Raw genomic sequence first — 114318 nt, 5'->3', positions numbered from 1 at the left:
GGTTCGACGGCTCTCCCAGAGTCATGTCTTGTCAAACTTGAGTCCCTCGCAACACGGAGCATCCGTCATGAACAAGATGAAGTGGGTGATGTCGGCCGCCGTGGTGGTTTCGATGTCTGTGGTGGGGTGTGGTGGTGCGGCCATGGAGGCCGAGCAGTTCGGGTCGGTGGCCCAGAACCTGGGTCCCAACAACGAGTTCTACGGTTCGGACACCCTGAAGGAGGTCCTGGTCGCCACCAATATTCAGTCCCAGGCCGGCCTGACCATCGAGGGCAAGGGCTCGAGCGTGGGTGAGGGCTGCCTGCGCAACGGCTCGGGCACGTTCTGCATCGGCCGTCAGCAGACGCTCGCGCCCATGTCGCGCGACTTCAAGGCGGGCACCTGCGCGGGTGGCGCCGCCTCCAATGGCGCCTGCTGCCCTGGCGAGTCCAGCAACGTCGTCGCGCTCGACGCGGTGAACGCTTTCGTCAGCACCTCCACCTACAACGCCCTCCCGGGCAACAGCATCACCTCGGCCAACCTGAAGAAGGCGTTCTGTGGCGACGGCAGCGGCAGCGCCGCCACCTGCGTCAGCAACTGGTCCGCGCTGGGCCGTTCCACCGCCGGCACCATCGTGAAGTACCGCCGTGACGACCTGTCCGGCACCACGGACACCTTCAAGTCGCTGCTCGGCTGCAGCAACTTCTGCGCCGACGTGGTCGTGATCAACGACGAGTCCGCCAGCAACCCCTCGGCCTGCTCCATCTCCGACAGCGCCACCACCTGCATCGGCAAGCTGACGGCGGCCAACTCCAACGCCATCGGCTACGCCGGTGACTCCGCCAAGCGCGCCGGCAACGCGGCGCTCAAGGTGGACGGCATCGCCCCCACCCAGGCCAACGTCCGCAAGCTGATCGCCAGCAACACCACGGGCGTCTACCCGCTCTCGCGCAAGCTCTTCCTCAACGAGAACAAGAACTTCCCGAAGGCCGCCCAGGAGCAGGCCCTCTATGACTGGGTCTACAGCAACCCCCAGGCGTTCGAGGACTTCCTGACCGAGCAGGGCTTCATCTCCTGCAGCGACATCAGCCCGCTCGGCTGCGGCGGGGACCTGGGCCGCGGCGCCGGCGTGTGCAAGGGCCTGTGAGCTGAATCCCCCTGTCTGAGCATTCCGCGGCCGGAGGAGCGCACCTGCTCCTCCGGCCGTTACCATTTCGTAAAGACATACAACCGTGACGAACCCCGCGGCCCTGGAAGATTACAGTCCGGCTTTCGTTACGATATTTTGTCAAACCCCTATTCACATTCTCCGATAAGGCTCGCGCAGCGCAGGAGGAGATCCGGCCTCATGGTGATGACAAGGAATGGGCTCGTCACGAGCCTCGCTCTCAGTGTGTCCATGCTCGTGGTCGTGACGACGGCGGGCTGCCCGTCCCCGGACAAGCCGGGCGTCCAGGATGCTGGCTCGGCGGACCCGGGTACGCCCGACGCGGGCGATGCCGGTCCCGGTCCCACGCCCGTCACCTGCAACCCGGCACGGTCGAACGAGCGGATCCCCCTGCGCCGCGCGGCGACGCGCGAGGTCGTCACGGAGACCTTCGACAACCTGAAGGCGAGCGTCGACGCGCAGTGTGGCTCGTGCCACAAGACCCCCGAGGCGCGGGGCGGCTTCCAGTACACCTCGGACCTCGCGGGCCTCCGGGTGGCGGCCCCGTCCCTGGCCCGCATGGCCACGCAGGGCGCCATGCCTCCCCTGCCCACCTCCGAGCAGCTCAAAGAGGCCGTGGCGCTCGGACAGGCGCTCACGTCCTGGCTCGCGCAGGGCGCGCCGGAGGGCACCTTCGAGGTGAGGGAAGAGGGCTCGTCCGACGGCGGCGTGACGGTGGGGCGTGACGTGGGCGAGGCGATGACCGACCTGGGCAACTGCATCCCCGAGAACAAGCCGCTGGGCAGCGATCCGGAGAAGGACGCCTGGTTCGCCAGCCTCACCGCCCTGCCCCGTTTCCTGTCCGAGACGGATACCGACATCGTGACCTTCGACGCGCAGAAGCTGGCCCAGCACGGGACCATTGCCTTCGCGCCCACCTATCCCCTCTTCTCGGACCACGCCAAGAAGCTGCGCCAGGTGCACGTGCCCGCCGGCCAGTCCATCCGGTACGACGCCACGACGAAGCGCTTCGAGATTCCTCCCAACACCCGCTTCTACAAGACGTTCTTCAAGCCGGTGAAGGACGCCCAGGGCCAGGTGGGCTACCGGAAGATCGAGACGCGGCTCATCGTCGTGCGCCAGCCGTGGCAGGAGTCGCTCTTCGGCACGTACATCTGGAACGAGGACGAGACGGTGGCGGAGCTGAATGACCTGCGCTACCGCGACGGCTCGAGCTTCTCCGATCGCGTCCTCGTCTACCGCACGGACGAGGCCACCGGCGCCACGCGCAACTACGCCGTCCCCGGCCGCCACCGCTGCATCGACTGTCACACCGGCTCCGAGGGGCAGAACTTCGTCCTCGGCTTCACCCCGCTGCAGCTCAACCGCCGGCCCGGTGGCGAAGGCGGTGTGGACGCCGAGACGGACGTGCTCGAGGACGAGCTCTCCCAGGTGGACCGGATGATCAGCTACGGTGTGCTCACCGGCATCCGCTCGAGCGCGGACCTGCCCAAGCTGGAGACGTACGGGAGCAAGCGCGCGCGCAATACGCAGGAGCTGGAGCTCCAGGGCTACTTCATCCCCAACTGCGCGCAGTGCCACAACCCCAATGGCTTCGCGGTGCTCAGCAACCCGTCGATTGCCTCGCTCGACTTCTCCGCTGGCGGCATCCTGTTCCAGTTCCCCACCTCACTGAAGGAGAGCAACGGGCTGCGCTCCTACGTCAACTTCGGGGTGACGGACTTCGCCGCCGACCTGAGGAGCCCGACCCCCGCCAGCACGCTCTTCCAGCGCGTCGCCCGCGACACCGACGAGCGCATCATCCACATGCCCGCCAACGTCCCCGGCCAGGACTGCCGCGCTCCGCTCCTGGTGGCGCGGTGGATCGCCTCGCTGGACTGGCCCCAGGACAGCGGGCTGAGCACGGCGCAGAAGGAAGCCAACCGTCAGGAGCGCCTGCGTCAGGCGGAGCTCGCCGTGAAGGAGACCTGCCAGGATCCCCCCGACGTGCGGTGGGTGTCCGAGGACTTCACCGACAAGGTCCCCTACGAGCCGCGCAACACCCGCTGGGAGTCCAGCATCGGCGTCCCGCCTTTCGACTACCTGACGCGCTACCCCATCACCGCGGAGCACGAGGCGCTCGCCCACCAGCGCATCCCCACCAACTTCTGGACTCCAAAGCCGGGTTGCCGCTTCGACACCAACGCTCCGCCGCCGGAGTCCGTCGAGCCATGGATGAAGGACACACTGGGCGCTCCCAAGCAGCCGTGGGGCGAGCTCTACTACACCACGCCCGGAGCCACGGTGTTCCAGGGCATCTGCGCCAACTGCCACGGCCGCGCGGGTGATGGCCAGAGCGGCGCCGCCAAGACGCTGGTCGCGCTCAACGGGGCGCGCGTGGCCAACCTCGCGAAGGGCCTGTTCGGCACCTCCTCCACCGGAGAGTCCCACCTGGCGATGTTCGAGCGGGCGCTCGGGCCGCACGGCGGTGCGCGCTACATGACGTGGATGGCCGCGGGTGGCACCACCGTGACCTTCACGCCGGAATTCATGCAGGCGTGGATCAAATACGGAGAGGTGGACATCGACTTCTCTCCCCGGGAGACGGACTGGGGCAAGTGGGGCGCCAACATGCTCGGAGCCGCCCGCGGCGCCTGCGATCTCGTGCGCGTCGGCAAGTTCGGCACCGGCTCGAGCGAGCCTCCCAGTGGCAACCCCAGCGCCATCGGCGGCGCCACGTTGTGGAAGAAGATCTGCACCCTCGACAATCCCCTCACCCCGGAGATCGAGGAGGGGACGGATTCCGCCGCGGTCTCGGAGTGGCTCCAGCACGCGCAGTTCAACGCGGGCGTGATGGCCTACTTCTACCTGCGCGATGAGCTGTCCAAGGGCCGCATCTACCCGCTGCGCAGTGAATGCGAGAAGCGGTGAGCCACGAGCACGGGTGATTCATGGACGGGGGCCGGAATCCCGCGCCCCCGCCCGCGGATGTCTGTCTTCTCATTCCTGTTGGAGAGCACGCGTGAAGAGGAACGTTCTGGGTGTCTGGTTGTTGATGACGGTCCTCGCCCTGACGGCCGGGACCACCACCGGCTGCGACGATGGCCCGGAGGACCCTCCCGGCAAGACGGATGCGGGCGAGACCCGGACGGACGCCGGAGACGGCCTTCCGGACGGAGGAGACGGCGGAATCATCGAGCCCCCGGTGGACGCGGGCACCGATGGTGGCACGGACGCGGGTGAGCCCGTGTCCAAGGCCTACGTCCGCTTCGTCAATGCCTACCTGGGCCTGAAGAACAACCCCAGCGACAATGCCGACGCGCCGTGGGACCCGTACAAGATCGACATCTACGTCGGGGACATGAAGCTGTTCCCGACGCCGGTGGAGCCGGGCGACGAGGCGGTGACGGCCTACCACGAGCTCGAGCTGCCCCCCGGTGAGAGCGTGCAGTTCGTCGTGCGCAACGCGGAGTCGGCGCTCACGGACGCTCCGGTGGTGACCTCGGAAGCCATCACCCTCGAGGACGGGGAACGGCTCACCCTGGTGGGCGTCGGGAACATCACGTACGCCGGCATGGATCGCATGGACAAGCCGCAACTGCTGGTGCTGAAGGAGTCCTTCGAGCCGGTGGAGGCGGGCACGGTCCGGGTACGCTACGTGACGGCGGACCGCGTCACCGGAACCAGCCGCAACCGCCGGCTCGCCAACGAGACGGGCGCAACGCCCTATACCACCGCGGTGGATCCGTACTCGGCCGACACGACCCCGGGCGGCGTTTCCATCCCGGCGGAGCCCCAGCGGCTGGCGATCATCGGCTCGCCGACCTTCGCGCCCTCGCAGAGCGGCAAGCTGTTCTTCTCTCCTCCGAGCGGGACGCTGGTGGAGGGAAGCGCCTGGTTCGCCATCACCACGGGTGATGACCGGCGCTCCCTGCAGGACGAGGGCGCTCCCGCGCTGCTGCTGGTCCCCGCGGGGAAGGACGGCACCGTGCGCCTGAAGCGCGATCCGCTCCTCTACTTCTTCCATGCGGTCAATCCGGCCACGGCCGACGCCTCCCCCACCCGGCTCCAGGTGCTCAACGGCTCGCAGATCATCGCCAGCAGCCTCCGGTACGGAGCCCTGCCAGCCATTGGCGATCTGCCGGTCACCCCAACGGGCGGGAAGCTTCACTTCACGCAATCGGGCGACAGTTCCGTGACGGTGCTCGCCGATGCCTCGACCGGTCCGCTCGAGGCGGGCCACCGCTACCTCGCCGTGGTGAGTGGCACCGAGGGCGCGCAGGTCCGGCTGACCGTCGTGAGGGATGAGTTCGCGCCGGACGCGGTGCCCGTGCCCCTGGTGCGGCTCATCCATGCCTCGCCCAACGCGCCGGCCACGCTCGACTTCGGTCACTTCGCGCCGCAGGCGGACGGCGACACCCGGGGAGCCTTCACGCCCGTCATCACCGGCACGGAGTACGGTTCGGTCGCCGGGCCCGCCACGGGGGTGTCCTTCCAGCCCCAGGTCATCGCCCCCGGCAGCTCCTACGCCTACTACGGCGTCCGGGCCACCGTGGGCGGCACGGTCATCGAGCGCTCGGTGACCGGCCCGGTCCTCACCACGCCGAACTTCGTCGTGCTGATGGGTGACTGGAACACCTCGCTGCAGTACCGGGCGCTCAACGTCCGCATCAACACCTGGTCCCCCACGGCCCCGGAGGGCTACTTCAGCGATCCGTGAGCCGGAGCCCCTCCCCCCCCGCCCTCTCCCAGAGGGCGGGGGTAAGGGAGGGATGTCCACCACCTGCCACCCGGTGGACCGCCCAGCAAGGGGGATGCCATTCGCGGAGAGCCCCTCCACGAATGGGAACCGGGGCCAACATGCGTGCGATGCGTGGTGCGAAAGAGCCGGCGCGTTTGCTGAACTGAACGATGCGGGCTTGCACGGCTGGCGGTACCACGCCCGAGCACTACATTTCGCTCCCACGCACAGGAGAACGCCCATGAAGCCCCTGCCCGCCAATCGTCCAGACCTCTGGAGCCAGCAGCAACGCGCCTGCACCCTGAGGGTATCGCGAGCAGAGCTCGAGCGACTCCTGGGGCCCGCGCTCGTGCACGACGCGGGGGACGGCCTGGGGCCCCGGTACCGGTGGGGGTTCCAGTTCGACTGCGGCCTCGAGGTGATGATCGATCTCCCCCGCCAGTCCACCTCGTCGCGCGAGGCGGTGCTCTGGATGGAGCACCTGGAGGTCGAGCACGCGCTGGCGCACCTGGGCCTCTCCACCAACCGGGTGCTCTGGCGGGCGGACATGCAGAATCCCCTTCCCCTGGAGGGCTGGGCCGTCGTCCGGCAGGCCGATGCGGACAACCGGTTCGACATGTGTGTGTTGTCCATCCGCGCCCACGCGGAGTGTCTGGCGCGGCTGATGGAGGAGGCGCGCGCCTACGCGCAGTCCTACGACGTGGAACGCCGGGGCACTCCGCCACGCGTGGCTCCCCGCCGCGCTCCCGAGTATTTCGCCGAGTCCATCGCCTCCTAGCCTCCCGCACGCCTGCCCTGCCGGCGTGCCTCCCTGCCAGACGTCCGCCGCGGACCCGTGCCTGGAACCTGTTCAGTACCCACCTTCGTGGGGAACCGGAGGTGACCGACATGGCAGGAGTTCGTGGAACGAAGGCGAAGAAGATGCAGGCGGAAGCATCCAAGGCAACGGGCCGTACCCGCAAGGGACGCAACAAGGTTCCCAAGATCACCCGGCAGGATTCGAAGAAGGGGCGCGCCAAGTCCGGCCAACGCATCGACACGCACGGCAACTGAGCACCCTTCTCCATGAAGTTTCACAATCCCACCGGCCCCAGGCTTGCTACACCGCTCCCGCATCACCATGAGAGCGGATATGTCCAAGCGTGCATCCTCGACCCGTGGTACCACCAGCAAGCCCGTTGAGCGGGACGTCATCCCGCAGGGCATGGACGTGCCGGACAGCGGCCTCTTCTTCAACCGGGAGCTGTCCTGGCTCGCCTTCAACAACCGGGTGCTCCAGCTGGCCGAGGATCCATCGGTGCCGCTGATGGAGCGCGTGAAGTTCTGCTCCATCTACGCCCGCAACCTGGATGAGTTCTTCATGATTCGCGTGGCGCGGCTGCACGAGCAGGTGCGCGGCCGCGTGGCCCGGCTCGTGCCGGACGGCGCCATCCCGGGCGAGACGCTCGACAAGCTCCATGAGCGCATCCTCGAGCAGGGCCGGCGCCATGCCGAGTGCTTCGAGAACCAGCTGCGCCCCGCGCTCGCGGAGAAGGGCCTGCGCATCCTCTGCATGAAGGATCTGGACGCGGAGGCGCGGGCCCAGGTGGATCAGCGCTTCCGCGAGCAGATCTTCCCCGTGCTCACCCCGCTGGCCATCGGCCTGGGACGACACTTCCCGTACATCTCCAACCTCTCCCTCAGCCTGGCGGTGCTGCTGCGAGATCCGGTGACGGAGCTGGAGAACGTGGCGCGGGTGAAGGTCCCCAAGGAGCTGCTGCCGCGCTTCGTCCCGCTCAAGGGGGGCACGTCCTTCGTCCCGCTCGAGGACATCATCGCCCACCACCTGGACGCCCTCTTCCCCGGCATGGAGGTGCTCGACCGGGGGCTGTTCCGCGTCACCCGCGACGCGGACTTCACCGTCTCCGAGGACGCCGAGGATCTGCTGGTGGCCGTGCAGACGGAGCTGCGCCAGCGCCGCTTCGGGGACGTCATCCGCCTGGAGGTGCAGGCGGGGATGAGCCCCAAGATGCTCGAGCCCCTCATGGAGGCGCTCTCCCTGGAGCCCCGGCAGCTCTACGAGGAGCAGGGCCTGTTGGACCTGTCGGACCTCATGTCCGTGGTGTCCACGCCGGGCTTCGCCGAGTTGAGGGATCCCCCGTGGACCCCCGTCACCCAGCCCCGCCTGAAGGCCGAGGGCGACGGCGGAGAGGTGGGCACGGTGATGTCGGCCATGCGCCGGGGGGCTCTGCTCGTCCACCACCCCTACGAGTCCTTCACCACCTCGGTGGAGCGCTTCGTCACGGAGGCGGTGGAGGATCCGGACGTGCTGGCCATCAAGCAGACCGTCTACCGCACGTCGGACAAGTCCCCGCTGGTGCCCGCGCTCATCCGGGCCACGGAGCGCGGCAAGCAGGCGGTGTGCATGGTGGAGCTCAAGGCGCGCTTCGACGAGCGCACCAACATCCAGTGGGCGCTCGCCCTGGAGGAGGCGGGGGTGCACGTCGTCTACGGCATCCCCGGCCTCAAGACCCACGCCAAGGCCATCCTCATCGTCCGCCGCGAGGGCGAGCGGGTGCGCCACTACGTCCACGTCGGCACCGGCAACTACAACTCGAAGACGGCCCGGCTCTACACGGACCTCGGGCTCTTCACCACGGATCCGGAGATCGCCGCGGACGTGGCGGACCTCTTCAACTTCCTCACCGGCTTCGCCCGCCCCAAGTCCTTCCGCAAGCTGCTGGTGGCTCCCATCAACATGCGCGAGGGCCTCCTCCAGGAGATCCGCCGCACCATCGACGCGCACTCGGCCGAGCGCCCCTCGCGCATCCAGATGAAGATGAACGCGCTGGTGGATCCGGCGATGATCCGCGCCCTCTATGACGCCTCCCGGGCCGGGGTGACGGTGGACCTCAACGTGCGAGGCATCTGCTGCCTGCGCCCCCAGGTCCCCGGCGTCTCGGAGAACATCCGCGTCGTCTCCACGCTCGGCCGCTTCCTCGAGCATTCGCGCATCTACCTCTTCGAGCGCGGCGGAGAGACGCGCTGCTACATCGGCTCGGCGGACCTCATGCCCCGCAACCTGGACCACCGCGTGGAGGCCCTCACGCCGGTGGAGGATGCCCAGCTCCTCGCCCAGATCCGGGATCTGCTCGAGCGGGGCCTCTCGGACAACACCCACGCGTGGGTGCTCGACGCGACCGGGGAGTGGAAGCGCCGCTCACCCGAGGGCGAGAAGCGCTGGGTCCAGGGCGAGTTGATGGAGCGCGCGCTCCGCATGGCCCAGGCCACCAGCGGGCGGCCGATGTCCTGAATTCTGGCTCCCCTGTTTTATTGCAACTACAAGCATTCAACCGGACGCGACGGCCGGGTTCGTGGGTGCCATACCCACCCCGAACCTGAGCAAGCAATGGATTGTGTTGAGGGCCTCACCAATCGGATGATGGGCACGTCGTCAACCCATGTGGGACCATGACAAACGATCCGGAAACCCAACCCCCCCCGACTTCGAATGAGGGTGAGGCAGCCGCGCCGGCGCCCGCCCCCAGGAAATTGGAACAGCCCGCGATGTGGCCCGGCAACGTGCCGTCCCAGGCGCAGGCGTTGGAGGTGCTGCGGGGCCAACGGATGCTGGCGGTGTCGCTGCCCGGGGCGCGCAAGCTCCAGGACAAGCTCACGATGCCCGAGCGCGAGGCGCTCCAGGACGACGGACTGGCCGATTGCCTGCGGGATGCGGTGGCGGTGCGCTGGCGCCTGGCGGCGGCGCAGGATCTGCTGCTGAGCGCGGGCGGCAAGGTGGATGAGGTGGCGCTCAACGCGCTGCTCGCCGAGGTGGACGGAGTCCTGGAGGCACTGCGCGCCGCGAACCCGGCCTCGCCGGACCTGGCGCTCGCCATCGATCGCACCTGGGAGACGCTGACCCAGGAGGCCGTCGACTTCTCCAGCAACGTGAAGGCGGCCTCGAACCAGGAAGCCCCTCCCGCCCCCGTCCACGCGGCGCCGAAGAAGCACGCCGCCACGGGCAAGGTGACGTTCCAGCCGGACGTGCCCGAGGAGCGGAAGGCCCAGGGGTCGCGCAAGGCGCTGTTCGCCGCCCTGGCCCTGGTGGTGCTCGCGGTGGGCGCGTACCACGGCGCCAACGTGTCGCGGAACAACCAGCGGCAGCAGCAGTCCTCCTATCCGGGCGCGCCGCCGAGCACCTTGATCATCCCGCATCAGACCAATGGGTCGCTGATGATGCAGTCGACGCGCACGGGTGAGCTCACCCCGGAGCAGCAGGCCTGGCTCGAGCAGCAGAAGGCCAAGGGCATGCAGGTGAAGTCACTGGGCCAGGGTAGCTATCTCCTCACTCCCGCGTCGAACACCCCGGTCACCGCCGGCAATACCGCTCCGTGATCCTCGAGATCCTTCCTTTCCTTTCGTGTCGAAGGGGGCCAGTCATGGCGAATCGAATGTCGCAGCATCCCGTCCGTGCCCGTCGGGGCTTCACCTTGATCGAGCTGATGATCGTCGTCTGCATCATCGGCCTGCTCGCCACGGTGGCGCTGCCGGAGTTCCAGAACGTCATGTTCCGCACGAAGCAGGCCGAGCGCGAGATGATGATGGGCTCCATCATGCGCGTGCTGAACGAGTACACCGCCGCGCACGGTGGAAAGTTCCCGGGCGGAGACGTGCCGGACCTGCCGTGGAACCCGGACCACGAGGCGGACGGCAGCAAGCAGGCCTTCACGATGAACCTGGGTCACTGGGCGGACCTGGGCTGGGGTCCCGATGGCCTGCTCTACTACCGCTATCAGGTGATCAGCACCGGGCCCGATACGATCATGGTGATGTCCAAGGCCGACCTGGATCGCGACGGCAACGCCAACATCAAGTCCATCGAGTACAAGCTCCAGAACGGCTCCTGGCAGCGGCTCTCCGAGAAGGAAGAGGGCGGCTGGTTCTGAGCCCTCCCCCGGTCTCCGGGTAGCCACCGGGAGGGAGGCCCGGCCAGCTGCTGCTCGCTGGCCCGTGGACTCCCGGGTCCTTGAATTGGTGAACCCCGACCCGGAATGAGGTAGGAGCGCTCCCATGGGCGCTCAATGGAAGCACAAGGGCCGCACCGAACATGCGGCCGCGAAGGGCCGGCTCTTCACGAAGCTGGTCAAGGAAATCATCGTCGCCGCCAAGGCCGGCGGTCCCGACCCGAGCAGCAACCCCCGCCTGCGCATGGCGGTCGAGCAGGCGAAGAAGGGCTCGATGCCCCGCGACACGCTCGAGCGCGCCATCAAGAAGGGCGCCGGCCTGCTCGATGAGCCCGTGAACTACGAGCTGGTGACCTACGAGGGCTTCGCCCCGCACCAGGTGCCGGTCATCGTCGAGTGCCTCACCGAGAACAAGAACCGCACCGCCACCAACATCCGGGTGCTGTTCCGCAAGGGCCAGCTCGCGAGCAGCGGCGCGGTGTCCTGGGACTTCAACCGCCTGGGCGTCATCGAGGCCACGCCGCCCGAGGGGGGCGCCGATGCGGAGACCGCCGCCATCGAGGCGGGCGCGCAGGACCTCGAGGCCGCGGAGGAAGGTGCCACCCGCTTCCTCACGAACCCCACCGAGCTCGACGCGGTGAGCAAGGCGCTGGCGGGCCTGGGCTGGACGGTGAGCTCGCAGAACCTCGCGTGGATCGCCAAGAACCCGGTGCACCTCGAGGGTGAGGCCCGGACCGAGGTCGAGTCGTTCCTCGAGGCGATGGACGAGGACGACGACGTCCAGAACATCTACGTCGGCCTCAAGTGAGCCTCTCGGAGCTGCATGCCCGGACCCGGGCCCTGCTGTGCCGGGAGTCCCCACCGGTTCCCCTGCCGATGACGCCCCGGGGGGAGCTCGCGCCATTCGAGCCCCCCTCTTCCGCCCATCGCTTCCTCCCCTTCCTGCCCGCCCACCTCCAGCGGGCGGTGTCCCTGGCGGCCCGCTTCATGGAGCTGGCCAACGCGCGGCCCGGCGAAGAGGGACTGGCGGCGGTGCTCGACGAGGCCGAGCAGCGGATCCAACGAGGGGACCCCGAGTGGGTGAAGTACGCGCTGCGCGTCTTCATCGCCCACCACCCCGAGGGCCGCCACCTGCCCGTGCCGCCCCTGCACGAGCGCGCTCCGCACCTGGTGGTGCCCTCGCTGCGCCCGGAGCTTCCCCGCAGGGGCAACCCGGGGACGCCCGGCGCGGAGATCTGGCTCGACTACTTCCGCGAGGACACGGGGCTCAACGAGCACCTCGACACGTGGCACGTGCAACACCCGGCCACCGGGTACCCGGACCCCACGCGGCCCGAGCAACGCCTCCTCCAGGACCGGCGGGGAGAGCTGTTCTGGTACGTGCACCAGCAGCTGCTGGCCCGCTACGACACGGAGCGGCTGGCGTTCGGGATGCCCCGCGTCGAGCCCCTGCAGGACTACGCGTCCCCCATCAACGAGGGCTATGACGCCCGGCTCCCCGGCTTCGCGCCCCGGCCGCCCGGCCTGAGCCCGAGGGGGGTCGCCGACTACGACATCGCGGATCACGCCATGCGCCGCGACCGGCTCTTCACCGCGGCCTCCTCGGGGCTGCTGTGGCAGGGCTCCACGCCCCTCTTCATCGAGGACCTCGAGCAGCTCGCCGACACCGCCGAGTCCAACATGGGCTCCGTGGATGGCGAGGCGTGGGCGGATCCGCTCGGCCCCTACGGCTCGCACCACAACCTGGGGCACGTGCTCCTCGCCTGCCTGACGGGCCCTCGCGACAGGTCCGGCCTCCCCGGTGTCATGGCCTCTCCGGCCACCGCGGCGAGGGATCCCCTCTTCTTCCGCTGGCACCGCCATGTGGACGACATCATCGACACCTGGCAGAGCACCCATCTGCCGCCGCACGAGCTGTCCGATGGACCCCAGGTGCTGGTGCGCAAGTGGCTCGGAGATGGGGTCGCTCCGTTGCACCAGAGCCCGGACATCCTCCTGTGCTTCGACCAGGACATCCCCGGGGCGGCGTCACCGGACTTCGACGGACAACGCTGGAGCGAGGAGACCTTCGGCGGCGACTACTGGACCAGTCCCCCTCCCTCCTTCCGATCGAGCACGCACACGCTGCGCACCCGCATGGCGCAACACCCGGTGCGACTCCCGGACGGGCGGGAGATCCTCAAGCCGCGCCTCGAGCACGACGCGTTCCACTACGTCCTGCGGGTGGAGAACCTGCTGCCCCGCGAGCAGAAGGTGACGGTGCGCATCCACGTCGCTGCGGATGCGTTCGCCGAGGAGCGCCGGATGTGGATGGAGATGGACCGCTTCGACCACACGCTGCGGCCCTCGGAGCAAGCCGTCATCTTCCGGCCCGCGAGCCTCTCGTCCGTGGTGCGCGAGCGCGGCTGGCCCGCCCACCTGCTGCTGCCGCGCGGCCGGCGCGAGGGCATGCTCTTCCGCTTCATGGTGATGATCACCCCCGCGGATCAGGAGCTCGTGGCCGGCCATCCGTTCGACCGCCCCCTCCCCCCGGGACAGCGCATCGCGGATCTGCTCGCGCTGCCCAATGTCGCCACGCGCAACATCTGGATCACCCACGTCTCCTGAGCGGGGGCAAGTCCATCTGGACGGTGAACGCTCCCCCCCATGAGAGCGGATACCCGGATGGCAGACGGGCGGCAAACCCCTTGATGCCCCCTGGCAACTCCTTGAAACACGCCCGGGTGCCCATCTCTCGGATTGAGCGCTTTCAACCCTGGAGGGTGGAGATGAGAGACAAAGGATTCCGACGGTGGACGGCACTCGGAGCACTGATGTCGACGGCACTGCTGGGCGGGGCCTGCGAGGAGCGTCGGATCGAGAACATGCCGGAGACGGGCTCGGAGTGGGAGGGCACCGTCAACGAGTCCCAGGATCTCGAGAGCTTCGTCGAGCCACCGCGCAACGAGAATCAAGGAAGGGGTGGCTCCGGGATCATCGAGGAGGAAGTCCCTTCGCCGAGGGATGAGCCGATGCCGCAAATGGACGTGAAGCCCCGCTTCCAGCAGGAAGGCTACGACACCGAGCTCGAGCAGCAGCGGGAATTGGGGCCGGGCGGAGCCATCGGCACGCAGCCGCAAGGCGGAAGGAATACGCAACCGGGTTCGTCCGAGCGCGACGAGGCGACGCCGCGGCAACCCGCCCAGGGAGACGAGCGCTGAACACGCCCGAGCCCTCCGGCGGAATCCCTCTCAGGAGGGACGTAGCACCCGGGTGCCCGCCGGCCCTGGACCCAAGCGCACAGTGCTCGGCCCGTGGTCAGGCGTTGACTTGAAATTGACAGGGGGGGACGCCGTCTTCAGCTTGCACCCGAGAGGAAAGGCGTGTGCCGAGGAGTGGAGATGGACCATGTCGCGTTCCGTGCCCGTCAGCAGGTGCTCGAGCTGGAAGGCATCGTCCCGCTTCCGGTGCGTGTGGCGTACACGGACGTCGGCCAGGGGCCTCCGCTCGTACTGCTGCACGGCATCCCCACCTGGTCCTATCTCTACAGCGAGGTCATCCCCCTGCTCGCCCCGCGCTACCGGGTGATCGCACCGGACTTCCTGGGGCATGGATGGTCGGACCGGAGGGACTGCTTCGATCGGTCCCTGCGAGTGCATGCACGGCTGGTGCTCCGGCTCCTCGACGCATTGGGGCTCGCGCGAGCCACCCTGGTGGGGCACGACACCGGAGGAGGCGCGGCGCTCATCCTGGCCATCGAGCATCCCGCGCGCGTCGAGCGGTTGGTGCTGACCAACACCGTTGCGTACGACTCCTGGCCCATCGACGACATGCTGGCGCTGGCCAACCCACGCTGGCGCCAGAAGCCCCCCGAGGAAGTGGTGCGATTCCTCCAGGAGGGGCTGCCAGAGGGGCTGTCACGGCCGGAGCGGCTCACGGCGGAGTTCCGCGAGGGCATCGTGGCTCCGTACGCGGACGAGGAGGGAAAGCTGAGCCTCATCCGCGACGCTTCCGCCCTCAACACCAACCACACCACGGCGCTGGTGCACCGGCATGGAGACATCACCGCGCCCACCCTCCTGCTCTGGGGAGAGGACGACCCGCAGCAGCCCGTCTCGGACGGTGAGCGGCTCGCACGGGAGATTCCGGGCGCCACGCTGGTACGCGTGTCACGAGCCTCACACTGGGTGCAGCAGGACGCCCCGGCGGAGTTCGCCGAGACCGTGGCGGCGTTCCTGGAGGGGAGCTCGCGTTGAGGCGGAGCGGGGGCCTCCCCGCGGGGGTTGCGCGGGCCCCGCCGCGAAGCTCCCTCATGCCCGGGAGCGGGCACGTTGCGCATGGAGCTCGCGCCAGGGCCGTGGGGGCTTGTTGGCCTCGTTGGGGATGATGGCGAAGAGGACGAGGATGAGGCCCACGAAGATGTTGTTCTGGTAGCCCGGGGCCGAGGGATAGCCGCCCACGAAGTAGCCGAAGCCCACCAACCACGCGGACACCGCCAGGAGTCCGAGGTGCGCATGGCGCGTCCTCTCCCAGCAGGAGAGCAGCGCGAGCGTCATCGTGAGGACCCCGCACGTGAGATCATTCACCCATTGCCCGCTCGCGCCCTCGGGGTGGCGGAAGATGAAGGGGCTGAGCACCAACCACAGTCCAAGCAGGGTCTCCACGACACGTGGCCACATGGTTCACCTCGGCTGCAGGGCCACCGCGTCCGCCATGGCGGAGGCGCGTCCCCAGAAGACGTTCCAGAAGAGGCGCTTGTCATGGGTGTAGCGCCACACCCGGCGCAGGTACTTCATGCAGGCCCACACCTCGTCGTAGGCGAGCACCACCAGCGTGAGCGAGATGGCCGCCGTCACCAGGCACAGGAAGCACCAGCTCCCCACGATGAATCCCTGGGTGACGACGAGCGCCGCACTCACGATGCCCAGGGGAATGACATCCAGGCCGAAGAGAACGACCATCCACGGCCGGTACTGCCAGCGACGGGTGCTGCCCACCAGACAGAACACGCACTCGCTGAGATAGGCCCAGGCGCCGAAGGCGGCATCCGGTACGTGCAGCAGCCTGTCCATCCGCTTCGCCGCGCTCGACTGGAGAACCTTCTCGCTGCCCTGGCCGAAGACGGGATCCCACACCGAGTCGATGAGCCCCCATTGGAAGAGCGCGAGGTAGGCGGAGATGACGACGCCCGCTCCGGCCAGCAGGGCGATGGGCACCCGCTGGCGCCAGGATGAAGGATTGCGTTCGAAGGGGGGAGCATTCACCCCCAGGTCCACTGCCTCCCTCCAAGTCGCCTCCATGCGCCTGCCTTCCCTCATGCCCCCTGGGGCTCGAGGCGGGCTCTCGCCGCCCGCCGGCCTGATCACGGCTCATGGTTGGAGGTAGGAACGCACCGGAGGGCCGACAAACAACCCCCCTGAACCGCGAGTCGGTCCGCCCGCGGAAGGAGCGGGCAGGCGGGCCTGGGTTCCATGAGGGCCCGGGTTTCATGAGGGGCTTGGGCCGTGCATCGGCGTGATGCAGCTTGTGCCACACGCAAGCAGTTCCATCCCGCCCTTGGAAACACCCATACCCGAGCAGCGTCCGGATGATTGAAGACCTCTGGTACAAGAACGCCGTCATCTACTGTCTGGACGTCGAGACGTTCATGGACGGCAATGGCGACGGTGTGGGCGACTTCCTCGGGCTGCGCCGCCGCCTGGATTACCTCGCCGGGCTCGGCGTCACGTGTCTGTGGCTCCTGCCGTTCTTCGGCTCGCCCAACCGCGACAACGGCTACGACGTGAGCGATTACTACACCGTGGATCCACGCCTGGGAGACCTCGGCGACTTCGTCGCCTTCAGCCAACAGGCGAAGCTCCACGGAATCCGGCTCATCATCGACCTGGTGGTGAACCACACCTCGGACCAGCACCCGTGGTTCCAGAAGGCGCGGCGGGACGAGCGCTCCCCGTATCGCGATTATTTCCTCTGGTCGAAGGAGAAGCCCGCGGACTGGGACGAGGGGATGGTGTTCCCCGGCACGCAGAAGGCCACCTGGACGTACGACGAAGAAGCAAAGGCCTATTACTTCCACCGCTTCTACGCCTTCCAGCCGGACCTCAACATCTCCAACCCACGCGTGCGCGGCGAGATTCTCAAGATCATGGGCTTCTGGCTCGAGCTGGGGGTGTCTGGCTTCCGCGTGGACGCCGTGCCGTTTCTCATCGAGCAGAGGGGTCTTCCCCAGAAGCGCCGCGAGGAGGACGCCTTCACCTTTCTTTCGGAGATGCGGGAGTTTCTGTCCTGGCGGCGTGGTGACGCCATCCTGCTCGCCGAGGCCAACGTGCCGATGGAGGATATCGGCGCGTACTTCGATGACGGGCATCGAATGCAGCTCGTCCTTCATTTCCTGGCCAACCAGAAACTCTTCCTGTCCCTGGTGGACGAGGACGCGACACCGCTCGTCCAGTTGCTCGAGACGAGCCCCCGGTTCCGGCCTGTCGCCCAGTGGGCGCAGTTCCTGCGGAACCATGATGAGCTCGACCTGGGCCGGCTGACGGATGCCGAGCGCCAACGGGTCTTCCAGAAGATGGGCCCGGAGCGGGAGATGCAGCTCTATGGCCGGGGACTGCGCCGAAGGCTGGCGACGATGTTGGAGGGAGATGCGCACTGGCTGAACTTCGCCTACAGCCTCCTCTTCACCCTCCCAGGTACTCCGGTGCTCTGGTACGGAGAGGAGATTGGCATGGGCGAGCACCTCGGGCTGGAGGATCGCCAGAGCGTGCGGACGCCGATGCAGTGGTCCAGCGACCCGAACGCGGGCTTCAGCCGGGCCGCGGACACGGTGAAGCCGCTCGTCGAGGAGGGGCCCACCTCCTACCGGCGCGTCAACGTGGCGAGCCAGCGCCGCGACCCGGACTCCCTGCTCAACCACGTGGAGCGTCTGGTGCGCATGCGCAAGGAGTGTCCGGAGCTCGGGTGGGGTGAGTACAGCGTCCTGGACACCGGTGCCAGGAGTGTCCTGGGACTGCGTTACGACTGGAAGGGCAACGTCATGGTGGTGCTGCACAACTTCGCGAGGGCCCCACGCGCCGTGACGCTGGAGTTGAAGGGAGCCCGGTCCGCCACCCTGGTGAACGTCTTCTCCGGGGAGCACGTGAAGCCATCACGCGACGGGGTGTACCCGCTACGGCTGGAGGCACATGGCTTCGGCTGGTTCCGGCTGGGCGGGCACGACGTGGGCTCCGCCGAGGGGGTGGAGCGCACGCGGTAGAGGCGCTCGCGCGATGTTCGCGGCTCGAACCTCCCTGAGCACGCCGGGGAGCACTGTCTCCTCCAGTGCCCACCTCCCCAGTGCTCACCCCCCTCATCGCGGCGCACCACCACCACGCCAAGGCCTCTCATTCCGCGGGCTTGCGCCGGTCCGGCGCTTCCGAGGCTCCTTGCACGCGCCTTGCTAAGGGGGCGGCCGACGCGCGGCAGTGGAACCGCCGGGCACCACGGAGGCACGCCACATGGGAATGAAGCGATGGGTCACGGCGGCATGGCTGGTGACAGCCGCCACGGCGGGAGTGTTCGAGCTGTTCCCGCGCGACCCGGAGGAGGAGCGCACGCTCCTCGCAGGTGGTGCCCCTCCCGAAGCCCGTGCCACGCCCGCGCGTGGCCCCACGGGGGCTGCTCCGCCCACCTCGTCCACCGAGCACAAGTTCCACGCGCGCGTCCGCGACGCCCTCGCCACGCCGACGCCCGCCGGAGAGGCACGAGCGCCCGTGGAGAAGCTGCCGGTGCCCGACCCGGTGCGCTTCGCGCGGGTGATGGAGGAGGCCGTCCGCGAGGGAGTCCTGGCCGACCCGCGCCACGCGAGCGAGGAGACCCACCCACTCTCCCGCTTCACCCCCGAGCAGCGGAAGGAGCTCCATGCGCGCCTGCAGCGCGCCACCAATGAGCTGGCCTGGTACCGGGAGCGCGCGCGCGTGCTCCAGACGCGCCTGGCCGCGCTCGCGAAGGAGGGGGGCTCGCCGCCGCTCGCGCTCGAGGGGTTGGAGGTGGAGTTGCTGCGCACCGAGCGCGCGGCGGCGGGTAACCGGGCCTACGTGGAGATGATGGCACCGAAGCTGGCCGCGGCGCGGATGCCCCCGCCTCCGCCGCCACAGGAGGGGTGGGTGCCACCCCCCTCCCCACCCCATTCGCATGAGCATGAGCACGCTCCGGGCGAAGTGCCGCCGGAGCCGACGGATCCGGGCATGGAGGGTCATGCCCCTTGAGCAGGGAGAAACCATGTCGGAACAGTCGTCCTGGAAGAAGCGCGGAGTGGTGGTGGGAGTCGCCGTCTCGGTGGCCGTGCAGGGCCTCACCTCCGCGCAGGCATTCTACGCGAAGGCGCATCGGAACATGGCCGAACAGGTGGCGCGCGCGGGCGGTATGACCAACAGCACCCTCATCACCCAGCTCCGCGGGGAGGCGCCCTGGGCGGACACCACGGCCGCCGAGGACAACGTCGGGGCCTACGGCTACGACGAGGAGCTCAACCCCGCCTACGACACGGGTGCCGCCATCCCCGGCGCCAACGCGGACCACTGGCTCGACATCACCAACTACGACAGCTGGGCGCTCGCGCCAGACGGCGAGGCCCACAAGGTGGCGCAGAAGTTCTTCGACAACGCGAAGCAGGCCTTCGCCGCGGGCAACAACACCCTCGGCTGGAAGCTGGTGGGCCGGGGCAACCACTACATCCAGGACATCGCCCAGCCCTACCACACCGTGTTCTGGGAGAACGCGGACATCGTCAATGGCGACGCCCAGGTGGAGCACTTCGCCTACGAGAAGTGGGTGGACGACAACTGGGAGGAGCTCAACCTGTCCTCGTGGGTGCGCTCCGGCGCGGCGCACGCGCATGAGCTCCAGGGCAAGACGGTGAAGGAGATCGTCGTGGACCTGGCCCGCATCTCCAAGGCCCACCTGAAGTACGTCAAGGATCGCAAGTACGCGGCCAACCCCTGGGCCACGCAGGAGCTCATGTACTACGCGGGGCGCGCCATGGCCGCCGCCCAGGCCCAGGTGGTGGGCAACCGGCTCCACTTCTGAGGGAGCGCCCTCGGGGAAGCCCGTGCACCCCGAGGGCCGGAGAAGGACGCCCATTGGGAGAGACAGGAAGCAGGGAGAACCCGTACTATCGGGTAACCTCCCCCCCTGTGCTCCGGCCATGTCCGACCCCATCACCCAGCGCATGTCCCGCGCCTCCCGCGTCCGGCTCGACTCCACGTCAGGAGCGCTTCAGCTACGGCGCTACCGGCTGAGCGTGGTGTCCGGACCGGATGCCGGACACACGATGCTCCTGGAGGACTCGCTCGTGCTCGGCAGCCGGCCGCGGACGGGCATGCGCCTGTCGGACCCGGCCGTCTCCCGCGAGCACGTCGAGCTGCAGCTGCGCGAGGAGGGGGTGTGGGTGCGGGACCTGGGCTCCACGAACGGGACCTACCTGTCGGGCGCCCGCATCCGGGAGGTGCTCGTCGAGCGCGAGGCCACGCTGACGGTGGGCAAGAGCGTCTTGCGGCTCGTCCTGGAGCAGGCGGACGTCGGGCCGGCGCTGGCGCTGCCCGTGCAATTCGGTGGGGCGATCGGACAGAGCGTGCGCATGCGCCAGCTCTTCGGCTTCCTGGAGCGGGTGGCGGAGGTCGACTCGACGGTGCTGCTGCTCGGGGAGACGGGGACGGGCAAGGAGGTGCTCGCCGAGGCCATCCACCGGGCCTCGCCCCGCCGGGACCGGCCCTTCGTCGTCATCGACTGCGGGGCGGTGGCCCCTTCGCTGGTGGAGAGCGAGCTGTTCGGCCACGTCCGGGGGGCCTTCAGCGGCGCGGCGTCGGACCGCGACGGTGCGTTCCTCGAGGCGGATGGCGGCACGGTCTTCCTCGACGAGGTGGGCGAGCTGCCCCTCGAGCTCCAGCCGAAGCTATTGCGCGTCCTGGAGACGGGCAGCGTGAAGCGGCTGGGCGAGAACCGCACGCGCAAGGTGGACATCCGCGTGGTGGCCGCCACGCACCGGGAGCTCACCGGGCAGGTGGCCGCGGGCCGCTTCCGGCAGGATCTCTACTTCCGCCTCGCCGTGGTGCTGGCACGCGTGCCCGCGCTGCGCGAGCGCGCGGAGGACATCCCCCTGCTGGTGCACCACTTCATCTCCCGCCTGGGCCGGCCGGACTTCGAGCTCTCCCCGGCGCTCATGGAGCAGCTCACCGCGCACGCGTGGCCGGGCAACGTGCGCGAGCTGCGCAACGTGGTGGAGCGCGCGCTGGTGGGGCCGGAGCCGGACCTGACACCCGAGGCCGCGGCCAGTCCGGCTCCCGTGCCGCTGGAGCCCGGGCTCGTCCAGCTTCCCTTCAAGGAGGCCAAGGAGCGGCTCGTCGAGACCTTCACCCGTGACTACCTCGTGTCCCTGCTCGAGCGCTGCCAGGGCAACATCTCCGAGGCGGCGAGGACCGCCCAGCTCGGGCGCAACCACGTCCACCGCCTGGTGAAGCGCTACGGGCTGAAGGGACAGGAGTAGACGCCCGGCGCCGGGTGGACAGGCGGCAAGGAAATGGGCGTGCTCGCGGAACAGCCAGATGAAACCCCCTCCCCCACCCTGGTGCTGGACGCGCGGCAGCACCTCTCGCCGGAGGGGCTGGCGCGGGGCGCCTCCGTGGGGCCCTACCTCGTGCTCGACCGGCTGGGCCAGGGTGGCATGGGGGTGGTGTACGCGGCGTATGATCCCCGGCTGGACCGGCGGGTGGCCCTGAAGCTGCTGCTGCCCCGCGACACCGGGGGCGACCAGGAGGAAGCGAAACACCGGCTGCAGGCCGAGGCGAAGGCCATGGCCCGGCTGTGCCACCCCAACGTGGTGCCGGTGCACGACGTGGGCGAGTTCGAGGGCCGCGTCTTCATCGCCATGGAGTTGGTGGAGGGCGGCGCCACGCTGCGCACCTGGCTGCGCGAGGCCCGAAGGGACTGGAGGGACATCGTCCGCGTCTTCGTGGAGGCGGGCCGAGGGCTGGCCGCGGCGCACGCGGCGGGCCTCGTGCACCGCGACTTCAAGCCGGACAACGTGCTGGTGGGCCGGGACGGGCGGGTATACGTCACCGACTTCGGCCTGGCCCGCCCCGGCAGGGCGGACACACCGGCACCGGGCGGGCCCGCCTCGGACGCAGGAGGGGCGGCCGGGGCCGGACCGGGGGAGGCGCCGAGCGCGCCAGCGGGCACGCCCGGCTACATGGCCCCGGAGCAGTACCTCGGGGAGCCCCTGGATGGGCGGGCGGACGCGTTCAGCTTCTGCGTCTCCCTCTACACGGCCCTCCACGGCCAGCCCCCCTTCGCCGGCAGCACCCCGGCCGCCCTCGTCCAGGCCGCCCTCGAGGGGAAGGTGCGGCGCCCGCCGCGGGACTCGCGCGTGCCGGTGTGGCTGCACCGCGTGGTGCTCCAGGGCCTGAGCGCCCACCGGAGCGCGCGCTTCCCGTCCATGGACGCGCTGCTCGCGGCCCTGCAGGAGAGCCCGGCGGTGCGCTACCGACGGCGTGCACTGGGGGTGGGCGTCCTCTGCCTGCTCGCCGGCGGGGTGGCCCTGCACGCATTCGCCGCCGAGCGAGAGAGGGCGGAGTGCCAGCGGACGGGGCAGGCCCTCGCGGGCATCTGGGACGAGGCGCGCCGGGCCGACATGGAGCGGGCCTTCCTCGGCACGGGCCGGCCGGATGCGCCACAGACGTGGCGGCGGGTGCGGACGGCGCTGGACCGCTACACCCTCGCGTGGAGCCAGCAGCGCACCGAGAGCTGCCTGGCGGAGCGCGCGGTGGGCGAGGCGGGCCGGAAGCTGCTGGCGCTGCGCGCCGCGTGCCTGGAGGAGCGGCGCACCGAGGTGCGGGCCCTCACGGACGTGCTCCTCGGCGCCGACGCCCGGATGCTGGATGAGGCCGTCACCGCCACGGGGACGCTCCCCGCGCTCGAGCCTTGCGCTGACGAGGGCGCCCTCTACCGGCAGGTGCCGCTCCCTGAATCCGCGGAGCGCAGGGCCAGGGTGGAGGCCCTGCGCGGGAGGCTGGCGCAGGCCCGGGCGCACGGTGTCTCCGGAAAGGTGAAGGAGGGGCTGGAGGCCGCCGGGGCCCTGCTTCCGGAGGCGCGGGCGCTGGGCTACCAGCCGCTGGAGGCCGAGGTGCTCGTGCAGCTGGCGGAGCTCCAGCGCACCCACGGCGCGGACGGGGAGGCGGAGCGCATGTCACGCGCCGCCCTGGCCGCCGCCGAGGCCTCCCACCATGACGAGGTGAAGGCGCGAGCCATCGCCAACCTCGTCCGGCTGCTGTCGGACAACATGGCGAGGGCGGAGGAGGCCTCTCCCTGGTTCGAGCACGGCCTCGCCCTCCTCTCGCGGATGCCGCGCAACGATCGGCTCGCGTGGATGCTCCATGGGGACAACGGGTGGGCCTACTACCGGCAGGGCCGTCTCGCGGAGGCGGAGGAGCACTTCCGCCGGGCGCTGAGCCTGGCGGAGGGGGCGCTGGGGCCCGACTCCATGGAAGCAGCCGTCTCCCACTCCCGGCTGGGGAGCGTGGCCTGGTCCCGAGGGGACCATGCGCAGGCGCTCGCGTCCCAGCAGCGGGCCCTGCTCATCTATGAGCGGGCGCTGGGGCCCGAGCACCCACGGGTCGGAGCGGCCGCGCACACCGTGGGCACGGACCACCTCGCGCTGGGGCAGCCCGCGGAGGCGCTGCGGGCCTTCCTCCGCGCCCGGGCCATCTACGCCCGGGCGCTGCTGCCCACCCACCCCAACGTCTTCCGGTTGAAGCTCTCCATCGCCGAGACGCTGCAGGAGTTGGGGCGCCCCGAGGAGGCGCTCGCCTCCCTCCAGGACGCGCTGGACGTCTCGGCGCGGGAGCTGGGCGCGGACCACCCGGAGGTGGCCGCGGCCCACGGCGCCATGGCCTTCATCCTCCAGGAGCTCGGACGGGAGGACGAGGCGCTCGGCTACTTCGAGCGGGCGCACGCGCTCGCCACGAGGGCGCTGCCCGCCAGCCACCCGGGCGTGGTGGACGCCACGCACGATCTGGGCGTGGTCCACGTGCGCGCGGGCCGCGCACACCGCGCCGTCCCCCTGCTCGAGCGGGCCCTGGCGGCGGCACAGGACGGAGACGCCCCCACCACCAAGGTGGGGCGCATCCGCTTCCACCTCGCCGAGGCCCTGTGGGCGTCCGGAAAGGACCGCCCGCGCGCGCGGCGGCTGGCCCTGGAGGCCCGGGACGAACTGGTGGGGGACGGCGTGCGGCAGACGCGCGAGGAACTGGAGGCCTGGCTGCGCCAGCGTGCGCGTTAGCCGCGGCAGCGGATCTCGCAGCGCAGCTTCACCGGCAGGCCACCACAGCTCGACTTGATCGACTTCACGCCCCGCTTGCCGCAGCGCTTCTTGGCGACCGAGCTGCAGTGGTGCCGGTCGGCCAGGCAGGCGGCGACCGTCGCGAAGATGATGAAGATGATGATGGGCCCGCCCTGCTCGGATACCTCGCCCTCGCCCGCCCCATCGAATCCGATGAACGTCAAGGTGGCGATGGCACCGAGGACCGTCGCGAGGGTCTTGCGGTGCGTGGTGCCGCTGAGCGTCACCGTGGTGGTGCCCGCGTCGGAGTGGAAGGTCATCTGGCCCCGGTCCACGTCCCAGGAAACCTGGAGCGCGTCGCCCGCCGTCTCGCTGCGCAGGCTCTGGCCCTCGCTCTGGATGCGGACCTCTCCGGCGTCCGTGACCGGCGAGCGCAGCACGGTGTCCGGCTGGAAGCCCTCGTCGCCCACGGCCTCGCGCGCGGCCCGCACCAGTTCCTCCATGCTCAGCTGCTCCACCCGGACCTGGCCGTCCGGCGTGACGGTGCTCGCGGTGAGCATCGACACCTGAGACTCCGCACCGTCCGCGTCCACCGGATCTCCCCACTCGTTGACGGGAACCGGACCACAGCCCACGGTGAGGGTGAAGGACACCATCACCAGGGACGCCACCGCCGCCTGGAACCGCGAGAGACCCTGCCGCTCTGCACTCATGAGAAGCTCCTCTGGGAATGGGACGTCCGGCTGGACGCCCCGGGGGAGCCACCCCTTTCTGCAATGCGCGTGCGCGTTGGGTTCAGTTGGCAACCCCTGGAAATTCCAGGGGAGGAGGCGGCCAGCGCCTGCCGCATGGGCACGTGCTGAGCACGGCCGGGGTGAGCCCCGCAGGAGACAGTGCACCCTCGCGGGGGCGAGCATCCCGGAGGGCCCCCGACTCCCCACGGCATGAGGCGCGGTGAGCTCTCAACCCACCGCGCCTGGCACCGTCAGAGCCTGCCTCGGCCGCCGCCGAGCGGGACCGTGAGGTCATCACCGGACGAAGCGGTCCCAGCTTCCGTAGCGCTCGCGCCTGGGGCCGCGTGGAAGGGCCAGCGCCACGAGCAGCAGCCCCGTGAGGAGCCCGGCGAGGCGGCCCGCCAGCGTACCGCCTCCAAGGAACCAGGGCACGGCGGCGACCCCGAGCCCGAGCAGGACGTTGAGGTAGCGCGCCAGCCGGAACACCTCTCCCATGGCGATGACGGAGACGGTGATGGTGAGCAGGCCCGCCAGGCGGAAGATGTCGGCCGCCGGCTTCGTCATGCCCAGGAGGACGGGAGCGAAGACGAGCCCCACGCCCAGCACGACCGAGATCGCCAGGGTCCAGGGCACGCTCATCCCCCAGAGGCCCGCCCGCACCACCCGCAGGGGGTGCTCGGGCAACGTGAGGAGCTCCGGTGAGCGCTCGTCCTGGGTGCTCCCCTCGGGCGAGCCGCCCTTCCAGAACACCTCCCAGAGGGACTCCCCGCGCCGCTTCGCCCGCACCAGGTGCTGCCCCATGGCGACGACCTCGTCCCCTTCCAGCGGCAACATGGGCAGCATGATGGCGGCCGCGAGCAGGCAGAACGTACACCACTCCCCGACGACGATCGGCTGGGAGATGACGAGGAAGATGTGCACCAGCCCCAGGGGGATGACGAGGATGCCGTAGAACGTCACCATCCACGGCATGGTGCGCCAGCGCGAGGGGCTGCCCATGAAGCCCATGAGGAACTCGAACGTGTAGGCGAACGTCCCGAGCGCGGCGTCCGAGACGGGCCACATGTGGGACATGTTCGAGTTGAGGACCTGGCGCGTGCCGTCGCCGAAGAAGGGATCCCACACCGAGTCGATGTAGCCGAGCTGGAAGGCCGCGAGGTAGCGCGACACCACGAAGCCCAGGAAGCCCAGGGCGATCATCACCCAGCGCTGCGGCCAGCTCGAGGGGTTGTAGCTCCACCCCGGTGGCGTGGCCGGGCCCATCTTCATGTACATCACCATGTTGGGCATGCCGGGGATGAGCACCGTCAGGGCGATGACGAGCATCCCCACCAGCGTGCCATTGAGGTACGCGGCGGCGTTGGGCGCCCAGAGCACCACAGGCGCCAGGCTGAGCCAGATGCCCACGAAGCAGCAGGCCCAGAGGCTCCTGGGCCGGTTGGGAGTGAGGGCGCGCCAGCCGAAGAAGAGCAGGAGCGCGCCGCTGACGATGTCGCTCCACGTCATCAGCCGGACACGGGTGGGAAGCGACAGCCAGACGTCGCGCCCGCCGCTCGGCTCCACCAGCCCCTTGCCATAGCCGAAGGTCAGCGGGGCCAACAGCGTCCAGGCGCCCAGCAGCAGCACCGTCCAGTAGACCCAGAGCGTCTGCTGGTGGTGCATGCGCAGCATCTTCAAACGCTCTTCCCGGCCCATCGCATGGGGGGCGCCGCCCGCCTCCTGCTCCCGAGGGCGCTGCTTCTTCGCCTTGCGCGCCTTGCGCTCGGACATCGGCCGGGTGAGGCCCCTGCTCCCCATGCCGCCGGAGCCCGAGGGCTCATGCCCATCGTCCCCGCCATTGCCAGGCTGCCCCTCGTGCGGTCCGTGCTCGTGGCCCATGACAACCTCCAAGAACTCACGCTCATCATCTCCGCCCGGCCCGGCACCCCTTGGACACCCTCCGGACAGGCAGGCCCCGCCCCGCCTGGGGACACCCATCGCCACGCGCGTGGCCAGCACCTGGCTTGAGGAGGGCAGCAATTGAACCAGCTCACACTCCACGAGGAGACTCCGGGCCGGGCAGCGCCACCGCCTTGCGGCCCGCGGTTGAGGCGGCCGCTGCCCTTTCGTGTGGCGGCTCACGAGCATCCCTGACGTTCGCGATGACGAACCGGCTGGCCGGCTCCGCGGGAATCCTGGAGAGATCGACCCGGAGATCCTGCGACGGGACGTCGTAGCGCATGCCGCGCGTGAGCATGCGCGCGGCGACCTTCATGAGCGCGATGGTGCTCCACTCGCCAGCGCAGCGGTGCCCGGTGTGATGATCACCCCCGCCCTGCGGAATGAACGAAAATGGACTCCCGTCCCAGGTCCGAAACCGCTCCGGCCGGAACTCGTGAGGACGCTCCCACAGCCGGACGTCATGGTTCGTGCCGTACAGGTCCAGCAGCACGCGCCGGCCCCGAGGGAAATGGTAGCCCTTCCACGTGAAGTCCCGCCGGACACGGGCCGCCGCGAACGGGAAGAAGGGATAGTAGCGCCTGACCTCCTGGACGAAGTGCTCATACGCGTCGTCGTCCTCCTCCTCCAGGAGCCACGCGCGGCTCTCGGGGTGCTCGTGAAGCGCGAGGGCCTCGAACACCACGAACCGCGCGACGGCGACCGTCGGGCGCAGCACATTCAGCAGCTCGACCGCCGCCAGGCGTGGGCCCAGCCGCTTCCCATCCGGTCCCCGGTACTCCGCCACCGTCCGGAGGGCACTCCCCTCGGGAGCGGCATGCCTGCCCGCGCGGACCCGGGAGACCAGCCTTCCCAGCCAGGCTTCGGACCGCATCCGCATGAGGCGCGCACGCCAGTGCCTCGGCCCGACCCCCCCCGAACCATCAATCAATGCAGTGAGCTCGCGCGTCCGCTGGATCACCTCGGCCTCGGGCAGCGGCACCCCGGTCCACTCGCAGACCACACGGCAGAGGAGCTGCTGGACCTCATCGAGGAGCACGAGCCGCCCCTTGCGCTCCCACTCGCGGATGGAGGCCCTCCAGTGCTTCTCCGCCTGCTCGGAGAGGCGCCGGATACCGTCCGGCGACATGAGCGACATGAACATCGCCTTCCGCGAGCGGTGGGCCTCACCATCCAGTCCCTGCACGCCCCCCATGCCGAAGAGCGTCTTGCGGAGACGAAGCGGGGCGGCGCCGCGCCGCTGGAAGCGCTCCGAGTCGTAGAACATCCGGGCGGCCTCCGCCCCGCTCATGCACAGGGTCGGCCGGAGGAGGAGGCGCGTTTCGAAGACATCGGAGCGGTGCCGGGCGCAGCCGTTGCCGATGAAACGGTAGCCTTCCGATAACAGAGCAAGCGTGCTGTCCAGCCTCGAATCTCGCGGCATTCCGCCCATAGCACAGGGAACATGGACACGGCGGCCCGGTTGTCCACCCCGGTTCGAGCTCCTACGGGAAGGATGGGGTAGAGCCGGTCGCATGGCACAGACAACCCAGAGCTCACAGCGCGTAGCGCTCGGCATCCTGTCGCTTGAGCTCCAGTCCCATCCCCGGCCTGGACAGGTCCGGTGTCAGCACCCCCTTCACCGGGCCGCGCGCCCCGTCGAATAGCAGGTGCTCGATTCGCACGTGGTCGTGGAAGTACTCCAGATGCACCAGGTTGCGCGCCGCGCAGGCCGCGTGCAGGTGGAGGCTGGGCGCGCAGTGTGCCGACAACGGCACCTGGAAGCCTTCGCATAGCGCGTCCACCTGGAGGAAGCCCGTCACCCCCAGGCACCGTGTCGCGTCCGCCTGCAGCACGTCCACCGCCCGCGCCCCCAGCATCCTCTGGAAGTAGATGGCGTCCCAGCCATACTCCCCCGCCGCCACGTTCATCCCGCTCGGAATGCGCTGCCGCAACAGGTGCAGCCCCTCCAGGTCGTCGCTCGACACCGGCTCCTCGAACCAGACGACGCCCGCCTCCGCGAAGCCGTCCGCCATCACCAGCGCCTGCTTCACCGTGTACGCCCCGTTCCCGTCCACGAAGAGCTGCGCATCCGGGCCAATGGCCTCCCGCGCCTCCCACACCCGCATCCCATCCTCGTCCGGGTGGCTGCCCACCTTCATCTTCACCCGCGCAATCCCCTGCTCCACCCAACCCGCGAGCTGCTCCTTCAGCCTCGCGACGGAGTACGAGGTGAAACCTCCGCTGCCGTAGACGGGCACCTCGTCCCTCGCGGCTCCCAGCAACCTCACCAGCGGCACGTCCAGCAGCCGTGCCTTCGTGTCCCACAAAGCCGCATCCACCGCGGAGAGCGCCATGGCCACCAGCCCCGGCCGCCCCTTGTTGCGTACCCGCGTCAGCAACGACACCATCCGCGCCGGCACGTCCATCACGTCATGTCCCAGGAGCTCCTTGGATAGCGTGCGGTGGATGAGGCCCGCCGCCGCGGCGTCAGCGTAGGTGTAGCCGAGCCCCCGCGTGCCTCCCGCCGTCAGCTCCACCACCACCAACGTCGTGCTGTCCCACTCGATGGTGCCGTCCGCCTCGGGCGCATCCGTCGGTATCTCATACGCCCGAGCCTCGATGCGCTCGATGGGCACCGCCTCGCTGCTCCTCCGGGCCATGGCCGCTCCCCTCGCGTCGTTCCCGTGGGCCGGATCTAGTCCTTCTTGTGAGGCTTGAGCTGCTCCACCATGCCCTTGATGGACTGCTTGATGACGCCGACCGCTCTCTCGTCTCCCTTGAAGATGGCTTCCGAGAAGTGCTTCGCCTGCTCGAGGGAGATGTGCGGCGGCAGCGGCGGCACGTCGGGATCCGTGTACGCCTCGAGCACCACCGGACGGTCCGCGCTCAGCGCCTGATCCCAGGCGCGGGCAATCTGGTCCGGCCTGTCCACGCGGATGCCGCGCAGGCCGATCGACTCGGCGTATTGGGCATAGGGGAAGTCCGGCAGGTCCTGCGATGCCGGGTACTTCGGGTCTCCCGCCAGCACGCGCTGCTCCCACGTCACCTGGTTCAGGTCCCGGTTGTTGAGCACCAGGATGATGAGCCGGGGGTCCTTCCACTCCTTCCAGTACCTGGCGATGGTGACGAGCTCGCTGTTGCCGTTCATCTGCATGGCGCCGTCGCCCACCAGGGCGATGACGGGCCGGTCCGGGTAGGCGAACTTGGCGCCAATGGCATACGGAACACCGCAGCCCATGGTGGCCAGGTTGCCCGACAAGGACGCCATCATCCCCTTGCGGACCTTCAAATCCCTCGCGAACCAGTTGGCCGCCGAGCCCGAGTCCGACGAGAGGATGACTCCGTCGGGCAGCTTCGGCGACAGCTCCCAGAAGACGCGCTGCGGGTTGATGGGGTTGGCGTCGTTCATCGCCCTCCCCTCCACCACCTTCCACCACTGGCGGATGTTCTTCTCGATGGAGTCACGCCAGCTCCGGTCCTCCTTGCGCTTGAGCAGCGGAATGAGCGCGCGCAGCGTCTCCTTGGCGTCACCCGCGAGCGGCACCTCCATGGGGTAGCGGATGGCGAGCATGCGCCCGTCGACGTCGATCTGCACGCCGCGCGCCTGGCCCTCGGGCGGGAGGAACTCCGAATAGGGGAAGCTGGTGCCCACCATGAGGAGGGTGTCGCACTCCATCATCATGTCCCAACTGGGTTTGGTGCCCAGCAGGCCAATGGCCCCAGTGACGAAGGGCAGGTCGTCCGGCAGCACCGCCTTGCCGAGCAGCGCCTTGGCCACGCCCGCGCCCAGGAGGTCCGCCACCTCGACGATTTCGTCCGCCGCGCGCAGGGCGCCGGCCCCCACCAACATGGACACCTTCTTGCCCTCGTTGAGCACGTCGGCGGCGCGCCGCAAATCCTTCTCCTGGGGAATCACGCGCGGCTCGCTGTAGCCCACGCTGGAGTGGATGGAGCCGTGCACCTGGGGAGGCCGCTGATAGGGCTCCTCCTGCACGTCGTTGGGGATGATGATGCACGTCACCGTGCGCGAGGCCTGGGCGATGCGCATGGCCCGGTCCACCGCGTGGCGGATGGCCGAGGGGTTGGAGACCATGACGGTGTACTCGCTCGCCACGTCCTTGAAGAGCACGGGCAGGTCCACCTCCTGCTGGTAGTGGCCACCCAACCCCATGCTCTTCTGCTGGCCCACGATGGCCACCACGGGCTGATGGTCCAGCTTCGCGTCATAGAGGCCGTTGAGCAGGTGGATGGCCCCCGGACCCGAGGTGGCCAGACACACGCCCACCTCGCCCGTGAACTTCGCATGGGCGCAGGCCATGAAGGCCGCCATCTCCTCGTGGCGTGCCTGGATGAACTGGAACTCGGAGTTGCGCCCGAGCGCGCCGAGGATTCCGTTGATGCCGTCCCCCGGGTATCCGTAGAGGCGGCGGATGCCCCACTGCGTGAGGCGATAGAGCAGGTAGTCGCTGACAGTGGCACTCATCGAGGCTCCCCATGCGAGATGACTTCGCCGCTCAACCTGCGTATCCCCCCACGGGGAGTGGAACCCGCTCATAGCGAACAGGCGCGAGGGGCCTCGCCCCATGCGCCCTGGGGCTGGCGGGCGAGGGAGCACATTCGGGATCTCATGAGGTCCACCCTTTGCCCTGGCGCGAGGTGCCTAGCTTCACACGCGTGCCCGCGCATCGTGAGGCACGAACGGGGGAGGAAGCAGGCATGCGGCCCATGGACGCCATCCAACGCACGCTGTCGAGGATGTCACGCAAGCGGCCCACACCACACACGCTCCCAGGCTCGCAAGGCGGCGATGTCATGGTGGACGTGCGGGGGCTGGAGGCCGACCTGCGCCGTTCGGTGGAGGGCGAGGTCCGCTTCGATGACGGCAGCCGAGCGCTCTACGCCACCGATGCCTCCAACTACCGCCAGGTGCCCATTGGCGTCGTCATCCCCCGGAGCCTCGACGACGTCCTCCAGACGGTGCGCGTCTGCCGGGAATACGGCGCCCCGCTGCTGTCGCGCGGCGGCGGCACCAGCCTCGCGGGCCAGTGCTGCAACATCGCCGTGGTCATCGACTGGATGAAGTACCTGAACAAGGTGCTGGAGGTGGACTCGGGGACGAAGACGGCCCGCGTGCTGCCCGGCACCGTGCTCGACACCCTGCGCAACGAGGCCGAGCGCTACCACCTCACCTTCGGCCCGGATCCGGCCACGCACACCCACTGCACCCTGGGTGGCATGTTGGGCAACAACGCGTGCGGTGCGCACGCGCAGATGGCCGGACCCGTCTCCCACAACGTGCTGGAGCTGGACGTGCTCACCTATGACGGCCTGCGCCTGAAGGTGGGCCCCACCTCCGAGGAGGAGCTCCAGGCCATCATCCGCTCCGGCGGCCGGCGCGGCGACATCTACCGCAGGCTGCGCGACCTCCGGGATCGCTACGCGGACGAAATCCGCCGCCGCTACCCACCCATCCCCCGGCGCATCTCCGGCTACAACCTGGAGGCGCTGCTGCCCGAGCACGGCTTCGACGTGGCGAGCGCCCTGGTGGGCTCCGAGGGCACGTGCGTCACCCTCCTCACGGCGAAGCTGAGGCTCATCCACAGCCCACCGCACCGGGTGGTGGTGCTGCTCGGCTACCGTGACATCTACACCGCGGGAGACCACGCCCATGAGCTGGCCGCGCGCTTCAAGCCGCTCGCGCTGGAGGGGTTGGATCACAAGCTCATCAACAACGTCGTCGTGAAGGGCCACACGAGCGAGCACCGTTCCATCCGCCCCAAGAGCTCGCACGCGGAGTTCCTCCATCTGCTGCCGGAGGGCCAGGGCTACCTCATGCTCGAGTTCGGCGGGAACACGAAGGAGGAGGCCATCGAGCGGGCGCGCGAGGTAATGGCCGAGCTGCGCAAGAGCCGGCAGCCGCTGGAGGACATGCGGCTGTACTCGGACATGGAAGACATCGAACACGTGTGGAAGATCCGCGAGTCGGGCCTGGGCGCCACCGCTCGCGTGCCCGGCAAGCCGGACGCCTGGCCCGGATGGGAGGACTCGGCGGTGCCTCCGGAGAGGCTGGGGAGCTACCTTCGCGGCCTGAGCAAGCTGTACGACAAATATGGCTATGACGCCTCGCTCTACGGCCACTTCGGCCAGGCGTGCGTGCACACGCGCATCGACTTCGACCTCACCTCCGCCAGGGGCATCCAGAAGTACCGCGCCTTCATCAACGAGGCGGTGGACCTGTGCGTGTCCATGGGGGGCTCGATGTCGGGCGAGCATGGGGACGGGCAGGCACGCGGCGAGTTCCTCCCGCGCATGTTCGGCCCGGAGCTGGTGCGCGCCTTCCGCGAGTTCAAGAGCATCTGGGATCCACGGGGGAAGATGAACCCGGGCAAGGTGGTGGATGCCCACCCCATCGACCACGAGCTGCGCCTGGGCCGGGACTACAATGAGCGGACGTGGAAGCCCCGGACGCACTTCAAGTTCCCGGATGACGACGGCCTCTTCCACCGGGCCACCGAGCGCTGCGTGGGCGTGGGTAAGTGCCGGCGGGACAGCGGCGGCACCATGTGCCCCAGCTACATGGTGACGAAGGAGGAGAAGCACACCACGCGCGGCCGGGCGCACATCCTCTTCGAGATGTTGCAGGGCCAGGTCATCAAGAAGGGCTGGCGCGACGAGCACGTGAAGGAGTCGCTGGAGCTGTGCCTGTCGTGCAAGGGATGCAAGGGGGACTGTCCGGTGAACGTGGACCTGGCCACGTACAAGGCGGAGTTCCTCTCGCACTACTACAAGGGACACCTGCGCCCGAGGACCGCCTACGCCATGGGCCTCATCATGTTCTGGGCGCGGGCGGCCATGATCGCGCCGGGGCTGGTGAACCTCCTCATGCGGCACTCGCCCTCCAAGGAGATCCTCCAAAAGCTGGGGGGCATCACCACGAAGCGGCCCATGCCCCGCTTCGCGCCCGAGTCCTTCCAGCGCTGGGTGGGACGGCAGCGGCCGACGCCGCGCAACCAGGGCCACTCGCGGGTGCTGCTGTGGCCGGACACCTTCAACAACCACTTCTTCCCGGAGACGGCGGCCTCGGCGCTGGAGGTGCTGGAGGACGCGGGCTTCGAGGTGGTGGTGCCCCAGGGATTCCTGTGCTGCGGCCGGCCGCTCTACGACTTCGGCATGCTGCCCACGGCGAAGTGGATGCTGCGGCGCACGGTCGAGCGGCTCCGGCCGTACATCGAAGAGGGCGTGCCGCTCGTGGGCCTGGAGCCGAGCTGCGTGTCCGTGTTCCGCGACGAGCTGCGCAACCTCTTCCCGGACTGGGGGCTCGCCCGGCAGTTGCGGCGGCAGACGTTCCTCTTCAGCGAGTTCCTCGGCAAGTACGCGGAGAACTGGCGGCCTCCGCGCCTGGAGAAGAAGGCGGTGGTGCACGGGCACTGCCACCACAAGTCGCTCTTCAAGATGCAGGACGAGGAAGGCCTGCTCGACAAGCTGGGGCTGGACTACCAGATGCCGGAGACGGGCTGCTGTGGCATGGCGGGCTCGTTCGGCTTCGAGGAGGGAGAGAAGTACGAGGTCTCCCAGAAGGTGGGTGAGCGCGTGCTGCTGCCCAAGGTGAGGCAGACGCCCAGGGACTCGCTCATCATCGCGGATGGCTTCAGCTGCCGGGAGCAGATTGCCCAGAACACGGATCGCAAGGCCCTGCACATGGCGCAGGTGATACGGATGGCCAAGGCGTACGGGCGCGCGGGCCCCGCGGGTGAGTACCCCGAGCGGGGCTGGGTGACGAATGGCCTGGGCAAGCCCCCGGCGCGCTGGGGCCTGCGCGCGACGGTGGTGGGCGTGGGCCTGCTGCTCGGTGGCCTGCGGTGGCTGAAGCCCCGGCCGTCCCGCCCCGCGCCCTGGCGCCTGCTGTCCTGAGGCGCCCCTCCGGGCCCGCCCTCCCCTCCCCGGCCTCGCGGCTGCCCACGCATCCCGACCCGTTGCCTCCCTGGAGCCGAGGCATCCGTTGGGTGCGCGGACAGCTCGTGCGCGAGCTGTCCCTGCATCTCCCGAACGGCTGGCCGGCCGTGCTGGACACGCCAGCCGTTTCGGGAGACCCAGACCCTTCATGCGACGACTACCTCACGGCTACCAGATGATCTGCTCCGTGGTGGAGGTGATGCCGGTGTCGCTCCTTCCACCAACGACGTAGATGAAGGCCCCATGCAGCGTGCCGCCCGGGAGGTAGCGCGCCACACTCATCGGCGCCCTCGTGTTGCTCCACGCATCCAGTGCGGGAGGCGAGGAGGAGATGACCGCCTGGGTGCTGTCCGCGCTGGCGCTGCCGTTCTGGCCGCAGAACGCGAAGAGCGTGTTGTTCGCCTGGATGGCCACGAAGCCGGCGCGTGAGGGGTTCATCGAGCCCAGGCTCCCCCACGCCTCCAGCGCCCCGCCAGTCCCCACCTTCGCCACCTGGATGGTGGAGGTCGTGCTCTCACCCGCCGAGCTCTTCACGAACCCGCCAGCCACATAGATGTACTGGCCCGTGGAGAGGGGGGCCGCGAACGCCCCGTGCTGCCAGCGTGCGGTGAAGGTGCTGGAGCCAGCGGTGAGGGTGCCCAGGGTGTGGGCGCCCGTCGCCGTGTCGAGGGTGATGGGGAGCAGATCGTACGAGCCGAGCAGATTGCCGGTCTCGTCCTTGCCACCCAGCACGTAGAGGTAGTGCACCTCCGTCTTCGTGGAGGTGTCGGCCGGACCCGGCAGCACGACGGAGGTGGCTCCGTCACGCCCCGCGGTGAGGTGGGCCACCACCGACCACCGGCCCGTGGCGCCGATGGGCAGCGGCGAGGCCCCTCCGGGGGTGAGGCTGCCGTCGTCGGTGAACCAGGCCTGTGTCGACGGCACCTCCGCGAGCAACCTCTCCGTGCCGGCCCGCGCGTCCGCCGTGGTGCGGTAGACGCGGTACTTCACGGCACCGGAGACGCCGGCCCAGCGAACGGTGAGCACCAGGCCCCTACCCTCCAGCGCGGGCAGCGAGACGGGGAACGGATCGGACGGAAGGTTCTCCCCGTCGGGGTTGAACGCATCCGCCGAGCCCATCACCGCCGCCACCCGGTAGAAGTACACCCCCCTGGGCAGGCCCTTCTCCGTGGAGATGGCGACATCCAGGTCGGTGATGTTCACCTTGTCCTTCGGCTTGAGGATGAAGGCGCGCTCCACGGTGGTGTGCACCCCGCTGGCGTCCCGGCCACCCGCCACGTAGAGGAAGTCACCCACCCGCTGACCGGTTGCCCGGGTGCGCGGCACCGTCAGGGCGTTGGGCTGCGGGAAGTAGCCGCTGGGGAGGCCGAAGATGTCCAGGGGAGCGGACTCCACCGAGGCGTACGCCCCCGCCTCCGTGCCATTGTCCCCACCAAGGACATAGAGGAACTGGGCGGCACTGGTGGCCCTGCCACCCGCGGCCACCGGCGCCCGCCGGGGCGTTCCCAGCGCGGGGCCGGAGTTGAACGCCGTCAGCTTCTGCGCCGCGTTGGTGAAGACCAGGCTCGAGTACTCCGCGTAGCTCGTGTCCGCGTTGGTCACCCGCACCACACAGGCCTGCCCGTTGGCGAAGCTGGAGGAGTCCACGGTGGCCTGGAGGAGCGTGCCCGCGGTGTCGACGGAGGCAACGGTGGCCGGCACCGTGGTGATGGCGCCGGTGCTGCCATCCAGGCACCGCAGCGCCACCGCGGGAGTGCGGAAGTTCTCCCCCTTCACTTCGAAGGCCGCCGCGGACTGGCCCGTGAGGAGCGAGCCCGGATTGACGGTCGCGATGCCCGGCAGCTTGTCGGCGAGGATGGTGTAGGCGTCATCGAGCACGCCCACCGCGCCATCCGGGTTGACGACGATGACATCATACAAGCCCGCCAACTGGCCCGAGGGCACCACGGCCGTGGCCTTCGAGGTGCTGTTCACCGCCACCGACTCGAGCGGCACCGCCACCGCGCCGGCCGTCGCCGGGTTGAGGTAGAAGCGCGGCAGCCCCTGTAGCCCCCCGCCCACCGTGGCATCGGCCGAGAGCTCCACCGCCGTGTTCTCCAAGGTGGAGCCGAAGGGCGGCTGGATGCTGGTGAGGCGGAGCGTCGTCTGGTCCACCACCTTGAAGGCAGCCGTCAGCTCACCCGGGCAGGTGGTGGTGGCGCCATCCACCACGCGCACGTCATAGCTGCCCGCGGGCGTCTCCTGGGCCACCGTGAAGAGGATGCGGTTGGCCTTGGACGGGTTGTACTGCGAGGGCACCGTGACGAAGGGCTCGGCCGTCCCGCTCGGGCGAACCTGCACCTGCAGCCCCTCCGCCGAGAAGCCCGAGGCGTACAGCGTGGCCTGGGTGGTGATGCCGTTGTAGACCACCGGCGGGTCCGCGAAGAACACCGTCGGCCCATCCGTCACCGACAGGACCGCCGCCACCGTGGCCTCGCAGCCCCCCGCCGCGGTGACGATCTCGATGTCATACGGGCCCCCCGGGGGCAGAGGGCCGCTGAAGGTGGCCTGCGCGCTATTGCCATCCGCGCTCACCGTCACGCCCGTGGCCGTCATCGGCGTGGGTGACAGCAGGCGCACCACCATGCCCGGCACGAAGTGGCTGCCCACCAGGTCCACCTTGCCGCCCGCCGAGCACACCTTGTTGGGGCTCGACCCGGTGAGGGTGGGCGGGGACGTCACGTTGAAGAGCACCTCCTGGGTGCTGCCGCATGCGGCCGGCGCCGGGTTGCGCACCGTGATGAGCGAGCTCCCCTCCGCCAGCGAGCCCGGGCTCACCGAGAACGTCAGCTCGGAGCAGCGCTCCAGTGCCTGGGAGTAACCGGCCAGCGGCTCGCAGGAGCCGGAGACGAGCGCCGAGGTATACGCCGCGGTGCCGATGGTCACCCCAGGCGTGGCACCGCCCACCCCGAGGAAGCCGCTCCCCTTCAGGGTGATGGTCTGCTCCGTGGTGGCTGCCTTGCAGATGCCGGGCGGCGTCGCCGCGATCAGCACCGGCGCGGGCGCGAGGTACACCTGGCGCGAGGTGCTGGTACAGCCGGCGGGCGCGGGATTGCTCACCGTCACCGCCAGCTCGCCGCTGGCCGCCGCCCTGGGCACCGTCACCTTCAAAGAGGAGCAGGAGGTGACAGCCTCGAGCGCTCCCATCACCGGCGTGCAGTTGGAGACCACCGGCGCATCCAACGTGAGCGAGCCCACCTTCACCACGGGCAACGTCCCGTTCACCGTGAGGAAGTTCGAGCCCTCCACCATGAGGTCCACGCTGGACTCCTCGGCGCATGTCACGTCCGGGGTCACCGCGGAGATGGCCGGCGGCGGAACGCTGACGAAGTTCACCGACTCGGAGGAGGAGCAGGCGGCTGGAGCCGGGTTGAGGACGGACACCGGCAGCGTGCCCACGTCCGTGCCCTGCGGCACGGTGACGTTGAGCGTGCCGCACGTGTGCACCGTCTCGGTGGGGCCCTCCACCGGCGTACAGTCCGCGGGGGTGGGGGTGAGCGAGAGCGAGCCCAGCTTCACCGAGGGCAGGCGCCCATCCACCGTGAGGAAGCCCGAGCCCTTCACCGCCACCAGCACACCGCCCTCGGCCGCGCAGGCCAGGTCCGGCTCCACCGCGGCCACGCTCGGCGGCGGCACCACGGTGAACTTCACCGGCTGCGAGGTGGCGCAGTCGGCCGGGACCGGGTTCTTCACCCGCACGTCATACGTGCCGGGCGACAGGCCGTCCGGCGGAAGCACCGCGGTGAGGGTGGTGCAGCTCGTCACCGTCTCCCTGGGGCCGCTCACGCCGGTGCAGTCGGAGGCCACCGTCGGCAACTCCAGGGTGCCCAGGATGAGGGTGGGGGTGGCCGCGTCCACGGTGATGAAGCCCGTCCCCGTGACGGTGAGGGTGTTCTCCCCCTGCGCCGTGCACACCAGGTCCGCTTCCACCTTCGCCAGCGTGGGCTCGGGCACCAGGGTGAAGGTGACGGACTCGGTGCTGCCGCACGCGACGGTGGCCGGGTTGGTCACCTTCACCTGGTGGCCGCGCGGCTCGAGGCTCTTGGCCGGCAGGCTCACGGTGAGGGCGCGGCAGGCCTCCAGGCCCGCCTTGCCTGGCAGCGCGCGGCAGTCCGCCATCGACGCCGGCGCGAAGGCCATGCCGTCGAACGTCACCGTGGGCGTCGCGCTCGCCGAGCGGATGAAGAAGTCACCCGTGAGGGTGACGGTGTTCCCCTGGTCCGAGCAGACCAGGTCCGGCCGCACCTCGGTGAGGGAGGGCCGCGGCACCACCAGCAGGGACTCGGCCAGCTCCACCGACTGGCCGTTGCGGTTCTCCGCGCGCACGGTGTAGAGGCCCGGCGCCACTCCCAGCTCCGGGAAGATGTCGAAGCGCATCTCCCCGTCACTGCTCCAGCGCACCCGGCCGGAGGAGGGATTGGCGGCATCGTCTGGTAGCGCCACCTGGGCGCCCGTGCCGGCCTCGCCGGAGATGGACCGCGCCTGCACCAGCGTCAGTTGGGGCAGGTTCACCCGGGCTTCGCCGGTGAGGCCATCGCTCACCAGGGGCGACAGGCTGTCGCCGGAGAGCACCACCTCGGTGGTGAGCTGCTCGCCACAGACGGCCAGGGGCGCCACGGCGGAGAGCGCGGGGGCCGGGCCCGAGAGCTTGCGCTCGCACCCGGCGATACACAGGAAGAGAAGGGCCGCGAAGACGCGGCGCAACGAGGGAGAGGACATGGTTCGTTGGTTCTCCGCGGAATTCAGAAGGACAGGAGGTAGCCGGCGCGTGTGGCCACGTCGCCGATGTTCACGTCGCCCGTGACGAGGTGCTGGATGGGCGAGGAGACGAACTGCGCCTCCAGCACCGCATGGCCGGGCCCCAGCCGCAGGCCCGCGCCGAGCTGCCCGGCGAAGGCCACGTGGAGGCCCGTCTCGGTGTGCGCGCCGAAGTCCGCGCTCCCAGCGCCCCCGGCCAGCTCGCTCGACAGGAACTGCGCCCGTATCCCCAACCCCCCGTAGGGCACCAGCGGCGCGGAGAGGGGGAAGAGGAAGAACCTGGGTCCGGCGAAGAGGCCGAGCGTGCGCTCCTGAAGGGTGTACGTCGCCGGAGCCGACAGCCGCGGATCCTGCACGGTCCGGGTGTGCGAGGGCTGTCCGTAGGCCACCTCCACCGCCACCCCCAACCGCTGGCCCAGTGCCGGGAGGAACCCCACCTCCAGCGCCCCCACCGGCGCGGTGGCCAGCGGGCTGAGCACCTGCGGGAAGACCGCGCCCACCTTGGGGAGGACGAAGAAACGTGGCCCCGCCACCGCCGGAGCCTCGGCCACCGCCGGAGCCTCGGCCACCGCCGGAGCCTCGGCCACCGCCGGAGCCTCAACCGCCGCCGGAGCCTCGGCCGGCTCGGGGGCCGGAGCCGGCTCGGCCACGAGCGGAGCCAGCAGTTCACTGCCCGGAGCCGGTGCGGGGGAAACGGGCGCGGGCGGCTGGGCGGCCAGCGGGGCCGGCTCGAACGCCTCGGCTTCCAGTGCCTCCGGGGCCGGCGGAGTCTTTGCTCCCCGCATCTTCTTTCCAGCCTTCTTGCCGGTCTTCTTTCCAGCCTTCTTGCCGACCTTCGTCCCAGCGCGGGCGGTTGCCTTTTTTCTCCCCTGAATGGAGGGGGTGGGAGTTTCAGAGGGAGAGACCTGGGCCCGGGATTCGAACGTGAATCCCAGGACGACCAGGTACAGGACGGACAGACGCATTTGGACACCTCGGGGGCGGAGGGGGCACAACCCCGAGGCTCAAGCAATTGTCATGCACACGACGCTGCTGCCCCTACCCAGGGCCACAGGGTTCATTGATTCTCAAATCGTACGAATACGGACAATGGGGTGTACCAACAGGGACAGTCGGAGTTCGGGCACCTCGCGGACGGGCTCCCTGTTTCTTCGAGTTGTGGTGCCTTACAGGCACTTTCCCGATTTCTCGAAATTCGTTAAAAATCACCTTTGTCAACATTGAAGGTAAAAATACTTATCCGTACTGTAGCGGCGTCCCCCCTGCTGTACCCCTGGAGACGTCCACATGAAAAAACTCGTTGTATCCCTGGCCACTCTGAGCCTCGCCGCTTGTAACGGTGCCGAGACGGATGTGGAGGAGCAGGCCCAGGAGATTGACGTGGGCATCCTGGCCCTGACGGCTGATGAGAACGGGAAGATCCCGGGCCACTACATCGTGACCTTGAAGGAGGGAGTGGAGCCCAAGGGGTTCGCCAAGGCCCTGGGCCTGGCGCCCAGCTTCGTCTACAGCAACGCGCTCAACGGCTTCGCGGGCTACATCCCCGAGGCGCTGGTGAACAAGCTGCAGAAGGACAGCAGCGTGCTGCGTGTCGAGGCGGACGGCGTGGTGTACGCCAACCAGACCACTCCGTGGGGCATCAGCAACATCGGCTCCACCACCAACTCCACCCTGGCGGGCAACGGCTCCGGCACCACCACCGGCCCGACAGTCTTCATCATCGACACGGGCATCGACGCCAGCCACACGGACCTCAACGTGATTGGCCATGTGAACTACGCCGGTGGCCCGAACACCGACTGCAACGGCCACGGCACGCACGTGGCGGGCACGGTGGGCGCCAAGGACAACGCCAGCGACGTGGTGGGCGTGGCCCCCGGCGTGGCACAGTACGGCGTGAAGGTGCTCAGCTGCTCGGGCTCCGGCTCCTGGTCCGGCGTCATCTCCGGCATGGACTTCGTGGCCGGCCACTCGGCGAAGAACAAGGTCGCCAACATGTCGCTGGGCGGCGGCTACAACCAGTCCATCAACGACGCCGCGGCGAACATGGTGAACAACAACGTGGCGGTGGCGGTGGCCGCGGGCAACGACGGCGACGATGCGGCGAACCACTCGCCCGCGAGCGAGCCCTCCGTCCTCACCGTGGCGGCGTATGACTCCACCAACAACGACGCCTCGTGGACCAACTACGGCTCGCTGGTGGACCTGTCGGCCCCGGGCGTGAGCATCCTCTCCACCAAGAAGGGCGGCGGCACCACCACCATGAGCGGCACCTCGATGGCCTCGCCGCACGTGGCCGGTGCGCTGGCGCTCTACCTGGCCAACAACCCCTCCGCCTCCGCCACCACGGCCCAGAACGCGGTGAAGAGCAACACCTCGGGCACCACCAAGACGTACGGCTTCGCCCGGCTCTACGTCGGCAACTGGTAGTTCCCGCCCCAGCCCTCCCGGGCTGACGGCAACCCCGAACCATCGGCCGGAGCCCTCCCCCGGTGTCTCCGGCTGCTCCCGGCCCCGCGCCCACGACGAGCGCGGCCGTGAGTCCGACCAGGATCGTGAGTGCGTCCGACCTGGCCCACCGATGACGGGCACGAAGGCGCCCTCGTGGGAGGCTCCCCATCCATCGCGGCATCCGCTCCTTCTTCGGCACCACCCTCGCCCCTGCCTCTGGCGGTGGGCCCGCCTCTTCCGGCTTCGGCTCCGCCACCATTGAGAGAGCTGGCCGCCCCCCTCCTCGCCACGCGAAGCCCTCCCTCGGGAAGACTGTCAGCCGGGGCGCTCGAGGGCCGAGGGATGGAGCCTGGCGCCAAGGTGCGCCTGTACCAGGCCGGACGTGAGTTGAACCAGCGGGTACAGGGCGCGGCGCATGATCCGTGGGCCTTCGAGGGAGCATGTATTGGCATTGGGGTTGCTCTGGTCCTCAGCTGCCGCCCCTTGCGGCAGAAAGGCCGTCCCCCATGAAGCTGCGCACTCTCGTCGTCACCACGCTCCTCTTCTCCGCGCCTGCCCTGGCGCAGCAGGCCGATGCCCCCTCGAATCCGTCCGAGGAGAAGAAGGCCGCCGCCGCCGCCCGGATGCCCACGCTGCCCGAGCAGGCCTCGGACGCGGCGCGACAGGCGGCGACCGAGACGGCCTTCGGAAAGAAAGGCGCGGCCCAGCGCGCGGCGGCGCAACAGGCGCGCAAGCAGGGCGCCGAGCAGGCCGAGAAGGTCGCCTCGCGCGAGGTCCAGCGCACCGCGAGGCAGACGGCGGCGCGCGCGGCCAGCCGCGAGCAGGCCAACAGCGCGGCCGCCGAGGGCCTGTCGCGCGCCAGCGCGGCCTCGGGCGGCGTGTCCCCCAGCGCTCCGGGCGCCCCCCCCAGCGCTCCGGGCGCCATCCCCGGCGCCCCGGGCACCATGCCGACGCCTCCGAGCACCCCGGCGCCCGCGCCCACCATGCCGACCGCGCCCACCACGCCGCCCGCGCCTACCACGCCGCCCGCGCCCACCAAGCCGCCAACGACCGGCGCGCGGTAGTTCCCTGACATGACGGTTGGCCACTGGCCCGCCACGACGTGGCAGATCCCTCTCCCCTCCAGGAGAAGGGTGGGATGAGGCCTCGTGGCCAACCGCTTTGTCTCCCTCATCCGGTTTCCTTTTGCTCGGGGCGCCCCATGCTCACGCTTCTCGCCGCACTGCTCACGGTGGTCCCCTGCCCGGCCCCGGGCGACACCTCTTCCAGGACGCAAGCGTGCGAGGAGCAGGCCGAGGCGCTCATCACCCGCGCCTCGGTGCACATGGACGCGGGAGACTGGCGCGAGGCGCTCACACTGCTGCGCCTGCCCGCTGCCCAGGAACTGGGAGCGGCCACGCATCTGCTGGAGGGCATCTGCCTCTACGAGTTGGAGGAGGACGACGAGGCGCGGCGGCTGTTGGAGGCCGCGCGCGATGACGCGGAGTTGGCGCCCTCGGCCGAGCTCTTCCTGGGCCTGCTGGCCCAGCGCCGTGGCCATGCCGCGAAGGCAGCCGAGGCATTTGCCCGGGTCGCCTCCCGAGACGACGGCGAGCTGGGGCTGGCGGCGCGGACACTCCTCACGCATTCACGGCGTGAGGGGCGGCTGTCCCTGGCGCTCGCACTGGGGGGAGGCTACGACACCAACCCCCTGCTCACCGCGCCCGGGAGCCCCCGTCCCGCGATCGCGTCGGACGCGGCGGCCCAGGGCAGCGCGAGCCTCATCGCCAGTCCATGGGGAACCCGAGGCCCCTATGCCCGGGCGCGCGTGCAGGGCAGGCGCCAGGCGCGGCTGCGCAGCTTCGATCTCCTGGGCGCGCAGGCGGGGGCTGGCTGGCAGTTGATGCGCGGCGGCCTTCGCCTTGGAGCGGACTATGGCTGGGAGGGGCTCATGCTCGGCGGCGGCCTCTTCCTGACGGGCCATCAGCTGGCCGCAACGCTGGGCTGGCAGCCCGGAGCCACGGGGCTCGACGCGAGCTACAGCGTGCGGCGTGACACCTTCCACCCGGAGCCGAGCGCGGGCTACTCGGGCATGCGCCATGCGGCGGCGCTGCGGCTCACCCACGTGCTGGGAGGCAAGCTCATCGCACGGGGGGGCTACGGGGCCGGGCTCACCGCCCCGGCCGCTCCCGAGCTGGCCTACGTCGAGCATGGGCCCCAGGCCGGGCTCTACCTGCCCCTGGGAACGTCGGTACGGATCTCACTCGAGGGCCGCTGGTCCTGGCGTGAGTACGGCAACGCACCGGAGCGCTCGGATACACAGCTCGATGGCTTCGGTGCCCTGGAAGTGGACCTGGCCACGCGCTGGATGGTGCGCGCCGAGCTCTCGGCGATCCGGGTGCGCTCCAGCATGCCCACACTGTCGTACGCGACGATGGTGGGCTCCCTGAGCCTGCAATACGCGGCTTCGCTCCTTTGAGAGCGCGAAGCCCTCTCCACCCTCCAGGTGTCGCTCGACCGGGCCCCCATGAATTCTATCGAATTCCAATAAATTGATATTGCCCATTCTGACGATTTCATCCAGGATGGATAATTGCACCGAATAAGCGTGCTTTCGCCGACTTCTGGTCCGCGATTCCCCCCCTCTGGAGGTCTCCATGAAGCTGAAGCTGACCCAGACGCTGTTCACCTGCTCCGTGCTGGGCCTGAGCGCCTGCGGCGAACCGATGGCCGAGCAGGACCAGGTCATCGAGTCCAAGGACGTGGGCCAGCTGGCCCAGCTCCTGCGCAGCCCGAACGCGGTGCCGGACCAGTACATCGTGGTCTTCCACGACACCCAGAAGGACGTGGCGCGGCGGGGTCCCGCGGCCATCGCCCAGGAGATGGCCAGCGCCCACGGCGGCCAGGTGCTGCACACCTACTCGGCGGCGCTCAAGGGCTTCGCGGTGCGCCTGCCCGCGGCGCGCCTGCAGCGGTTGCTGGAGGATCCGCGCGTGGCGTACGTGGAGGAGGACGGGTTCGTGCAGGCGTCGGCGTCGCAGTCCAACGCGACCTGGGGCATCGATCGGACGGACCAGCGCGCCCTGCCGTTGAACAGCACCTACAGCTACAACGCGGACGGCACCGGGGTGCACGCGTATATCGTCGACACGGGCGTGAAGCTGACGCACACGGAATTCACCGGCCGCATGGGCAACGGCTATGACGCCGTCACCTCCGGCGGCACCGCCAATGACTGCAACGGCCACGGTACCCACGTGGCGGGCTCCACGGCGGGCACCACCTACGGCATCGCGAAGAAGGCCACCGTGCACCCGGTGCGCGTGCTGGACTGCAACGGCTCGGGCACCAACGCGGGCGTGATCGCCGGCGTGGACTGGGTAACGGCCAACCACGTCAAGCCGGCCGTGGCCAACATGAGCCTGGGGGGCGGGGCCTCCAGCACGCTGGACAACGCGGTCACCAACTCCGTCAACGCCGGCGTCGTCTACGCCGTCGCGGCGGGCAACGACAACAAGGACGCGTGCAACTACTCGCCGGCCCGCGCCGCCGCGGCCCTCACCGTGGGCTCCACGGCCAGCAACGACTCCCGCTCGTCGTTCTCCAACTTCGGCTCGTGCGTGGACATCTTCGCGCCGGGCTCGAGCATCACCTCGGCCTGGTACACCAGCGACACGGCCACCAACACCATCAGCGGCACCTCGATGGCCAGCCCGCACGTGGCCGGCGTCGCGGCGCTCTACCTGCAGTGCAACCCGGGCGCCACGCCCTCGCAGGTGGAGGCGGCGCTGGAGGGCAACGCCACCAGCGGCGTGCTCACCAGCATCGGCAGCGGCTCACCCAACCTGCTGCTCTACAGCTCCTTCATCTCCTGCGGAGGCGGAGGCGGCGATGACACCACGGCGCCCACCACGTCCATCTCCTCGCCCACCAGCGGCTCCACGGTGAGCGGCACCACCACCATCAGCGCCAGCGCCAGCGACAACGTGGGCGTGAGCAAGGTGGAGTTCTACGCCGGCTCCAGCCTGCTCGGCACCGACACCAGCTCGCCCTACGGCCTCGACTGGAACACCACCACGGTGGCCGACGGCACCTACTCGCTGACCACGAAGGCCTATGACGCGGCCGGCAACGTGGCCACCTCCTCCGCGGTGTCCGTGAACGTGAGCAACAGCACGGGCAGCTGCTCCATCTCCGAGCAGCTCCTGCTCAACCCGGGCTTCGAGAGCGGCAACGTGAGCTGGGTGGCCGACTCAGGCGTCATCGGCACCACCACCAACTCGCGCACGGGCAGCTACTCGGCCTGGCACAACGGCTACGCCTCCTCCAACACCGACTACTCCTACCAGGACGTCACCATCCCCTCGGGAGCCTGCAGTGCCTCGCTGAGCTTCTGGCTGCGCATCGACACCGCCGAGACCACCACCACCAAGGCCTACGACAAGTTCACGGTGACGGTGCGCAACACCTCCAACTCGGTCCTGGCGACGCTGGCCAGCTACAGCAACCTGAACAAGACGGGCTACGTGCAGAAGTCGTTCGACCTGAAGGCCTACGCGGGCAAGACGGTTCGCATCTACTTCTACGGCACCGAGGACTCGTCTCTGGCCACCAGCTTCTTCATCGACGACGCCGCGCTGACCATCACCCGGTAGCCGCCCGGATCGGAGCTCGAAGTCCCCGGCGCGGGGGAGGGCGATACGGCCCCCCCCGCGCCGTTCGTTTGAACGTCCACAGGTGGGTGCCATCAACAACGACAGGAATTGGGCGGCATCCACGGAAGACGCGCGGCGCCCGCCGGCCTGGTGCCCGGAAGGGGGGGCGACTGCCTTCTGGAGCGATCGGTTCCGTGGAGGCCCTGGCCGAAGGACTCCACGCGCTCGCCAGGCTGAAGCAGGTCCGACCCACCCGGCGGCTCCCGTGCGCCGACGGGCGCCAGGGGGAGGAACAAGGGAGGACGGGTTCTCGCCGGAGCCGCCCCTGCGCACCGTTTGGAGGAAAAACCACGCAAGGGGGCAAGGACTCATGAAGCGAATCGTGTTGGCGGGGCTGATGGTGTGGGGCCTGGGAAGCACGGCCTGTCGGGACGAGCCGGTCCCGTTGGCGACGGGGGTGGAGGGGCGAGGGCCTGACGGCCGGGGCGGCCTCTCGCCCGAGCCGGGAGCGGACATGGGCGAGTTGCAGAGGCTGGAGAGCCAGCAGCGCGAGCAGTACGAGGCCATCGCGAACGACGTGGGCGTACAGACCTGGCCCGGGGAGCGGCGGGTGGAAGTCCCTGGAGGCGAGCAGGAGCAGTCCGGCCAGGGCGGCTCCGGCCAGGCGGGGATTCCCCAGGAGTGGAGGGGCTGCGCTCGGGCCCTGGACACGCCCGAGCCCTCCTCCGTGGTGACGGGCACGGTGCGTCACGTCTCGAAGGATCTGCTGACCCTGGAGGACCGTACGGGGCGGCGGATGGACCTGCATGCCGATCCGCGGACGTGCATGTTGTGGAACGGGGAGCCGGTACAGCCAACGCAGCTGGGCGAGGGCACGGCGGTACGGGTCTCCTTCGTGGTGGACCCCGAGGATGGAGCGACGGCGCGCGTGGTCCGGGTCATCGAGCAGCAACGCCCCGCGCCGTGAGGAACAGCGAGGCGCCTCGTCTGCCCGATGGTGCGCGGGCGGGGCGCTGCCATACTCCGAGACCCGCCATGTCCGCGCTCGAAGACAGCCCCGCGCCCAGTCCCGCCTCCTCCCAGGAGGAATGGGAAGAACCCATCCGCCTGTACACGCCACTCGATGTTCCCAAGCCCCTGGCCGAGAACGTATGGCTCGTCGACGGTCCGGTGGTCCGGATGACCTTCGTCGGCACGCGCCTCCCCTTCCCCACCCGCATGACGATTGTCCGGCTGGCGAACGGAGACCTGTGGTTGCACTCGCCCACCGCCCTGTCCGAGCCGCTCCGGCGGCGCGTGGAGGCACTGGGCCGGGTCGCCCATCTCGTCTCGCCGAACAAGATTCACTACGCCCACATCGCCGCGTGGAAGGCGGCGTACCCGGAGGCGAGGGCCTGGGCCTCGCCGGGCGTGCGCGAGCGCGCCGCGAGCCAGGGCATCGCCGTGAGCTTCGATGCCGAGCTCGGCGATGCGCCCCCGCCGGACTGGAGGGCGGAGCTCGAGCAGCTCGTCTTCCGCGGCAGCCGCTTCATGGAGGAGGTGGTCTTCCTGCACCGGGCCAGCCGCACCCTCCTGCTCGCCGACCTCATCGAGAACTTCGAGGCGGACCACGTCCGCCCCGGACTCCGCTGGCTCCTGCGGCTCGCCGGCAATCTGCACCCGGATGGGAAGGCGCCCGTGGACTTGCGGCTGACCTTCCTGGGACGCAAGGACGAGGCGCGGGCCTGCTTGCGGCGGATGCTCGCGTGGCAGCCCGAGCGCATCGTGCTCGCCCACGGGCGCTGCTACCTGGAGCGGGGCACGGAGGAGCTCCGCCGGGCCTTCCAGTGGCTCGGCTGATTCATCTGATACATCCGCCGCATCCGTCCACCAGCTCACGCGTGTGGACACCTGAGTGACCGAAGTCCGACGTCTGCCTCGGGCTCCAGGGAGTTTCGCGGGAACCGTCCGGGCATGACCCATAGCGTGTGCATCCGCCGCATTGGACCGCGCATGCTGATGACCCTCCCGCTCCTCCTCGCCGTGCTGTGCGTGCCGCTCGCCCTGGTGGCCGGGGCCTGGCGTCCGGCCGCGGCGGCGTGGGTGGGGGTGACGGGCGCGGCCGCGGCCCTGGCCGCGCTGTTCTGGGGAGCGGCCCAGGGCCCGGCGAGCATCTCCGTGCCGTGGGCCCCCACCTGGGGCGTGAACCTGGAGCTGTCCCGGGATGGGCTCTCCGTCCTCTACGGCGCGCTCGCGCTGGGGGTGGGCGGCCTCGTCGCCCTCTACTCACGCGCCTATATCCCCCACCACCTGGAGGAGCAGCACCGGCCGGAGCGCGAGGAGGTGCGCTTCCTCGTGCTGATGCTCTCCTTCATGGCATCCATGGTGCTGCTGGTGATGGCACGGGACATCCTGCTGCTCTTCGTGGCGTTGGATCTCACCACCCTGACCTCCTACCTCCTCATCGGCTTCGATCGGCGGGAAGCGCGGGCACGGGAGGCGGCGCTCACCGCGCTCGTCGTCACGGGAACCACCTCCGTCTTCTTCCTCGTGGGCGTGCTGCTGCTGGCCAACGCGCACGGCAGCTTCTCCCTGCCGGAGGTGCTGGCGCGCGCGGAGCCGGGCCCGGTGACGACGGTGGCGATGGCATGCCTGGCGGTGGCCGCGCTGGGCAAGAGCGCCCAGGTGCCCTTCCACTTCTGGCTGCCGCGCGCCATGGCCGCGCCCACGCCCGTGTCCGCGTACCTGCATTCGGCGGCGATGGTGGCCGCGGGCGTCTTCCTCCTCCAGCGCCTGCACCCGCTGCTGGAGAAGGCGCCCGAGGTGCGAGCGGTGCTGCTGGGCGTGGGCCTGGCCTCCATGGCCGCCGGCAGCCTGCTGGCGCTCACCCGGGACGTGCTCAAGGAGGTGCTCGCGTACTCCACCATCGCCCAGTACGGCTACGTGGTGGTGATGGTGGCGCTGGGGGCGGAGGGCGCGCCGCTGTACGTGCTGGCCCATGGCCTGTGCAAGGCCGCGCTCTTCCTCACCGCGGGCGCCGTCATCCAGCTCACCGGCCGCGAGCGCCTCTCGGAGCTGGGCGGCCTGGGCCGCGCGTTGCCGGGGCTGGCGGTGGGCAGCGCGTTGGCGGCGGCGGGGCTGGCCGGACTGCCGCTGACCCTGGGCTTCTTCAAGGACGAGGTCTTCTTCCACGCCCTGTCCAAGCAGGGGCCGGCGTTGAAGGTGGCGGGGACGCTCGGGGCGGGGCTGACGCTGGCCTATAGCGGCCGCTTCTGGTGGGACCTCTTCGCCGGAACGAAGCGCCCCGGGCCCGTCCACCGGGCGTCCCGGCTGCTCACCCTACCGGTGGGGGTGCTGGCCGCGGCGGTGCTCCTGGGCGGCGTATGGCCGGCTCCCTTCGAGCACGTCGCGCGGGCGGCGGGCGCGGAGATGGTGGGCCACCCGGTGGAGCTGTCCCTGGCGTACCACCTGGACGCGCGGACGGAGAACCTCCTGGCGCTGGCGGCATGGGCCCTGGGCGGGCTGCTGCTGGCCACCCGGCGCACGTGGGAGGCGCCGCTGGGGCGCGCCATGGAGGTGGCCGGACGATGGGGCCCGGCGCGCGGGTATGCCGGGGCGCTGGCGGGAGTGGACTGGCTCTCCTCCGCGCTGCACCGGCTGGAAGTGAGGGATCTGCGCGACCGCGTGGCGGCGGTGCTGGTGCCGGCGGGGCTGCTGGGCCTGCTGGCGCTGTGGGCCCACCCCGTGAGCGGCCGCTTCGCGTTCGGGCCCGTGGGCTGGGGAGACGTGCCGCTGCTGCTGGTGCTGGCCTTCGCCGCGGGAGCCGCGCTCGCCACGCTGCGGGCCCGCGGCCACCTGTCCCTGGTGTTGCTGCTGTCGTGCGTGGGCTTCAGCCTCGCGCTCGCCTTCACCTTCGCCGCCGCGCCGGACGTGGCCCTCACCGCGCTGCTGGTGGAAACCACCTTCACGCTGCTCTTCGCGGCACTGCTGAGGCTGCTGCCGCGCGAGCGCCTCGAGCGCGCCCAGGCCGAGGCCCTGCGCCCCCGCCGCCGGGACCTGCTGTCGGCATTGGTCGCGGGGGGGAGCGCGGCGTTGCTGAGCTGGAACGCGCTCAGTCACACGCGCGAGGAGCGCCTGGGCGAGGTGGAGCTGCGGGCCGCGGAGGCGGCGCACGCGGAGGATGCCGTCACGGCCGTGCTGAGCGACATGCGGGGGCTGGACACGGTCGGGGAAGTGAGCGTGGTGGTGGTGGCACTGCTGGGGCTCACGCGCCTGCTGCGAAAGGACTAGCGACATGCACTCCTTCGTCCCGCTCATCGCCCGGGTGTTGCTGCAACCGGCGCTCGTCGTCGCCGCGGCCTTGTGGGTGCGGGGCTACGCGGAGGCGGGGGGAGGCTTCAGCGCGGGGGTGCTGGCGGCCCTCGCGGTGCTGTTGCAATACGTGGTGCTCGGCAGGGAGGAGGCGCGGCGTCCGTGGCCGGTACGGCACGCGGCGGCGCTGGTCCCCGCGGGGTTGATGGTGGTGCTGGCGGTGGCCTTCGGGCCCGTGCTGGCGGGCTACCCCCCGGTCACCCACTTCCCCCGCCCCGGAGAGCACGTGGTGCACCTGGGCGCACTGGAGTTGCACACCGCGGCCCTCTTCGACGTGGGCATCTTCCTGCTCGTCTTCGGTTTCATCGTGGCCACCATCGACGGCATCATCGCGGCGGTGCCGGAAGAGGAGGACGCGTCATGATCGCCGCGCTCGCCCTCACCGTGGGGCTGCTCTTCGGCTGCGGGGTGTTGCTGGTGCTGGAGCGCGAGCTGGTACGCATGGCCGCCGGCACGCTGCTCATCTCCAACGCCTCCATCCTCTTCACCCTGGCCGCGGGCTTCCGGGAGCGGGGCGAGGCCATCCACGCGAGCGCGGACCAGCCCGTGACGGATCCGGTGCTGCAGGCGCTGGCCCTCACCGCCATCGTCATCAGCTTCGCCGTGTCGGCGCTGCTGCTCTCGCTCGTGCACCGGGCGCAGCACACCCACCGCTCGCTGCGTCTGGAGGCGCTGGCGCGCGCGGAGCGGGAAGCCGAGCGCGCCCGGGGCCCGGGGGAAGCATGAGCCTGATGCTCGTCGTGCTGGGGGGGCCGTGGGTGCTGGCGGGGGTACTCGCCTTCCTGGACGGCCGGAGGCCGGGAGTGGGCTGGACGGCGGCGGTGGGGCTCGCGGGGGTGCTGGCCGCCTGCGCGGCGCTGGTGCCGGAGGCGGCCTCGGCGCACCCGCCGGAGTTCGTCACCGGGAAGTGGCCCGTGGGCGTGGGCATCCGGATGAGGGCGGACATGCTCTCCGCGGTGTTCTGCGGGGTGTCCGTGGCGGTGCTGCTGGCCGCGCTCGTCTTCGAGCTGCTCCGGGGCGTGCGCACGCGCACCTTCCCGGCGCTCGTGCTCTTCCTGGCCGCGGGGTTGAACGGGGCCTTCCTCACCGGGGATGCCTTCAACTTCTACGTCTTCTTCGAGCTCTCCATGACGGCGGCCTTCGCGCTGGCCAGCTACGGCGGGGATCCAGCGCACGTACGCGCGGCCTTCACCTTCGTGATGGTGAACCTGGTGGGCTCGGTGCTCTTCCTGAGCGCGGTGGTGATGCTGTACCAGCTGACGGGCACGCTGGACATGGGGGGCGTGTCGGAGTGGACACGGACGGAGGGCGCGCGCCCGTTGGACGTGCCGGGGGCGCTGCTGCTGTCGGCACTGGGTGTGAAGGTGGGGCTCTTCCCCTTCCATTTCTGGGCGCCGGCCGTGTACCGGGACACGGGGCCCACGGTGGCGGCGCTCCTGGCCGGCGCGCTGGCGAACCTGGGCAGCTACGGGCTGCTGCGCTTCGGCGGGGACGTGCTGCCGCCCATGTTGGAGTACGGGAAGGAAGTGCTGGCGGTGCTGGGAGGGGTGAGCATCGTCTACGGCTCGCTGCTGGCGCTGTCACGCAGGGACGCGCGGGAGGTGCTCGCCTATGCCTCCATCGCGCAGGCGGGCTTGCTGCTGGTGGCCCTGGGGGTGGGAGGAGCGCGGGGGCTGGCGGCGGCGGTGGCGCTGGCGCTGGTGGGCTCGGTGGACAAGGCGGCCCTCTTCCTCGCGCTGGGTGAGGAGGGGCGGCCCTCGCGCGCGGCCTTCGCGGTGGCGGCCTTCAGCACCGCGGGAGTGCCCTTGTCGGCGGGCTTCGTGGCCAAGGCGGCGCTGCTCCGCGCGGCGCTGGGCACGGGGCAGGCGGTGCTGGCGGGCCTGGTGGTGCTCTCCAGCGCACTGTCACTCCTGGCGCTCTTCCGGACCTGGCAGCACGAACCGGGGGAGGAGGCACGGCACCGGTGGGCGACCGGGGTGTGGGTGCTGGTGTTGGCGCTGACGGTGGTGGCGGCCGGGGCGTGGCCGGAGCCGCTGCTGCGCGCCAGCGAGCTGGCGGCCTCGGGCCTGGGAGGGGCGCGGTGAGCCGGCACCTGCTGCCGTTGCTGCTCCTCACGGGCGTATACGCGCTCATGGTGGGCAGCGTGCGGCCGGCGGATCTGGCCATGGGCGCGCTGCTGGCCCTGGGGCTGCGCTGGCTCTTCCGGCCAGAGCACGGGGGCGGGCCTCCCGAGGCGGCGGTAGGCGTGATGCGGCGGATGATGCACTTCCCTCGCTTCCTCGCGGCGGCGCTCGGCCAGACGCTGGTGGGCAGCGCGCGGGTGGCGCTGCTGACGCTGGGGCTGCGGCCGGTGGACCGCGATGGAGAGGTGGAGGTACCGGTGGGTGAGCGCTCGGAGCTGGGCGTCCACGTGACCGCGATGGTGGCCACGCTGTCGCCCGGCTCGGTGTTGCTGGAGGTGGACTGGGAGCGCCGGGTGATGCGCTTCCACGTGGTGGACGCGACGGATCCGGACGCCCTGCGCCGCGAGCTGGACGACTTCTACCGGCGCTACCAACGGGCCGTCTTCCCCTGAGCAGGAGGGTGCACGCATGCACGACGCGGTGTTCTACAGCTGCTTGATATGGCTGACGGGGCTGCTGGGCGTACTGGTCGGGGTGGCCGTACGCCGTCGCGAGGCGGTGGACGTCATCCTCGCGCTGGACACGCTCACCCTGGTGCTGGTGGCGGTGCTGGGCCTGTTCGCCGCGTACCGGCGCAGCGAGGGCTACCTGGACGCGGCGCTGGTGCTGGCGCTCATCGCCTTCGTCCAGACGGTGGTGGCGGTGCGCTACCTGCGCGGGCAGAAGGGAGCCTTCTCGTGAAGTGGCTCGCGGACGTCCTCGTGCTGGGAGGCACCCTGGTCCTCACGCTGTCGGTGCTGGGCATCCTCCGGCTGCCGCACGTCCTGTTTCGCCTGCACGCCGCCGGGCAGGCGGTGTTGCCGGGCGTCGCGGCCATCCTGCTGGCGACCCTGGGCACGGGAGAGGTACGGCTGGTATCCCGCGCCCTGCTGGTGTGCGTCTTCCTGCTGCTCACCGCGCCCGTGTCCTCGCACGCCATCGCCCGGGCGGCCTGGCAGAAGAAGGCCCGCCGAGACAGCACACCACCAGGCACGCCCCAGCCCTGAGTCCGGGGCCGTCCGGCCTTCCTCGAGAGTGCCCCCGAGACGACGAGGTTCGCGTGCTCCCGGAGCTGCCGGGCGAGGGGCCAGGAACCCGCGCCGGGCGGTGCGAAACTCCCAGCAGAATCGCGCCCTTACCTCGCAACCGCCCGGAATACGAGGTATTTGAAGCACAGCGAGACAGGCAGTACACGCGAGAGCTGCTCTTCTCCTCGGTAGTGGACTTGATGGGGCTGGTGGCGCTGGGATTGCGGCCGTCGCTGCACGCCGCGGCGCAGTCCGACCCAGACTTGACCGTGTCGCTGGCGGCGCTCTACGACAAAGTCAATCGCACCGAGCCCCAGGTGGTGCGAGCGCTGGTGCAAGGGAGCGCGGAGAGACTGTCGCCGGTGGTGCGGCCCATGAAGAAGCAAGAGCCGTGGGCAGCGGGCTACCAGGTGCGAGTCTTGGATGGCAATCACCTGCCGGCCAGCGAGAAGCGGCTCAAGGCGTTGAGGGGTTTCCGAGGAGCGGCCCTGCCCGGACAGTCCTTGGTGGTGTACGCGCCCGAGGTGGGCCTGGTGGTGGATGTAGTGCCCGCGGAGGATGCGCATGCGCAGGAGCGCGAGCCCCGCCGCTCCTCGCCCCCAAACCGGCTGGTTCATTTTCCCGCGCGTCTTCATGTTCAGCGACAACTCGGTGCCCACTGCCGAGTAGATGGCCTCTCCGCCCCAGATGCCGAGGAGGTTCTCCAGTGAATGGGCGTCGTCTGCTGTCGGCCGGCACGAGAAGAGGCACACCTTCCCCTCGCGGCCCTTTTCCGCGCCAATCGCGAAGGCGTGCCCGTTGCGGAAGTGCTCGGCCTCCGCTCGCGTGATGGCCTTGCACTGGAGCGCCCTGTCGATTCGCTCTCGCAGCAGCTCCACCGTGAGCTTCCTCAGCCCCTGGGCGCGAATGACGGCGAACTCAGGCTCAAGCAGGCGCGTACAGTGGTAGGCACGAATCGTGGAGCCACGCAGCAGGCCCCGGAAGCTCTCCTCGGCCTCCGGGGTCCTGATTTGATAGGCGTACTGCACACTTCCTCTGTACGCCGCCGCCGCCCGCTGAACGAACTGGGCGACATCAGGGGGCCAGGTGCTCCTGTCATCCGGGTCAATCCGAGCCATCTTGGGCCCCTCCTACGGCCAGCTGTTTCTTCCGGGGCTGCGTGCCGCGTCACGCCTTCCGCCTGGAAGCCGGCGGCACCATCAACCGGAACAGCCCCCGCTCCTCAAGCGCCCGCTGCGTTCGCCAAGCGAGCGCCACGTGCTCTGGATTGCTTGGGGTAAGTCGCTCCGGGGTGAGCGTGACGAGCGTGCCCTTGTCGCCTACAGCCTCTACGCGCACCGGCGCAGGCAGGGCAGGCACCTCGCCCCGGTCCCGCGAGAAGTACGTCATCCAGCCCACGAAGCAGCCGAGCTGACTGCCGCCGGAGAGCTCGTCCCAAAGCCCGTCCGCCGTCGCCACTGCCCACTCAGGCTCCCAGGCCACGGCAACGGCACGCATAGCACCAGAGACGACGGGCTCCGTGACTACGCGCTCCTCACCCAGGGCCTCCTTGGGCAGGAAGAGCCAGAGGCTGTTCGGCGCCACCTCTCCCTTCGAGCCGCACCTGAGCATGACCATTGCCCCGTGGTCTTCTGCCTCGCGACCCGTCCACGCTCCGAACCTGAAGCCATCATTCCCGCTCTGATACTTCTCCCGCCCGAAGAATTTCAGGAACGTCTCGAGTGTGGGCTCAAAGCCGAGCTGCAGCGCCTTCCGTGCCGAACTGCTCTTCTCGTACCAAGGGGCGAAGTCGGGATGGCACTCCGCAAGGAGGCGGAAGAACATCTCCGCCCGGCGCGCGCACTCCTCGGCGGACTCCGGCCTGTGCGCCCAGTAGGCTTTTATTCCGTACGTCTCGCTCATGCGTGGTAGCCCTCACTTCACGGGCTGAGTGTAAACGACCTCAATGGCCTGGAAGCCGTTAGCGTCGAAATACTTCCGAAGCACCGCCACCATCCGCGGCTCCGCGACGTGCCAACGGACTGGCACCTCGCCTGCAACCCGAAGCTGCCGTTCAGCTTGTTCGATCATGCTGTCCAGGCCTTCGTATTTGAATCTAGGGTTGAGGTCCTCGTCGAACCACTTCTGGTACTCGCGCGCCTTGGCCTCAAGCAGGGTGCCCGTCTTCGGATCGTACCCGTCGTAATTCACGCAGTCCCCATCCCGGCACACCCTGTACGCCCATCGCTTGGGTGCCCCCGTGATCTGGGCTTGGTAGTCCCTCGCCTGCTCGGACATGCTGGAGTTGTCCTCCACCCACTGCCCTGGCCCGCCGACCGGAGGCCAGCCACCGCCGCCCCCCGCGCCCTGGGCGCTCGTGGTGGCCATGTGCAGAACGTAGGTGGCACTCACCGCCGGCGCGGCTGCGGTGGCGACACTCCCAATGGGGACGGCCACTAGGCGCACCGTCAGGAGCCCGTCCCCTGTGAGCGACAGCAGAGGCACCGTGAGGCTCCCCAGCTTCCCACCCCAGGCGGCCGCCTTCGCAGTTCCAGCGCCGGCCGTACCGACCGTCAGCACCGCGCCCGTTGCGAGCCGCGACACGGTGCGCACCTTCTCAGCGTAGGGCTTGTGACGGAACTCCTCCCACAGCTTCGGCGAGTTCTCGTAGAGCTGCCTCACCGCGCCCGGCAGCTGCGCCAGCCCCTCCAGTGTCTCGCCCGTGTAGAAGACCAGCCGGTAGAGGCCTTCCACCATGTCCACCACAGCGAGCACTGCTCCCTCGGCCACCGCAAGCGCCGGGTTGTCGTCGGGCTCATACAGGCCCGCCGGACGCGCGCCTCTGGGAACCTCGAGCCCCTGGTCCACCGGGAAGAGGCGCCTGCCCTCGATAGCGTAGAACGGTCCCACCTCGAAGCGTCCGGCCCGGAGCGTGCCGTCCTCGGCGAGCACGACCTGACCGGCCTTCTGGACCGCTACTCCCGTCGTGGCCCTCACCAGGTATCCGTCCGGCCGAAGCACCAGCAGCCGCGAGAAGCGGCGCATGCGCGCGTGGAACTCGTCTCTCGTCACCACCTCGCCACCCGCGGCCACCTCCAAGAGCAGGTGTGCCGCCATACGGCGCAGCCCGAAGTTGCCCAGTGTCAACGGCGTAGAGAGCAGATGCGGCACCAGCTCCATCGCCTGCTGAGGCGACAGCGTGCGCCCGTCTCTGGGCAACGCCGTACTGGGGACACCGGCCTGCGCGAGGAAACCCTGGAAGTAGTCGAGCGTCATGGGCACCTCGAAGGGCCGTCCGTCGCCCACTCCATCCGGCCATCCAACGCCCTTCCCCTCCAGTACCTCCTCGTCGTCCCCCTCGCTCACGCGCTGCGCACGTTGCCGGGCCCGCTCTGCCGCCCCGACAACATGGCCCGTGCCCGCCGCCACTGGCACACCGGCTTCGCGCTCCTCGGCTCTCGCGTCAGTCCCCCCCAGGTCCGCAACGGCCTCCCCGGTCGTTGGTGCAGGCACCTTCTGGGTCTGGCCAGCGATTTCCTGTGGCCTGGGACTCGTGCGCAGCACCCGCCACCGCTGGCGAGCTCCGCCAACCAGCATCCCGCCCATGGGGTAGCCCGTCGCGCACGCTGTCTGCAGCCCAAGGAGAATCAGCGCCACTAAACGCGACGCCCACCACGGCCTGCCCCGCGATCTCCGCCGAGCCTCGAGCTGCGTACCGCCGCCCTCCCCCGCCTCGGGACTCCGGTACTCATTCGACATGGCGCTGGCCTCCCCCCAGGTAGAACAACCCTGAAGGATAGGATGCGGGACACCCAACCATACAGGGGGGAACCGAGGAATGAGTTACCCCCTTGACGGGCCCTTCTCTGCTCACACACCTCGTCGATGGGCGAGCTCCGCGCGTCCGGCTAAACCCCATGGCAACATCGAAGCCCCTGGGGGAAGACACGATGAAGATGGTGCACTCTCGTTCGAGCCTGTTGGTTGTGCTGGCACTGTTGCTGTCGAGCTGCTCGTCCAGCACGGCCGAGGTGACTGTGCAGCTTCGCTCTGGGGCCTCGTCCGCCAGCATCGCCAAGGTGGAGGTGGAAGTGTCCGCACCCGGGGAGGACCCGGAGACCACCACGCTCTCGGGCAAGACGAGTCCCTGGACCGGCAGCATGGACGCGCTCCCTGAGGGCACCGACAGGACTTTCACCGCCCGAGCCCTGGACAGCGCCGGCACTCGAAGCTCGAGGACCTGGAGCTGGGCGAGCGCCGCGGCTGGGTGACGGTGAATGGCAAGGGCTCGCGCCAGCGCACCCTCCCCCTCCACCGCGACGTGCGCCGCGTCCTCACCACCTGGTTCGCTGCCCGGCCCGCCCTCGGCGACTACCTCTTCCCCGGCCGCTACGGCGACGCGCTCAACACCAGCTCCATCCGCCGCCTCGTGGACAAGTACGAGCGCCTCTCGGGTGTGGTCGGCGTCAGTCCCCACGTCCTGCGTCACACCACTCTCACCGAGTTGGTGCGAAGCAAGAAGCACGACCTTGCGCTCGTCGCTGCCTTCGCCGGCCACTCGCGCTTGGCCACAACCGCCATCTACGTGCAGCCCAACAGACAGGACCTGCAGGCTGCAGCGGACTCCCTCATGGACGACTGATTCTCCCTGTCCAGAAAAACGGTGAGGCCCCGGCAGAGCTATTTCTCGGCCAGGGCCTCTGCTTCTTTCTTCGCTCAAAGCGGGCGGGCATCACCCGCGAGCAGGGCCGCATCGGCTGGCACGACCTGCGGCACACCTACGGCAGCCACCTCGCCATGAGGGGGATACCGCTGACGGTCATCAAGGAGCTGATGGGCCACGCGACCATCGACATGACGGAGCGCTACGCCCACCTGAGCCCGGACACGCGCAGAGAGGCGGTCGGGGTTCTCGACCGGCCCTCTGCGCCCGCGTGCGACATACGTGCAACACGGATGGAGGAAGCTGCCAACCACCCGTAAGCACGGCGTAAAAAAGTGGAGGCGGCGGGAATCGAAGCCGCCGAGCGGCACATCCCCCCAGCGCAAGGGATTCCACCCAGGCAGAGCCCCTCTGGATGTCTGCTCACGCCGTCCTCGATTCCTACCTTGAGTGAGGACACGCACTTTCGACTCTCACCGAGGAGCTGGACATGAAACGTGGAATGCGGCGAGTGCTGACAATGGGGCTGCTGACGGGTGGCCTGCTCGTGGTGGGCTGCGGCAATCTCTCGGAGGAAACCGGCCGGCCCCATACACCCATCCAAAACAAATACCAGGACGGGGCGGCGGGAGCCGCATCGGAGCTGGATGGCCGCGAGGGATTCAACATGCCCGACTGGCAGAACCACCCGACGATGGGCCAGGGCGAGGAGGAGGCCCTGCAAGGCCCAACGGGTGCGGACTCGCGGCTGGAACCCCAGACGCCCCTCATCTCAGCTCCCGAGGAGGCCTACCAGGCGGCCGATGATGTGCTGGCTCCCCGGTCGGACGAGGGCACGCCCCAGGTGGAAACCGTACCGGGCCAGCCCGATGACGAGCAGGCCATTGGTGGCGCGGGCAATGCCGGCCAGCAGGACGCGGGGACCCGCCGCTGACTCACTCCGCCCGCTCGCCGAGGGCGGGCGGGACGTCACATCCCGAGCAGGAGAACGAGCGCCGTGGCCATCATCGGGGAGCCCCGCGGTGGGAGACCGGACGGCAGCGAGACGGAGACCTGCTGCGGGTCTCCCGTGCCACAGACCCTCTGCCCCGCGTAGGCCTCGTCCTTGTACTCCAGCGCGTAGATACACGGGCCCACCGAGCCGGAGATCCGCTCCGGGCCTATCTCGAGCCCCACCGGGCTCCCGATGAGGGTGCCCTCCAGGCGTAATGTCCCCGCCTCCTCGCGCCAGGAGAACCGCGCGAGCTGGGCACCGATGAGCCCTTCCACCTCCCCCCTCCTGAGGTGGAGGAAGACGGAGCGGCCAAAAGCCTGTCCATGAACGGTCCCCTCGTCACGGACGAGCCGGATGTCGGGACCCACGAGGGAGTCCCGCCAGACCTGGATCGAGCTGTCTCCAGCTGGAGTCTGGAGGAGGAGCCGGTCTTCGTCCTGGTCCTGGGAGGCCGCCACCGTCCCGAGACCAAGCAGGGCGAGGCCGAGAGCACAACCGATGCGTCGGGCGAAAGAGGCGTACATGCCCGAAGAATAGGGACGGGAGGAGAGTCCGGGCGGAGCGCCTCCCCTGACTGATGGAGCGCCATCCGATCGAGCATGGTGCGGCGGGCGCCCCACGCGCTACCGCCTCCCGCCCTGTCCCCGCCGGGCCGCCGCTGGCCGCTCCGTCGCATCGGAGGAGCCGGGCGCGTCACGCCGCAGGGTGAACACGGTCAGCTCGGGCGTGCAGTTGATGCGCATGGGCACGGTGCTCATCCCGATGCCCCGGCTGACGTAGAGGTGATTGCCCGGCTCGCCGAAGCCGGGGACCACGATCCACCCGTCCGTCTGGGACCCGCCCTTCACGGCGAGGCTGCGCCAGCTCCAGTGGGGCAGGAAGGGAATGCGAATCTGGCCTCCATGGGTGTGGCCCGCCACCGCGAAGGGGGCGCTGTCCGGGGGGAACTCCAGGAACGAGTCCGGGTTGTGCATGAGCACGAGGCGGGGGGCCTCGGGGGGCACGCCCTTCAATGCCACCAGGGGCCTGTCGCGCTGGGCCCAGTGCGAATCCACTCCCACCAGGTAGAGCACGGATTCACCCGAGCCGAGCCGGACGGCCTCGTTGCTCAGCATCGTCACGCCGATGGACCGCAGCCCCGCCACCACCGCCTCCACCACCCCGGGCTCGAGCTCGTCCGCGGGGGTATTCAGGCCGTAGTCGTGGTTGCCGAGCACCGCGAAGGTGGGCAGCCCCGCCTGCGTCAGCGGCCGGAGGAGCTCCTCCACCCGCTCCATCTTGCTCGCCACGTCATCGGCCTCCGCGTCGAAGACGAAGTCCCCGAGCAGCAACACCACCGCCGGCCGGAGCCGGACCACGTCGGCCACCGCTTCGCGCATGGCCCGCTCGTTGCCCAGCGCCATGCCGATCTGGAAGTCCGCGAGGACGGCGATCCGCTGGCCCTCCCAGGACGCGGGCAGGGCCGGCACATGGGCCACCCGCCGCTCCACCTGGAGCAGATAGCGCGGCTCGATGAACACCCCATAGACGGCCAGGATCACGAAGACGACCAGCACTCCCAACCCGATGCGCACGAGCTTCCGTTTCATCCCCTGCTTCACATGTGACCCCACTCGAGAAGCTCAACGCCGCCACGCCTGGATGGACCGCCAGATGCGCGAGGCCGCGGGGTCACCCACGCGGCCGTGGATGGCGTCGGTGATGCGCCCCCGCGAGTCCAGGGTGAAGACGTAGGGCGTGTCGCTCCCCGGCTCCAGCTGGAGCGCACGCTGGATGTCACCCTCGCCTCCGAGCCATGTCTGATCCCAGTACCGGTGCGGAATCCTGTCCCGGGCCATGCCGAGGGCCACGTCATCGGGGATGAAGAAGGGCAGATCGATGGCGATCAGCGTGACGAGCGGAACGTCGCCTCCCTGCCGCTGGACGATCTCGTTCGCCCAGGCCTGGGCCTCGCCCGAAGCCGCGCGGCTGGTCGCGGCGATCACCACCGCGGGCTGGCCCGTGAGTTCCGAGGAGCGGCGCTGGGTGCCCGTCAGGTCGGTGCCCACGAAGAACGGGAGCTCCTGCCCCACCGGGACCGCCGCCAGGGCGAGCGTGGGGAGCAGGACTCCCATGGACACGATTGGCTTCCACCAGTTCCGTCGCACCGTCTTTCCCTCCGCCAGAGGATCTCTCCAGAAGCTGGGAGCGAGCCCCCAAGCGGGCAATACCGAGGCGCACGAGCACAACGGGTGCTCGTGCACCAGGCGGCTCACGCGTCCTTCGGGATGAAGGGAATGGAGATCCGGCCGAACTGCTCTCCGGTGTTGGCGTCGACCAGGTCCATGCGCAAGTCCACCCGATCCACGCCCTCGGGCACGTCCTGGAAGAAGACGAAGCCGGAGACGCTGCCATTGGGCTCGATGACGCCCTCGGGCAGCGCGCTGGCCACCATGTCGGCGGTGGGCAGCTCCACCGGCCACCGCGTGTAGTAGCTGTCGTAGTAGAGCGGATCCGCCGCGAAGGGCCCGGCCCAGGGCGTGAGGCCGGTCCACATCGGTGAGTAGGTGGGCGCGGTGTAGAAGCCGTTGGCGTCGAAGGAGGGGTGCCACGGCCCGGTCAGCGGCGTCGGGTCCGCGCCGCCATAGGCGTCCACGTCCGTCACGGGGGCGCTGACGTAGGCGGTGCCGTCGATCTGGAAGGGAGGCAGGGCCACGAAGCGCGAGCCATGCGGGCCCACGAGGGCGAGCTCCCGGTAGCGCAGGCGCAGGGGCTTGTCGCTGAAGTTGCGGATGGCGACACGCACGGGCACCACCTCATCCAGCTCCCTGGGCTCGCCCTCCCAGGACCTGCCATCCGCCACCAGGGTGACGCCCTCGGCGGACGCCTTCGCGGCGTATTCATCCGCCGGAAGTGTGTTGGCCGAGGCCGCCGGTTTCAGCTCGGCCTCGTGCGCGCACCCCGCCAGCCCGAGCGCCCCCATCATCACTCCCACCACCCACCACTTCACCTGATGCATGCACCGCTCCTTTCGTGGCCCTGCCGTTGTCCTCGCGTGTCGTCGTCCTAGCGGGAGATGGGCGGCGCGCCGCGAGCCTGACCCCGCTGCGGCTTGGGCGCGAGCTGCCCGAGGAGGCCATAGGCCTGTTGGCGGTGCTTCACGAGCGTGTTGAGCTCGTCCTGGATCGCCTGCGTCAGCCGCGGGTTCTTCACCTGCTTCGCGGCCCACTGAATCTTGTCGATGGCCAGGTCGTGCGAGAGCACCACGGACGACAGGTAGGCCCTGTCCAGGTTCACCCCGGACAACATGGGGAGGCCGGCCAGCGAGGTGACGATCGCCGCGTGCATGAAGTCCGTCTTCATGCCCTGCTCGGCCTGTTGCAGCGCCTGCGTCACATCGATGCCCTCGCGCTGCGCGAGCTGCTGCAGCTGCTGCTCGAAACCCTGGTGCGTCTGAACCGCCTGCTGCGCGAACTTGCGGACGGACGGAGTGGCGGCCCGGTCCGCGGCGATCTTCGACATGTCGGCGGACCAGCGGTTGGCCAGCATCAGCTCAGCCGTCCAACGCCCCTCGTCGAACTGCGGGGCCTGTGCCGCTGGCTGCTGTTGCTGCCCCTGTTGCTGCTGCTGCTGGGCGAAGGCCGTCCCGGTCACCAGGGCCGCGGCCACGAACATCCAACGCGTTCCACGCATGTGTGCTCCTCCTCGGGTGTACTGCGGTTCACGCAGAAGGTGGACCGGGAGCCAGGAGGCGCATAGTGCGAGGGTGGCAGGTGCTCGCATGAATGGCTGCTCACGCGAGCGCCCACCCCACGCAGTCCGTCATGGGCCCACGCGGCGGCGGCCCCGCATGGTCGACACTCCCCACGCGGCCAGCACCAGGATGGCCACGATGGCGGCAATGGTCCAGAACCCGTTCCAGAAACCCCAGCCGCGCCCGGAGTACCGCGCCGCGTCCTCGCCATACACCTGCGCGAAGGCGAGGGCCGGAACGAAGAAGAGGACGGCGCACATCCACGCCCGCACCATCCGCAACAGCGTCAACAGTTGTGTCTCCATGGCATCTCCTCGGTGGTCTGGCCTCACAGCGGGTCCTCCACCTCGCCAGACAAGGTGGGGCTGCACAGGGAAAGAATGTCGGTCTTGTCGAGGAACGTCTGCTCGGAGGTCCGACGGAAGCACTCGACGGGCTCATCGGACTCCGCGCCCTGGCAGAGCAGGACCGCGTCGTGCTGCGAGAGGAAGAGCTCCTGGAGCGCCCGGGTGACACAGGTGGCGGCCCCGGGTGTCTCCCGCTCCGTGCCCGTCGTCCCCTGAGTGCCCGTCCCGCCCTGGGCCCATGCACCGGCCAGGGGAACAAGCGCCAGTACCAGCGTCCACCATCGTTTCATCTCGATGAACCTCCTCCCCCCTGACAAGGCTAGCCATCCGTGCCTCATGCAACAGTCGTGGGCCAACCGGCCACGCATGGGAGGGCGAGCCCGCCAGCCCTTCTCGTTCGCGGGTCCCCAGCGGCCGAGGGGTGGCTCGGGAGACTTCCGGCGGCTCCCGGTGCGGTGCCCCAGCCCCAGGTTGTGTCATGGACACTTCGCAGGACGGAGAGGAGAGCGAGCCATGAGCGGACGTTTCCGCGGAAATCTCGTCTGGACGTGCATCACCACCGGAGCCCTGGCCCTGGGAGCCGGATGCGCGACCACCACGGATGACCCATTCCTCGAGGAGGAGATGGCCGATGACGAGCTCATCGAGGAACAGGAGGAGGTGCTCGAACCCGGTACGGGCGGAGCGGGAGACCAGGGAGTCATCGGGGAGGAGGATGACGCGGGCATCATCGCGCCGTCCGAGGGCGTCGACGATGGGCTCTTCGAGCAGGGAGAGGGCGAGGACGAGAGCATGTTCGAGCCGGGCGTGGGCGGCGCGGGGGACGGGCTCGGGGACGACGAGGTGGATCCGGATCTGGCTGAGTAGGCGCCAGGGAGGCCCCGCGCGCCAGGCGTGGAGGCGGGAGGGGCTCCACCTGAGCGAGCGGACGTCCTCCTGGGTTGGCGCGCGACATCTCGGTCATGGCCCAGGGAGGTATGCTGACCTACGCGGGTGAGGCCGCGCGCCTCACCACGCCGGGCGCCTCGTACGGTGTGCTGGCCGGAATCGACGTGCTGCCCTGGCTCGATGCCGAGCTGAGCTACCAGGGCGCGGCCTACAAGACGGAGGAGGACCTCGCCGCGGATCAGTCCACCCTCCTCGAGAACGGCGGGCAGGCCGTCGCGAAGGTGGGCCCGGACAGGTGGAGGCTCGAGCCCTACGCGCTCGGAGGCGTCGCCATCTCCCGCCTGAACGTGGTGGGCACGCCCGCCGCGGGCGTCCCCGTCCAGGACGCCACCCTGGTGAAGCTGCCCGTGGGCGTGGGCGTGGACTGGAAGATGCCCCTGGGCGGCGGAGAGAGCGACTTCAACCTCGGCGCGCGAGCCACCTACGACATCGCGCTCGACAGCGACGCCTTCCCCACCCTGGCGGACACGCAGTCGTCCAACCAGGTGCGGGCGACGCTCCATCTGGGCGCCTCGTTCTAGAGTTGGCACCGCGCGGCCAGGCCCGGTGGGTCTCGGGGGAAGACTCCGAGGCCCGCCGGGCCCGAGACCCCTCACCGCGCCGTGGCGCAGAAGCCGTTGCCCTCATCGATCCGCAGGCCGATCTGCAGTTGCTCCAGCGCATTGGACGCGCAGAAGTTGATGTCGAACGTCGCGTTCTGGCCGTTGTTGCTCACGGTCAGGTTCTGGATGCCCGGAGTCGGCCCGAGCGCGCCGCTCGTCTGGTAGTACTTGAGCACGGAGTTCAAGGCGCTCTGGGTGGAGAAGGTGCCCGGCGGCCCATAGGCATCCACCCGGAAGCGGGCCCGCTTGTTGACCCCGGTCCCGGGGCAGAAGCTGGGGTCCTGGTCGAAGTACTCCTGGGTGATTTCATAGATGACCGGGCCGGAGGAGGTGGCCGGGTCCCAATCGATGCCCGCCTGGGTGATGTTGGAACAGGTCGGCCTGGAGACGAAGTCGCACAGGTTGACCGTGTTGCAGTACTGGCCATAGCCGCACACGTCCGGCTGGGTCCCCGTGGAGGTGCAGGTCCGCGCCGGCTCGCATTGACCGGTGGTGAGGTTGCAGTTGAGGTCGGGACCACAGGAATCGTAGGTGCACGTGCCGCCCGCACCGGTGGCGCGGCACTCGCCAGTGCCCGTCTCACAGGTGTAGCCGGTCGGACAGTCGGTGTCGCCGCCGCACTTCGTCACGCAGACGCCAAATGCGTCCGAGCAGATGGCCGACGAGCCCGTGGTGTCGCCCCCCGCGCACAGCTCGTCCGTGGTGCACTTGCAGACCCGCGTGTTGGCGTTCGGCCCCGTTCCACCCAACTCCTCGCAGTTCTTCGCCGAGTCCGGGCAGTCCGCGGCCAGCTCACACGTCTGGAGGCAGACCAGGGCCACGGGGTGACAGATCTCCCCCCCGGCACAATCGGCGTCGGTCGAGCACCCCGCCCCGCCCTCCTCACCGCCGCACGCGCCCAGCAGCGCGGCGAGGCCAACACACAATCCCAACCCGAGTGGTCGCATAATCCCCATCCGCATCTTCGTCTTCCTCCCCTTCCGGGGCCTCACCGCGAAGCCCGCGTGTGGAGGAAGTGGGTAGGGGCGGCCCGGGAAGCTCGCACGCCCCCGACCCCGCGGGGTGTGGGTCCACCCAACATCGGGAGGTGGAGGTGGTTCATCCAGGGACATCCCCCTCGCGGGGATGGCCAGTGGGTGACGGCGCGAGGCGGCCTGCCCTCCCCGCCTGCCGGCGGCCCGGCCTTGCCACTGCGCCTCCGCCCCGGCGGTAACAGATTCCCTGGAGACATGGAGGCACGAGCGATGCCAATCCCCATCGGCCGCAAGCAGTGGGCCATCGCCGAGGGCTACATCCCCGGAAAGAGCACGAAGAGCGCGGAGCAGGGCCGCGCATTGGAGAGCCACGAGACCGCCTGCCTGCTCAACGCATCCGACCAGGAGGCCCACGTGGAGCTCACCCTCTTCTTCGCGGATCGCGAGCCCGTGGGACCCTACCGGGTGACCGTGCCGGCGCGGCGAACGCTGCATGTTCGCTTCAATGATTTGAAGGATCCGGAGCCCGTTCCCCGCGACACGGACTATGCGAGCCTCATCCAGTCGGACATTCCCATCGTGGTGCAGCACACGCGCCTCGACACGCGGCAGTCCGAGCTCGCGCTGATCTCCACGGTGGCCTTCCCCATCGACTGACGGGTGCGGCGTGCCGCCGGTCCGCTCACTCGAAGTGCCGCAACACCCACCATGTGGCCCGGCGGAGGCCGGAGAGGGGCCTGTAGCGCGCCCGCGCCGCGTGCACCTCGCGTGCGTACCCGAGGTCCGCGAGGAACGCGCTCGCGAGTGACGCGTTGAGCCCGGTGTCTTCCACCGCCAGCGAGCCCTCCTCCAGCACGTTGAGCGCGAAGGGGTCCAGGTTGGTGGAGCCCACCACGCACAGGTGCTCATCCACCACGGCCGTCTTGGCGTGCATCATGGTGGGCTGGTACTCCCAGAGGCGGACGCCGTGCGCGAGCAGCGGCCTGTAGGTGGAGCGCTGCACGGCGCGGGCGGCGGGGACGTCGTTGATGGGACCGGGCACGAGGATGCGCACGTCCACGCCGGCCCGCTTCCTCCGGACGAGCAGCCGGGTGAAGGTGTCGTTGAGGATGAAGTAGCCGCTGGCAATCCACAGCCGCCGCCGGGCCGAGTCGAAGAGCTGATGCAGCATCCGCTCGGCGGGCTCGGCACCGGGGCCCGCGCGGCTGGCGACGAAGGCGGCGCGGCCAGGGCCCTCGAGCGCGAGCGGAGGAAAGCTGTCGGGCGGAAGGGGAGCGCCCCCCGCGCGCTGCCAGTCCTGGGAGAAGGCGGCCTGCATCTGCGCCACGGCCGGGCCGCGCACGCGAACGTTGGTGTCTCGCCACTGGCCCACGTGCCGTCCGTTGCCGTTCCACTCGTCCGCGATGCACCACCCGCCGGTGAGCCCGGTGTGCCCGTCCACCACGAGCAGCTTGCGGTGGTTGCGCACCAGGGTGTCGCGCGGGTGCAGGACGTCCGGCGGGTGGAAGCGCCGCACCTCGCAACCCGCGCGCTCGAGCCGCCCGTGCACCTCTTTCTCGAAGCCGCCCCGGCTCCCCACCGCGTCCACGAGGATGCGGCAGGCCACGCCGGCGCGGACACGTGCGTGCAAGGCGCGCAAGAGGCGCTCGGACACCTCACCCGGGCGCCAGATGTACATGGCGAGGTGGACACTCGACCGGGCCCGGGCGATCTCCTCCTCCAGGATGTCGAAGACGCGGCCGTTGCACACCAACTCCACCCGGTGGCCGGGCTGGAGTCGCAGGCCGGCGCCGCGCGAAGGGGCCTTGTCCTCGGGGACGATGGCCCGGGGGATGTGCGGCTGTACGGGCCCGCGGACCAGCCGCGTCCCGCCGCGCTCCGCGCCCGGGAGTCCGGGCCGCGGGGCGCGGTTCCTTCAAGCGAAGGCACGCCGCAGCAGCCGGTACGAGCCCTCCGTGACGCCGCCATAGGTGAAGTGGGCCGCGAGCGCGCTCAGGTGTGTGGCCAGTGGCGTCTTCTGGGGTGGAGCACCGAGCTTCAGCGCGGGCACGAGGAACTCGTCGCCGAAGAGGAAGAGGCCCAGCCCGAAACCCAGGCCGAAGAGCTTCCCGACGAAGGGGCCACGGCGGTGAAGGACGCCGTAGATCGCGCCCCAGGCGATGCCGTAGCCGTAGTGCACGAGGTTTCCGGCCTTCTTCTTCTGCTCGCCCTGGAGCTCGATACCGAAGGGTTCGAGCACCTTGCGGGCCAGCTTCGCGGTGGCGCCTTCCTCTTGCTGCTCACCCTGCCCCTGGAGCTTCTGGGGCATCACCTTGGAGACGCCCTGCAGGACGGGGCTCATGAGCCAGGTCCCCAGCGCGCCACCGGCGGCGCCGCACAGGAGGTCGAGGAGGAGCGACTCACGCTCGCGATGGAAGAAGGGGAAGCTCCGGGAATGATGGGTCATCGTTCATCCTCCTCGAGGGCCCAGGTATGCCGTGTTCGAGACACGGGCATGGGCAGGCGTCCTCAAGCTGGACACGAGCGGACGCCCTTGTGAACCTCGGGCCATGGTCCCCCTCCCCTCTCGGGAACGAGCCGAGGAGGGGGGGCCTCGTCCGCCTGGCGGCAATGCACCAGGAGGAGGCACGGACGGCGGCGCCGATCAGTAGTCGCCCTTGCGAATCTGGAAGTGGATGGCCTCGAGCTGCTCGAGCAGCTTCTCGCGCTCCCGAGAGAAGAGCTCGCGCGCCCGGGGCTTCTGCGCGTCCGTCAGCAACTTCTCCGCCTGGACATAGGCCTCGGAGTCGTTGTCCTGCATCTGGCGCAGCGTGGATCCGATCTGCTCCAGCCGCTCGCGACGCTGGAGCCTCTCCCGCTCCGCCTCGGGAGGGGCGCTCGTCGAGCCGCCCTTCCCTCCGTGGAGGTCATGCTGCCCGCCGCCCATGTAGCCCCCGTGCCAGGGACGATTGCCCTTCTTCTGCTGGGCCCGCAGCGCCTCGAGCTCGTGCTGGAGCACGATGTTCTTCTCGTGGAGGGTGAAGTCCATCTTCTCGAAGCGGTCCACCTGCTCGGGGGTGAGGGCCAGCTCGGCGCGGTTCTCGAGCAACACCGCCAGCGAGGACTTGAAGGCCGGGCCCGAGGCCTCCTCCGCGCGCCGGGACGTGGAGGACCGGGCGCAGGCGGCCAGCGCGAGGCACATGCACAGCAGGAACATCTTCCGGATCATGACCGTCATCGTGCCATCAAACCCGGGAACAGCTGTATAGAGGCGCCATGGGTTCCAACATCTGGAAGCTCCAGGCCATCCGGATGCTGTTCTGGATGCAGTTCTTCTCCGCGGTGCTCGTCCCGTTCTTCACGGACTGGGGCGGCATCTCGCTGGCCCAGGTGCTGTTCCTCAACGCCTGGTTCTTCCTCTGCAACTTCCTCTTCGAGGTCCCCACCGGAACCGTGGCGGACTTCCTGGGCCGCAAGGTGTCGCTGGCGCTCGGCAGCCTGGTGGGCGTCGGAGCGGCCCTGCTCTACGTGTCCAAGCCGTCCTTCCCCGTGTTCATGGCCGCGGAGGCCGTCTTCGCCATCGCCTACACGCTCCACTCCGGAGCCGACGAGGCGCTCGCCTATGACAGCCTCAAGGCGGAGGGGCGGACGGAGCGGGCCGCGCACGTGCTCGCCCGCCTGGAGTCCTTCAAGCTCGGCGGCATCATCACCGCGACGATTACCGGTGGCTTCATCGCGAGCGCCTACGGCCTGAGCGCTCCCATGCGGGCCTACGTGTTCCCCGCCGCCCTCGCCTTCCTGCTCGCGCTCACCCTGCGCGAGCCCCCGGATACGGCCCGGGAGCGGAAGACCCGGACCTCCTATGCGCGGATCCTCACCGAGGGCGGGCGGTACTTCCTCGGCCACAAGGTGGTCCGGCTGCTCGCCATCGAGCTCGCCCTGACCAACGCGCTGGCCTGGGGGCTCATCTGGCTGTTCCAACCGTTGCTCGAGCGCGGCGGGTTGCCGCTGCGGTTCTACGGGGTGGTGCATGCCCTGTCGTGCCTCGGGCAGATCGTCTTCCTCGGCAACGTCGCGCGGATCGAACGGTGGGTGGGCTCGATGCGGCGGCTCCTGCTCGCGGCCACCGTCCTCTCCGGCATGAGCTTCCTCCTGCTCGCCGCCACGCGGTGGCTGCCACTCGTCATCGTGGGAATCATCGTGGGCTTCACCTTCAGCCTGCCGCGCATCCCCCTCTTCAGCGCCTACATCAACCACCACATCCCCTCCGAGCGGCGGGCCACGGTGCTCTCCTTCGTCTCGATGGTGCGCACGTTGGCGATCGTGGTGATCAACCCGCTCATCGGCCTGCTCGCCGAGTGGTCGCTGTCCTGGACGATGGCCGTGCTCGGTGGGGGGCTCATCGCGCTCGCGGCGGGCTCTCGGGTCGAGGAGCGCCACCTGGTCACCGAGGCGGTGACTCCCGAGCCGCCCGTCAGGGGATGACCTCGTGTCGCGCATGCTCCCTCTCCAGAGGGAGAGGGACATCCACGGACTCACGCGATGAGCGAGACGCGGAGCCCGGAGCTCGCCGAGGGATCGATCGACAGCCGGCCCGTGGCCTGGGAGCCCAGGAGCTTGCGCTCGGCGAGGAACACCCGCGCCGTGTCGAGCGACTGAACCCGCAGGACGAGCTCGTCCAGGCGATCCGCCGGCCCCGAAATCACCCGGAGGGCCGGCCCCCGCTCCAGCTCGAAACGTCCGGCCTCCGTGGGAGTCACGGGCGCGAGGATCTCGCTCCACGCGCGGATCACCCGCCGGGGCTCCCGGGACATCATGACGAGCTCGTCGACCCCGAGGATGCCCAGGGGGCCGAGCGGACCCGGTGTGTCTCCGAGGAGCCGCTCCATGCGCCGCAGGTGGCCCTCATGGGGCGGCACGTACTCCACCGCGGACAACATCCCCTTGGTGAACGTCCGGTTGAAGAACCTCCAGGCCAGCGCGCCCCGGATCAGTGGGGGCTTGCGCGCGGTACGCGGCTTCCGGCGCGTCATCACCAGGAAGAGCCGGAGCCAGAGGCTCGAGCCCCCGAGATCATCGAAGTAGACGTTCTTCCAGAGCGTCCGGAGCGAGCCATCCTCCGCCTGCTCCACCCTGGGGGTGGCCCCCCCGGCTCGGATACCACGTGCCCGAAGCGCCTTCGGAACCTCGTCGATGGGGCGCGTCGGCTCCAGCGCGAGGCCGAACAGCCTGACCGGAGGCATCCCCGGGCGCGGCGGCCCCATCTGGAGGATCTCGAGCGGAACATTGCCGAGCGCCACCCCCGCGCTCGTGAACGACGCACTCCGGGACATCCATGGAGAGGGCAGACCGAGCGTCCGGGTGAAGAAATCGAAGACCTTGTCCAGGTGTCCGGGCGCGACACGCACGGTGAGGTGCTCGCAGCCCCGGAATAGCGCAGCAGCGGATTCCGAACCCGTCATAGATGAATCCCCACCCTATCCCGTCAAGATTTCGGGTCGAGCGCCCAACACACATGCGCCACGGACTGAACAAATCAACGCCGCCCATGCCAGCACGGCGGTGGGCGGCTATACAGGGTGGAGCATGGTGGCCCGCACATTGACCCCCCCGGAAGCCTCCCGGTCCCTCCTCGGCCGGGTCGAGGCGCTCGTCTTCGTCACGGTTTTTCTCGACCTGGTGGGCTTCGGCATCGTCATCCCCCTCCTTCCCTTCTACGTCCAGTCGATGGGCGGCTCGGCACGCACGGTGGGCGTGCTCCTCGGCTGCTTCTCGTTCACCCAGCTGCTCGCCACCCCCGTCCTCGGGAGGTTCTCGGACCGGTACGGCCGCCGGCCCATCATCCTGTTCAGCCTCGCGGCCAACGCGGTCGCCATGGGCCTCTTCGCCCTCGCCAGCTACGAGCGCATGCTGCCGCTCCTCTTCGCCTCGCGCATCCTCGCGGGCGCCACCGCGGGCAATCTCGCGGCGTGCCAGGCCTCCCTCGCCGACATCTCCACGGCCGACACCCGCGCGCGGGCCATGGGCCGGGTCGGGGCCGGCATCGGATTGGGGCTCGTCCTGGGGCCCATGATCGGGGGCATGTTCTCACAGTGGGGCGCGTGGCTCCCTCCGCTCGCCGCGGGAGCGCTCGCGCTCCTGGGCTCTCTCGGGGTGCTGGTGGCCATGCCCGAGACACACCCGCCCTCGGCCCGCTCCACCTCGAAGCCCCGGTCCCGGATGAGCGTGCTCCGGGAATCGCCGCGGCCACGCGCGCTGAAGATCGTGCTGCTGCTCTACTTCCTCGTCTTCCTCGCCATGACGACGCTCCAGGTGGCCCTCGCCCTGCTCGCGCAGGCCCGCTTCGGCTGGGAGGCGAAGGAGGTGGGCTACGTCTTCGCCATGCAGGGCGGGCTGGGGCTCCTCATCCAGGGCGTGCTCATCGGCCCGCTGTCGAAGGCCGTGGGCGAGGTGCGCCTGCTGGTCCTCGGCACGCTGTTGCTCTCCGCCGGCATGCTGGGCGTGAGCCTCGCGGAGCACCCCCTTGCCCTCGTCGGGGCCCTGGCCATGCTCGGCACGGGGCTCGGCTTCACCCAGCCCCTCATCTCCAGCCTCGCCTCCCAGGCGGCCAATCCCTCCCTGCAGGGACTGACCCTCGGGCTCGCCCAGTCCTCGGGCGGGCTCGCGCGCACCGTGGGACCGGTGGCCAGCGGTGCGCTCTATTCGTCCCTGGGCACCAGCGCGCCCTTCGCCGCGGGAGCACTCGTGGCGCTCATCGCCTCGGCACTGGGGGCGCTGCTGAAACACGAGGGCCTCGGGAAGCAGCGGCCCCCACCCGGAGCCGGATGAGGCAAGCTCGGGAGACGGAGAGCTGATGGACGAGAAGGACTGGTCACTTCCCGAGGGCAGGACGAAGCGCGTCGACACCTCGATGGGTTTCGATGCATCGCCCTGGGAGATGTTCGTCATCCGCGTGACCGTGCTGATCATCAGCTTCGTCACCCGGGCCTTGGACGTGGCGCTGCTGCTGTTCCGCCCGAGGCTGCTCGGGCCCTATCTGCGCGTATGGCTGGCGGAGTTCCTCCGCTCACCCTATCGCCTGGCGGCGAGCTTCGAGGTGGTACGGGTGCTGAAGGCCAGCGGACAGGACATGCGCGAGCTGGTGTACGGCGAGACGCCCGTGGCCACCGCCGCGTGGCTCTTCCACCGGGCGGGGCTCGGACGTGGCGGACGGCTGGTGGATGTCGTGGCCGGCCGGGGGCGTGCGCTGCTCGGCGCGAGGTGGCTGGGAGCCGAGGCCCGCGGGGTGGACCTGCTGGAGCGGCACGTGGCCAGCGTATCCGGCGCCATGAGGAAGGCCGGCGTCTCCCTGAAGGTGGGTGACGCGACACGGGAGGACCTCGGTGATGCCACCCACGTCTACCTGGCCTGGACGTGCCTCGGCCCCGACACGAGGGCCCGCGTCATCGAGCGTCTGCGCACCTGCGCGCCCGGCACGCGCATCATCACGGTGACCCGGCCTCTGGAGGCGCCCGGCTTCATCACGGTCTCACGCCATTGGGTGCTCTTCACCTGGGGCTTCGAGCGCGTCTGGATCCACGAGTACCGTCCCCGGTTGGAGCAAGACGTGGTACCCACTTCTTCATGAGAGAAGACACGTGGAAGAAGCGCTGGGGAGTGGTGCTGGGGGGTCTCCTGCTCGCGGGGTCCGCCCGGGCCGAGCTGCCGGACTACACCCTGCAACTCCAGGCGCGGACCAACATGCTGGGAAACAAGGGCGGCGCCTACAACATGGAGCCGGGCAACCTCCTCGCGGGAAGCCTGCAGATTCCCATCACGTCCGATCGGAAGGTGGCCTTCCGGCTGGCGATCACCCCCGAGGGGCGCTCCAGCGTCTGGTGGGGCGGAGATGGCCGGGGCGATCGCATCTACCAGCTCCCCGAGCTCGGCACCGACGTGCTCTCGGGAGACCCGAGCCTCAATACGTCGGGAGCACTCGCCTTCAGCGTCACGGGCACGGATGATGCCGCCAAGAGCGGCATCTACCTGTTGAACGTGTCGGCACCGGAAGAGGTCCACATCATCCGCGAGCCCCTTGGTGCCACCGGTTGGTCGAGCGTGACGATCAACGAGGCAGGGCAGATCGGTTTCCGGGCCATGTTCTCCGGCCTGGGCCGGATCCATGCCCTGGTGTCGCCCGAGAATGGTGAGCTCAAGACGACCATCGTGGCCAAGGAGCAGGCCGTCGATGCCAAGAGCCCCTACCAGTTCCTCTACTCTCCCAACCTCAACGACCTCGGCCAGATGGTCGGAGTGGCGGATGTCGCCCCCATCTCGTCGGAGTACTACCAGGAGCTGCGAGTCTGGAGCGCGGACGGGAGCTCCCGGCTCGTCGTGGCGTCACGCGGGTTGGAGCCGGCGTCGCCCATCTTCCGGTTCGCCCCGGTGGCCCCAGCCCTCAACAACAACGGGCAGGTCGCCTTCCTGGGAGTGGCGACGACAAAGGACCCTTCCACGGGGAAGAACCCCGTCACGCTCTGGCTGTGGGACGGCACCGGATTGAAGGTCCTCGCACAGGAGGGACAGGAGCGCATCCGGACTTTGGAGTACTTCCCCCCGGACCTCAATGACAAGGGCCTGGCCGTCTTCCGGGCCATCGACAGCGATGGCCTGCGTGCGGTGTGGGTGAGCGATGGCGCGTCGATGAAGCGCGTCGTGACCGAGCACGACATCGTCCCCTCCGATCTCGGCGATGCGCGCGTGGATCAGGAGACGCCCTCCAACCCCGTGTTCGCCGGCTCGGCACAGATCAACGAGCGCGGAGATGTCTCCTTCGCCGCCGGTCTGGCACCACCGGATGACGACCAGGAGGAATGGGGTACCGCGGTGTACGTCGCGCTATCCTCGCTGGCGCCTGATTTGCCCGATGCGGGCACGGGTGAACCCGACGCGGGCACTGGCGAACCGGATGCAGGCCCGGGTGAGCCCGACGCCGGCCCAGGTGAGCCTGACGCAGGCCCGGGTGTACCCGATGCGGGACCGGATGAGCCTGATGCGGGACCGGGTGAGCCCGATGCGGGACCCGTTGAGCCAGACGCTGGCACGGGTGAGCCCGACGCGGGCACTCAGGGACCTCAAGTCCCGGTTCCGGACACCGGCTGTGGTTGTCAGTCGACGTCACCTGCGGCGCTCTGGCCGTGGCTCCTCCTGGGGTTGCTGGTCTCCAGGAAGAACAGATTCTCCGCCAGACTGAAGGGGTAACACGACCCGGGCTATCATCGGCCCATGTCCGTGCCCCTGCTCATCGTTCCTGGCTACAGCAACTCCGGCCCGCAGCACTGGCAGAGCCACTGGGAGCGGCTCCTTCCGGGAGCGCTCCGGGTTCAGCAACGTGACTGGGAATACCCGACGGTCGAGGAGTGGGTGGCCGCGCTCGATGCGGCAATCGCCACCTGCTCCGCGCCGCCCGTGCTGGTAGCCCACTCGCTCGGGGGGAGCACCGTGGCGCACTGGGCGGCTCGCTTCCGCCGGCCCATCCAGGGCGCGCTCCTGGTGGCGCCTCCGGATCTCGACAACCCCGCCCTTCCCGAGGCCTGCCGTACCTTCGCCCCCGTACCGCGCCAAAGACTGCCCTTTCGCTCCATCCTCGTCGCCTCGAGAGGCGATCCCTACGCTGCCTTCGAGCGCTCCGAGCAGATGGCTCGCGACTGGGGCAGCCGGCTCGAGGACGCGGGCCAGGCGGGGCACATCAACTCCGCCTCGGGTCTGGGCGAGTGGCCTCGCGGGCAGGCGCTGCTCCGCGAGTTCCTGTGAGCCAGGGAGAGAGTCCATGACTGCTCATTCCTTCACGCTCACCCCTCATGGAGACTTCGCCGACTTCCTCGGCGACCTGCAGCTCATCGCCGTCTCCATCGGACCCGATGGCTCCGCCAATCTTCTGGCGACGGACGGCAACGAAGCGAAAGCTCCCTTCGTCCGCGACGTGAATCCAAGTGGCTCCTCCTTTCCCCGAACGAGAGTGGAGCGGCCCTATAAGGCCGTGGCTTTCAAATACGACGGCACCTCCGTTCATCGGACCGAGTTGCCAGCTGTGCCCTTTGCCTTCCCCTTCATCCAGATACTCGGCACGGGCCACGTCCTCGTCGCCGGGTCTCGCTGCCGCTACTCCAAGGGACGTGCCGAGCTCAACGCCGCTCTGTACACACCCGAAGGCAAGCTGGCTCATCAAATGACGTTGGGCGATGGCATCCAGGACATCCAGGCTTCGCCCCATGGGGAAATCTGGGTCTCCTATTTCGACGAAGGCGTCTTCGGGAACTTCGGATGGAGCAATTCCCTCGGTGCGCCGGGCCTCGTCTGCTTCGGACAGCAGGGACAAGTCCTCTGGAATTTCACGGCTCCCGTGGGCATGGACTCCATGGCGGATTGCTATGCCTTGAATGTCGCCGAGGACGCGACCTGGCTCTGTTACTACACCGACTTCCCAGTGGTTCGCGTCGCACGGGATCGCTCCACTCGAGGCTGGACGAACAAAATCTCGGGAGCCAGTGCATTGGCGGTCTCCCGCAGCCATGTGCTCCTCTGGGGGGGCTATCAGGAAAAGCGAAGCCGCTGTGTCGTCCAACGTTTCGGCCCCGAGTCACTCACGAAGGCTCGGGAAATCTCCCTGCTGCTCCCCAACGGTGAGCCGCTCTCGACTGGAACCATCGTCGGTCGAGGATCCACCCTCCATGCCATCGTCGGCACCCACTGGTATCAACTCGACCTGAACGAGCTCCCCTGGTGATCGCTCAGGTCGTGGCCTTGAGCACCAGGAGCTCGCCCTTGCCCACGGGGACCAGGACGTGCGTTGTGCCTGGCTGCTGGCGGATCCGTTCGACCAGCGGCTGCGTCTTCCGGGTGTCCACGTCGATCGTCGTGACCCGGCCGCCCACCGCCGCGGCCGCCGACGCGAGCCACACCGTGGAGTAGCCATTCGAGGTGCCGATCTCCAGGATGTTCCGGGCGGCCATCGAGCGCACGAGCACCGCGAGGAACGACGGCCGATGCGAACCCGCCCGTCAAGCCGACCGCCGAGGACAAGCCGGCCTACTCCATGACGACCTCCCAGTCTGGCGCCGAGAGGCCTCACGTCAGGTAGCACTCCGTCACGACGGGGCAGGTCAGCTCTTACGGAACTTCTTGATGCAAGCAGGAGCGCCAGCTTGGACAGGGTGTGACAGGCAAACCAGGCGAGGAACACCGAGGCGATTACCCTCACCCCCCGCCCTCTCCCAGAGGGAGAGGGTGCTGGCCCACGGCGGCCACTCGGGGTGGCATCGTGCTCACGTCTAGCTCGGCGGCGATTGCCTCCAGGGCCGCAGGCGCAAGTCGCGGATCCTGCCGCAGGCGAATGAGCACGCGTGCCGATTCCCCTTGTCCCGGCTCGGGACTCTGAACCTGCGCAACGAACGCCGCCGCGCTCAACAGCGCCCTCGCGGCTCGTCCCGCAGGTGGGCCCGCCTCCGGTCCCGAGAGCAGCACGGCCGAGAGGAGCTCGCTCAGCTCCGGAGCCCCTCCCACCAGTGCCCTCACCCCCGCAAGCGTGGGCAAAACGAAGCGCCGGGGTTCTTCCAACCTCGCAGCGAGCACGAGCGCTCGGGCCGCCAAGACGGCCAACGACTCCTCGTCGTCCCTTCCTCCCAGCCGCGCCACACAGCCGCGGGTGAGCCGCACCAGCAGAGGGGCCAACTCCGCGCTCCCTCCGATCAGCCCCAGGGCTTCATCGAGCAGCCGCGTTTGCAAGTCCTCGGGCCGCGTCTGGCGAGGTGGCGTCGGTGTGGGTCGCGCCTCCTCCTTCTCTGGCATCCCCTCGAGCGCCTCATCCGGAGGTGGTGGCGGTTCCACCGGATACAGCACCGGTGGGGGCTCCGACTGGAAGCTCCTCCCGGACGTCAGCGGGACGATGTCGATCAAGGCCTCGCTCCGCGCCCCCACCCACTCCTCGATGCACGAGCGGCGCGTGGGGAAGACCCGGGCGAAGAGGTGGGCGATGTCGTGATGATCCACGCTGAGCTCTCGCTCCACGAGGAAACCACGCAACGTGTCCGCGAACGCACGCGCCGTGGGGAACCGGACCTCGGGTTCGGAGGCGATGGCCTGGAGCAGCACGTCCCAGAGCGATGGCGGACACCCGGGCACGGGTTCGAGCTCGCGCTCGTCGAAGTCCCCGATGTGGTGGATGGCTCGGGGATGGGCGCTATCGAAGAAGAGCGGCCGTCCGGCGAGCAGCTCGTAGAGGATCAACCCGAGGCGGAAGACGTCGCCGCGCGGATCCGCGGGCCGGCCCCGGACCTGCTCGGGCGTGAGATAGGGTGGCTCGCTCCGCGAGGCCCCACCCGTATCGATGAGCTTCACCTCCCCTCCGCTGGAGATCCACACGTGGGAGGGATTGAGGCCGCGGTGACTGGCACGGGCCTGATGGAGGTTGGCGAGGCCATCGGCCACCTGCTGGACGATGAAACACACCTCGCGCAGTCCAATCGTCAGCCCGCGCTCCCTCGCCACCATGAGCAGGGTGCTCAGCGCCTCTCCCTCCACGAACTCCAGCACCCGGCAGGGCCGCTCTCCGCCCACGCCCGACTCGAGCACCCGCAGGACGTTCGCGTGCGGATGCGTGGTGGACGTGCGGACCGAGCCCAGGAAGAGCTCCACGAAGGGCGCATCCCCCGCGAACCCGGGCTGGAGACGCTCGACGAGCACGGGCGGCTCCAGGATTCCCTCCCCCACCGTGCTCGCCAGGAACAACTCGGACACCGTCCCCGCCGCCAATCTCCGGATGATTCGGTACGTCCCCACAAAAGCCCCCCGGCTTCCGGGCCCACCTGCCCCTTCCGGCACTTCTCGGAACCGGGCAGCCCGGGCCTCGCCTGGAAGCTAGGAAGCCCTCCCCAACCGGCACCCTGCCCCCAGGTGCGGAGGGCCCGCCCGCCAGCGAACGATGAACGCTGCCCCCCGCTCACCCGGCGAGCGGCCACACGAAGAGTAAAATCCCAAGGAAGTCGGGAAGTTGAGCGACCTCCGAGCACATGGTACGACCCTCGGCGGCCTGCCTTTCATGGCCTCGATTCCCGTCACGGAGCCGACTTTTCCCATGAGTGAGCGCAACGATCTGCCGAGGATGCCGTCCTCGTCCTCCCCCGGTGTCCCCGTGGCTGCCGTCACGCTGGGAAGTGCTCCCACCCGCCCGGTCGCCACCGAGGCACTTGCCTCCACCCTCCCCTCGATGCCTCCCGCCTCCAGCCCCGAGCAGGACGCCCGCGAGCGCATCGCCGTCCTGGAGCGCGAGGCCCGAGCCCTCGGCGCCGATCCCCAGGCCGCCCTGCTCTTCCACGAGATGGGCCGCCTCTGGGAGGACCCCCTCAAGAACCCGCGCAACGCCGCCATGGCCTACAACCAGGCCTACCGGCTCGCGCCCCGGTTCCTCGCCAACATCCGCGCCGCGCGCCGCCTCTTCGCCGACGTGGGCAACTGGCAGATGGCCGTCCAGCTCCTCGAGGCCGAGCTCAACGCCACCGAGCTCCCCGCCGGCCGCGCCGCCCTCCTCTTCGAGAAGGGCACCCTGCTCGAGGAGCGCCTGTCGCGCGAGGAGGACGCCACCGCCGCCTTCCGCCAGTGCCTGGAGCTCGCGCCCCAGGACGTGGCGCTCCTGTCCCAGCTCGAGACGCTCTTCGCAGCGCGCAACGACTACCCCTCGCTCGTCGAGGTGTACCGCCTGCTGGCCACCACGCTCGAGACGCCCACGCTGCGCGCCCACTACCTCACCGCCGCGGGCCTGGTGCTCGAGGAGCGCCTCAAGCGTCCGGATCAGGCCGCCGCCTGCTTCCGCGAGGCCTTCACGCTGGACCGCGAGGACCTGCTCCTGCTCAATGCCCTCAAGCGCGTGGCCCTGCGCGAGGGCCGCGCCGAGGAGCTGCTCGAGATCCTCACCGCCGAGGCCGAGGTGCTCGGGCCCCAGGGCGCTCCCGCCTGGCTCCAGCTGAGCAAGATGTACGAGCGGCTCGGGCGCAAGGAGGAGGCCCTGGCCGCCCTGCTCGACGCCCGCCGCGTCAGCCCCCACGAGCCCCTCATCCTCTCCGCGCTCGCCAACATCTACGAGACCCGCCAGCGCTTCGAGGAGCTGGCGGACGTGCTGCTCGCCTGGGTGGGCAGCATCAACGACGAGAGCGAGCTGGTGGCCATCAACCTGCGCCTGGCCGCCCTCTACGAGGAGGATCTCAAGCGCGAGACGGACGCCATCGCCCGCTACCAGGCCATCATCGCCCGCATCCCCGGCCATGCCGCCGCGCTCGCCGGCCTGGGCAAGCTCTACTACCGCACCCAGAACTGGGAGGGCCTCGTCTCCGTCTTCGACGCGGAGAGCGCCGCCGCGCAGGATCCGAAGGAGAAGGCCGCGCGCATGTTCAAGGCGGCCGAGGTGCTCGAGGAGCGGCTCGGACGGCAGGAGGAGGCCATCCAGCGCTACAACAGCTGCCTCCAGCTCCAGCCGGGCTACCTCCCCGCGCAGAAGGCCCTCACCCGCCTCTACGAGCGCCAGAGCCGCTTCGCCGAGCTCGTGGCCATGTACGAGCAGGATCTGCTGCAGACGCAGGATCGCGATCAGCTCATCACCACGCTCAACAAGGTGGCCCTCATCTACGAGGAGCGCCTGAGCGATCTGGACCACGCCATCGAGTGCATGCGGCGCATCCTCGATCTGGCGTCGGACCACCTGCCCTCCATCCGCAACCTGTCGCGCCTGCTGGAGCGCGCCGGGCGCATCCAGGAGCTCATCACCAACCAGGATCTGGAGGCCTCGCTGGTGGGGGACACCAAGCAGGTGCTCTCGCTCTACCACCGCAACGCGGAGCTCCTGGACGAGCACCTCAAGGATCGCGCGGGCGCCATCGCCGCCTATGAGCGCGTGCTCACGCTCACGCCCTCGTACCTGCCCGCGCTCAAGGCCCTGGGCCGGCTGTACGCGCAGGAGGGCAAGTGGGAGCAGCTCATCCGCATGTACCGGGCCGAGGCGGAGTTCTCCCCCACCCCCGAGGCCGCCGCGGCGCTCATCTACAAGATCGGCGAGCTGTACGAGCACCGGCTCAAGGACGAGCACCAGGCCGTGGCCTCCTTCCAGGAGGTGCTGACGCTGGCGCCGAGCCACTTCCCGGCGCTGCGCGCGCTGGCGCGGCTGTACAAGGCGCAGGGCGCGTGGGAGAGCCTCATCGAGGTGTTGCGCGCCGAGGCCGCCAACCGGACGGATCCCGTCGAGCGGGCCAACGCCATCTACCAGGCGGCCACCATCTGGGAGGATCAGCTCAAGCGGCCGGACATGGCCATCGAGGTCTTCCAGGAGGTGCTGCGGCTGGCGCCGGGCCACACCGCCACGCTGCGCGCCCTGGAGCGGTTGTTCCTGGCCGACGAGGACGTGAAGTCGCTGGTGGCCCTGCTGGACCGCGAGACGCAGATGGCCCAGACGGCGGGCGCCAAGGTGGCCGCGTACATGAAGCTGGCGCGGCTGTACCTGGATCACTTCCAGGAGCCCGCGCGCGCGGCCCAGTGCTGCGAGGCGGTGCTCGCGCTGGAGCCCCAGCACCTCTCCGCCCTCAAGACGCTGGAGCGCATCCGCGCGGGAGATAGGGCCCGCCGCGGCGAGCTGCGCCTGCGCCTGGCCGAGCTGGTGAAGGACGGACGCCTGGGCACCGCGCTGCGGGTGAACGCCGCCGCCGACCTGGACAAGGGCGTCGACGTGGAGGCCCTGCGGCGCGCCGTGGCGGACAACCCGCGCGACGTGCGGCTCACCTTCGCCCTGGAGCGCACCCTGCGCCAGACGGGCGACGCGGCGGCCCTGTCCGAGCTCTACATGCGCCGCCTCCAGGTGGTGACGGACGAACTGGAGCGCGTGGAGCTGATGCTGCGCTGCGCGGAGCTGGACGAGTCGCGGCTGAACAACCCCCTCCGCGCCGAGCAGGCCTACCGCGCGGCGCTGCAGCTCCAGCCCCAGTGCCTGCCCGCGATGCAGGGCCTGCGCCGCGTGCTGGCCCGCCGCGGGGACGCCGCCTCCGCCCGCGTGCTGCTGGAGAGCGAGGCCCGCGTCAGCAAGGATCCCCGGAGCGCGATCGAGGCCTTCGTCGCCGCGGCCCGGCTCGCCGCGGGCCCACTGAGGGACACGGACGGCGCCATCGGCCTGTACCGCCAGGCGCTGGAGCGCGATCCGCTGGACGCGGCGGCGACCGCGGGCCTGGAGGATCTGCTGGCCTCGCGCGGAGGCGCGGCGGACCTGGCGGCACTGCAGGAGCGGCGCGGCGAGGCCCGGCTGGCCCAGGGAGACACGGCCTCGGCCGCGGTGGCCTTCTTCGACGCGGCGAAGACGCAGATCTCCGCGCTGGCCAACCGCCCCAAGGCCCTGGAGCTGCTGGAGCGCACCCTCGCCCTGCAGCCCACGAACCCGGAGGCCCTGGAGCTGCGCGCCCACCTCCTGTTGGAGGAGCGCCGCCACGCGGAGGCAGCCACGCTGCTCGCCCAGCGCATCCAGCTCGGAGGGGGCGAGCCGGCCCACCTGGCGCAGCTGCACCTCACGCTGGGCGCGCTGTACCAGGACCACCTGGCCGAGCCGAGCCGCGCCGCGGTCCACCTGCACGCCGCGCGCGAGGGCATGCCGCACAACATCGAGGTGCTGGAGCGCCTGGCCGCCCTCTTCCAGCAGGTGCACAACTGGACGGGCGCGGTGGAGTGCCTGCAGCGTCTGCTCGAACTGGAGCTCCCGGTGGCCGATCGCGCGCGCCACACCGTATCCCTGGCGCAGATCCACGAGCAGGGGCTCGGTGACGGCGCCTCCGCCTCCGCGCTGTACCGCCAGGCGCTGGAGCTCACCCCGGGCGACACCACGCTGGTGGACCGCCTGGTGACCCTCTACGAGCGCGCCGGCAACCTGCCCGAGTTGTCGAGGATGTTGGAGGCCCAGGCCGCCCAGGCCCAGTCCACCGGGGACACGAAGCGCGCGGCCACGCTGCGGCTGAAGGTGGCGGAGCTGTGCGCCGGCCCCCTGGAGGACCCCGCCCGAGCGGTGACGCTGTACCGGCAGCTCGTCGAAGGAGACGCGACCCACGTCCCGGCACGCGCGGCCCTGGCGAACCTGTACATGCGCGACGCGGCGGCGTCCCAGCTCGCCATCGAGGAGCACCGGCAACTGCTGCGGCTGGAGCCCACGCGGGTGGAGAGCCTGCACTCGCTCTTCCGGCTGTGGGAGGGCCTCAAGCAGAACGACAAGGCCTTCTGCGCCGCGGCGGTGCTGCACTTCCTGCGCTCGGCGAACGACGTGGAGACGGCCTTCTACACGGAGATGCGCACGCGGCTGCCCATGGAGACGCAGGAGCGGCTGAGCGTGGCGGACGTGGACGCGGGGCTCATGCACCCCTCGTCGCGCGGGCCCCTCGTCGAGGTGCTGCGCGCCGTGGGCGACCAGCTCAGCAAGCTGCACCCGCCGCAGCTCGAGCTGCTCGGAGTGGAGCGCAAGGACAAGCTCAAGCCGGATCACGCGGTGTTCAAGGCCATCCGCTCCGTAGCCCAGGTATTCGGCGTGGAGGAGTTCGAGGTGTACCTGGCACGCCGGGGGATCATCGGACTGGAGACCACCGAGCCGCTGTCGGTGTGCGTGGGCCAGGACGTGGTGCGCCGCTTCAACGTCCGAGAGCAGAAGTTCCTCTTCGGCCGCGCGGTGCTGGGCCTGATGAACAAGACGGCGGTGCTCACCAAGCTGTCCCGGGGTGAGACGGCGGATCTGTTCGGCAACTCGGTGCGCATCTACGCCCCGCAGTTCACGGCGCTGGGCCGCGGCAACGAGGAGATGGTGAGGCAGTACCGCCGGGCCTATTCGCGCAAGGCGCTCAAGGCGCTGGAGCCGGCCGCGCTGGAGCTGGGGCCCCAGTCGAAGGTGGAGCTGGCGCCCGTGCTGGAGGGCCTCTCCTACTCGGCGGACCGCGCGGGCATGTTGATGTGCGGCGACGTGTCGGTGGGCCTCACCATGGTGCTGCGCGAGGACCCCAACTTCGCCACCGCCCGCGTGGACCAGGCCGAGCCCCTGCTCCAGGCCGTGCGCGAGCGCATCGATCTGCAGCAGGTCCTCGCCTACATCCTCACCGACGACTTCCTGCGCCTGCGCCAGCGGCTGGGCCTGGCGATCGCGTGAGATGATCCGAGATGAGGGGCTCCCCCCGAGCCCCTCACCCCGGATCGACCTGCATACCCTCCGGTGAGGACTTCGAAGGGAGGACCTCCTGGAGGGTTCGGCCACCGTCAGCTCCACGCTCGCCACTGATACATCGAGGAGCGCACATCGCGCGGGCCTGGCGCGACATCCGGCTCATCACATGAAAGAGCCTGAGGCCCAACAGCGGTAGCGCGGCCCCCCTCCACGGAGCCGCATCCGCTTCCGCTGGCCGAGCGTTGCGCGCAGTGCGCGCCTCCATGCTTCTTGCTCGGCCCGCTCGACTCGTTGGCGTGCGACTGGCAGCCCTGAGGAGGTGGCGAGACCTGGCTCGCGAATATGCCTTGACGGGCATATGAACGCTCGGTTATATATCTCTCGTGGAATCATCGTTTGCCATCATCGCGGAGCCCAATCGACGGGCCATCTTGAGCCTGCTGCTCTCGTCTGAGCGCTCCGTTAGCGAGCTCGAGCGCGAGCTTCGGCTGTCGCAGCCGTCCGTCTCCAAGCACCTGCGAGTGCTGCGAGAGGCTGGGTTCGTGGACTCACGAATTGAAGCACAGCGGCGCCTCTATCGACTGAGACCGGAGCCGCTCATGGAGCTCGACGCATGGCTCGATCCCTTCCGGCGCTTCTGGTCAAAGCACGTCGATGCTCTGGAGCAACACCTGGAAAAGATGGAGAAGGAGCCCTCAGTGAAAGGAAAGACATGAGCAGCCGTGAGCAATACGCGCCGGGCGCCGCTTCTGGCGCGGAGGCCCGCAAAGAGGGAGAGAAGTGGACGCTCGTTCTCGTCCGCGACCTCCGTCATCCCCCTGCGAAGGTTTGGAAGGCGCTCACGGACCCCGAGCATCTCCGCGAATGGGCTCCGTTCGACTCTGACCGGAACCTCGGTGCCGTTGGCACCGCGAAGCTCTCGACCGTGGGAGCGCCAAAGCCGCTCGTAACCGAGACCCACGTGAAGCGGGCTGACGCCCCCAAGGTGCTCGAATTCAGCTGGGGGGAACAGGACATCCGCTGGGAGCTGGAGCCGCTGGGAGGTGGCGGCACACGGCTCACGCTTTGGCACAACATCGACCGTCGATTCATTTCCATGGGCGCCGCGGGCTGGCACATCTGCCTCGATGTGTTGGACCGGCTTATCGCCGGCCAGCCCCTTGGACGCATCGTCGGCCCCGACGCCATGAAGTTCGACGGCTGGCAACGATTGAACGCCGAGTACGCAAAGCAGTTTGGCGTTGAGACCCCCGGTTGGCCGTCCAACACCCCGAAGCCTTGAAGGAGGGAGGAAGAACCCCATGGAATCGACCCTGCAGAACCCGGCCCTCTCGCCAAAGGACCTGAACATGCCCCGCTCCAAAGGAATGGTGCTCGGCTTCTGGATCGTCACCGCGCTCTTCTGTCTGCAGATGGGCTTCACCGCCTACGCGCAACTGAGCCTGCCGCAGGTGGCGGAGGCGTTCACCCACCTCGGCTTCCCCGCCTACTTCCGGGTGGAACTCTCGTGGGCCAAGATCCTCGGCGTGGCGCTGCTGCTGACGCCGGTGCCGGCGCGGCTCAAGGAGTGGGCTTACGCCGGCTTCGCCATCAACCTCGGCTCCGCGCTCATCGCCCACCTCTCGGTGGGCGATGGCCCGGAGGCGTGGGGCTTCGCGGCGGCCACCGGCGTGCTCTGGGGGCTCTCGTACTTCTTCTGGCGCCGCTTGCAGGCCACGCCAGCGAGCGTCTGACCGCGCGGTGAGCCCCCTTTCCGGGGCAGGCTTCGCTGCGGAAATGAACTCTCCAGGCGCACCGCACCCGGGGAAGGTCTGGCCCAGCTCGAGCCGAAGCGACGAGTCAGGCAGGCGGAACCAACAACAGAAACGACAGAAACGACATGAACCCTTCTGAGCTCATCGACAAGGAGATCGCCGATCACCCCGACTGGCGGGGACAAACGATGGCGGAAATCCGTCGCATCATCCGCGAGACCGTCCCCGACGTGACGGAGGAATGGAAGTGGATGGGCACGCCCACATGGAGCCACAACGGCATCCTCTGCATCTGCAATGCCTTCAAGGACATGGTGAAGGTGACCTTCATCAACGGAGCGAAGCTGGAGGACAAGGACGGCGTCTTCAATGCCGAGCTCGGTGGCAACAAGTGGCGCGCCATCAAGATCTTCCAGGGCGACAAGGTGAACGCGAGCGGGCTGAAGAAGCTCCTCCTTGCCGCCGTCGCGTTCAATGCCGCCAAGGGAACGGGCAAGACCAAACCAGCCACGGCCGGCGGGGCACGAACGGGGAAGCCGGCCACAGCAAAGAAGAAGCCGGCCAAGGCAACAGGGAAGACGACGACGGGCGCCAGGACGGCGCCGAAGGCAAAACGCGCGGCCGCCCGCGGTGCCAGCTCGAAGCGGTAGTGCAGACCAGACCGAGAAGGCGTGCAAGGAACGCCCGCGGAACACGGCGGGCAGTTCCACGGGCCTCTCCACCGAGGAGAACCGGGCAGGCGGACGTAGTAGGCCGACCCGGTTATGGACCAGCCGGAGGCGACGGCACCTCTCCCCTGGCGATCTTGAGCACCTCCTGCTGCGGGACGCTCATGGCCGCTCTATTCATCACCTCGCCCAGTTCGCGCAGCCGGTCGGCCGAGGACAGCGCTGTCAGCCGGGGGAAGACGACGGACTCCTCCTCCTGCACGTGGCTCCGGACGGACCGCTTGAGCTGGTCGAACAGTCCGTTGATGCGCGGGTCATCCACCTCACATTGGAGGAGATCCGAGAGGAGCCGCTTCACTTCGGTGTGATCCTCGATGGAGCGGTCGACGAGGTCCTGAAGGCCTGCCTGCCGCGCGAACGGGTAGAAGTGCTGCTCCTCGATCCGCGCGTGGATGGTGAGCATCTCCGCGATCTGCGTCAACAGTTCGAGCCTCTCCTCGTTCCGGGCGGTATCGAAGCGCTCGCATAATTGGTCGACGGCTCGGTGCTGCTTGGTCAGCAATTCGATGGCATCCATGGCTTCCTCTTCAAGCAACCCTGGAGAGGATCCGCACGGTGGTGGCGCCACGGCAAACCTCGCGCCCAGCATGCTGGGCTGGGTTACGCTGGATCATGAGAACGCTTGGGTGCTTCATGGATGGGCCGCTATACATCCAGTTGGTGGCTCGGCCGCTAAAGGGGTGAGGACTTCGATGGGAGGACCTCCTGGATGGCGAGCAACGCCGCGCTGTCCAGGGACAGTCCCGCGAAGAAGGCGGGTGTCCAGGGGCCCTGCCAATACAGGGGCTGCGTCGGCGAGGACGGAGTCCCTCCAGCGACCCTCCGGAAGTTGAATCCGGCGTTCAGGTAGAGGAGCCAGACCTTGAACGTCAGTCCCGCGTAGAGGTTGCCCGGGAAGCCGTACACCGGCACGCCCGCTCCGACGACGAACCGGAAGAGCTTCCTGCCGTTCTCGAGCGTCTCCAGCCGCTCCTCCTGAAGGATCTGCTGCTGGAGCACCGGCCCGGGAGCGAGGACGCGCTGCGGTTGTTCACCTGCTTCCGCACGGGCGAGCTATCCCCCGGGTTCGAGGATCGGCTGCGCGAGCACCGGGAGGCCGGGCTCGTGGCCTGGCTCGAGCTGGAGCCGTTGGCGCCGGGATCCGTCGGCGAGTTGCTCGCGAGCATGTCCATGCCCGGGCTGGAGGCGGGCGGGGGCGGACTTCAGCCTGGAGCTGGCCGCGTGCGTGCTGGGACTGTCGGCCGACCAGCTCGCCGCACCGTGGAAGGAGCTGGAGGAGGCGAAGGTCCTGCGCGGCACCACGTTCACCCAGGGTGTGTTGCGCCGCGTGGTCATCGAGTCGCTCCCCCAACCCGTCCGGGAGGCCGTCCTGCGGCGGATCTCCGCCCGTTCACGCCGGGCCTCCGGCATCTGCTAGGGTCGCGCCCCCCTCCAGGAGTGACGACCATGACGGTTTCCGCCATCTTCAACCCCGCGCGCTGGCGCGAAGTGGAAGGCTTCAAGTTCGAGGACATCACGTACCACCGGGCCGTGGAGCAGGGCACGGTGCGCATCGCCTTCAACCGCCCCGAGGTGCGCAACGCCTTCCGTCCCAAGACGGTGGACGAGCTGTACACCGCGTTGGAGCACGCGCGCATGACGACGGACGTGGGCTGCGTGCTCATCACCGGCAACGGGCCGTCGCCGAAGGATGGCGGCTGGGCGTTCTGCTCGGGTGGAGACCAGCGCATCCGCGGCAAGGACGGCTACAAGTACGAGGGAGACGAGGCCGGCAAGCCGGATCCGGGCAAGCTGGGCCGGCTGCACATCCTCGAGGTGCAGCGGTTGATCCGCTTCATGCCGAAGATCGTCATCGCCGTGGTGCCGGGCTGGGCGGTGGGCGGTGGGCACAGCCTGCACGTGGTGTGCGACCTGACGCTGGCCAGCAAGGAGCACGCGATCTTCAAGCAGACGGACCCGGACGTGGCGAGCTTCGACAGTGGCTACGGCTCGGCGCTGCTCGCGCGGCAGGTGGGCCAGAAGAAGGCGCGGGAGATCTTCTTCCTGGGCCTCAACTACACGGCGGACCAGGCCGCGGCCATGGGCATGGTGAACGCGTCGGTGCCGCACGCGCAGCTCGAGGAGGTGGCCCTGGAATGGGCGGCCCTCATCAACTCCAAGAGCCCCACGGCGATGCGCATGCTGAAGTACGGCTTCAACCTGCCCGACGACGGCATGGTGGGCCAGCAGCTCTTCGCGGGAGAGGCGACGCGGCTCGCCTACGGCACCGACGAGGCGAAGGAGGGCCGCGACGCCTTCCTGGAGAAGCGCGATCAGGACTACTCGCGCTTCCCCTGGCACTACTGAGGGACGTTGGGGAATGGCGGAGCCGGCCGGCCCAGACAGCCCCACCCGCCCCGCGCCTGCACGCACCGCCTGTGACCCTCCGAATACTACAGCACGCGGAGCAATGCCTTCGGAGGGTCTCCGCCTAGAACAGGTCGTGATCGGGCCAGGCGCTGACGCCGTTCACGACGTTCCACATGAGGCTATCGAGGTTGATGTCGGGTGTGCCCGAGCCGGAGCTGTTGTTGGAATTGGTCATGACGGACCACGTGAATTCCTCGGAACGGCTCGGGCCATAGATGTTCTGGGTACGCACCAGCATCGACAGGGTGCCCGGGATGTAGCCGTTGTGCCACCAGTTGGGGATGTTGTTCACGGCCCAGCCCTTGGCGTAGTAGACCGGGTTGCCCGAGGTATCGAGCGCCGTCGTCCGCGTGGTCATCGTGGAGAGCGTGCTCGCGCTCAGCAGATCCGGGACGGTGGAGAACCCATCGGCTCGCACGGTGACGCGCAGCAGATCGATCGGCGTGACGACCCAGCCGCCATGCGCATCCATGCGGCGCACCGGCATGCCGTACGGGTTATAGGCACCCGCGCCAGTCTGGTAGTAGACGACCTCGTTCGGCAGCCGCGCGCTCAGCGTGTCGCCCCCCACGGCGAAGCTCGTGGCGCCGCTGGGGATGAACACCTGGTCGCGCATGTAGGCTTCATAGGTCTGGCCCGTGACACGCTCGATGATGCGGCCGAGGACGCTGTAGCCGAAGTTCGAATACTGGTAGGTCGTCCCGGGGTTGAACTCGAGCGGCACGTTCTGCAGCACCCACTGGATGAGCTGCGCCTGCGACATGCCCGTCTGCATGAACATGGGGTCGCCCGAGCCATCGCCGCCGTCATTGTCCCAACCGCCCGCGGTGTGCTCGAGCAGGTGCTGGACCGTGATGTTCAGGACACGGCTGTCCCTGTAGGTGCTCTCCGCGCCGTACGTCTCGCCGAGCAACCCGGACCTGCCGAAGACGCGATCCGTCAAACGAAGCTGGCCGCTTTCGATCAGGCGCATGATGCCAATGGAGGTCATGGGCTTGGACACACTGGCGACGCGGAAGCGGTGCGAGGTGTTGACCGGCGTGCCGCTGCCCTGATCGGCCAGGCCGTAACCCTTGGCGAACACGAGGCGCCCGCGGCGGGTGATGGCCAGTGACAGGCCAACGGTGTGGGTGTTGGCCATGGCCTGGGTGACCGTGTTGTCGATGCGCTGCAGATCGGCCGCGCTGAACGTGAGGTTCCGCCAGATCGTGGCGAAGACCGGCTGGCTCCCATTGCCGTGCGCGCTCACCAGGACGGGTCGATAACCCTGGTACTTGAGCTCCTGGACCGTCTGTTGATACGCGGCGGAGGAGAGCGCGTGACGCGCGGCGGTCGGAATCCCCGATGACGCCTGGAAGATGGCCGCGTACTTGTCCGAGCCGCCCACGTTGTAGCCGCTGACCTTCACGAGCTGGTAGCCCTGGGCCGCGTTGGTGTCGAACGTGGACTGATACTGGGACGAGCTCATCCCGTGGTAGGCCCGCCAGGCGGGTCCGGACGACTTCTCCCAGAGAGCCACGTAGCTCTCCGCGCCACCGGACGTGTAGCCACTCACGTGCGTGAGCCGGTAGCCCTGCCCCACCCAGGTGTTGAACTCCGTCTGGTACTGGGACGAGCTCATGCCATGGCGGGCCACCCATGCCACGCTGCTGTCCAGGTGGAAGATGGCCGCGAAGTAGGGCACGCCTCCGACGCTGTAGCCATTGACCAGCACCGGGCGGTACCCCTGCGCCTTCAAGCTCTCGACGGTGGACTGGTACTGCGCGGAGGTCAGCCCGTGGTAGGCCTGCCAGGCCGGGCCGCTCGTCTTCTCCCAGATGGCGGCGTAACGGGCACTCCCCCCTTCTTCGTAACCACTGACATAGGTGAGCCGATAGCCCTGCCCCACCCAGGCAGGATTGATCCAAAGTCCGTAGGAGAGGTTTTGAAGAGGCGGAGAGCAAGTCCAGACATTCACAGGCAAAGAGGGAGCATCCCTCCGGACGGCGCCTGAAAGAGGGGCGCCGTGGAAGGACAGGAGTGAAGGTACACAGGCCGAACAGCCAGGGGAGAAGAGGCGCGGGAAGGCCGGAGCGGGAGCAGCTGGCGGGCGCTCAGGCAAGTGTGGCCAGACTCTCGGGCAGCACGGCCAGACCCAACAGGCCCTGGTAGAGCACCTCCATGGTGCGTGCGAAGCTTTGGGGCCGTTTGTCGCGAGTCGGCAGGTGCGTGCGCACCAGGGCCAGCAGGTTGTAGGCCAGCAAACGCAGCCAGCTGAGTACCAGGGGTGCATTGCCTCGCAGGCTGGGCGAGGCGCTGTCCTCCTCCAGCACCACGTCCGCTGTCCAGTTGGGCCCGTTCTCAATCCCCCAGTGCCGGCGTACCAACGTCAGCATCCGCTCCGGGGACAGTTGCCCTGTGGGAATGGAGGTGAGGAACAGCCGCGTCTCCACCTTCGGCAGCTCGCCGTCTCTGGTTCGCGTCTGCCTCACCCATACCCATTGCTGGGCGCCGGGAAAGTCCTCCTCTGGCGGCTTGTCCACCACCCTCAACTCCCTCTCCACCCACTCCCCGCTCGTCCGCTCGCGCGTGCGCACCTTCACTGGCGCCACCGCCAGCGCCACCCACGCCTTGTCATGTAGCCGGTGGAAGTTCTCCTTGAGCGCCATCAGGTAGTGCTTGCCCGCCTCCCTCACCACCCGCGCATTGGCCGCGCTCGTCATTCCCGCGTCCACTGTCACGTACTCGAAATGCCGCCCGAACTTCTCCACCACCCGTTTGAACAACTCCGGGAACGCCGTCGCCTCTCCCTGCTTGCCTTCCAGCAACTTCTGGTCGAGCACCGGCTGGGCCGCGCTGCTGGTGAGACTGGCGCGCAGCGCGTACGGGTACCAGTACTCCCGCCCCTGCTCATCCTTCGTCGTGTGGCTCGGCTCGCACGGCGGCTGCCCCGGCGTGCTCTCCCTGCCTTCCCGTCAATGCTGACGACGCCCCGGGCGAAGAGCTCATGGCGTATCAGCCCCACTTCCAGGCCTCGGTGCACCATCTGGTGCACCTCCTGCTCCAACCCCTCTGGCTCCAACTTCCCCAGCAGCCTATCCAACGTCGTGTCGGACACCGGCCGCTTCAGCCCCTCGGGCGCCGTGCCTTCGCGCAGCATGTCCTCCCCCAGCGCCTCGGCATGCCTCAACACCCGCCGCCCCACCGCCAGCGCCTGCACCAGCAGCATCAACATCGCCGCCAGCGGATGCCTCTGTCCCCGGCGGGCCCGGGGTCCTTTACCTCCTTGAATGTCAGCCCCAGGCTCGCCATCATCCTCTGCACGCGGGAGGGGGTTTCCTGCTCGTCCTTCTTCCCCTTCCCGTTTCCCGCTTGGGGTGTGGATGGCCCGCCAGTCCTCCCGCCCCGGTTTTTCTTCCCACTCATCCTTCTTCTCCCCGGACCTGTCCGGCCCGTCTCCGGCTCTGTGCTGGCGCTCCCCCTCGCGATCTGCCCGCGGCTGCTCGCCTCCGGTGGGCGCCTGTAGGCGGGACTATACTTCAGCCGTAGGCCCGGGTGGGATGACCTCTCCCGTGGGACTTTGAATCAAGCCTGCCCCACCCAGGTGTCGAACTCCGTCTGATATTGGGAGCCGGAGAGCCCGTGACGGGCGACCCAGGCATCATACGGACCGGCCAGCTCCTGGGTGAAGGTGCCAGTGGCGCGGGGCTCCTCTGCTGGAGCTTCACAACCCGTGAGGGACAAGGCCAGCGCGGACAGGACGGCGAGAAGATGCTTCATCATGAGAGGTGTCTATTCTTTACGGCGAGGAAGATTCTCCACGGGACGTCAATCCCGGAGTATCTCCCAGACACGCGCCACCTGTTCCCTGTCATGGGAAAGCAGGTGGTCACGTTTCGGTAGAGAACAGACAGAGGAGCCGTTCGGCCCTCTCTCAAAGCCAACCCCTGACAGGGCTTTCCGCGGACAGACTAGAATTGCGCCCAGCCCGGAACGCGCGGGTAGGGAATGGCGTCACGGATGTTCTGCAGGCCGCACATGTAGACGATGAGCCGCTCGAACCCGAGCCCGAAGCCCGCGTGCGGCACCGTACCGTAGCGCCGCAAGTCCCGGTACCACTGGTAGTGCTCCGGCTTCAGCCCGAACTGCTCCATGCGCTTGTCGAGCACGTCCAGCCGCTCCTCGCGCTGGCTCCCACCGATGATCTCCCCGATGCCCGGCGCCAGCACGTCCATCGCCGCCACCGTCTTCCCATCGTCGTTCAGGCGCATGTAGAACGCCTTGATCTTCTCCGGGTAGTTCATCACCACCACCGGCCGGCCCACGTGCTCCTCCGTCAGGTAGCGCTCGTGCTCCGTCTGCAGGTCGTTGCCCCACTCCGGCGCGTAGTCGAACTTCTTCTTGGCCTTCTTCAGGATCTCGATCGCGTCGGTGTAGTCGATCCGCTCGAAGCTCGAGTTGATGAACTTCTCCATCCGCTCGATGACGCCCTTCTGCTGGCGCTCCTCGAAGAACTTCATGTCGGGCCCGCACTCGGCGAGCACCGCCTTGAAGACGTACTTGAGGAAGCGCTCGGCCAGGCTCGCGTCCTCGTTGAGGTCCGCGAAGGCGATCTCCGGCTCGATCATCCAGAACTCGGCCAGGTGCCGGGTGGTGTTCGAGTTCTCCGCGCGGAAGGTGGGCCCGAACGTGTACACCTTCGACAGCGCCAGGCAGTACGCCTCCACGTTCAGCTGGCCGGAGACGGTGAGGTAGGCCTCCTTGCCGAAGAAATCCTTGCTCCAGTCGATCTTCCCGGTGTCCGTGCGCGGCGGGTTCACCACATCCAGAGTGGACACGCGGAACATCTGCCCGGCGCCCTCGGCGTCGCTGGCGGTGATGATGGGCGTGTTCACCCAGAAGAAGCCCTCCTCGCTGAAGAAGCGATGGACGGCCTGCGCCGCCGCGTGGCGTACGCGGGTGATGGCACCAAACGTGTTGGTGCGCGGGCGCAGGTGGGCCACCTCCCGGAGGAACTCCAGCGTGTGCTGCTTGGGCTGGATGGGGTACGTGTCCGGGTCATCCACGAAGCCGAGCACCTGGACCTCCTCGGCCTGGATCTCGAACGACTGACCCTTGCCCTGCGACTTCACGAGCGTGCCGCGGGCGACGACCGAGCAGCCCGCCGTGAGGTGCAGCACCTCCTTCTCGTAGTTGGGCAACGTATTGGGCGCGACCACCTGAATGGGATCGAAGGTCGAGCCATCACTGACGTTGACGAAGCTGATGCCCGCCTTCGAGTCACGCCGCGTGCGCACCCAGCCGCGCACCTCCACCTTCGTGTCCGGTGCGACCGAACCATCCAGCGCCTTCTTCACACTGACGACCTGCATGATCCCCTTCCTTCCTCACGAGTCTCGGGGACGCGGAGTTAGCCGCCCGCTGGCCAGAGGACAAGCCCCATGAGCGCCCCCTGTGGGCCGCCGAGGCCTGACAGGCCCCCCGCTCCCCTCCAGGGCAGCCGCCCCCCAGGGGGGGGTCCACCGCCCCGCAGGAGGGAGCCAACGCGGCGCGGCACGGACAGGGGGAGACCCGATGGGTGGGAACGTGGTAAGCGACGACCCCCACATGCGTTCCCTCTTCAAACGCAAGCAGATCGCCGACCTCCTCCCCGAAGGAGAGTCGTCCGGTGGCTTGAAGCGCGCGCTGGGCACCAGCGACCTCGTCATGCTCTCCATCGGCGCGGTCATCGGCGCCGGTATCTTCTCCACGCTCGGCACCGCGGCCGCTGGCGAGGTGATGCCCGATGGCGAGGTCATCCGCCACGGCGCGGGCCCCGCCCTCACCCTGTCCTTCCTGCTGCTCGGGGGTGTGTGTGCCCTGGCGGCGCTCTGCTACGCCGAGCTGGCCTCGATGATCCCCCAGGCCGGCAGCGCCTACGCGTACTCCTACGCGACGCTCGGAGAGCTCATCGCGTGGATCATCGGGTGGGATCTCATCCTCGAGTACGCGGTGGGCAACGTCGCGGTGGCCATCGCGTGGGCGGGGTACTTCAACTCGCTCCTCTCGCCCTGGGTGCACATCCCGGACTGGCTCACGCACGGCTACTACAACGTCCAGGCGAGCAGCGATCCGGCCATCCGGGGCCTGCTGGAGACCGCGCCGCGCGTGTTCGGCATCCCCGTGCTGGTGAACCTGCCCGCCTTCCTCATCGTCATGCTCATCACCTGGCTGCTGGTGATCGGCGTGAAGGAGAGCACCCGGGTCAACAACCTCATGGTGGTGGTGAAGCTGCTGGTCCTCACCCTCTTCGTGGGCGTGGGCGCCATGCACATCGACACGGCCAACTACACGCCGTTCGCCCCCAATGGTTTCACCGGCGTCCACCAGGCGGCGGCCATCGTGTTCTTCGCCTACATCGGCTTCGACGCCATCTCCACCGCGGCCGAGGAGACGAAGGACCCGCAGCGCACCCTGCCCAAGGGCATCCTCCTGGGCCTGGGCGTGTGCACGGTCATCTACGTCATCGTCGGAGCCGTGGCCACGGGCCTCATCCCCTATCAGCAGCTCAAGTCCTCGGATCCGCTGGCCCACGCCTTCGAGGTGGCCGGGCTGACGCGGTTCAGCTGGATCATCTCGCTGGGCGCGGTCGTCTCCATGGCGGCGGTGCTGCTCGTCTTCCAGTACGGCCAGCCGCGCATCTTCTACGCCATGGCGCGCGATGGTCTGCTCCCCCCGTGGGCGGCGAAGGTGCATCCCAAGTACCGCACGCCCCACATCACCACGCTCCTCACCGGCGTGCTGGTGGCGCTCGGCTCGCTGGTGGCCGATGACGCCGCCACCTACGATCTGACCAACATCGGCACCCTGTCCGCCTTCATGCTGGTGTGCCTGGGCGTCCCCGTGCTGCGCCTGAAGGATCCACACCGGCACCGACCCTTCAAGGTGCCCTTCGTGTGGCCGGTGTCGCTCGCCGGGGCCGCCGCGTGTCTCTTCGTCATGAAGGGCCTGCCCGTGCACGCCTGGGAGCGCTTCGGCATCTGGCTGGCCATCGGGCTCGTCGTCTACTTCGCCTATGGCTACCGCAACTCCGTGTTGCGCCGGGGCTTGGCGCCCGTGAACCTGGAGCCGCCGGTCAGCCCGGACAGCAGCCCGGGCACCTGAGCCGGCGCGCTCCAGAGGGGCAGCCTCAGACGCGCGGAGGCGCCTCACCGCGCGTCGGGGTCTCCAGGAACATCTCGGCGGTGCACAGCAGGCGTTCATTGCCCAGCCGCGAGAGCGCCTCGCACACCTCGGGTTGATCCATCAGGTAGCGATCGCAGCTCCCCCAGTCGAGCCGCAGCAACAGGCAGGCGCTCTCCGCGCGCACGGTCGCGGTGGCCGACAGACCGAGCATCAGGGAGATCTCCCCGAACATGTCGCCCTCCACCAGCGTCCGCAGGAGGCGCTCGCCTCCCTCCGGGCGCTGGTGGAGCACCTGGCACCTGCCCCGCAGCAACAGGTACAGGGCATCCACCGGCTTGCCCTGCGTCAGGAGGGTCGCGCCCTCCGGCCGGGCGCAGAGCTGGAAGTCACGCGCCAGGGATTCCCTTCGCTCGGGTGGAAGCATGCGGAAGATGGGGTTGCCCCGGAGCACATCGTCCAGCAGGCGCTCGCGGTGGTAGGCATGCAGCGCCTCCCCCACGGAGGGATGCCGCTGGATGAGCCCCTCCAGCCGATCCCGCGTCAGCTCCAACACCGCGGTGCGCTCGAAGGCCTTGACGCTCGCGAGCCTCGGCACATCGGAGAGGAGCGACGCCTCGCCGAAGAAGTCGCCCTCGCCCAGGAAGGCCACGGTGCGCCGCCGCCCCGACTTCAACGTCCGCACCACCTCCACGCTCCCCTCCACGATGGCGAACAGGGAGTTGCCCGGCTCCCCCTCCGCGACGATGGTCTCTCCTGGCTGGAACTCCCGCAGCTCCAGGGACTCCATCACCGACAGGAACGCCCTCTCGCCGAGCCGCGCGAGCAGGGACACGCGAAGCTGCGCCCCGCTCCCGCTCGAGCCCGCCTCGGTGGCCGGCACCTGCACCACGATCCTCGGAACGGGATGCCCCGGCGGCGCCAGCGGATCCATCCACCGGGCGTCGAGCTTCGTGAACAGCCGGCGCGTCGGCTCATGATCCGGCTCGAGCCGGAGGATGACCTTGCACAGGGCGATGGCGCGCGACAGCCACCCCCGCTGGGCCCAGGCCTCCGCCAGGTGCTCGTAGTCCGAGAGCGTCTCCTCCAGCTGGCCGCTGGAAGGCAGTTGAACGACCACATCCTCCTGCTTGAACGGTGCGTCGGACACGGTTCTCCCTTCTGACGAGGCGGCATGGATTCCGTGGCTTCAGGCCCCGTCTTAACGCACAGGCTGCGCGTGCCCCCACCCCTTGTCTGTGACCGGATTCACATGCCGGGGGAATTCGCGTCCCACCCGGCGGAAAACGGCGGTTGGCCCGATTCCGATGTTTGGTGGGCGACATTCGAAACGGAGTCGGCAGGGGTGACCTACTCGGTGCGCAACACCGAGCCCGCTGGTAGCCCCGCCAGGAGCCGGGCCATGGCCTCTTCCACGGCGTCCTTTTCCACGCCCTCCACCGTCACCTTCACCAGGTAGTCCAGTGTCCGGTCGAACATCGGATACGAGCCGATCGCCACGTGCGGCATGTCCAGCGCGACCCGATCCAACACCGCCGCGACGGCGCTCTCTCCCAGGTTCAGGTACAGCATCCTCAGGTGCACCGGCGTGCCCCGCAGCCGCGACAGCACCGCGTCCAATTGCGTCCGGAAGAGCTGCGGCACTCCGGGCAGCATGAACACGTCCTCCACCGTCAGCACCGGATACCAACTCCCCGGTTGGTGGATCAGCACCGCGCCCTCCGGGGCATCCGCCAGCCGCAGGGCCTCGGCCGTCGGCGTGTCCACTGCCTTCTCGTGGATCAGCGCCACCATCTCCGGCAGCCGCACCACCTTGCGTCCCATGGCCAGCGCCACCGCGCGCACCGTCACGTCGTCATGCGTGGGCCCGATGCCCCCACTCGTGAAGACGTACTTCGCCCGCAGGCGCGCCCGCGCCACCGCATCCACGATGACGTCCACCTCGTCGGGGACGATCTCCAGCGAACGCAGGGGAATACCCACCTCGCGCAGACGCCGGATGAGGTGGGGACCGTTGGCATCCACCACCTTCGCCGTGAGGACCTCGTTACCAATGATGACCGCCGCTGCGCCCGTGGGCTCCATGCAGCCGGAGACTCTACCGCACCGCGGCGCGCCCGGGTTTGCGTCCGAGCAATTTGCGCACCTGGGCCAGACACTCCGCCGTCACGGCCTCCACCGGCTGGTCTCCATCGATGCGCACCACGTGCTCGCGCTTGCCGCGCAGCCGCATGGCCGCCTCGTACTGCTTGGAGATGCGGCGCTGCTTCTCCTCCGCGTCGAAGAGCTCCTCCGGCCCACCCCGCGCCGCCCGACGCCTCGCCGCCACCTCGATGGACACCTCGACGAAGAGCGTCAGGTCCGCCGGCACCGCGTACGCGTTGAGCGACTCCACCCACTCCATGGGCAACGACGCCCCCTGGTAGGCGAGCGACGAGAGCACGGAGCGATCGCTCAGCACCACCTGCCCCGCATCCAGCGCTGGCAGCACCTTGGCGCGCAGGTGATCCGTCCGGTCCGCCGCGTACAGCAGCGCCAGCGTCTCCTGCGCCAGGGGTTGTGGGCCCGCGGAACCGGGCAGCACCACCCGCCCCGTCAGCGCCTGACGGATCAGAACTCCGACCGGCCCATCCGAGGGCTCACGCGTGGTGAGGACGGATTGGCCCCCGGCCCGCAGCGCGGACGCCAGCCGCTCCACCTGCGTGGTGGTCCCCGCGCCGTCGAGACCTTCCAGAACGATGAGACGCCCACTGCGCGCGGGCTTCCGGGCCGGGCTCACCGAGGCAGCAGGGCCGTGGGATCGTCCAGACGCAGCCGGCGGCGCAGCTCCAGCATCGTCTCGTAGCGAACCAGCTCGTCGGCCAGCACCGTGCGGCCCCGGCGGTAGCGGACCAGCGCGTAGATGGCCAACCCCACCGTCAGCGCCAGACCCAGCCACGCCACGTACGGCGCCCTCGCCGAGTCCCAGAAGAGCTTGGCCGTCGCGCCTCCGAAGATGAGGGCGACGACGAGGGACACGCCCGCGTGGGCGAAGTGGAGCGTACTCTGGCGCGTGGACAGCGCCTCCTGGAGGCGCTCGAGCTGCTCGTGGAGATTCTGCGTTTCTACGTTCACGGGGCGGCGAACCTAGCGGAACCCGGGGGCCACGTCGAGTTGGAGGACGCTGTAGACTCCGCCGCCCATGTCCATCCAAGCGCGGCCTCTCACACGCGAGGCGTTCGCCCCCTTCGGCGACGTCATCGGCCTGGAGCTCTCCGGGGGCTCCAGCGCCAACCAGGGAACGGCCACCCGGTATGACCGGGTCGCCCAGCTCACCAGCGGCCGGCCCGGGGCCCAACCCAACCTCGCCGTGTTCCGCTCGGTGGCCAGGGCCCTGCCCTTCCAGGTCCGCCTCCTGGAGCGCCACCCCTGCTCCACCCAGATGTTCGTGCCGCTCGCGTGCCGGCGCTTCCTCGTCGTCGTGTGCCCGGATGACGCGCAGGGAGAGCCGGACCTCTCCCGCCTGCAAGCGTTCGTGTGCGGCCCCGGCCAGGGCATCAACTACCGCCCCAATGTCTGGCACCACCCCATCATCGCGCTCGACGGGCCAGCCGATTTCCTGATGCTCGCGTGGGAGGACGGCTCCGCGCTCGACTGCGAGGAGCGTCCCCTCTCCACCACCCTGAGCGTCACGAGTGACTGACCCCGTCTCCGGGGCCGTCCCTCACAAATCCGCGAGGGCCTTCTTCACCGCGCCCAGGTCCGCCGGGAGATCCACGGGCGGATTGGCGTACCGGCTCGTCACGTCCGCCAGCGCTCCCCGGTGGTAGCCCACCTTGAAGTCAGGGAACTTCAGCCCGTGCGCCGTGGACACCACCGCCACCCGCGCACCCCGGGCAATCACTCCCTGGGCCACCAGCTTCTCCAGCGCCGCCAGCGCCACGCCCGTGTGCGGGCACGTGAAGGTGCCTTCCCGGTCCGCCCGCGCCGCCGCGTTGGCCAGCTCGGACTCCGTCGCCTCCTCCACCACTCCGTCGAAGCTCTTCAGGATGCGCACCGCGCGCCGGAACGACACCGGGTTTCCAATCTGGATCGCCGACGCCAGCGTGCGCTCGGCCTGCATCGGCTGCAGATCCTTGAAGCCCCCACGGAAGGACCTCATCAGCGGGTTGGCCCGCTGCGCCTGCGCCACCGCGATCCTCGGCCGCTTGGAGATGACGCCCAGCGCGAGCATCAGCTCGAAGCCCTTGCCCAGCGCGCTCGCGTTGCCCAGGTTGCCGCCCGGAATCACCACCCAGTCCGGTGGCTCCCAGCCCAGGTCCTGGCACAGCTCGATGGCCACCACCTTCTGCCCCTCGATGCGCAGCGAGTTCATCGAGTTGGCCAGGTACAGGCCCGCGTCCTGCGTCACCTGCTGCACCAGCTTCATGCAGCCGTCGAAGTCCGTGTCCAGCGACAGCACCCGCGCCCCGTTGGCCACCGGCTGCACGAGCTGCGACAGCGACACCTTGTCCTTCGGCAGGAACACCACCGAGGGAATCCCCGCCGCCGCGCAGTAGGCCGACAGCGCCGCCGACGTGTCCCCCGTGGACGCGCACGCCACCGCCCGGATGGGCACTCCCCGCGCGCGCATGTGCTTCACCGACGACACCAGGACCGTCATGCCCCAGTCCTTGAAGCTGCCCGTCGGCGAGACACCACACTCCTTCAGGTCGAGGCTCGCCAGCCCCAGCTCCGCCGCCATGCGCGGCAGTGGCTTGAGCGGCACCCGCCCCTCTCCCAGCGAGACGATGTCCTCCGCCGGCAGCTCCGGGAGCACCCACTCGTGCTTGCCCCAGACGCCCGAGGCGTACGGCAGCCTCGCGGAGCCGAAGCGCTGCTCGAAGCGGCGCCGCCACTCCTCCGCGGGCACCGAACGCAGCGCCTCCACGTCGTGTGCCACCTCCAGCAATCCCTGGCAGCGCGGGCAGCGGTAGACGACCTCCAGCAGCGAGGTACGGAATCCGCACCCCTCGCTGCAGGCATACTCGGCGTGAAAGGCTGGCTTGCTCATGGCTCTCATTCTGCCGCCGGAACGAGGGTCCCGCAGGTGACGCAGGCCCGGCCGGCGTGCGCGGGAGAGTGGCACTTCGTGCACGTCGTCCGCTCCCCGGCCTGGGGCAGCTTCGAGGCCACCTCGGGCTGCGCCAGGCGCACCTTGGGCAGACGCATGCCGCAGCGATCGCACACGGCCCCGCGCTCCTGCACGTTGCGGCAGTAGCGGCAGACGACCGGACCCGTGGGCGCCGCCGTCCTGTACCCGTCCGAGGCCGCTCGCCCCGTATCCATGTCCTGGACGGGCGCCACCACGACGTTGCCCGGCGAGGTCGAACGGCCCGTGTCCAACTCGGGCACCGGCTGCACGGCGATGTCCCGCACCGCCTGCCTGGCCGTCAGCTCCAGGTCCGGAATGGCCGCGACCGGCACCGGCGCACGGCCTCCCGCGATCTGGGTCTGCTCCAGCTCGGCCAACGGCGCTACCGCCACCGCCACCGGACCCACCGCGGTGAGCTTCTTCCCACAGACTTCACACTCGGTGCCCTGAGCCTGCTGGTGCTCGCACACGGGGCAGATGATCATGAATCGAGAGGTTAGCGGCCCCGCTCCACCCGGGCAATGCCACCCGATTCAGGAGAGAGGAGAACGCCGCTCAGTGCAGGAGCCGCGGCGGCGGCGTGCTCGTCATCGGGACGAAGCGCACGGACAGCAGCTTCTCCACCGTGGGTGTCTCCCCCGCCAGCGGCCGGGTGACGCGGATCAGCTCCTGCGCGCCATGCCGTGGGCCCACCGGAAGCACCAGGCGACCGCCCGGCCGGAGCTGTTGGTAGAGCGCGGGGGGGAGCCGCTCGGGCGCCGCGGTGCCGATGATGGCGTCGAAGGGCGCGGCCTCCGGCCAGCCAGCCGTGCCATCGCCTACCTGGTAGTGGATGTTGTCGAGCCCGAGCCGCCCCAGTCGCTCGCGGGCCTGCCCGGCGAGCTCGGGAACGGCCTCCACCGTGTACACCTGGCCACACAGCCGGGAGAGCACGGCCGTCTGGTAGCCGGAGCCCGTTCCAATCTCCAACACCCGCTCCCCGGGCTGGGGGTTCAAGGCCTGTGTCATGAAGGCCACGATGAACGGTTGGCTGATCGTCTGCCCATGGCCGATGGGGAGCGGCGCGTCCTCCCCGGCCGAGCTCCGCATCGACTCCGGAACGAACTCCGCCCGTTCGAGGTCCCGGATCACCCCGAGCACACGCGTGTTGGAAATGCCCTGCCGCCGAAGTGCTTCCGCGAGCGCCACGTCACCCATGGAGCCTAGCCTAACCACGTCACACATCGGGTGCAGGCCCTTTCCGGCTCCCTCGCGGACCGGGCGGCCCCTCGCCCCCGGACTCACTGACCCAGGAGCACGGGCTGGACCTGGTCTCGCGACGGCGGGCCGGGGTGCTCACGCAGGTACGTGTCCACGGATTCGGGAACCTCGGCGCCGATGAGCAGGAGGTAGCGCTGGATGAGCCGCACGCGGGCCCGCTCGAAGGGCTCGCCGTCGTCGGGGACCCGCCAGGGGGCGGGGACGACCTCTCGCGCCACCTCGTGCGCGAACCCCGGATCTCCCATGTCGCCCACCCGCTTCAGCCACTCGTAATCCTGCATCCCCTGACGGATGAGCTTGAGCCGAATCGAGGGCAGCGGCACGCCCACGGTTCCTCCAATGACGGGGACCGTCCCCGGGTAGAAGAGCGTCCCGTCCCCATTGCCACCATAGGTGAACTGGTCCGTCCAGGCCGTGGAGAGCATCTCCGCCACCTGGTAGTAGAGCTCGCCCGTCACGCCCATCTGGAAGGAGATCCATTCCAGGGCCCGAGCCTTCGCGCCCGGACGGTCCAGCATGTACGAGGGCCACCCCTGCCCTGGCAGGTTCTCGGCTCGGGGGCTTCCACAGCCATGACTGGCACAGCTCTGGTAGAGCCAGATCTCCCGGTTGGGCCGGCTGAGGAACGACTCGTAGAGCGAAAGAGCCCCGTCCTCCCTGGGCCGCGCTCGCGACGTGAAGATGCTGTCCACCATCACCACGGCGATGTCGACGAGATCGCTCAGTCCCCGCCGCTCCAGCTCCTCGAGGGAGAAGATGGTCTGCAGTATCCGCAGCTCTGGCATCAGCTGTTTCGACAGCGTGGCGCGTGCGCGCACCTCCTCGAACGTGGAGAAATAGGGAGGCTCGTCGCCCACGGTGGCGAAGGTGAGGGGCAGCCAGCCGCGCGCTCCCAACCGGGAGAGGAAGTCGGCACGCCACTCGGAGGTGGGGTGCCCCAGCAGTTGCACTCCCGTCATCCGCGCACCGGGGAGACGCAGGGACGCGGTCCCCGTGAGGAAGGGAGTCCACCAGGTATCGAAGGTGGCCCAGTCCGGGATGTCGTGGGCATCGAAGTGGCTGGTGAGCGTGATGCGGTGCTCGAGCCCCAGCTTCTGGAAGTACGACAAGAGCCGCAGCTGATCCTCCCGCGAGCACTCCCGCTGGCCGGTGAACGCCTTGCACACGGCGGGCGTCCACACGAGGAAGCTCGTCCGCAGCGACGACGTGCTCGGCATCACCCAGTCCACCACGGTGAGGGACACGTCCACCTGCGCGCGGTACCCGATCCCCACCACCTCCACCGTGCCGTGGTACTCGCCCGGGGGGGCCTCCATCGGCACGTGCACGTCCACCCAGAGGGCACGCGACTCCCGCGCGGGCACCTCCATCGGGAAGGCCTGGCGCTTCTCTCCCAGGGTCTCGTCGACGTCCGGCACCAGCCCGTCCGGCCACCACCCCGCCTCCGATTGCAGCGTGGAGGAGGGGGAGGTCACGAGCAGCAGCGTCTCCCGGTAGAGGACGATGTCGGCGCCCTCGATGCGCGCGGGGCCTTCCAACGCGGGAAGGCTCGCGCTCACCCCGCTCCACCCCGAGTCCCCTCCGTGCAGTCCCACCTGGAAGGAGACGAACTCATTGCGCGCGGCGAACAGTTGCACGCTCGAGCGGGCACCCGGTGCGGTCTGGGGCCGCACCTTCTCCATGCTGCTCACGGCCCAGACGGACGGGGTGGAAACCGCCCGGGCGGGCCATCCGAACACCAGCACCAGCACACCGACGACATACGCGAGGGCTCTCATGGTGTTGTTCAGATTGGGAATCATTCCCCACCCCGTCGTCCCGTCCATCGGTGCGATGTGAACAAAGGGAGTGACGGCGAGGCGGCCAATCGCAGCGCGGGCCGCCGATTCCCCAGGCGGCTGCCGTGACTCCGGCGCGGGAAGTCCCTTGCGCTCGCCGTTGGGGCGTGGTGGGAATCCGCGCAGGAGGATTCACGCATGGACGCCGCCGCCGACGAACTGCTCCGCCTCGCCTTCGACCGCGCGCCCGCGCTCGAGGCCAACCAGGCCATCGCGCGCATCCGCGACCAGGAGGGCGACGAGCTCTCCGGCTCCACCAGCTACGAGCTCGTCCTCCCGGCCGAGAACGTCCGCTCCTACCTGCTCGACTACACGCTGCCGCGCCTCGTGGACTACCTCGAGTCGAGCGGCGCGAAGCTGCCCCACTGCGGCGGCGTGTTCCTCTCCGTGTTCGCCGGAGACACGCTCCACTTCCTGCGAGCCAGGGACGTGGTGGAGCTGCTCTCCCGCTGGAGCGGCCTGTCCATGTCCGAGCTCAAGACGCGCTACGGGCCCAGATAGCCCCACCGGCACCGCAATACCGGGCGCTCGCGGCGTGTTATTCCTCCCCGAGCCATGACCCCCACCGAGCGCCTCTACTTCAGCGATCCCTTCCTGTTCCGCTTCACCGGACGCGTCGTCGCGCATGGCACGTGGAAGGGTGCCCCTTCCCTCGTGCTCGACCGCACCGCCTTCTACCCCGAGGCCGGTGGCCAGATGGCCGATCGCGGCGTGCTCGGCGGACTCGCCCTGCGCGACGTGCAGGTGGATGACGCGGGCGTCGTGCACCACGTGCTCGAGCTGCCCGAGGGCACCGGGCTCCCCGAGGTCGGCGCCGAGCTGCCCGGGGAAATCGACCGCATCCGCCGCCGCGTCCACATGGCGCTGCACACCGGCCAGCACATGCTGTCGCGCGCGCTGGTGGACGTGGCCAACGCCCAGACCGTGTCCTCGCGGCTGGGCGAGACGGTGTGCACCATCGACGTGGACCTGGACGTGCTCGACGAGCGGCGCGTCGCCGAGGCCGAGGACCTGGTCAACTCCGTCATCGACGACGACATCGCGATCCGCTCCTTCTTCCCCACCCCCGAGGAGCTCGCCGCCCTCCCCCTGCGCCGCGCCCCCAAGGTGACGGACAACATCCGCGTGGTGCAGATCGGCGAGTTCGACGTGTCGCCCTGCGGCGGCACCCACTGCACGCGCTCGGCGCAGGTGGGGATGGTGCGGGTGCTGGGCGTGGAGCGCTACAAGGGCAAGGGCCGCGTCCTCTTCTCCGCGGGCCGCCGCGCCCGGAGCGAGCTGTGGGAAGAGGCCGGGACGCTGCGCTCGCTGGGCCGCGCCTTCTCGTGCGGACCGCTCGACGTGCCCGCCTCCGTGGACAAGCTGCGCCGCGATCTCACCGACGTGCGTGAGTCGCTCGGCGCCGCCCGGGCGAAGCTCGCCGAGGCCACCGCCACCGAGCTCGCCTCGCAGCTGGAGCAGTCCCCGGACAAGCGCGTGGTGGCGGTACTGGAGGGCGCCACGCCCGAGTACCTGCGCTCCGTCGCCGCGCGCCTCACGAGCCTGCCCGAGGCCGTGGTGCTGCTCGCCGGCCGCTCGCCCGAGGGGCTGTCGGTGCTGATCACCCGGGGCAGCGGCTCCAGCTTCGGCTGCGGCGCCTTCCTCAAGCGCGCCGCCGAGGCGGCGGGTGGACGCGGAGGCGGTCGCCCCGAGCACGCCGAGGGACGTCTTCCCCCTGCCACCGACTGGACGGCCCTCGTGGCCTCGCTGCTCGGCTGAGGTATCCGGGACCCGAATACCCTCACCCTCTCCCAGCGGGAGAGGGAATTCCACGGGGGCGCCCTTATCGCTCGGAAGGTGGCGCGGGGGGCTGGGCCACCAGTCCCGCCAGGGCTCCGAGGCCCCGTTGGAACTCCTCGAGCGAGAGCTTCCCCTCGGAGAACCGCTCGCCCAGGCTCATCAGGGGCTGGAGCTCGGCGACGTCCATCCAGGCGCGCCAGGCCTTCTCGTCGGCCTCGGAGAGGGGTTTGTAGACGGGCTTCTGGTTCGCCAGGCGTTCCAGCCGGGCGCTGACTCGCAGGGCCAGCTCCTCCAGCTTCGCCAACACCTCGGCTTCCAGCCGCGCCGGCTTCACGTCGATGACGCAGAGGGAGCCCACCGTCCGGCCCAACACCCGCACCGGAAAGCCCACGTAGGCCCGGATGCCGTAACGCTCGATCAAGTCCCGGGGCAGGCTGGACATGGACGTGGCGTCCTCGACCTCCAGCCCCTGCTCACCGGCCACCACGAACTGGCAGAAGGACGTGCAGCGGTCCGTCGCGAGCGCCGCCACGAGATCCGGCGGCAGCCCCACGTGCGCCCGGAAGAACTGGATCTTCCGCGCCACCAGGCTCACCAGCGAGATGGGGAAGCCGCTCAACGCCGTGGCCTCGGAGACGATCGCCTGCAGCTCCGGGTCCGGCGTGGAATCCAGCAGCGCGGGATCGAAGGAGGACAGCCGCCCCGTGTCGTCGAGCGCCGAGAGATCTTCGGGAAGTCGGGAGTTCATCGTCCACCATCCCGCCGCGACGGGGAGGAGAGGGTCTCGAAGCGAATCACCTGCGCGGGCCGGGGACTGGAGCCCTGACGGAGGCAGAGAGGAAAGACGGATTTCTCCTCGGTGTCCATCAGCGAGCGCAGGGCGTTGGACACCGTGCGGAAGCGCTGCCAGAGCCGCTCCGGATCCGAGTCCACGTTCACGAGGAAGCCGATCACCGCGTTGGACATCACCGACAGGTTGGTGCGGAAGATGTTCAGCAGCGTGAGCGTGCTCGCGTCCTGGCAGGTGGCGACCACGGCGTCATACAGCTGCTCCTTGGCCCGCTGGTGGGGCACGAAGGCGTCATGGAGCTGCCGCAGCAGGCCCGGCAGTTCCATGGCGCTCGCGGTGTCGCAGGCCCGGAGGAGCACACGCAGCCGACCATGGTCTCTCTTCAACGTCTCCACGCGGTTGATCATGACAGTGGGACATCTTGCCACGGAAGTGCCAGTCCCCAACCCTCGGAGGTCCAAGGACTTCCCAGGACCGTGTCACTTCGGGACCGTGGCGTCGCGCCACACGCACCAGGTGTGATCCGCCCAACTCTGGGGGTTCGAGCCATCGGGCGTTCCGACGTCCCCCGTTCACTGCCGGGCGCTGGGAACCCATGAGGACGGGCGATCGCGAGGTCGACCTGTCACGCTTCCTCGCATGCTTCCCTTGATGGACCTGCGCGGCTGCTCACCTCCACGGCTCGATCAACTCCTCGACGTTGTCACGGACGGAGTGCTCGCACTCGACGTCCAGGGGCGGCCCACCTACGTCAACACCAGCGCCGAGCGGCTCCTGGGACGCTCCCGGAACGAGCTCCTGGGCCACTGCCTGTGGACGGAGCTGTCGGAGCTGAAGCAGACGGAGCTCGGCAGGGCCTGCCAGCGTGCGCTCGCGGAGGGCATTCCCGAGACCGTGGAGGAGTACCTCGGGACCCTGGGCGCCTGGCTGGAGGTGCGGGTGTTTCCCACCGGACAGGGCCTGCTCGTGCTGCTCCGGGACGTGACGCCGCTCAAGCAGGTGGAGATCGAGTACGCGCGCCTGCACGCGCTCGTGATGTGCGCCCCCGCCGTGGCCTTCGTGACACGCGGGCCCCAGCACGTCTTCGAGCTGTCCAACCCGCGCCACCGCCAGCTCCATGGAGGACGGGAGATGCTCGGCCGGCCCGCCCGCGAGGCCCTGCCGGAGCTGGAGGGTCAGGGCCTGCTCGAGGTGTTGGATCGGGTCTACGTCACCGGCGCGCCCTTCGTCCTGGAGCAGGTGCCGCTGCGGGTGGAGGGGCCCGACGGCCAGCGCGAGGAGCACTTCTTCCACCTCACCTGCCAACCGCTGCGCGACGCGCTCGGGCGGGTGGACGGCGTGGCCGCGTTCGCCTTCGAGGTGACGGGCTCGGTGCGCGCGTGCCGGATGGCGGAGCAACGGGCCGAGGAGGCCAACCGCACCAAGGACGAATTCCTGGCCACCGTCGCGCACGAGCTGCGCACGCCACTCACGACCATCCTCGGGTGGGCCAGCATCCTGCGCACCAACATGCTCTCCCCCGAGAAGCAGGCGCACGCCCTGGAGACGGTGGAGCGCAGCGCCAGGGTCCAGGCGCAGCTCGTCGATGATCTGTTGGAGCTCTCGCGCCTCGTCGCCGGGAAGATGCGCCTGGAGATGCAACCGGTGTCCCTGGCTCCCGTGGTGGAGGCCGCGATGGCCGCGGTGCGCCCCGCGGCGGAGGCCCGGGACATCCGCATCGAGCCCCGGTTGGAGCCCGGCGTGGGCCCCGTCCAGGGAGACCCCCGCCGGCTGCAGCAGGTGGCGGGGACCCTCCTCTCCCTCGCCATCAAGTTCACACCGGAGGGCGGACAGGTGAAGCTCCTGTTGCGGCGCGAGGAGACACACGTGACGCTGGAGGTGGCCGGTGCGGACGGCGGCGCCCCCCAGAAGCAGGGGAGTCAGGGTCTGGGGATGTCCATCGTGCGCTACCTCGTGGAGCTGCACGGAGGAACCGTCCAGCTCGACGGTAAGGGCCGCGGCGCCCGCGTCACCGTGCGGCTCCCGTCGGGTGGGACGTGAATCCCCGCCCTACCCGACCCGCGCGAGGGCCAGCCGACCCTCCCAGCGCTCCTCGAGCGCCTTCACCAGGCCCTGGTGCTCGGGGGCCTCGAGCCGCGGATCCTTCGCGAGGATCCGCCGGGCCTCCTCCTGGGCCAGCGACAGCAGATCTCCGTCTCGCGCGAGGTTCGCCACCGCCAGCTCCGGCAGGCCGCTCTGACGCGTGCCAAGGAACTCGCCCGGGCCGCGGATCTCCAGGTCCTTCTCCGCGATGACGAAGCCGTCGCTGCTGTGCTCCATCACCCCCAGCCGCTCCGAGGAGTCCATCGAGGAGCGCGCCAGGTTCGCCACCAGGTAGCAGTAGCTCACCGCCGCGCCCCGGCCCACGCGGCCACGCAGCTGGTGCAGCTGTGACAGGCCGAAGCGCTCCGCGGACTCGATGACCATCACCGACGCGTTCGGCACGTCCACGCCCACCTCCACCACCGTGGTGCATACGAGGATCTGGATGCTCCCCGCCCGGAAGGCGTCCATCACCAGATCCTTCTCCTCGGGCTTCATCCGCCCATGGAGCAGCCCCACCTCCACGCCCGGGAACACCTGCCGCAGCTTGTCCGCCCCGCGCGTGGCGTCCTCCAGGTCCAGCTTCTCCGACTCCTCCACCAGCGGGTACACCACGTAGGCCTGGTGACCCTTCTGCACCTCGGACGCCACCGCCTCGTACACGCGCGCCCGCTGCTTGTCGTTGAAGACCCGCGTCTTCACCGGCGTGCGCCCGGGTGGCAGCTCATCGATGATCGACACGTCCAGGTCCCCGTACAGCGTCATCGCCAACGTGCGCGGAATCGGCGTCGCCGTCATCACCAGCACGTCCGGGAACACGCCCTTGCTCATCAGCGTGTGCCGCTGCAGCACTCCGAACCGGTGCTGCTCGTCGATCACCACGAAGCCCAGCTTCTGGAAGCCCACGTCCTGCTGGATGAGCGCGTGCGTTCCCACCGCCAGGTGGATCTCCCCTCGTGCCACCGCCTCGCGGATCTCCCGCTTACGCTTCGCCGTCCCCGCCGCGCTCACCAGCCCCACCTTGTAGCCCAGCGGCTCCAGCAGCTTGCGGAAGGTGCGCTCGTGTTGCTCCGCGAGGATCTCCGTGGGCGCCATCACCGCCACCTGGTAGCCGTCCTGCAACGCCAGCAGCGACGCCACCACCGCCACCGCCGTCTTCCCCGAGCCCACGTCGCCCTGCACCAGCCGGTTCATCGGCTCGGCGCGGCCCATGTCCCGCGCCACCTCCTCGATGACCCGCTTCTGCGCCCCCGTGAGCTGGAACGGCAGCGCCCCGCGCGCCTTCTCCATCCGCGGCGCCGACACGTCGAAGGTGATGCCCTTCTCCTGCTTCACCCCCTGCCGCTTCAGCCCCACCCCCAGCTGCAGGAAGAAGAGCTCGTCGAACGCCAGCCGCCGGTGCGCCGGGCTCAGGTGCCGATCCAGCATCTCCGGATCCGCGTCACCCTCCGGGAAGTGGATGGCCCGCAGCGCCTCCGGCAGCGTCATCAGCTCCAGCTTCCTGCGCAGCGCCTCCGGCAGCGGCTCCTCCACGTGGTTCGAGTAGGACTCGCTCACCACCGACGCCAGCTCCCGGAACATCCGCTGGTCGCCCCGCTCGAAGCCCGGATACACCGGGACGATCCGGTTGAAGTGCACCGAGGACGCCTCGAGGTCCTCCGCCGGCTCGATCTCCGGGTGCGCCATCTCGCGCCCCGACAACGACGCGCGCACCTCGCCGGACAGCACCAGCCTCTTGCCCACCGGAAAGCGCTGCTTCAGCCACGGACCCGCGTTGAAATACGTCGCCGCGATGCTCCCCGAGCGATCCGCCACCACCGCACGGAAGTAGCGCTTGCCCGTCCGGCTCGGCACGAAGTCCGCCATCTTCACCTCGCCCACCGTCACCCCTCGCTCCCCCGGCATCAGCTCGGCGATCGTCTGCAGCTTCCGCCGATCCTCGTAGCAGCGCGGCAGCAGGAAGAGGATGTCCCCCACCCGCTTCAGCCCCTTCTTGTTCAGCGCCGCCAAGAGCCTCGGGCCCAGCTTCTTGCCCATCGTCTTCAGCGGAATCGCCAACGGCCCCGAGCGCGGCGCGATCGACAGCAGCTTCGCCTCCGCCCTCGACTCCTCCTGCCCCTTCGCCACCCGCTTCTTCCGCTTCGCTCCGGGTTTCTGCTTCTCCTCGGGGGCGGGCCTGGCTGGCGCCGGCTTCGCCGGCACGGGCTTCACCAGCGGCTGCTGGGTGGGTCTGGTCGGGACCAGCGCCGGACGCGCTACCGCCGGACGGTGGGCCAGGGGCTGCGAGGCGCCCTCCACCACCACCCCTTGGGGCGCGGTTCGCATTCCCGGCGGCGCGGGGATGGGCTCCCTCGACTTCCAGGGGGGAACCCCCTCGGCACGGATCCCGGCACGGCTCTGCCCGGGGTTCTCGATACCCTCACCCCGTCCCTCTCCCAGGGGGAGAGGGGTGGGGGGCGCGACCTGCGCCAGTTCTTCCGGCAGCGGCACTCCACTCAGCTTCAGCCCCGCCACCACCCTCCTCAACGCCGCCTTGCGCCGCTCCATCGTCGGATGGTCCACGTGCGGCAGCGCCGCTCGCAACTGCTTCAGCGCCTCCGCGTCCAGCCCCGTCGCCCCCGCCAACGCGCGCTCCAACAGACCCCGAAGGTCCTTCACCGTCGACAGATGGGCGAAGTCACTCCGGCAGGCGTATCTCAGGGGTCCTACGAGGCTGGCGAGCGGGTGGTTCACAGGGATGTCCGAGCGATTCATCCTAAAGCGATGTCTTCCCTCCGCCCACCAGAACGACACAGGGGAGCGAGCTTCCGCCCGCTCCCCCGTTCGGCTGGCCACAGGAGGGCGCTCAGCCCTCTGAAACCGGCTCGTCCTCCGGATCCTCGAAACGGACCTCCTGCACCTCGTACTCGCGCGTGCCGCCCGGGCTCTGCACCGTGGCGATGTCGCCCACCTTCTTGCCAATGAGCGCCCTGGCCACCGGCGACGTCACCGCGATCCACCGCTTCTTCAGGTCCGCCTCCAGCTCGCCCACCAGACGGTAGGTGACCGTCTTGTCGGTCTCCACGTCCAGCAGCTCCACCGTGGCCCCGAACACGACCTTGTCCCCACCCAGCTTGCTCGGGTCGATGACCTCCGCACGGGCGATCCAGTCGTTCAGGTCCAGGATGCGGCCCTCGATGTGCGACTGCTTCTCCTTGGCCGCGTGATACTCGGCGTTCTCACGCAGGTCCCCGTGCGCGCGCGCCACCTCGATCTCCCTGGAGATCTTCCCGCGCTCGACCGTCTGAAGGTGCTTCAGCTCCGCCTTCAGCTTCCGCAGACCCGAGGGGGTCATCGGAATGTTCCCGCTCCCGCTCATCGACACTGCTCCTTCCCACGGCAAAAGGTGAACGCTGCGGCCAGCCGCCGCCCTTCACGATGGCGCCGACCAGGCCGAAAGGGAAACTGTAAGAGAGGTTTGACGACCCGGTCAACGAAACCCGCTCGTCGCACCAGCGACAACAGACCTTCCGCACGCCGTCCCCGCCGGACTTCTGGCATGCTGACGCACCGTGCTGTCCATCCAGGAACTCCGCGCGCTCGGCGCGTCACTGTCCATCGGGGCCTTCCGCCGTCAACTCGGCCCCTTCGTCCTCATCCAACGCTCGCCGGGCCGGCCCTCGTCGCTCGTGCTCGAGCCCACCCGCGTGGCCGCCGCGTCGGACATCGAGAAGGGCATGCTCTCGCTCCTCTTCGAGTTCGATGACCTGCTCATCACCACCCTCCCCCCCCTGGCCCGCGTGGAGGAGCTCGGCGTGGGCCGGTTGCCCGACTGCGACCTCGTCGTCGACGACAGCTCCGTGTCCAAGCGCCATGCCACCTTGCGTTGGAGCGAGCCCCAGGGCCGCTGCACCGTGAAGGATCTCGGCTCCACCAACGGCACCTTCCTCAACGGGGCGTCGCTCGGCACGCGCGAGGCCACCCTCAAGGACGGGGACATCCTCAGCTTCGGAAATGTCCAGTTCTGGTACTTGATGACGGACACGCTGCACGCCCGGCTCCACGGGCCTCCGTCCGGGAAGCCGGGCTACCGGGGCGGCTGACGCTCAGGGCAGCCGGCCCGCCGCGGGGTTCTTGCGCGCCGCGGAGAAGGCACCGTGCAGCCCGTCCACCGCGCCGCCCACCTCGCCCGCGTACTGCACCGCGTGGATGGTGTAGAGGTCCTGCACCTCCTCCAGGCGGCGGAACACCTCCTTGAGGCTCGTGCGGTCGCGGGAGCCGAGCGCGCACTGCGCCTCGCGGTCGCTCACCCGCTGCAGCCAGGCGGTGCGGAAGTCCATCCACTGCCTGTCCACCTTGCTCGCCGGCGTGGTGCGCACCAGCTTCTCCCGCTCGGACTCGAGCTGGGACCACAGCTCCTGCGCCGCGTCGAGGCACTCGCGGTAGGACAGCACCTGCTCCGCCTGGGGCTTGCGCTCCGGCGTCATCGCCGCCACCGAGCGCGACACGCTGATGGTGATCGCCAGGCAGAACGCCACCACCACGGCGATGTAGATGCCGTAGGCGGCGGCTCGGAAGGGACGGTAACGGGGGTCTTTCCGCGGATCGGACTCGGACACGGGGCCCGTCTTACGACCCTGGGCCCCTCGTGGCAACGCCCGGATGATGGACGCGGTGGGAGAACGGGGCCCGCAGGCCCTACGCGAGCACCCGCTTGTCGGGGGGCGGAACGACCTTGTCCCCCTGGGTCAGCAGCGCGCGCATGAAGCGGAAGGCGAGCACGCTCTCACGGGCGGGGCCGAGGAAGGCCTCGGCGAGCACACTGGCCTCGACGCGCAGCAGCTTCAGCGCGCCAGGCTTGGGGGTATCAGCGCGGGGGGTCTTCAAGAGGGACGCGA

The 114318-nt window shown here is 69.4% G+C and carries 101 protein-coding genes and 2 pseudogenes (1 of these 103 cut by a window edge); 58 read left to right on the top strand and 45 right to left on the bottom strand.

The features are described 5' to 3' along the window. Window positions 1–67: 67 nt before the first annotated feature. From JQX13_RS38315 to JQX13_RS38260, 12 genes are all read left to right on the top strand, one after another. A complete protein-coding gene (locus JQX13_RS38315) occupies window positions 68–1126 on the top strand; it encodes a substrate-binding domain-containing protein (RefSeq protein WP_203404370.1) in 1059 nt (352 codons plus the stop codon). A 201-nt stretch (window positions 1127–1327) separates the two neighbouring features. Then, window positions 1328–4057 carry a hypothetical protein gene (locus tag JQX13_RS38310; RefSeq protein WP_203404369.1) on the top strand — a complete coding sequence of 910 codons (2730 nt, stop codon included), beginning with the start codon at window positions 1328–1330 and terminating at the stop codon, window positions 4055–4057. Window positions 4058–4148: 91 nt separating this feature from the next. Continuing rightward, a complete protein-coding gene (locus tag JQX13_RS38305; RefSeq protein WP_203404368.1) occupies window positions 4149–5846 on the top strand; it encodes a DUF4397 domain-containing protein in 1698 nt (565 codons plus the stop codon). A 262-nt stretch (window positions 5847–6108) separates the two neighbouring features. Further along, a complete protein-coding gene (locus tag JQX13_RS38300) occupies window positions 6109–6645 on the top strand; it encodes a hypothetical protein (protein ID WP_203404367.1) in 537 nt (178 codons plus the stop codon). A 110-nt stretch (window positions 6646–6755) separates the two neighbouring features. Continuing rightward, window positions 6756–6920: a hypothetical protein gene (locus tag JQX13_RS38295; protein ID WP_203404366.1), complete on the top strand. Its 165-nt coding sequence runs from the start codon at window positions 6756–6758 to the stop codon at window positions 6918–6920. A gap of 79 nt (window positions 6921–6999) precedes the next feature. Next, on the top strand, window positions 7000–9159 hold the full coding sequence (gene ppk1, locus JQX13_RS38290; RefSeq protein ID WP_203404365.1) for a polyphosphate kinase 1: 2160 nt from the start codon (window positions 7000–7002) through the stop codon (window positions 9157–9159). Window positions 9160–9413: 254 nt separating this feature from the next. After that, the gene (locus JQX13_RS38285) at window positions 9414–10241 is read left to right on the top strand and encodes a hypothetical protein (RefSeq protein ID WP_203404364.1); all 828 of its coding nucleotides are present in this window, start codon (window positions 9414–9416) and stop codon (window positions 10239–10241) included. A 44-nt stretch (window positions 10242–10285) separates the two neighbouring features. After that, window positions 10286–10792: a type IV pilin protein gene (locus tag JQX13_RS38280; protein ID WP_239014103.1), complete on the top strand. Its 507-nt coding sequence runs from the start codon at window positions 10286–10288 to the stop codon at window positions 10790–10792. 124 nt (window positions 10793–10916) lie between these two features. Continuing rightward, the gene (locus JQX13_RS38275) at window positions 10917–11618 is read left to right on the top strand and encodes a YebC/PmpR family DNA-binding transcriptional regulator (protein WP_203404363.1); all 702 of its coding nucleotides are present in this window, start codon (window positions 10917–10919) and stop codon (window positions 11616–11618) included. Next, window positions 11615–13417: a tyrosinase family protein gene (locus tag JQX13_RS38270; RefSeq protein WP_203404362.1), complete on the top strand. Its 1803-nt coding sequence runs from the start codon at window positions 11615–11617 to the stop codon at window positions 13415–13417. The genes JQX13_RS38275 and JQX13_RS38270 overlap by 4 nt, the downstream gene beginning before the upstream one ends. 161 nt (window positions 13418–13578) lie before the next feature. Next, a complete protein-coding gene (locus JQX13_RS38265) occupies window positions 13579–14010 on the top strand; it encodes a hypothetical protein (RefSeq protein WP_203404361.1) in 432 nt (143 codons plus the stop codon). A gap of 180 nt (window positions 14011–14190) precedes the next feature. Next, a complete protein-coding gene (locus tag JQX13_RS38260; protein ID WP_203404360.1) occupies window positions 14191–15045 on the top strand; it encodes an alpha/beta fold hydrolase in 855 nt (284 codons plus the stop codon). Between the two features lie 54 nt (window positions 15046–15099). Here JQX13_RS38260 and JQX13_RS38255 read toward each other — a convergent pair whose 3' ends face one another. Continuing rightward, window positions 15100–15468 (bottom strand): SPW repeat domain-containing protein, encoded by a 369-nt coding sequence (locus JQX13_RS38255; protein WP_203404359.1) that lies wholly within the window; start codon window positions 15466–15468, stop codon window positions 15100–15102. Between the two features lie 3 nt (window positions 15469–15471). Then, window positions 15472–16089, bottom strand: coding sequence for a vitamin K epoxide reductase family protein (locus tag JQX13_RS38250; protein ID WP_203404358.1), 618 nt, complete (start codon window positions 16087–16089; stop codon window positions 15472–15474). 287 nt (window positions 16090–16376) lie between these two features. On the opposite strand from JQX13_RS38250, the gene JQX13_RS38245 reads away from it, so the two are divergent. The 5 genes from JQX13_RS38245 to JQX13_RS38225 all read left to right on the top strand — a co-directional run bounded on the left by JQX13_RS38245 (window position 16377) and on the right by JQX13_RS38225 (window position 24101). Further along, on the top strand, window positions 16377–18044 hold the full coding sequence (locus JQX13_RS38245) for an alpha-amylase family protein (RefSeq protein WP_203404357.1): 1668 nt from the start codon (window positions 16377–16379) through the stop codon (window positions 18042–18044). A gap of 247 nt (window positions 18045–18291) precedes the next feature. Then, window positions 18292–19035: a hypothetical protein gene (locus JQX13_RS38240; RefSeq protein WP_203404356.1), complete on the top strand. Its 744-nt coding sequence runs from the start codon at window positions 18292–18294 to the stop codon at window positions 19033–19035. 13 nt (window positions 19036–19048) lie between these two features. After that, the gene (locus tag JQX13_RS38235; protein ID WP_203404355.1) at window positions 19049–19855 is read left to right on the top strand and encodes a hypothetical protein; all 807 of its coding nucleotides are present in this window, start codon (window positions 19049–19051) and stop codon (window positions 19853–19855) included. A gap of 118 nt (window positions 19856–19973) precedes the next feature. Continuing rightward, window positions 19974–21311, top strand: a complete 1338-nt coding sequence (locus JQX13_RS38230) for a sigma 54-interacting transcriptional regulator (RefSeq protein ID WP_239014102.1) — start codon at window positions 19974–19976, stop codon at window positions 21309–21311. A 39-nt stretch (window positions 21312–21350) separates the two neighbouring features. After that, window positions 21351–24101 (top strand): serine/threonine-protein kinase, encoded by a 2751-nt coding sequence (locus JQX13_RS38225; protein WP_203404354.1) that lies wholly within the window; start codon window positions 21351–21353, stop codon window positions 24099–24101. On the opposite strand, the gene JQX13_RS38220 is transcribed toward JQX13_RS38225, so the two are convergent. The 5 genes from JQX13_RS38220 to JQX13_RS38200 all read right to left on the bottom strand — a co-directional run bounded on the left by JQX13_RS38220 (window position 24098) and on the right by JQX13_RS38200 (window position 31238). Continuing rightward, on the bottom strand, window positions 24098–24814 hold the full coding sequence (locus tag JQX13_RS38220; RefSeq protein WP_203404353.1) for a hypothetical protein: 717 nt from the start codon (window positions 24812–24814) through the stop codon (window positions 24098–24100). The two genes, JQX13_RS38225 and JQX13_RS38220, sit on opposite strands and share 4 nt — an antisense overlap. A gap of 315 nt (window positions 24815–25129) precedes the next feature. After that, window positions 25130–26713, bottom strand: a complete 1584-nt coding sequence (locus tag JQX13_RS38215) for a vitamin K epoxide reductase family protein (RefSeq protein WP_239014101.1) — start codon at window positions 26711–26713, stop codon at window positions 25130–25132. A 151-nt stretch (window positions 26714–26864) separates the two neighbouring features. Next, on the bottom strand, window positions 26865–28040 hold the full coding sequence (locus JQX13_RS38210) for a cytochrome P450 (protein ID WP_203404352.1): 1176 nt from the start codon (window positions 28038–28040) through the stop codon (window positions 26865–26867). A 268-nt stretch (window positions 28041–28308) separates the two neighbouring features. Beyond that, the gene (locus JQX13_RS38205; RefSeq protein ID WP_203404351.1) at window positions 28309–29415 is read right to left on the bottom strand and encodes an enolase C-terminal domain-like protein; all 1107 of its coding nucleotides are present in this window, start codon (window positions 29413–29415) and stop codon (window positions 28309–28311) included. Window positions 29416–29450: 35 nt separating this feature from the next. Beyond that, a complete protein-coding gene (locus JQX13_RS38200; protein WP_203404350.1) occupies window positions 29451–31238 on the bottom strand; it encodes a thiamine pyrophosphate-requiring protein in 1788 nt (595 codons plus the stop codon). Between the two features lie 233 nt (window positions 31239–31471). Here JQX13_RS38200 and JQX13_RS38195 point away from each other — a divergent pair, with 233 nt between their 5' ends. After that, window positions 31472–34666 carry an FAD-binding and (Fe-S)-binding domain-containing protein gene (locus tag JQX13_RS38195; protein WP_203404349.1) on the top strand — a complete coding sequence of 1065 codons (3195 nt, stop codon included), beginning with the start codon at window positions 31472–31474 and terminating at the stop codon, window positions 34664–34666. A 210-nt stretch (window positions 34667–34876) separates the two neighbouring features. On the opposite strand, the gene JQX13_RS38190 is transcribed toward JQX13_RS38195, so the two are convergent. Then, window positions 34877–39466 (bottom strand): hypothetical protein, encoded by a 4590-nt coding sequence (locus JQX13_RS38190; protein WP_203404348.1) that lies wholly within the window; start codon window positions 39464–39466, stop codon window positions 34877–34879. 23 nt (window positions 39467–39489) lie between these two features. After that, entirely contained in the window at window positions 39490–40290 is an 801-nt protein-coding gene (locus tag JQX13_RS38185; RefSeq protein ID WP_203404347.1) for a hypothetical protein, read from the bottom strand. 502 nt (window positions 40291–40792) lie between these two features. On the opposite strand from JQX13_RS38185, the gene JQX13_RS38180 reads away from it, so the two are divergent. The 14 genes and pseudogenes from JQX13_RS38180 to JQX13_RS38115 all read left to right on the top strand — a co-directional run. Continuing rightward, entirely contained in the window at window positions 40793–41935 is a 1143-nt protein-coding gene (locus JQX13_RS38180; RefSeq protein ID WP_203404346.1) for a S8 family serine peptidase, read from the top strand. A 527-nt stretch (window positions 41936–42462) separates the two neighbouring features. Then, entirely contained in the window at window positions 42463–43020 is a 558-nt protein-coding gene (locus tag JQX13_RS38175) for a hypothetical protein (protein WP_203404345.1), read from the top strand. A gap of 137 nt (window positions 43021–43157) precedes the next feature. Beyond that, the gene (locus JQX13_RS38170) at window positions 43158–44414 is read left to right on the top strand and encodes a tetratricopeptide repeat protein (RefSeq protein ID WP_203404344.1); all 1257 of its coding nucleotides are present in this window, start codon (window positions 43158–43160) and stop codon (window positions 44412–44414) included. A 178-nt stretch (window positions 44415–44592) separates the two neighbouring features. Beyond that, window positions 44593–46590, top strand: a complete 1998-nt coding sequence (locus JQX13_RS38165) for a S8 family serine peptidase (protein WP_203404343.1) — start codon at window positions 44593–44595, stop codon at window positions 46588–46590. Window positions 46591–46960: 370 nt separating this feature from the next. Continuing rightward, a complete protein-coding gene (locus tag JQX13_RS38160; protein WP_203404342.1) occupies window positions 46961–47557 on the top strand; it encodes a hypothetical protein in 597 nt (198 codons plus the stop codon). A 68-nt stretch (window positions 47558–47625) separates the two neighbouring features. Next, window positions 47626–48429 carry a DUF4336 domain-containing protein gene (locus tag JQX13_RS38155; RefSeq protein WP_203404341.1) on the top strand — a complete coding sequence of 268 codons (804 nt, stop codon included), beginning with the start codon at window positions 47626–47628 and terminating at the stop codon, window positions 48427–48429. A 114-nt stretch (window positions 48430–48543) separates the two neighbouring features. After that, complete coding sequence (locus JQX13_RS55670; protein WP_275424903.1) at window positions 48544–50859, top strand: NADH-quinone oxidoreductase subunit 5 family protein; 2316 nt, start codon at window positions 48544–48546, stop codon at window positions 50857–50859. 4 nt (window positions 50860–50863) lie between these two features. Further along, the gene (locus JQX13_RS38145) at window positions 50864–51304 is read left to right on the top strand and encodes an MnhB domain-containing protein (protein ID WP_203404340.1); all 441 of its coding nucleotides are present in this window, start codon (window positions 50864–50866) and stop codon (window positions 51302–51304) included. Beyond that, the gene (locus JQX13_RS38140; protein WP_203404339.1) at window positions 51301–51666 is read left to right on the top strand and encodes a sodium:proton antiporter; all 366 of its coding nucleotides are present in this window, start codon (window positions 51301–51303) and stop codon (window positions 51664–51666) included. Before JQX13_RS38145 ends, JQX13_RS38140 begins: the two co-directional genes overlap by 4 nt. Continuing rightward, entirely contained in the window at window positions 51663–53024 is a 1362-nt protein-coding gene (locus JQX13_RS38135; RefSeq protein ID WP_203404338.1) for a complex I subunit 5 family protein, read from the top strand. The genes JQX13_RS38140 and JQX13_RS38135 overlap by 4 nt, the downstream gene beginning before the upstream one ends. Then, entirely contained in the window at window positions 53021–53515 is a 495-nt protein-coding gene (locus tag JQX13_RS38130) for a Na+/H+ antiporter subunit E (RefSeq protein ID WP_203404337.1), read from the top strand. Before JQX13_RS38135 ends, JQX13_RS38130 begins: the two co-directional genes overlap by 4 nt. Before the next feature lie 16 nt (window positions 53516–53531). Beyond that, complete coding sequence (locus JQX13_RS38125; protein ID WP_203404336.1) at window positions 53532–53804, top strand: monovalent cation/H+ antiporter complex subunit F; 273 nt, start codon at window positions 53532–53534, stop codon at window positions 53802–53804. Then, window positions 53801–54109, top strand: coding sequence for a cation:proton antiporter (locus tag JQX13_RS38120; RefSeq protein WP_203404335.1), 309 nt, complete (start codon window positions 53801–53803; stop codon window positions 54107–54109). The genes JQX13_RS38125 and JQX13_RS38120 overlap by 4 nt, the downstream gene beginning before the upstream one ends. A gap of 119 nt (window positions 54110–54228) precedes the next feature. Then, a pseudogene (locus tag JQX13_RS38115) lies at window positions 54229–54708 on the top strand (IS4 family transposase); the annotation flags it as partial. A 589-nt stretch (window positions 54709–55297) separates the two neighbouring features. On the opposite strand, the gene JQX13_RS38110 reads toward JQX13_RS38115, so the two are convergent. After that, a complete protein-coding gene (locus tag JQX13_RS38110) occupies window positions 55298–56032 on the bottom strand; it encodes an immunity 52 family protein (RefSeq protein ID WP_203404334.1) in 735 nt (244 codons plus the stop codon). A gap of 12 nt (window positions 56033–56044) precedes the next feature. Continuing rightward, window positions 56045–57385: a restriction endonuclease fold toxin 5 domain-containing protein gene (locus tag JQX13_RS38105; protein ID WP_203404333.1), complete on the bottom strand. Its 1341-nt coding sequence runs from the start codon at window positions 57383–57385 to the stop codon at window positions 56045–56047. Between the two features lie 641 nt (window positions 57386–58026). Between JQX13_RS38105 and JQX13_RS38100 the strand changes: the two genes are divergently transcribed. From JQX13_RS38100 to JQX13_RS38085, 4 genes and pseudogenes are all read left to right on the top strand, one after another. After that, window positions 58027–58380 carry a hypothetical protein gene (locus JQX13_RS38100; RefSeq protein ID WP_203404332.1) on the top strand — a complete coding sequence of 118 codons (354 nt, stop codon included), beginning with the start codon at window positions 58027–58029 and terminating at the stop codon, window positions 58378–58380. Further along, window positions 58377–58751, top strand: coding sequence for a tyrosine-type recombinase/integrase (locus JQX13_RS38095; RefSeq protein ID WP_203404331.1), 375 nt, complete (start codon window positions 58377–58379; stop codon window positions 58749–58751). Before JQX13_RS38100 ends, JQX13_RS38095 begins: the two co-directional genes overlap by 4 nt. A 77-nt stretch (window positions 58752–58828) precedes the next feature. Next, window positions 58829–59092: pseudogene (locus JQX13_RS38090) on the top strand (tyrosine-type recombinase/integrase); the annotation flags it as partial. 170 nt (window positions 59093–59262) lie between these two features. Beyond that, on the top strand, window positions 59263–59706 hold the full coding sequence (locus tag JQX13_RS38085) for a hypothetical protein (RefSeq protein ID WP_203404330.1): 444 nt from the start codon (window positions 59263–59265) through the stop codon (window positions 59704–59706). A 35-nt stretch (window positions 59707–59741) separates the two neighbouring features. On the opposite strand, the gene JQX13_RS38080 is transcribed toward JQX13_RS38085, so the two are convergent. The 7 genes from JQX13_RS38080 to JQX13_RS38050 all read right to left on the bottom strand — a co-directional run bounded on the left by JQX13_RS38080 (window position 59742) and on the right by JQX13_RS38050 (window position 64136). Further along, the gene (locus tag JQX13_RS38080; RefSeq protein ID WP_203404329.1) at window positions 59742–60041 is read right to left on the bottom strand and encodes a hypothetical protein; all 300 of its coding nucleotides are present in this window, start codon (window positions 60039–60041) and stop codon (window positions 59742–59744) included. A 348-nt stretch (window positions 60042–60389) separates the two neighbouring features. Then, window positions 60390–61355: a metallophosphoesterase gene (locus JQX13_RS38075; RefSeq protein ID WP_203404328.1), complete on the bottom strand. Its 966-nt coding sequence runs from the start codon at window positions 61353–61355 to the stop codon at window positions 60390–60392. A 33-nt stretch (window positions 61356–61388) separates the two neighbouring features. Then, entirely contained in the window at window positions 61389–61886 is a 498-nt protein-coding gene (locus JQX13_RS38070) for a hypothetical protein (protein WP_203404327.1), read from the bottom strand. Between the two features lie 131 nt (window positions 61887–62017). Next, on the bottom strand, window positions 62018–62764 hold the full coding sequence (locus JQX13_RS38065) for a hypothetical protein (RefSeq protein ID WP_203404326.1): 747 nt from the start codon (window positions 62762–62764) through the stop codon (window positions 62018–62020). 47 nt (window positions 62765–62811) lie between these two features. Then, window positions 62812–63438 carry a DUF4142 domain-containing protein gene (locus tag JQX13_RS38060; protein ID WP_203404325.1) on the bottom strand — a complete coding sequence of 209 codons (627 nt, stop codon included), beginning with the start codon at window positions 63436–63438 and terminating at the stop codon, window positions 62812–62814. Window positions 63439–63567: 129 nt separating this feature from the next. Continuing rightward, a complete protein-coding gene (locus JQX13_RS38055) occupies window positions 63568–63804 on the bottom strand; it encodes a hypothetical protein (RefSeq protein ID WP_203404324.1) in 237 nt (78 codons plus the stop codon). A gap of 23 nt (window positions 63805–63827) precedes the next feature. Continuing rightward, complete coding sequence (locus tag JQX13_RS38050) at window positions 63828–64136, bottom strand: hypothetical protein (RefSeq protein ID WP_203404323.1); 309 nt, start codon at window positions 64134–64136, stop codon at window positions 63828–63830. A 223-nt stretch (window positions 64137–64359) separates the two neighbouring features. On the opposite strand from JQX13_RS38050, the gene JQX13_RS38045 reads away from it, so the two are divergent. Beyond that, window positions 64360–64713, top strand: coding sequence for a hypothetical protein (locus JQX13_RS38045; protein WP_203404322.1), 354 nt, complete (start codon window positions 64360–64362; stop codon window positions 64711–64713). Window positions 64714–64823: 110 nt separating this feature from the next. Then, the gene (locus tag JQX13_RS38040) at window positions 64824–65315 is read left to right on the top strand and encodes a hypothetical protein (protein WP_203404321.1); all 492 of its coding nucleotides are present in this window, start codon (window positions 64824–64826) and stop codon (window positions 65313–65315) included. Window positions 65316–65386: 71 nt separating this feature from the next. Here JQX13_RS38040 and JQX13_RS38035 read toward each other — a convergent pair whose 3' ends face one another. Beyond that, window positions 65387–66217: a hypothetical protein gene (locus JQX13_RS38035; protein ID WP_203404320.1), complete on the bottom strand. Its 831-nt coding sequence runs from the start codon at window positions 66215–66217 to the stop codon at window positions 65387–65389. Between the two features lie 423 nt (window positions 66218–66640). Here JQX13_RS38035 and JQX13_RS38030 point away from each other — a divergent pair, with 423 nt between their 5' ends. Then, on the top strand, window positions 66641–67027 hold the full coding sequence (locus JQX13_RS38030) for a sensory rhodopsin transducer (RefSeq protein WP_203404319.1): 387 nt from the start codon (window positions 66641–66643) through the stop codon (window positions 67025–67027). A gap of 25 nt (window positions 67028–67052) precedes the next feature. Here JQX13_RS38030 and JQX13_RS38025 read toward each other — a convergent pair whose 3' ends face one another. The 3 genes from JQX13_RS38025 to JQX13_RS38015 all read right to left on the bottom strand — a co-directional run bounded on the left by JQX13_RS38025 (window position 67053) and on the right by JQX13_RS38015 (window position 69587). Continuing rightward, the gene (locus tag JQX13_RS38025) at window positions 67053–68120 is read right to left on the bottom strand and encodes a phospholipase D-like domain-containing protein (protein ID WP_203404318.1); all 1068 of its coding nucleotides are present in this window, start codon (window positions 68118–68120) and stop codon (window positions 67053–67055) included. Between the two features lie 165 nt (window positions 68121–68285). Beyond that, window positions 68286–68816 (bottom strand): DUF1440 domain-containing protein, encoded by a 531-nt coding sequence (locus JQX13_RS38020; RefSeq protein WP_203404317.1) that lies wholly within the window; start codon window positions 68814–68816, stop codon window positions 68286–68288. Between the two features lie 198 nt (window positions 68817–69014). After that, entirely contained in the window at window positions 69015–69587 is a 573-nt protein-coding gene (locus JQX13_RS38015; protein ID WP_203404316.1) for a hypothetical protein, read from the bottom strand. A 38-nt stretch (window positions 69588–69625) separates the two neighbouring features. Between JQX13_RS38015 and JQX13_RS38010 the strand changes: the two genes are divergently transcribed. Then, entirely contained in the window at window positions 69626–70834 is a 1209-nt protein-coding gene (locus tag JQX13_RS38010; protein WP_203404315.1) for an MFS transporter, read from the top strand. 50 nt (window positions 70835–70884) lie between these two features. Here JQX13_RS38010 and JQX13_RS38005 read toward each other — a convergent pair whose 3' ends face one another. Further along, the gene (locus JQX13_RS38005) at window positions 70885–71811 is read right to left on the bottom strand and encodes a hypothetical protein (RefSeq protein ID WP_203404314.1); all 927 of its coding nucleotides are present in this window, start codon (window positions 71809–71811) and stop codon (window positions 70885–70887) included. Between the two features lie 139 nt (window positions 71812–71950). On the opposite strand from JQX13_RS38005, the gene JQX13_RS38000 reads away from it, so the two are divergent. The 5 genes from JQX13_RS38000 to JQX13_RS37980 are packed head-to-tail and all read left to right on the top strand — an operon-like array spanning window position 71951 to window position 77114. Beyond that, window positions 71951–73177 carry an MFS transporter gene (locus JQX13_RS38000; protein ID WP_239014100.1) on the top strand — a complete coding sequence of 409 codons (1227 nt, stop codon included), beginning with the start codon at window positions 71951–71953 and terminating at the stop codon, window positions 73175–73177. 25 nt (window positions 73178–73202) lie between these two features. Further along, window positions 73203–73976 carry a class I SAM-dependent methyltransferase gene (locus tag JQX13_RS37995; protein WP_343211036.1) on the top strand — a complete coding sequence of 258 codons (774 nt, stop codon included), beginning with the start codon at window positions 73203–73205 and terminating at the stop codon, window positions 73974–73976. After that, window positions 73973–75589, top strand: coding sequence for an MXAN_5453 family MXYO-CTERM-anchored protein (locus JQX13_RS37990; protein ID WP_203404312.1), 1617 nt, complete (start codon window positions 73973–73975; stop codon window positions 75587–75589). Before JQX13_RS37995 ends, JQX13_RS37990 begins: the two co-directional genes overlap by 4 nt. Window positions 75590–75613: 24 nt before the next feature. Beyond that, window positions 75614–76141 carry an RBBP9/YdeN family alpha/beta hydrolase gene (locus JQX13_RS37985; RefSeq protein ID WP_203404311.1) on the top strand — a complete coding sequence of 176 codons (528 nt, stop codon included), beginning with the start codon at window positions 75614–75616 and terminating at the stop codon, window positions 76139–76141. Window positions 76142–76157: 16 nt separating this feature from the next. Continuing rightward, window positions 76158–77114, top strand: a complete 957-nt coding sequence (locus JQX13_RS37980) for a hypothetical protein (protein ID WP_203404310.1) — start codon at window positions 76158–76160, stop codon at window positions 77112–77114. A 4-nt stretch (window positions 77115–77118) separates the two neighbouring features. On the opposite strand, the gene JQX13_RS37975 is transcribed toward JQX13_RS37980, so the two are convergent. Together JQX13_RS37975 and JQX13_RS37970 are read right to left on the bottom strand one after the other, a co-directional pair. After that, window positions 77119–77340: a class I SAM-dependent methyltransferase gene (locus JQX13_RS37975; protein WP_203404309.1), complete on the bottom strand. Its 222-nt coding sequence runs from the start codon at window positions 77338–77340 to the stop codon at window positions 77119–77121. Between the two features lie 244 nt (window positions 77341–77584). Beyond that, window positions 77585–79123: a serine/threonine protein kinase gene (locus tag JQX13_RS37970; RefSeq protein WP_203404308.1), complete on the bottom strand. Its 1539-nt coding sequence runs from the start codon at window positions 79121–79123 to the stop codon at window positions 77585–77587. A gap of 337 nt (window positions 79124–79460) precedes the next feature. On the opposite strand from JQX13_RS37970, the gene JQX13_RS37965 reads away from it, so the two are divergent. The 5 genes from JQX13_RS37965 to JQX13_RS37945 all read left to right on the top strand — a co-directional run bounded on the left by JQX13_RS37965 (window position 79461) and on the right by JQX13_RS37945 (window position 86952). After that, window positions 79461–84533, top strand: coding sequence for a tetratricopeptide repeat protein (locus JQX13_RS37965; protein WP_203404307.1), 5073 nt, complete (start codon window positions 79461–79463; stop codon window positions 84531–84533). A 446-nt stretch (window positions 84534–84979) separates the two neighbouring features. Next, window positions 84980–85264 carry an ArsR/SmtB family transcription factor gene (locus JQX13_RS37960; protein ID WP_239014099.1) on the top strand — a complete coding sequence of 95 codons (285 nt, stop codon included), beginning with the start codon at window positions 84980–84982 and terminating at the stop codon, window positions 85262–85264. Continuing rightward, a complete protein-coding gene (locus tag JQX13_RS37955) occupies window positions 85261–85830 on the top strand; it encodes an SRPBCC family protein (RefSeq protein ID WP_203404305.1) in 570 nt (189 codons plus the stop codon). Before JQX13_RS37960 ends, JQX13_RS37955 begins: the two co-directional genes overlap by 4 nt. A gap of 19 nt (window positions 85831–85849) precedes the next feature. Further along, window positions 85850–86281, top strand: a complete 432-nt coding sequence (locus JQX13_RS37950; protein WP_203404304.1) for a DoxX family protein — start codon at window positions 85850–85852, stop codon at window positions 86279–86281. Window positions 86282–86427: 146 nt separating this feature from the next. Next, a complete protein-coding gene (locus tag JQX13_RS37945; protein ID WP_203404303.1) occupies window positions 86428–86952 on the top strand; it encodes a DUF1801 domain-containing protein in 525 nt (174 codons plus the stop codon). Between the two features lie 112 nt (window positions 86953–87064). Here JQX13_RS37945 and JQX13_RS37940 read toward each other — a convergent pair whose 3' ends face one another. Then, entirely contained in the window at window positions 87065–87547 is a 483-nt protein-coding gene (locus JQX13_RS37940) for a hemerythrin domain-containing protein (RefSeq protein WP_203404302.1), read from the bottom strand. A gap of 155 nt (window positions 87548–87702) precedes the next feature. Continuing rightward, a complete protein-coding gene (locus tag JQX13_RS37935) occupies window positions 87703–88029 on the bottom strand; it encodes a hypothetical protein (protein WP_203404301.1) in 327 nt (108 codons plus the stop codon). A gap of 226 nt (window positions 88030–88255) precedes the next feature. On the opposite strand from JQX13_RS37935, the gene JQX13_RS37930 reads away from it, so the two are divergent. Together JQX13_RS37930 and JQX13_RS37925 are read left to right on the top strand one after the other, a co-directional pair. Continuing rightward, window positions 88256–88447 (top strand): hypothetical protein, encoded by a 192-nt coding sequence (locus tag JQX13_RS37930; protein ID WP_203404300.1) that lies wholly within the window; start codon window positions 88256–88258, stop codon window positions 88445–88447. A gap of 29 nt (window positions 88448–88476) precedes the next feature. Beyond that, on the top strand, window positions 88477–89376 hold the full coding sequence (locus tag JQX13_RS37925) for a 1,4-dihydroxy-2-naphthoyl-CoA synthase (protein WP_203404299.1): 900 nt from the start codon (window positions 88477–88479) through the stop codon (window positions 89374–89376). Between the two features lie 124 nt (window positions 89377–89500). Here JQX13_RS37925 and JQX13_RS37920 read toward each other — a convergent pair whose 3' ends face one another. The 4 genes from JQX13_RS37920 to asnS all read right to left on the bottom strand — a co-directional run bounded on the left by JQX13_RS37920 (window position 89501) and on the right by asnS (window position 94790). Next, window positions 89501–91327, bottom strand: a complete 1827-nt coding sequence (locus JQX13_RS37920) for a serine hydrolase (RefSeq protein WP_203404298.1) — start codon at window positions 91325–91327, stop codon at window positions 89501–89503. A gap of 205 nt (window positions 91328–91532) precedes the next feature. Continuing rightward, on the bottom strand, window positions 91533–92297 hold the full coding sequence (locus tag JQX13_RS37915) for an ISAs1 family transposase (protein ID WP_239015279.1): 765 nt from the start codon (window positions 92295–92297) through the stop codon (window positions 91533–91535). Between the two features lie 706 nt (window positions 92298–93003). Beyond that, window positions 93004–93201 carry a hypothetical protein gene (locus JQX13_RS37910; RefSeq protein WP_203404296.1) on the bottom strand — a complete coding sequence of 66 codons (198 nt, stop codon included), beginning with the start codon at window positions 93199–93201 and terminating at the stop codon, window positions 93004–93006. A gap of 188 nt (window positions 93202–93389) precedes the next feature. Beyond that, window positions 93390–94790, bottom strand: a complete 1401-nt coding sequence (gene asnS, locus JQX13_RS37905; protein ID WP_203404295.1) for an asparagine--tRNA ligase — start codon at window positions 94788–94790, stop codon at window positions 93390–93392. A 235-nt stretch (window positions 94791–95025) separates the two neighbouring features. On the opposite strand from asnS, the gene JQX13_RS37900 reads away from it, so the two are divergent. Further along, on the top strand, window positions 95026–96561 hold the full coding sequence (locus JQX13_RS37900; protein ID WP_203404294.1) for an amino acid permease: 1536 nt from the start codon (window positions 95026–95028) through the stop codon (window positions 96559–96561). A gap of 25 nt (window positions 96562–96586) precedes the next feature. Here JQX13_RS37900 and JQX13_RS37895 read toward each other — a convergent pair whose 3' ends face one another. The 4 genes from JQX13_RS37895 to JQX13_RS37880 form a co-directional block, all read right to left on the bottom strand. Then, entirely contained in the window at window positions 96587–97729 is a 1143-nt protein-coding gene (locus JQX13_RS37895; RefSeq protein ID WP_203404293.1) for a cyclic nucleotide-binding domain-containing protein, read from the bottom strand. Window positions 97730–97929: 200 nt separating this feature from the next. Then, window positions 97930–98664: a competence/damage-inducible protein A gene (locus tag JQX13_RS37890; protein WP_203404292.1), complete on the bottom strand. Its 735-nt coding sequence runs from the start codon at window positions 98662–98664 to the stop codon at window positions 97930–97932. A gap of 13 nt (window positions 98665–98677) precedes the next feature. After that, window positions 98678–99358: a dTMP kinase gene (gene tmk, locus JQX13_RS37885; protein ID WP_203404291.1), complete on the bottom strand. Its 681-nt coding sequence runs from the start codon at window positions 99356–99358 to the stop codon at window positions 98678–98680. Continuing rightward, entirely contained in the window at window positions 99355–99693 is a 339-nt protein-coding gene (locus tag JQX13_RS37880) for a hypothetical protein (RefSeq protein ID WP_203404290.1), read from the bottom strand. Before JQX13_RS37880 ends, tmk begins: the two co-directional genes overlap by 4 nt. 67 nt (window positions 99694–99760) lie before the next feature. Between JQX13_RS37880 and JQX13_RS37875 the strand changes: the two genes are divergently transcribed. After that, window positions 99761–100261 carry an ureidoglycolate lyase gene (locus tag JQX13_RS37875; protein ID WP_203404289.1) on the top strand — a complete coding sequence of 167 codons (501 nt, stop codon included), beginning with the start codon at window positions 99761–99763 and terminating at the stop codon, window positions 100259–100261. A gap of 21 nt (window positions 100262–100282) precedes the next feature. On the opposite strand, the gene thrC is transcribed toward JQX13_RS37875, so the two are convergent. The 4 genes from thrC to JQX13_RS37855 all read right to left on the bottom strand — a co-directional run bounded on the left by thrC (window position 100283) and on the right by JQX13_RS37855 (window position 104754). After that, window positions 100283–101611, bottom strand: coding sequence for a threonine synthase (gene thrC / locus JQX13_RS37870; protein WP_203404288.1), 1329 nt, complete (start codon window positions 101609–101611; stop codon window positions 100283–100285). A gap of 5 nt (window positions 101612–101616) precedes the next feature. Further along, window positions 101617–102177, bottom strand: coding sequence for a hypothetical protein (locus JQX13_RS37865; RefSeq protein ID WP_203404287.1), 561 nt, complete (start codon window positions 102175–102177; stop codon window positions 101617–101619). A gap of 70 nt (window positions 102178–102247) precedes the next feature. Then, window positions 102248–102889: a protein-L-isoaspartate(D-aspartate) O-methyltransferase gene (locus JQX13_RS37860; RefSeq protein ID WP_203404286.1), complete on the bottom strand. Its 642-nt coding sequence runs from the start codon at window positions 102887–102889 to the stop codon at window positions 102248–102250. Between the two features lie 83 nt (window positions 102890–102972). Then, the gene (locus tag JQX13_RS37855) at window positions 102973–104754 is read right to left on the bottom strand and encodes a DUF4091 domain-containing protein (protein WP_239014098.1); all 1782 of its coding nucleotides are present in this window, start codon (window positions 104752–104754) and stop codon (window positions 102973–102975) included. 174 nt (window positions 104755–104928) lie between these two features. Between JQX13_RS37855 and JQX13_RS37850 the strand changes: the two genes are divergently transcribed. Both JQX13_RS37850 and JQX13_RS37845 read left to right on the top strand, forming a co-directional pair. Then, entirely contained in the window at window positions 104929–105291 is a 363-nt protein-coding gene (locus JQX13_RS37850) for an STAUR_1299 family protein (RefSeq protein ID WP_203404285.1), read from the top strand. A 54-nt stretch (window positions 105292–105345) separates the two neighbouring features. Next, window positions 105346–106548, top strand: coding sequence for an alanyl-tRNA editing protein (locus tag JQX13_RS37845; RefSeq protein ID WP_203404284.1), 1203 nt, complete (start codon window positions 105346–105348; stop codon window positions 106546–106548). A gap of 64 nt (window positions 106549–106612) precedes the next feature. Here the strand turns inward: JQX13_RS37845 and JQX13_RS37840 are convergent, their stop codons facing one another. Together JQX13_RS37840 and JQX13_RS37835 are read right to left on the bottom strand one after the other, a co-directional pair. After that, complete coding sequence (locus JQX13_RS37840; protein WP_203404283.1) at window positions 106613–107317, bottom strand: GAF domain-containing protein; 705 nt, start codon at window positions 107315–107317, stop codon at window positions 106613–106615. Then, window positions 107314–107766 (bottom strand): hemerythrin domain-containing protein, encoded by a 453-nt coding sequence (locus tag JQX13_RS37835; protein ID WP_203404282.1) that lies wholly within the window; start codon window positions 107764–107766, stop codon window positions 107314–107316. The genes JQX13_RS37840 and JQX13_RS37835 overlap by 4 nt, the downstream gene beginning before the upstream one ends. Window positions 107767–107998: 232 nt before the next feature. On the opposite strand from JQX13_RS37835, the gene JQX13_RS37830 reads away from it, so the two are divergent. Then, on the top strand, window positions 107999–109399 hold the full coding sequence (locus JQX13_RS37830; RefSeq protein WP_203404281.1) for a sensor histidine kinase: 1401 nt from the start codon (window positions 107999–108001) through the stop codon (window positions 109397–109399). A gap of 9 nt (window positions 109400–109408) precedes the next feature. Here the strand turns inward: JQX13_RS37830 and recG are convergent, their stop codons facing one another. Next, window positions 109409–112195, bottom strand: a complete 2787-nt coding sequence (recG, locus tag JQX13_RS37825) for an ATP-dependent DNA helicase RecG (RefSeq protein ID WP_203404280.1) — start codon at window positions 112193–112195, stop codon at window positions 109409–109411. Between the two features lie 91 nt (window positions 112196–112286). After that, window positions 112287–112799, bottom strand: a complete 513-nt coding sequence (greA, locus tag JQX13_RS37820; protein WP_203404279.1) for a transcription elongation factor GreA — start codon at window positions 112797–112799, stop codon at window positions 112287–112289. Between the two features lie 193 nt (window positions 112800–112992). Between greA and JQX13_RS37815 the strand changes: the two genes are divergently transcribed. After that, window positions 112993–113523, top strand: a complete 531-nt coding sequence (locus JQX13_RS37815) for an FHA domain-containing protein (RefSeq protein ID WP_203404278.1) — start codon at window positions 112993–112995, stop codon at window positions 113521–113523. Window positions 113524–113526: 3 nt separating this feature from the next. On the opposite strand, the gene JQX13_RS37810 is transcribed toward JQX13_RS37815, so the two are convergent. Continuing rightward, window positions 113527–114039 carry a hypothetical protein gene (locus JQX13_RS37810; protein WP_203404277.1) on the bottom strand — a complete coding sequence of 171 codons (513 nt, stop codon included), beginning with the start codon at window positions 114037–114039 and terminating at the stop codon, window positions 113527–113529. A gap of 79 nt (window positions 114040–114118) precedes the next feature. Then, window positions 114119–114318, bottom strand: partial view of a hypothetical protein gene (locus JQX13_RS37805; RefSeq protein WP_203404276.1) — the 3' portion only. Its footprint extends 7 nt past the window's final position; only the last 200 of its 207 coding nucleotides appear in the window; the start codon falls outside the window, past its right edge — the gene reads right to left on this strand; it ends in the stop codon at window positions 114119–114121.

Source organism: Archangium violaceum (assembly GCF_016859125.1).
Taxonomy (GTDB): domain Bacteria; phylum Myxococcota; class Myxococcia; order Myxococcales; family Myxococcaceae; genus Archangium; species Archangium violaceum_A.
Note: the sequence above shows the minus strand (reverse complement) of the source record. Positions and strands in the feature narration are given on the sequence as shown.

What these genes read in the sequence shown, in the direction of transcription:
- JQX13_RS38315 (WP_203404370.1), top strand. Translation starts at nt 68, where the DNA reads ATGAACAAGATGAAGTGGGTGATGTCGGCCGCCGTGGTGGTTTCGATG.
- JQX13_RS38310 (WP_203404369.1), top strand. Translation starts at nt 1,328, where the DNA reads ATGGTGATGACAAGGAATGGGCTCGTCACGAGCCTCGCTCTCAGTGTG.
- JQX13_RS38300 (WP_203404367.1), top strand. Translation starts at nt 6,109, where the DNA reads ATGAAGCCCCTGCCCGCCAATCGTCCAGACCTCTGGAGCCAGCAGCAA.
- JQX13_RS38295 (WP_203404366.1), top strand. Translation starts at nt 6,756, where the DNA reads ATGGCAGGAGTTCGTGGAACGAAGGCGAAGAAGATGCAGGCGGAAGCA.
- ppk1 (WP_203404365.1), top strand. Translation starts at nt 7,000, where the DNA reads ATGTCCAAGCGTGCATCCTCGACCCGTGGTACCACCAGCAAGCCCGTT.
- JQX13_RS38285 (WP_203404364.1), top strand. Translation starts at nt 9,414, where the DNA reads ATGTGGCCCGGCAACGTGCCGTCCCAGGCGCAGGCGTTGGAGGTGCTG.
- JQX13_RS38280 (WP_239014103.1), top strand. Translation starts at nt 10,286, where the DNA reads ATGGCGAATCGAATGTCGCAGCATCCCGTCCGTGCCCGTCGGGGCTTC.
- JQX13_RS38275 (WP_203404363.1), top strand. Translation starts at nt 10,917, where the DNA reads ATGGGCGCTCAATGGAAGCACAAGGGCCGCACCGAACATGCGGCCGCG.
- JQX13_RS38265 (WP_203404361.1), top strand. Translation starts at nt 13,579, where the DNA reads ATGAGAGACAAAGGATTCCGACGGTGGACGGCACTCGGAGCACTGATG.
- JQX13_RS38260 (WP_203404360.1), top strand. Translation starts at nt 14,191, where the DNA reads ATGGACCATGTCGCGTTCCGTGCCCGTCAGCAGGTGCTCGAGCTGGAA.
- JQX13_RS38255 (WP_203404359.1), bottom strand. Translation starts at nt 15,468, where the DNA reads ATGTGGCCACGTGTCGTGGAGACCCTGCTTGGACTGTGGTTGGTGCTC.
- JQX13_RS38250 (WP_203404358.1), bottom strand. Translation starts at nt 16,089, where the DNA reads ATGGAGGCGACTTGGAGGGAGGCAGTGGACCTGGGGGTGAATGCTCCC.
- JQX13_RS38245 (WP_203404357.1), top strand. Translation starts at nt 16,377, where the DNA reads ATGATTGAAGACCTCTGGTACAAGAACGCCGTCATCTACTGTCTGGAC.
- JQX13_RS38240 (WP_203404356.1), top strand. Translation starts at nt 18,292, where the DNA reads ATGAAGCGATGGGTCACGGCGGCATGGCTGGTGACAGCCGCCACGGCG.
- JQX13_RS38235 (WP_203404355.1), top strand. Translation starts at nt 19,049, where the DNA reads ATGTCGGAACAGTCGTCCTGGAAGAAGCGCGGAGTGGTGGTGGGAGTC.
- JQX13_RS38230 (WP_239014102.1), top strand. Translation starts at nt 19,974, where the DNA reads ATGTCCGACCCCATCACCCAGCGCATGTCCCGCGCCTCCCGCGTCCGG.
- JQX13_RS38220 (WP_203404353.1), bottom strand. Translation starts at nt 24,814, where the DNA reads ATGAGTGCAGAGCGGCAGGGTCTCTCGCGGTTCCAGGCGGCGGTGGCG.
- JQX13_RS38215 (WP_239014101.1), bottom strand. Translation starts at nt 26,713, where the DNA reads ATGGGCCACGAGCACGGACCGCACGAGGGGCAGCCTGGCAATGGCGGG.
- JQX13_RS38210 (WP_203404352.1), bottom strand. Translation starts at nt 28,040, where the DNA reads ATGTTCTACGACTCGGAGCGCTTCCAGCGGCGCGGCGCCGCCCCGCTT.
- JQX13_RS38205 (WP_203404351.1), bottom strand. Translation starts at nt 29,415, where the DNA reads ATGGCCCGGAGGAGCAGCGAGGCGGTGCCCATCGAGCGCATCGAGGCT.
- JQX13_RS38200 (WP_203404350.1), bottom strand. Translation starts at nt 31,238, where the DNA reads ATGAGTGCCACTGTCAGCGACTACCTGCTCTATCGCCTCACGCAGTGG.
- JQX13_RS38195 (WP_203404349.1), top strand. Translation starts at nt 31,472, where the DNA reads ATGCGGCCCATGGACGCCATCCAACGCACGCTGTCGAGGATGTCACGC.
- JQX13_RS38190 (WP_203404348.1), bottom strand. Translation starts at nt 39,466, where the DNA reads ATGTCCTCTCCCTCGTTGCGCCGCGTCTTCGCGGCCCTTCTCTTCCTG.
- JQX13_RS38185 (WP_203404347.1), bottom strand. Translation starts at nt 40,290, where the DNA reads ATGCGGGGAGCAAAGACTCCGCCGGCCCCGGAGGCACTGGAAGCCGAG.
- JQX13_RS38180 (WP_203404346.1), top strand. Translation starts at nt 40,793, where the DNA reads ATGAAAAAACTCGTTGTATCCCTGGCCACTCTGAGCCTCGCCGCTTGT.
- JQX13_RS38175 (WP_203404345.1), top strand. Translation starts at nt 42,463, where the DNA reads ATGAAGCTGCGCACTCTCGTCGTCACCACGCTCCTCTTCTCCGCGCCT.
- JQX13_RS38170 (WP_203404344.1), top strand. Translation starts at nt 43,158, where the DNA reads ATGCTCACGCTTCTCGCCGCACTGCTCACGGTGGTCCCCTGCCCGGCC.
- JQX13_RS38165 (WP_203404343.1), top strand. Translation starts at nt 44,593, where the DNA reads ATGAAGCTGAAGCTGACCCAGACGCTGTTCACCTGCTCCGTGCTGGGC.
- JQX13_RS38160 (WP_203404342.1), top strand. Translation starts at nt 46,961, where the DNA reads ATGAAGCGAATCGTGTTGGCGGGGCTGATGGTGTGGGGCCTGGGAAGC.
- JQX13_RS38155 (WP_203404341.1), top strand. Translation starts at nt 47,626, where the DNA reads ATGTCCGCGCTCGAAGACAGCCCCGCGCCCAGTCCCGCCTCCTCCCAG.
- JQX13_RS55670 (WP_275424903.1), top strand. Translation starts at nt 48,544, where the DNA reads ATGACCCATAGCGTGTGCATCCGCCGCATTGGACCGCGCATGCTGATG.
- JQX13_RS38145 (WP_203404340.1), top strand. Translation starts at nt 50,864, where the DNA reads ATGCACTCCTTCGTCCCGCTCATCGCCCGGGTGTTGCTGCAACCGGCG.
- JQX13_RS38140 (WP_203404339.1), top strand. Translation starts at nt 51,301, where the DNA reads ATGATCGCCGCGCTCGCCCTCACCGTGGGGCTGCTCTTCGGCTGCGGG.
- JQX13_RS38135 (WP_203404338.1), top strand. Translation starts at nt 51,663, where the DNA reads ATGAGCCTGATGCTCGTCGTGCTGGGGGGGCCGTGGGTGCTGGCGGGG.
- JQX13_RS38125 (WP_203404336.1), top strand. Translation starts at nt 53,532, where the DNA reads ATGCACGACGCGGTGTTCTACAGCTGCTTGATATGGCTGACGGGGCTG.
- JQX13_RS38110 (WP_203404334.1), bottom strand. Translation starts at nt 56,032, where the DNA reads ATGAGCGAGACGTACGGAATAAAAGCCTACTGGGCGCACAGGCCGGAG.
- JQX13_RS38105 (WP_203404333.1), bottom strand. Translation starts at nt 57,385, where the DNA reads ATGACGCTCGACTACTTCCAGGGTTTCCTCGCGCAGGCCGGTGTCCCC.
- JQX13_RS38100 (WP_203404332.1), top strand. Translation starts at nt 58,027, where the DNA reads ATGGCAACATCGAAGCCCCTGGGGGAAGACACGATGAAGATGGTGCAC.
- JQX13_RS38085 (WP_203404330.1), top strand. Translation starts at nt 59,263, where the DNA reads ATGAAACGTGGAATGCGGCGAGTGCTGACAATGGGGCTGCTGACGGGT.
- JQX13_RS38075 (WP_203404328.1), bottom strand. Translation starts at nt 61,355, where the DNA reads ATGAAACGGAAGCTCGTGCGCATCGGGTTGGGAGTGCTGGTCGTCTTC.
- JQX13_RS38065 (WP_203404326.1), bottom strand. Translation starts at nt 62,764, where the DNA reads ATGCATCAGGTGAAGTGGTGGGTGGTGGGAGTGATGATGGGGGCGCTC.
- JQX13_RS38060 (WP_203404325.1), bottom strand. Translation starts at nt 63,438, where the DNA reads ATGCGTGGAACGCGTTGGATGTTCGTGGCCGCGGCCCTGGTGACCGGG.
- JQX13_RS38055 (WP_203404324.1), bottom strand. Translation starts at nt 63,804, where the DNA reads ATGGAGACACAACTGTTGACGCTGTTGCGGATGGTGCGGGCGTGGATG.
- JQX13_RS38050 (WP_203404323.1), bottom strand. Translation starts at nt 64,136, where the DNA reads ATGAAACGATGGTGGACGCTGGTACTGGCGCTTGTTCCCCTGGCCGGT.
- JQX13_RS38045 (WP_203404322.1), top strand. Translation starts at nt 64,360, where the DNA reads ATGAGCGGACGTTTCCGCGGAAATCTCGTCTGGACGTGCATCACCACC.
- JQX13_RS38040 (WP_203404321.1), top strand. Translation starts at nt 64,824, where the DNA reads ATGCTGACCTACGCGGGTGAGGCCGCGCGCCTCACCACGCCGGGCGCC.
- JQX13_RS38030 (WP_203404319.1), top strand. Translation starts at nt 66,641, where the DNA reads ATGCCAATCCCCATCGGCCGCAAGCAGTGGGCCATCGCCGAGGGCTAC.
- JQX13_RS38020 (WP_203404317.1), bottom strand. Translation starts at nt 68,816, where the DNA reads ATGACCCATCATTCCCGGAGCTTCCCCTTCTTCCATCGCGAGCGTGAG.
- JQX13_RS38015 (WP_203404316.1), bottom strand. Translation starts at nt 69,587, where the DNA reads ATGACGGTCATGATCCGGAAGATGTTCCTGCTGTGCATGTGCCTCGCG.
- JQX13_RS38010 (WP_203404315.1), top strand. Translation starts at nt 69,626, where the DNA reads ATGGGTTCCAACATCTGGAAGCTCCAGGCCATCCGGATGCTGTTCTGG.
- JQX13_RS38005 (WP_203404314.1), bottom strand. Translation starts at nt 71,811, where the DNA reads ATGACGGGTTCGGAATCCGCTGCTGCGCTATTCCGGGGCTGCGAGCAC.
- JQX13_RS37995 (WP_343211036.1), top strand. Translation starts at nt 73,203, where the DNA reads ATGGACGAGAAGGACTGGTCACTTCCCGAGGGCAGGACGAAGCGCGTC.
- JQX13_RS37990 (WP_203404312.1), top strand. Translation starts at nt 73,973, where the DNA reads ATGAGAGAAGACACGTGGAAGAAGCGCTGGGGAGTGGTGCTGGGGGGT.
- JQX13_RS37985 (WP_203404311.1), top strand. Translation starts at nt 75,614, where the DNA reads ATGTCCGTGCCCCTGCTCATCGTTCCTGGCTACAGCAACTCCGGCCCG.
- JQX13_RS37980 (WP_203404310.1), top strand. Translation starts at nt 76,158, where the DNA reads ATGACTGCTCATTCCTTCACGCTCACCCCTCATGGAGACTTCGCCGAC.
- JQX13_RS37975 (WP_203404309.1), bottom strand. Translation starts at nt 77,340, where the DNA reads ATGGCCGCCCGGAACATCCTGGAGATCGGCACCTCGAATGGCTACTCC.
- JQX13_RS37965 (WP_203404307.1), top strand. Translation starts at nt 79,461, where the DNA reads ATGAGTGAGCGCAACGATCTGCCGAGGATGCCGTCCTCGTCCTCCCCC.
- JQX13_RS37955 (WP_203404305.1), top strand. Translation starts at nt 85,261, where the DNA reads ATGAGCAGCCGTGAGCAATACGCGCCGGGCGCCGCTTCTGGCGCGGAG.
- JQX13_RS37950 (WP_203404304.1), top strand. Translation starts at nt 85,850, where the DNA reads ATGGAATCGACCCTGCAGAACCCGGCCCTCTCGCCAAAGGACCTGAAC.
- JQX13_RS37945 (WP_203404303.1), top strand. Translation starts at nt 86,428, where the DNA reads ATGAACCCTTCTGAGCTCATCGACAAGGAGATCGCCGATCACCCCGAC.
- JQX13_RS37940 (WP_203404302.1), bottom strand. Translation starts at nt 87,547, where the DNA reads ATGGATGCCATCGAATTGCTGACCAAGCAGCACCGAGCCGTCGACCAA.
- JQX13_RS37925 (WP_203404299.1), top strand. Translation starts at nt 88,477, where the DNA reads ATGACGGTTTCCGCCATCTTCAACCCCGCGCGCTGGCGCGAAGTGGAA.
- JQX13_RS37910 (WP_203404296.1), bottom strand. Translation starts at nt 93,201, where the DNA reads ATGATGAAGCATCTTCTCGCCGTCCTGTCCGCGCTGGCCTTGTCCCTC.
- asnS (WP_203404295.1), bottom strand. Translation starts at nt 94,790, where the DNA reads ATGCAGGTCGTCAGTGTGAAGAAGGCGCTGGATGGTTCGGTCGCACCG.
- JQX13_RS37900 (WP_203404294.1), top strand. Translation starts at nt 95,026, where the DNA reads ATGCGTTCCCTCTTCAAACGCAAGCAGATCGCCGACCTCCTCCCCGAA.
- JQX13_RS37890 (WP_203404292.1), bottom strand. Translation starts at nt 98,664, where the DNA reads ATGGAGCCCACGGGCGCAGCGGCGGTCATCATTGGTAACGAGGTCCTC.
- JQX13_RS37875 (WP_203404289.1), top strand. Translation starts at nt 99,761, where the DNA reads ATGTCCATCCAAGCGCGGCCTCTCACACGCGAGGCGTTCGCCCCCTTC.
- thrC (WP_203404288.1), bottom strand. Translation starts at nt 101,611, where the DNA reads ATGAGCAAGCCAGCCTTTCACGCCGAGTATGCCTGCAGCGAGGGGTGC.
- JQX13_RS37865 (WP_203404287.1), bottom strand. Translation starts at nt 102,177, where the DNA reads ATGATCATCTGCCCCGTGTGCGAGCACCAGCAGGCTCAGGGCACCGAG.
- JQX13_RS37860 (WP_203404286.1), bottom strand. Translation starts at nt 102,889, where the DNA reads ATGGGTGACGTGGCGCTCGCGGAAGCACTTCGGCGGCAGGGCATTTCC.
- JQX13_RS37855 (WP_239014098.1), bottom strand. Translation starts at nt 104,754, where the DNA reads ATGATTCCCAATCTGAACAACACCATGAGAGCCCTCGCGTATGTCGTC.
- JQX13_RS37850 (WP_203404285.1), top strand. Translation starts at nt 104,929, where the DNA reads ATGGACGCCGCCGCCGACGAACTGCTCCGCCTCGCCTTCGACCGCGCG.
- JQX13_RS37845 (WP_203404284.1), top strand. Translation starts at nt 105,346, where the DNA reads ATGACCCCCACCGAGCGCCTCTACTTCAGCGATCCCTTCCTGTTCCGC.
- JQX13_RS37840 (WP_203404283.1), bottom strand. Translation starts at nt 107,317, where the DNA reads ATGAACTCCCGACTTCCCGAAGATCTCTCGGCGCTCGACGACACGGGG.
- JQX13_RS37835 (WP_203404282.1), bottom strand. Translation starts at nt 107,766, where the DNA reads ATGATCAACCGCGTGGAGACGTTGAAGAGAGACCATGGTCGGCTGCGT.
- JQX13_RS37830 (WP_203404281.1), top strand. Translation starts at nt 107,999, where the DNA reads ATGCTTCCCTTGATGGACCTGCGCGGCTGCTCACCTCCACGGCTCGAT.
- recG (WP_203404280.1), bottom strand. Translation starts at nt 112,195, where the DNA reads ATGAATCGCTCGGACATCCCTGTGAACCACCCGCTCGCCAGCCTCGTA.
- greA (WP_203404279.1), bottom strand. Translation starts at nt 112,799, where the DNA reads ATGAGCGGGAGCGGGAACATTCCGATGACCCCCTCGGGTCTGCGGAAG.